The organism is Bacillus sp. GW823-FHT06A11, from assembly GCF_058795355.1.
The window spans coordinates 1-115,343 of sequence record NZ_JBXAHS010000001.1 but is presented as its reverse complement, the minus strand read 5'-3'; the positions used below and the strand labels follow the sequence as shown (position 1 = coordinate 115,343).

The following is a 115,343-nucleotide window of genomic DNA, read 5'->3' as shown; positions in this document are numbered from 1 at the left end:
TTAAACGTTTTTATAACTAAATTAAAATATATACTGTATTACTAACAATTTCGTACTACATAAAAATTAAGTTCTCTTATAGAAAAACTGATTTTATATTATCTTAAAATATAATAACATATTCAAATCATATTTTGGGTATGTATCCTAATTGTGAATAATGTGTAATTTTTTTGAAGTATAAATATCCAATAAATAAAATAGGTAGTAGGTGCAGAAGTATTAATACTATATTATTCAATTCTGTTATGAGTACATTAGTAATTGGTAGTATTATATTTTTATTATCAATTTTAGTTATTGGAATTAATTTGCATAGAAAATATGTAGGATAAGAAAAGATAAATATACTTTATTGTATATTTATCTTTTTGTTTAGTAGGATTTATAGCCTCTTTAAACTATTATGTTAATAAAATTAAAAAACTTAATTTTTGATATCCTTATGGCTAAAGCCATCTATAAAATGGCAATATAACTAAATAATTGTTTGGTATGATTTTTGGATTTGGTTTTTTTATCCGAATTTTCTGATTCAAATATTTCAACTTTATGAATATAGTAGGTGAAATATTTGTGTGATAGTATTTGAGATAGAAAAAAGCCAACTTTAAAAAGGATGTGAATTGAATGTGCAAACGACTGTAAAGGGTTATATTAAGGCAACGTTTAGCTGTTATTAGTGTAAGGGAAAGATATATTTTGTAACAGTTGATATAAAAATGAAGAAATGGGTACGCTTTATTTTATCTGACTATTTTAAAGATATAAAAAATAATAGTTTAAGTTTTGACGAAGTTAAATTTTAGGTGAGATGTCAATAATGATTAATTTGGTTTAATAAAGAGGTACCTTATACGCAAAAGCGTTTATATTAGTAACCTAAGGAGCTTGCTTTTATGAAAACTACCGATTCAAAAGGCCTATTAGGAAATAGGGTATATTTACAAGTTTTCTCTGCCTATTCATTGCTTATGCTTGGTGTTTTTATTGATATGTTAGCGATTATGACTATAGTTGGGTTTGAATGGGAAGTAGATCCTACTATGATTGGATTGATTCCTGTTGCATATGCACTTCCAGGAATTATTTTTGGCTCATGGGCAGGTGTTATTGCAGATCGTTTTAGAAAAATTCCAATTATGATGTTCTGTAATCTAATGGTTGGTCTAATAACGATTGCTCTTTTATTTGTACAAGATATCCACTGGCTCTTAGTGGCATTAATGATTCGTTCCATTTTTATTGTTTTCTATTATCCTGCACAGCAAACACTAACAAGACAGATTGTATCCCCGGATTTGCTTACTAAAGCAGTAAGTATCAACGGAATAGTAGAGCAGGGTACCAAAATAGTAGGCCCACTTATAGGGGGTATGTTGCTGAGCTGGTTTCAACCAGAGTTCTGCCTCATTATAAGAGCTATAAGTTGTTTATTAGCTACCTTAGTTCTCATACCCACAATAAAATTTAAAGAAACTATATCGAAAGAATTTGTTGAAAAGCAAAAACAAAGTACTTGGACCGCTTGGGTACAAGGGTGGGGTTATGTGTTATCTAATCGGATAATATTATCAACCATGATTTTCGTTACAATAGCCATGGCAGTATTACAATTAGTAGACTCACAATTCCCAACTTTATTTAAGAGCCTATTCCCACATGATAAAAGTAAAATGGGATATATCATTTCTATTATTGGTCTTGGCGGGATACTTGGTGCATTACTAACTCAGAAATTAAAACAATTTCAATATGGCTGGGTAGTATGTGGAGGTATGGTTTTAATGGGAATTGGTTTTGGGGGGATTGGTTTGATAACGCCCGGTACGGTCTTCGTTTTAGCCTATTTAATTAGTTTTATCGCTGGTATCGGAAGTGGGCTGATGCTTGTATCTAATCAAGTCATATTACAAATAGAATCCGATCAAGATCAAGTAGGAAGAGTATTTGGTATTCAAAGTAGTTTAACAAACGCAGTTTTAATTATTTCTCCTGCTATGAGTGGCCCATTAGTGCATTTGTTTGGAGTAACTCAACTCTATGTTTATGGAGGGATTGGGCTTGTTATTATTGGAGTAATTGGAGTTTCAATGCAGAAATATTTATGGGGTAAACATAAACACGAACCTATAAGAGCAAATAATTTTTGAAGGGAAGATTTTTATGACCAATGAGGAATGTTATCCATTAAGCCATCCGCAGCGAAGAATATGGTATACAGAAGTTATTCATTCTGATAAAGGAATATGTAATTTAAGATTTTTATTTAAACTTCATCGAAAAATGAATTATTCAAAATTAAACCAAGTTGTGAATCGCGTTATCAGTGAAAATGACGGTCTGTGCATTAGGTTAAAAGAAAATGGGCATCAGGAACCGAAACAATATTTTATTAAACATGAAGAACAAGAATTTGAGTTTTTTGATTTCAGTAATGTGGAGAATACAAATTTACTTGAGGAATGGATTGAGCAGAAAACAAAAGAAACGTTTACATTATTTAATTCAAATTTATACTATTTCGCTTTAATAAAATTAAACGATAATGAATGTGCAGTCTTTGGAAATGTTCATCATATTATTATGGATGGTTTATCAATTCAAATATTTACTGAGCAGATTGCAAAATATTATTATGACATGCATAACGAGAATGAAGAAGGCGAAATTAAAAATTCATATGTTCAATTTCTGACCAATGAACAAACATACTTGAATAGTAGTCGCTTTCAAAAAGATCAAAAATTCTGGTTAGAGGAATTTAAAACACTGCCATCTGCGACTGGATTGAAGCCTTATAATACGTACCAAGTTAGTACCAAAGCATCACGTGAGACGTTTATATTAACGGAGCATTTGAAGAGAAAGATAGAAAAATTTTCTGAAGATTCCAAATTTAGTTTATACACCCTTTTTGTTGCTGCTTTCTCGTTGTCCATGTATCGGTGGACCTCATCGCTTAATATTGGTTTAGGAATGGCTTACGGCAACCGTATGACTAAAATGGAACGAAAATTGATTGGAATGATGGTGAGTACAGTTCCTTTAAGAATGGATATTGATCCAGAAGAAGAAGTACTTTCATTTATTAGTAGGGTGTCCAGAAAACAAAGTAAATCATTAAGACATCAGAAATATCCATTTGATTTGTTATTAAAGCGGATTAATAAAGAGAATAACAGTAATGTGAGACTTTTCGGAACTACGATTGATTATAGGGATCGTGATGAAAGTGGTGACTCACTATGGATTCCAAACCGTGAAGAAGTACAAGATTTTGCAGTGCATATTGAAAATCTAATTGATATAGACTCTTTACATGTACATATTGATTATCGTGAGGAGCTATTTTCTAAGGAAGAGATAAAACAGTTTTTTAACGTGATGTTAGCGATAATGGAAAACACTTTTGAAAACCAAAAGCAGAAGGTGGCTGAAATAGAAATCATTTCTGAGGAAGATAAAAGAAAAAGTTTAGTTGAGTTCAACAATCCTAAACTGGATGTCCCGCCTCAAGTAACTATTCATGAAATGTTCGAACGGCAAGCGATGATTTATCCAAATGCTATTGCAGTTACGTATGAAAAAGAAAAAATTACTTATAAGGAGCTTAATGAACGTGCAAACCAGTTAGCTCATTATCTGCAGAAAAAAGGAGTAGGACCTGATACTTTAGTTGGACTGTGCGTTGAACGTTCCCACGAGATGATTGTAGGTATTTTAGGGATTTTGAAGGCTGGTGGGGCTTATGTCCCACTTGATCCAACATATCCAGAGCAACGACTTCAATATATTTTAGAAGATGCTAGCATTCAGTTATTCGTAACGCAAGAAAGTTTAAAAGAATTGAACTGGTTACCAGAAAATGTTGAGTCGATTTGCCTGGATCGTGATCAAGATGAGATTGGGAAAGAAAGTAAGACTTTGCCGGTTTCTAGTGTCGGTCCCCAAAATCTGGCATATGTAATCTATACTTCGGGATCAACGGGAAATCCAAAGGGCGTTATGATAGAGCATCACAATGTCATTCGGTTATTTAAATCGACGGATTGTTGGTATCAGTTTAATGAAAAAGATACTTGGACGCTTTTTCATTCGTATGCATTTGATTTCTCAGTATGGGAAATTTTGGGAGCATTATTATATGGTGGAAAATTAGTTGTTGTTCCGTACTGGATTAGTCGATCACCTAAGGATTTTTATCAATTATTGGTGGAGGAAGAAGTCACAGTTCTAAATCAGACACCCTCCGCATTTCGACAATTAATACGAGTGTGTGAACAAGAAGATAAGAATAAAAATTTGCAGCTGCGTTATGTGATATTTGGCGGAGAAGCGTTAGAACCTACTAGCTTGTTACCGTGGTTTCAAAGGTATGGGGAGAAAAACCCACAGTTAATTAATATGTATGGAATTACAGAAACTACAGTTCATGTTACATATTATCCAATTACTCTAGATGATGTGCAGCATGCTTCAAGAAGTAATATTGGAAAGCGGATTCCCGATTTAGAAGTGTATATACTAGACGCTTATCAACAACCTGTTCCTATAGGTGTCGATGGTGAACTTTATATTGGCGGGGCAGGGCTTGCACGTGGGTATTTAAATAGACCTGAATTAACAGCAGAGCGTTTTATATCTCATCCATTTAGTAGTGATCTGAAAGCAAGATTATACCGGACAGGAGACTTAGCGAGGTATTTGCCAGATGGGAATCTAGATTATCGTGGAAGAATTGATCATCAGGTTAAAATACGTGGTTTCCGAATTGAGATTGGGGAAATTGAGTCTACTTTACATACATATGCATATGTAAAAGAGGCAGTTGTAATTGTAAGAGAAGATCAGCCGGGCGATAAAAGATTAATAGCATATGTTGTAGGAGATGGAAATGTAGATGCGTGGAGAGAGTATCTTAAAGCGAAACTACCAAGTTATATGGTTCCTTCGGGATTTGTGGCGATGGAAGCTATTCCACTTACAGCTAACGGTAAAGTTGATCGTGAGGCCTTACCTATGCCAGAGGAAAAGCAGATTAATAGTGAATGTGTTGGCCCTCGGAATAGTAACGAACAGATACTGACTACCATTTGGAAGCGAGTATTAGGTGTTAAAAAGGTGGGAATCTATGATAATTTCTTTGAAATTGGTGGCGACTCGATTCTCAGTATTCAAATCATATCTCAAGCAAGTCAAGTGGGGTTAAAACTTACTCCAAAGCAAATGTTTGAATGCCCAACTATCGCTGAGCTGGCACAAGTGGCTATAGAAACGCAGGGAGTACAAGCGGAGCAGGGAATTGTGATAGGTGATGTGCCTCTTACTCCAATTCAGTGCTGGTTCTTCGAGCAAGAACATCCACATACAGAGCATTGGAATCAATCAATGCTTTTAAGAGTAAAAGAAAGATTGAATGTGAAATTACTAGAGGGAGCGATATTAAATTTACTGAAACATCATGATGCTTTACGTTTCCGGTACGAACAGTTACCAAACGGAACGTGGAGGCAGAGAAATGAAGGGACTGATGAGCTGTCAGTACTCCATGTTGTAAAACGTAATCAAGTTAATGAAAAAGAGTGGAATAAAATAATACAAGAAGAGATGAACATTAATCAAGCTAGTTTCAATTTAGTTAATGGTCCGTTAATGAGAGTAGTGTACTTTGAAGATAACTTGACTAGAAATGATCGAATATTCTGGGTGATTCATCATTTAGTAGTAGATGGAGTGTCATGGAGGATTCTATTGGAAGATTTACAGGTGGTATATAACCAGATGAAACAAGGTCAAGAAGTTCGCTTACCTGCGAAAAGTACATCTTTTAAAGAGTGGTCTGAACGACTCCAGACATACAGTGATTCGGGTATTTCAAAAGAAGTACAAAATTATTGGAATGAACAAGTAGAAAAAGAAACGATGAAAATTCCAATGGACTATCCAATACAAGAAACAACAGAAGAATCGATTGATCAAGTGACGAGGACTTTAGGAATAGAAGAAACACAAACATTGTTACACGAAGTTCTAGTCACTCATAAGACAAGGATTGATGAGGTACTATTAACGGCATTAGGACAAGCTATCGTCGATTGTACAAATCAGCAAACCGTTTCTATTCATCTAGAAGGACACGGAAGAGAAGAGATGATTGAAGGTATTGATTCATCAAGGACAGTGGGCTGGTTCACGAGTATTTATCCCGTTCATCTCAATTTTCAAGGAACTCAAACACCTATTGAAGGGTTAAAGGCTGTCAAAGAACAATTACGTCGAATTCCAAATCGCGGAGTTGACTATGGTATTTTACGTTACTTGAATAAAGGATTACTTCCGTTTTATCAGCAAAAGCCTTCAATAAGCTTTAACTATTTGGGCCAATTTGATCAGGTGTTTTCAAGGGACTCTTTGTTTATGCAAGAGACAGGATTTACATTTTTAGATCATGCTCCAGATTCCAAACCATCTCATCTAATTGATGTTATCGGAATGGTGAAAGATGAAAAGTTACATTTTGTTTGGATGTATAGTAGAGAACAGTTTTCTAAATTGAAAATTCAATTGATAGCAGATGGTATGTTAAGGCATCTCCGTCAACTTATAAATAAACCAACAACAGAGTCTGCTTTTACGGTATCAGATTTTGCTGATGCAGAGGATCTTACGGAAGAAAGCTTGAGCAAAGTATTACTTAAATTAACAAAGAAGAGGGTGTAAAAATGGGAGACGTTATTGATATATATGGTTTATCACCTTTGCAAAAAGGAATACTGTTTCATACTTTATACGATCAAGATGATGAACATTCTTTTTCCTATATTGTACAAGTAGGTTTCTTGCTCGGGGGGCAATTGGATGTTGCTACTTTTGAAAAAGCTTGGGAATATGTTATTCAACGACATGAGGTTCTGCGCTCAGTATTTGTTTGGGAAGAAGTAGAAAAACCTCTACAAGCAGTTTACGAACGTCTTCCTTTTACTATTCATCAAGAGGATTGGAGCACCCATCCACATGAGGAAAGGGCGAAGAAATTACAACAGTTTTTGAATGTAGATCGTAGAAAAGGATTTTTATTGGATGAAGCACCATTGATGAGAGTCACTGCGATTAAAGAAGCAAAAGAGGAAACGAGAATTATCTGGACACATCATCATATTTTGCTAGACGGATGGAGTGTGTCATTGGTCTTTAGTGAAGTGATGGAAGTTTATCTCAAGATGATAAAGGGAGAATTGTTGAATCTTCCTAAATCTCTTCCTTATAAAAAATATATTCAATGGATAAATAAACAAGATCAAAGTCAAGCAGAGGAATTTTGGAAAGAAGAATTAAAAGGGTTCTATGCACCTACTCCATTAGCAATGGAAAGAAAGGATCAAGGACAAGAGAAGGGTTATGGAGAATGTGCTTATCAAGTATCTGAGGAACTTACTGAGAGTTTACAAGAGTGGGTACGAAATAGTCGATTAACGTTGAATACGTTAGTACAAGGTGCATGGGCTTATTTGATGAGTAGGTATAGCGGTGACAGTGACGTCGTATTTGGCGTAACTAGCGCTGGACGTCCTACTGATTTAATAGGAGCAGAGAATATGGTGGGGCTATTTATTAACACATTACCTACCAGAATTCGATTAACGGATAATACATCAGTAGTAGATTGGCTTCGTAAAATACAAATGAAAGAAATGGAACGAAGACAGTATGAGTATAATTCGTTGATAGATATTCAAGGCTGGAGTGAGGTTCCGCGAAATTGCTCCTTATTTCATACCTTGTATGTGTTTGAAAATTATCCAATTCAAGGTGAGAGAAATGATGATTTAAGATTACTAGATGTTAAAAGCACGGAACAAACAAATTATCCTTTAACACTCATTGTAATGCCCGGTAAGAAAATTACTTTAAAGTTGATGTATGATCGAAGCTATTTTAATGAAGAAGCAATAAATCGGATTCAGAATCACTTATTGCAAATATTAATTCAGATGACGAAGAGCCTAGATTCAAAACTATTTGAAATTACTCATTTAACAGAAGAAGAACAAATACAGTTACTAGAGGAATGGAATCATACTCAAGTTAATTATTCGGCTGAAGGCATGATTCATACGATGTTTGAGGAGCAAGTAAAAAAAACACCGGAAGCAATCGCGGCTAGTTACGAAAATGAACAAATTACCTATAAAGAGTTGGAGAAGCGTGCAAATCAGTTAGCTCATTATTTACAAAAGCATGGTGTAGGCCCAGAGTCTCTAGTTGGGGTATATATGGAACGTTCATTACAAATGATGATAGCGTTATTAGGTATTCTAAAATCAGGAGCAGCGTATGTTCCACTTGACCCTACTTATCCAGAGAGTCGACTTCGATATATATTAGAGGATGCTGGAATCGAAGTACTAGTGATGGAAGAGAATTCTAAAAATTTGTTTGTATCTGAAAATATAGAAACGATTTGTATGAATAAAGATTACACTGCAATTGAAAAAGAAGAAACAACCCCATGTATAAGTGGTGTAACAGGAGAAAATTTAGCGTATGTTATGTATACTTCAGGATCTACAGGGAATCCAAAGGGAGTAATGATTGAGCATCATTCAGTAATTAATTATCTAGAATGGATGCAACATAAATATCCGCTTTCTGAAAAAGATGTGGTCTTGCAGAAAACGCCATTCTCATTTGATGTCTCTGTTTGGGAATTGTTTTGGGGCATTCACGTTGGTGCAAGTGTATCTTTCCTACCTCCAGGTGGAGAAAAAGATCCTTCTATTATAGCTGAAGTGATTAAACAACATCAGGTTACTATAGTTCAATTTGTACCTTCGATGTTATCTGTTTTCTTAGATTACTTCAATCATATTGAATTGAACATGAATTGTTCGTCCGTACGCCATGTATTTTCTGGTGGAGAAGAACTAAGTTCAGGGTTAGTTAGACGTTTTCAACAGAAATGGGATTATAGTGGACAAGTGAAATTAACCAACTTTTATGGGCCAACTGAAGCCACTATTTATGTGAATGCATTTGATATTCAGCCTAATCAAGAATTTGTTTCTATTGGGAAGCCAATACAGAACACGCAATTATATGTATTAGACCAAAATCAACGCTTGCAATCAATAGGAACTGAAGGTGAGTTATATATTGGTGGTGTTGGTTTAGCGCGTGGATACTTAAATCGTCAGAATCTTACTGCTGAAAAATTCATTTCGCACCCATTTCAATTGGGGGAACGACTATATCGAACAGGAGATTCAGTAAGATATCTAAATGATGGAAATATAGAATTTATAGGTAGAATGGATCATCAAGTCAAAATGCGTGGTTTTAGGATTGAACTAGGAGAAATTGAAGCAACTTTAGAAAAATGTTCGTTTATTAAAGAGGCTGTCGTATTAGTTAGAGAAGATCGTCCAGGTGATCAACGATTGGTTGCATATGTAATAAGCGATGGAAATACCGAAGAGTGGAGAGAGTATTTACAAAACCAATTACCGAATCATATGATTCCAGCGCACTTTATAGAGTTAGAACATTTCCCGCTTACTCCGAATGGGAAAATTGACCGAAAGGCCTTGCCAGCACCTGATGAGCAAGCTATTGAAGATTTAAATGTGCTACCTCGGACGCCATCGGAAGAGCTTATTGCCTCGGTTTGGAGTCAAGTGTTAGGAACAGAAAATATTGGCATTCAGGATTCCTTCTTTGAACGTGGTGGGCACTCACTACTTGCTACTCAAATCGTCTCTCGATTGCAAGAACTGTTCCAAATTAAAATTCCATTACGTGAACTTTTCAAGCACGATACAGTGGAAGCATTGGCGAAACGAGTGGATCAGTTACGAAAGGAAGATAAAAAACGAAAGGTTGCTCCTCTTGTACCTATGAAACGAGAAGAAGTTATCCCACTTTCCTATGCGCAGAAACGTCTATGGTTTATTGATCAATTAATGCCAAATAGTGCTATGTACAATATTCATGCAGCGTGTCGCTTAACAGGTAAATGGTCAATTGAAGCATTGGAGGTCGGATGGAATCAATTGTTGGAGCGTCATGAATCATTAAGGACGACAATTCTAGAACAAGAGGGTGAACCTTTTCAACAGGTTCAATCTCATGTGTTCAGGCATATTCCTCAAACGAATCTAACAGATCTTTCTTTGGAAGATAGGGAAAGAGAAATGAAACGCCTTATTCAAAACGAGGCGGAGGAACCATTTCATTTTGGACAAGGTCCTCTGATTCGAACACGAATATTAAAAGTGGACAGGGAAGAATGGGTTCTCATTTGTACGATGCATCATATTATTTCAGATGGATGGTCAATGGGAATCTTACTTGAAGAATGGATGGCTTTTTATGAAGGAGCACTAACCGGAAAACCAGTGGAATTGAAGGAGTTATCTATCCAATATGCAGATTTTGTCATGTGGCAGAAGGAATGGCAAAAAGAGGAGAGTTTGAATCAGCATCTTCAATATTGGAAGGAAGAATTATCTGGGGAACTACCGGTTTTACAATTACCGATGGATCGTCCTCGACCTGCAGTTCAAACCCATCGTGGTGCAAGTCAGTCCTTAATAGTGGCGAATTCCTTACAGGAAAAGCTCAAAGATTTAAGTTTGCAAGAAGGATGCACTTTATTTATGACATTGATGGCAGCGTATCAAAGCTTCCTTTCTCGTTATACAGGACAGGACGACATTATAGTTGGAAGCCCAATCGCTAATCGAAATGTGAAAGAGATTGAGGGATTAATAGGATTCTTTGCAAATACGTTAGTTTATCGAGCTGATTTCAGTGGAAATCCGACGTTCCAAGAACTATTGTCGCAGGTAAGAAAAAAAGCGCTAAAAGCATTCGAGTATCAGGACATCCCATTTGAGAAAGTGGTAGAATCCGTAAAACCTGAACGGAATACAAGTCATTCACCAATATTCCAAACTATGTTTACTTTACAGAATACGAAACAAGAATTTCTTCAGCTATCTGAAAGACAAATGGAACTCATGAAAAGCCATGCTTCTGTTGCCAAATTTGATTTGAGTTTATTTGCTTCTGAGACGGAAGAAGGATTATCACTAACCTTTGAATATAATACTGATTTGTTTAATGATACAACCATTGAACGTATGGCAAGTCATTTTAAACATTGGTTAAATCAAATTGTCTCTCATCCAAAATGTATACTATCAGAACTGAATATGTTATCGAAAGTAGAATATAAGCAACTACTAGAGGAATGGAATGAATCAGCCGTTATAGATATAGAAGATAGTACGATTCATACAATGTTTGAAGAACAAGTGGAAAAAACACCAGAAGCAATTGCAGTAGTGTGCGAAGATGAAGAACTAACATATCGAGAGTTGGACGAACGCTCAAATCAGTTGGCACATTATTTACAAAAAAATGGTGTAACATGCGAATCATTAGTTGGGATTTGCGTTACACGTTCATCCGAGATGATTGTCGGTCTCTTAGGAATTATGAAGGCGGGAGGAGCATATGTCCCAATTGATCCAGCGTATCCGGAAAGTCGACTGCAGTACATTTTAGAAGATGCTCAAATAAAGGTACTGGTGACACAGGAAAAGTTACAACAAAAAATGGTTATACCTACATTCGTCAACGTCATTTGTATTGATCGTAATCGAGCAGAAATAGAACAGGAAGTTACTACGGTATGCACGAGTGAAGTGACGGGCGATAACTTAGCCTATATTATCTATACTTCAGGTTCCACTGGAAATCCAAAGGGAGTAATGATTGAGCACAGGAATACAGTAACAATGATTCATTGGGCGTATCACACGTATTCTCGAAAGGAATTAGCGGGAGTATTAGCTTCAACTTCACTATCTTTTGATTTATCCGTTTTTGAAGTATTTGTTCCCTTAACGATGGGTGGTAAGGTGATTGTCGCTGAAAATGCTCTACATCTAGACAAGTTGTCTACCAAAGGTGTGACTTTGGTTAATACTGTGCCATCGGCAGCAAAGGAACTGGTTCGAGCAAAAACAATTCCTTCTTCAGTAAAGGTAATAAATTTGGCTGGAGAACCGTTACCATATCCGCTTGTTCAAGATTTATACGAGAGAAGTACGATTGAGAAGGTGTTCAACTTATATGGACCGTCTGAAGATACTACGTATTCCACGTATATGGAATTAGAAAAGGGTGTCATGCATAGGGTACCACCAATCGGTAAACCAATCTTCAATACAGAAGTATATGTATTGAGTGCTGAACAAAAAATGGTTCCAATTGGTGTAGTTGGTGAGCTATACATTGGTGGATCAGGGTTAGCACGTGGATATTTAAAACGCCCTGACTTAACGAAAAATCGATTTATACCGCATCCGTTTAAAGAAGACGAGCGAGTATACCGGACTGGAGATCTAGTAAGGTATTTGCCGGATGGAAATTTGGAGTATGTTGGAAGAATTGATCATCAGGTGAAAATTCGTGGATTCCGGATTGAACTAGGAGAAATCGAGGCGGTATTACAAAAGCATACATTAGTTAGCGAAGCTATTGTGATGGTGCGGGAAGATTATCCTGGCGATCCACGTTTGATCGCCTATGTTGTAGGAGACGGGGATGCTCAAAAGTGGCGTGATTATCTCAAGGATCAACTACCAAATTATATGATTCCAGCCTATTTTGTTGGATTAAATGCATTTCCACTCACTCCTAATGGGAAAATTGATAGGAAGGCCTTACCAGCACCAGAGAGACAGGAGATAGCAAGTGGTTATATTGCTCCTCGTACGTCTACGGAAAAAACAATTGTTTCGATATGGCATGAAGTTTTAGGTATGGAAAACATCGGAATTCAGGATTCGTTTTTTGAAATTGGTGGACATTCATTACTTGCTACGCAAGCTGTTTCCAATCTTAAAGAGGCTTTTGGAATCGAGATACCATTGCATGATTTATTTATGTTTCATACGGTGCAGCAATTGGCAGAACAGATTGATCAATTGCTCTATAACAAAAATCAAGAAATGCAGAATGATAGTAAAGAGAATGTAAGTCTTCAAGACTATATTCAAAAAGAAGCAGAAGTGAGTAATGATGAAGAATTACTGGAACTACTTAAGCAATTAGAGGAGCTATCAGAGGAAGAAGCACAAGGGATATTCGAGAGTAATTTGATTGAGGAAGGGGTAAAAAAATGAGAAGTGATTTACTTGCAAAGCTGAGTTCACTTTCTCCTGAGAAGAGAGCATGGCTTCAGAAGCAAATGCAAAAAAAGGAGAATAAAGAAGCACTCCCGTTGTCTTATGCGCAACAACGTTTGTGGTTTATGGACAGATTTAACCCAAACAGTTCTTTATATAATATTCCAACAGTATGGCATCTAAAAGGAAATTGGATACCTGAAGCATTAGAGAAGGGATTCAATCGACTCATTGAACGTCATGAATCATTACGAACTGTTTTTAAAGAAGTAGGAGAACAGCCTGTGCAACAAATTCTCGAATTTCTTCCTAGAGCATTACCTGTAAGGGATTACTCTCAACTTCCTCTAAAAGTAAAAGAAAAAGAGGTAGATAGTTTAATTGCGAGAGAAGCGCAAGAACCATTTGATTTAATGAATGGTCCTTTAATTCGTAATCAGCTTGTTCAATTAGAGAAGGATGAATGGTTATTACTGTGTACGATGCATCATATTATTTCTGATGCTTGGTCCATTGGTATATTCATGAATGAATTACTTGCTTTCTATGAAGAAGAAATGGGTGGAAATCCTGCTAAATTAAGTTCATTATCCATTCAATATGCAGACTTTGCGAAGTGGCAAAAGGAGTGGTTGCAAGGTGATGTGCTAAATCGTCAGCTTACGTATTGGCAGGAAGAATTGTCTGGTGAACTTCCTATCTTACAACTGCCAGTGGATCGACCTCGACCGGTTAAGCAGACTTACTCTGGGGCTACGCATCATGTAATTTTTCCTTATAAATTGCTTAGTCAATTGAAGGATATAAGCCGACAAGAAGGATCTACTTTATTTATGACTTTAATGGCCGCATACCAGAGCTTTCTTGCTCGTTATACAGGACAAAAAGATATTCTAGTTGGTAGCCCGATTGCAAATCGGAACCATAAGGGAGTAGAAGGATTAATTGGTTTCTTTGTTAATACGTTGGTTTATCGATCAGATTTGAGTGGCACCCCTACCTTTCGGGAGATTTTGAACCAAACAAAGAAAAAGGCGTTAAAAGCTTACGAATATCAAGATATACCATTTGAAAAAGTGGTAGAAGCTGTGCAACCTGAACGAAGCATGAGTCATTCCCCTATATTTCAGACCATGTTTACGCTACAGAATATAAAACAAGAAAGACTAGATTTGCCTGATAGAAGTATTGAAATGGTAGAAAGTAATATGTCTATTGCTAAATTTGATTTGAGCTTAACTGCCTATGAAGTGGAAGAAGGTCTATTCGTCTCATTTGAATACAACACGGATTTATTTGATAGTAGTACCATTGCACGTATGGCAGGACATTTTGAGAACTGGCTAAATGAAATCACGTATCATCCAGATGAATCATATACAAAGCTGTCAATGTTATCGGATACTGAGCAAAAACAACTCCTAGAAGAATGGAATGATACGGACGTAGTTTATGGTCATGATTGTATGATTCACGAGCTATTTGAGCAACAAGTTGCACGGACACCTGATGCAGTGGCGGTAGTTTATGAGGGTGGAAAGCTAACGTATCAAGAACTAAATGAAAAATCGAATCAATTGGCACATTTTCTACAAAAACGAGGTATCGGACCTGAATCATTGGTTGGTATATGTATTGAACGTTCTCCTGATATGATTATCGGTCTCTTTGGGATTTTGAAGGCAGGTGGGGCTTATGTCCCACTGGACCCAAGTTATCCCGAAAACCGCCTGAGATACATTTTGGAGAATTCACAAATTCAAGTGCTGTTAACAAAAGAGGCACTACAGGACTGGTTACCTAAAGATATTCAAGCAATTTGTTTAGATCGGGATCAAGTAATGATTTCTAAAGAGAGTAATTTAGCTCCGGTGAGTGGAGTAACAGCAAATAACTTAGCCTATATTATATACACTTCGGGTTCGACAGGAAATCCAAAGGGGGTAATGATTGAACATCATTCTGTTATAAATCGCCTACAGTGGATGCAGAAAAAATACCCATTGTCTGAGGAGGATACAATCCTACAAAAGACACCGTTTTCGTTTGATGTTTCTGTCTGGGAATTATTTTGGTGGTCATTTGTAGGAGCACGTGTTTGTTTACTTCCACCAGGAGGAGAGAAAGATCCTGCGGTGATTGAGGAGTATATTGAACGATACCGTGTGTCCACCATGCATTTTGTTCCGTCGATGTTATCTACTTTCTTAGATTATATGGAATTATATAATTCGAAAAGGGATGTATCGTCTTTAATTCAAGTTTTTACTAGTGGAGAAGCGTTAAACACTGAACAGGTTCGCCGGTTTAAGGGGATCTTTTACAATGCTCAGCAAACAAAGTTAATTAACTTATATGGTCCTACTGAAGCAACTGTGGATGTGACTTATTACGATTGTGATTTAGAAAAAGAACCAATGCTTATTCCGATTGGTCGTCCGATTGATAATACAGAGTTGTATGTGTTAGATCAATATCAACAAGTGGTCCCGATTGGTGTGGCAGGGGAACTTTACCTTGGAGGAGTAGGATTAGCACGTGGCTACTTCAATCGACCGGATTTAACTACTGAACGTTTTATTCCGCATCCCTTTAAGGACGGGGAACGATTATATCGAACGGGTGACTTGGTTAGATATATAAATGATCGTAACTTAGAATATATTGGAAGAATAGATAACCAAGTTAAAATTAGAGGATTCCGAATTGAATTGGGAGAAATAGAAGCAGCTTTACATGATCACTCATCTGTAAAAGAGGCAGTCGTGTTGGTGAAGGAAGATCGACCAGGAGATAAGCAGTTAGTAGCTTATGTAGTGGGTGAAGGGGATACTGGGGAGTGGCGTGAATATCTCAAGAAGCAATTACCACATTATATGGTTCCGGCATACTTTTTCCAAATTGAAGGTATGCCACTTACTCCAAATGGTAAAGTGAATCGGAAAGCATTATTGGAATTAGAAGAACAGTTCATAAGTGAAGATATTACTTCATCACGAACACCAGTGGAGGAGCTCATCGTTTCCGTTTGGAGCCAAGTGTTAGGAATAAAAAATATTAGTGTTCAGGATTCCTTTTTTGAAATCGGTGGTCATTCACTACTAGCTACTCAAGTAGTGTCACGTTTACAGGGAATTTTTCAAATCGAATTACCAGTACGTGAACTATTTGAATATACAACGGTGGAGTCACTGGCAAAGCGATTAGAACAGTTACGTAAAGGAGATAAAAAACGAGAGATTCCGCCACTAATACCAATGAAACGAGGAGAAGCTATTCCACTATCTTATGCCCAACAACGTTTATGGTTTATTGATCAATTTACACCTAATAGTGCCCTTTACAATATGCCAATGGTATGCCGTCTTACAGGGAATTGGCTACTTGAAGCATTGGAAACGGGATGGAATCAACTAATAGAACGTCATGAATCACTGCGGACGGTCTTTCAAGAAGTGAATGGTCAACCCGTACAGCAAATTGAACCGTATGCTTTTCAATCAATTCCGAAAACGGATTTAACTATGCTTTCTTCTGAAGATCAAGAAGAAGAAGTTAAACGTTTAATTCAACAAGAAACAGAAGTGCCATTTGATTTAACAGAGGGTCCATTAATCAGGACAAGTATTTTGCACGTGGGAGAGGAAGAATGGATACTCCTTTGTACTCTACATCATATCGTTTCAGATGGATGGTCAATGGGAATCCTACTTGAAGAATGGATGGCATTTTATGAGAAAGAAACGGATGGAAAGGTAGCGGAACTTGAACCATTACCGGTTCAATATTCCGACTTTGCTCAGTGGCAAAAAGGATGGCTAAAGGAGGAGGTGCTTGATCAACAACTCCAATATTGGAGGGAAGAATTGTCTGGGGAGCTTCCTGTACTCCAACTTCCTGTGGATCGCCCGCGTCCCGCAATACAAACTCATCACGGGTCGACATACACTATGGTTCTGCCAAGCACGCTACATGATAAATTGAATGAACTTAGTCGAAAAGAAGGGGCTACGCTCTTCATGACGCTTTTAGCTGCATATCAAAGTTTTCTATCTCGTTATACGGGACAAGAAGATATTCTGGTCGGAAGCCCAATTGCGAATCGGAATTATAGAGAAATTGAAGGACTAATTGGTTTCTTCGTTAACACGCTGGTTTATCGAGCTAATTTGAGTGGTAGACCGACATTTCAAGATGTACTGTATCAGGTTCGTCAAAAGGCATTGAAGGCGTATGAATATCAAGATATTCCATTTGAAAAAATTGTAGAAGTTGTGCAACCGGAGCGAAGTACAAGTCATTCGCCAATCTTCCAGACTATGTTCATCTTGCAAAATATGAAACAAGAGTTACCGGTGTTATCTAGTAGAAGTATTGAAATGATAGAAAGCCATAGTCCAATTGCAAAGTTTGATTTAAGTGTAATGGCAGTTGAGACGGAAGAGGGATTACTTTTTACTTTTGAGTACAATAAGGATTTATTCAATGCTACTACTATTGAACGGATGGCAGGACACTTTGAGAAATGGCTACATGAAGTTTCTCATCGCCCACAAAATCCGTTGCATGACCTGAGCATGCTATCAGAACCCGAACGTACTTTGTTATTAGAAACATGGAATGACACTGTAATGGAAATGTCTCATCAGGGTCTTATTTGCGACAGATTTGAGGAGCAAGTAGCAAGGCGTCCGGATGCGATTGCGGTAGTTGATCAAACAAAACAGTGGACTTATGGTGAACTGGATACACAAGCAAATCAGTTGGCAAATGTTTTACGGCGAAAGGGAGTAGCCCCAGAGTCAGTGGTAGGAGTTTATCTTCCGAGGTCAGCTGAGCTAATGGCAAGTTTACTAGGCATTTTAAAAGCTGGTGGAGCTTATGTTGTTTTAGATCCGTTATATCCAAAATCAAGGTTAGAATACATGATTGAAGATGCAGGAATTCAATTTGTAGTGACGGCGGAAGGACAAGAAGGACATTTCGCACACGTCGAAATGGTGAGGTTAGAAGAACTAACAGTGGAAAGCGTAATCGCACCTACACGTCAAATAAATCCAGAGAACTTAGCCTATATTGTTTATACCTCTGGTTCTACAGGAAAACCGAAGGGTGTCATGGTTGAAAATCGCTCATTAATGAATATGGTTTCTTGGCATCAAGAAGTTTATCATATTTCAGCAGAGGATCGTGCGACTCAGATTGCAGGGGTTGCTTTTGATTCGGCTGTCCAGGAGATTTGGCCGTATCTAACTGCTGGCGCAGCACTCTACTTGTCAACAGAGGAACTGAGAATTAATCCAGAAGCACTAAGGGACTGGCTCATTGATTCACGAATAACAGCTAGTTTTGCACCTACGCCTATTCTGGAAAGACTCTTGAAATTATCTTGGCCAGATAAAACGGATCTTCGTTTTATCATTACTGGTGGGGATCAATTAACGCAGTATCCATCTAGCGATATTCCTTTTGCGGTAATTAATCAGTATGGTCCATCGGAAAATACCGTTGTTACCACAGATTGTTACGTACCTGTAGGGGTGACAACAGGTACGCCATCTATTGGTCGACCGATTGCAAATACAGAAGTTTATGTGTTAGATTCTCATCTTCAGCTAGTACCAATTGGTGTAATTGGAGATCTCTATATTGGAGGGAAGAGTCTTGCACGTGGATATGCTAATCGTCCGGATCTTACAAAGGAAAAATTTATTCCACATCCTTTCAAGTCAGGAGAACGTCTCTATTATACAGGAGACAAAGCAAGTTATCTTTCTGATGGTAATCTCCAGTTCCATGGACGTATAGATGACCAAGTAAAAATTCGTGGTTTCCGGATTGAATTGGGAGAAATAGAAGCTGTTTTGCAGGCACATTCTTCTGTGAAAGAAGCAGTTGTATTGGTACGAGAGGATAATCAAGGTGATAAGAGATTAGTAGCTTATGTAGTTGGTGAAGGAAGTGTCCATGAATGGCGAGAACATCTACAAACACATTTACCAAATTACATGGTTCCAACAAACTTTATTGAGATGGAATTTTTACCACTTACACCGAATGGAAAGCTTGATTTGAAGGCATTGCCTATACTTAGTGAACAATCCGCTGAAAATACTGTATACCCAAGAACTCCGCTGGAAGAACTTATTGCTTCAGTGTGGAGTCAAGTGCTAGGAATAAGAGACATTGATGTTCAGGATTCATTCTTTGAGCTCGGTGGTCACTCTCTACTTGCTACACAAGTGGTCTCACGCTTACAGGAAGTCTTTCAAATCAAATTGCCAGTACGTGAACTGTTCGAATATTCAACGGTCGAAGCATTATCGAAACGAATAGATCAGTTACGTAAGGGGAGCGAAAAACGAGAAATTCCACCATTGATGCCGATGGAACGAGGGGGAAATATTCCACTGTCTTATGCCCAACAGCGCTTATGGTTTATTGATCAATTTGCACCTAATAGTGCACTTTATAATATGCCAATGGCATGCCGTCTTACAGGGAATTGGTTACCTGAGGCATTGGAGTTGGGATGGAATCAGTTGATAGAGCGTCATGAATCTTTGCGGACTGTATTTTATGAAGAGGATGGCCATCCTATGCAGCAGATTCAACCGTACGTTTTCCGTCCGCTTCTGCAAATGGACTTAACTAAGCTTTCATTAGAGGAGCGAGAAAGAAAGTTGGAGCAATGGATTCAAACTGAAGTCGAATCTCCATTTGATTTAGAAAAAGGGCCATTGTTCCGTGGGAAACTCATAAGAATTTCAGAAGAAGAATGGGTTCTTCTGTGTAATATGCATCATATTATCTCAGATGGATGGTCGATGGAAATCTTGCTTCAAGAATGGATGGCATTTTATGAGAATACGATTGGTGAAAAACAAGCAGAGCTGGAACCACTACCAGTTCAATATGCCGATTTTGCTCAGTGGCAAAGAGAATGGTTGAAAGATGAAGTACTATATCAACAACTTGCGTATTGGAAGGAAGAATTATCCGGTGAGTTACCAGTCTTAATGTTGCCAATGGATCGTCCGCGTCCGCCAGTGCAAACCCACCATGGATTAACTCATAATGTTTTGTTATCGCGCTCATTACTGAATAAATTAAACGAACTAAGTCGTCAAGAAGGGGCCACACTTTTCATGACCTTATTGGCATCGTATCAAAGTTTCCTTGCTCGTTATACGGGACAAACGGATATTATTGTTGGCAGCCCAATTGCAAATCGAAATTATCGAGAAATTGAAGGGCTGATTGGTTTCTTTGTCAATACATTGGTTTATCGCGCTGATTTAAGTAATGCACCGGCATTTCAAGAGTTGTTGTCTCAAGTGCGGATAAAAGCATTGAAGGCGTATGAGTATCAAGATGTTCCGTTTGAGAAAATTGTAGAGGTTATCCAACCTGAACGAAATATAAGCCATTCTCCGATTTTCCAAACCATGTTTACTTTGCAAAATACGGGACAGAAGCTACCAGAACTACATGGAAGAAATATAGAAGTAATGGAAAGTAATGCTCCTATCGCTAAGTTTGATTTAAGTTTAACTGCTGCAGAAGTGGAAGAGGGTTTATTACTTACTTTTGTTTATAGAACTGATTTATTTGACAGCTTAACTATTGAATCCATGGCTGAACATTTTGGGAACTGGTTGAATGTAATCGTGGAGAATCCTGATAAATCATTAGCTAAGTTGCCTATATTGTCAGGATTACAGCAAAAACAGTTGGAGGAGTGGAATAATGATGCTGTAGCATATCCACAGGAAAGTACAATTCATCAGCTGTTTAAAGAGCAAGTAAATCGTACACCTGATGCGGTAGCAGTGGTAGATGAAAAACAGCAGTTAACGTATCGAGAGCTGAATGAAAAAGCTAATCAATTGGCCCACTATCTTCAGCAATGCGGGATTGGGAATGAATCATTGGTTGGACTTTGCTTTGAGCGTTCAGTTGAGATGATTGTTAGTATTATGGGGATTTGGAAGGCTGGAGCAGCCTATGTTCCATTAGACCCATCATATCCAGAAAGTCGTCTACGATATATTTTGGAGGACACTGGAATTCAAGTATTAGTTACGAACGAGTCATTGGAAGACTGGATACCTAAAGAAATCAAGATAGTTTGTCTAGATAGGGATCAAGCAATGATTTCACAAGAAAGCATTCTTTCACCAAAATGTGAAGTAACAGGAGAAAACTTAGCGTATGTTATCTATACTTCAGGATCAACGGGGAATCCAAAGGGTGTCTTGATACAGCATCATTCTGTACTAAACTTGTCGCATGGTTTACAAAAAGAAGTTTTCGAACATGAGATACCATCTAACATGCATGTCGGTTTAAATGCGTCAATTGCCTTTGATGCATCTATCCAGCAATTACAAATGCTGCTTTATGGTTCAAGTTTGTATATTATTCCGAATGAAGTACGAAGTGATCCGGAGCAGTTTGTAGCTTATATTAGGGAGAACAAGTTAGAAATCTTTGATATAACACCTTCATTGCTTCAATTACTTATAGATGCCGGATTGTTAGAAACGTGCGATGGCGTTCATGTTCCAAGTAAGGTACTGGTTGGTGGTGAAGCAATTATGCCGTCATTATGGGAACAGCTAGTAGAGACTGATAAAATACAGTTTTATAATGTATATGGTCCTACAGAATGTACGGTTGATGCAACATGCTATCATATCAAAAAAGATAGTAAGAGAGTAACAATTGGGCGTCCATTGCCTAACGTCCAAACTTATGTATTAGATAGTAATAGGTTGCCAGTTCCAGTTGGTGTGATGGGGGAACTTTATATCGGAGGAGCAGGTCTAGCAAAGGGGTACTTGAATCGTCCAGAGTTAACATCCGAACGATTTATTTCTCATCCATTCAAAGAAGGCGAGAGGTTATATAGAACAGGCGATCTTGTGAGATATCTTCCTGATGGTAATATAGACTACTTAGGAAGAATGGATAATCAAGTGAAGATTAGAGGATTTCGAATCGAACTTGGGGAGATTGAGTCGACTTTACAAGAGCATGACTTGGTAAAAGAGGTAGTTGTAATAGTTAGGGAAAATCAGTCGGGAGATAAGAGGTTAGTAGCTTATGTAGTGGGCGAAGGTAGTGTAGAAGAATGGCGAGAGTATCTTAAAACAAAACTGCCAATCCATATGATACCTTCCTACTTTGTCGAAATGAAAGAATTCCCGCTAACCATAAATGGAAAGGTTGATCGGAAATCGTTACCTATACCAGATTATCAAGGAACACAAGAAGGCTACGCGGCCCCAAGAAATGAACGTGAACATAAGCTTTCTATGATTTGGGAACGTGTGCTAGGTTCAAAACGTATTGGTATTTATGATAACTTTTTTGAAATTGGTGGAGATTCAATTCTTAGCATTCAGATTGTCTCTCGCGCAAAGCAAGCTGGTTTACAGTTGACACCAAAACAACTATTTGAACACCAAACGATTGCTGAGTTGGCGCAAGTAGTCAAAGAAGAACAAGGTGTACAAGCTGAACAAGGAATTATAACTGGAGAGACGATACTTACACCTATTCAGCAAAGGTTTTTTGCACAAAATCATCCTAATCCACATCATTGGAATCAATCCATGTTCTTTAGAACGAAAGAAAAATTGGACATAGGATCACTGGAAAAGGCGGCAGGTAACCTTCTACTTCATCATGATGCCCTGCGTTTAAGATATGAACGTTTACCTAATGGGACTTGGGAACAGTGGAATGAAGGAATTGAAGAACAATTGATGCTGACTGTCATTTCATTAGACGAAGTGCCGGAAGCGGATTGGCATGAAGTTATTCAAAAAGAGATTAATGTTGCACAAGAAAGATTGAATTTACATGATGGTCCTTTAATGAGAATGGTGTATTTTGATGAAGGTGAGGAGACTGGCCGATTATTTTGGACAATTCATCACTTAGCCGTGGATGGTGTTTCTTGGCGAATTTTATTGGAAGATTTGCAAACAGCATATACGCAAGCGGTCCAAGGGCAAAAAATTCAATTACCTATGAAGAGTACATCTTTTAAAGAATGGTCGGAGAAATTACATCATTACGCTGAAACTGGAATATCAAAAGAAGTGCTACATTACTGGGAGCAGCAGGTTGAACAAGACGTAGTTATACTGCCAGTAGATGGTACTATAAGTAATCCAGTAAGCGCAGTAACTGAGGAAATTACTGTGGTGTTAAACGAGAATGAGACCCGTATGTTATTGCAAGAGACTTTAAGCACTCACCGTGTCAAAATCAATGAAGTATTATTAGCAGCATTGGTACAAGCTACAGCAGCATGTACGGGACAGCCGATATTAAGCGTAGATTTAGAGGGACATGGTCGAGAAGAGATTATTGAAGATGTTGATTTATCGAGAACCGTGGGATGGTTTACAAGTATTTACCCAGTTCATTTAAATATTACTAATGCTAATACGCCAATTGCAGCATTAAAAGCAGTTAAAGAACAAGTTCGCAAAATTCCTAATAAGGGTGTTGATTATGGGGTGTTGCGTTACATGAACGCAACAATGTGTGAGCAATTAAGCTCCCAATATACACCGTCTATTAGTTTTAACTATCTTGGACAATTTGACCAAATGTTTTCTAGCGATGCAATGTTTATTCCGGAGAACGAATTTAAGCGTTTAGATCATGCTGCCGGTTCCAAGCGATCGCATGTAATTGATGTAATTGGGGTTGTAACGGATGGAAAACTTCAATTCACTTGGGTATACAATGTTGGACAACTTGCCAAATCAACGATTCAAAGTATTGCACAGAATATGCTATATCAACTGAGTAGATTGATTCAATCTTCAGATAGAGAATCTGCACTGACCATTTCGGATTTTGCAATCGCTAATCTTAGCCAAGAAGGTTTGACAAATGTACTAAACAAAATGCATCGTGGAAAGAACAATCAGATTACTGATTTATATCCACTATCACCTTTGCAAGAAGGTATGATTTTCCACACATTGCATGATCAAGGGGATGAACATGTTGCACCGTATATAGTGCAATTGAGTTTTATGATTCAAGGGGAAATGGATATTCCTACTTTTGAGCAGGCGTGGAAATCTGTAATTCAGCGGCATGAAATTTTTCGTACAGCATTTGTATGGGACGAAATTGAAGAACCTGTACAAGTGGTGTATGAAAATATCCCATTTAAAGTGAACAAAGAAGACTGGCGTACAATGACAAGTGAAGAGATAGAAGAAAAAAGAAAAGTCTTTTTGGAATTAGATCGAAAACAAGCCTTCCAATTTGATGAAGCACCATTGATGCGGGTAACGGTCATTCAAGAAGGTGAGGAAGAATATCGGGTTGTTTGGACACATCACCATATTTTACTGGATGGATGGAGTTTACCATTGGTCTTTAATGAATTACTTACAGTCTATCAGAAGAGAATGAATGGAGAAGCTGTAAAGTTACCTAAATCCTCACCATATAAGAAATATATCCAATGGCTCAGAGAACAAGATAAGGAGCAGGCGGAACAATTCTGGAGAGAGAAGCTAAAAGGTTTTACTGCATCAACTTTACTGGGCTTAGAAAATAAAGAGGAAGAAAAAGGTTACACAGAGAAGGTTACGTATTTATCAGAAGAGCAGACTCAAGAGTTACAAGAATGGGCGAAACGAAATAAACTTACTTTGAGTACAGTAATTCAAGGTGCATGGGCATATCTCATGAGCCGATATAGTGGAGAAAATGACATTGTTTTTGGTGTAACAAGCTCAGGGCGTTCTACGGAGATTATTGGTGTTGAAAACATCGTAGGTCCTTTCATTACAACGTCACCGACGCGAATTCAATTGATGGATGATATAAAAGTAATAGATTGGTTGCAGAAGTTACAAGAGGAAGAGATAGAAAGAAGACAATATGAGTATGCTTCTTTGACAGAGATTCAGGGGTGGAGTGAGGTTCCTAGAGGTACACCGCTGTTCAATTGTTTATATGTGTTTGAAAATTATCCAGTGAAAGAAGAATCTTCAGAAAATCTGGAAATTGGTGAATTGAAAGGGGTAGAACAAACCCACTATCCATTAGGATTGGCTGTAGTTCCAGGAATTCAGTTATCGTTAAAGTTAATGTATGACCGTAGTAAGTTTAATAGAGTAACCATTGAACGAATGCTGGGTCATTTACACAAAGTGTTAATGCAAATGCTCAAAAACATTGATCAAAATCTATCGGAGCTAGTATATATTACGGAGGCTGAACAAAGAAAGCTATTGGAAGAATGGAATAATAATGCTATATCCTATCCACGTGAGAATGTAATTCATCAACTATTCGAAGAGCAAGTAAATCGTACACCTGACGCGGTGGCAGTGGTAGATGAAAAACAGCAACTAACATATCGAGAGCTGAATGAAAGAGCTAATCAATTAGCACATCATTTACAGAAATGTGGAATTGGGACAGAGTCATTAGTTGGCCTTTGCTTTGAGCGTTCAGTTGAGATGGTTGTTGGTCTCATGGGAATTTGGAAGGCTGGAGCAGCCTATGTTCCATTAGATCCATCGAATCCGGAAAGCCGCCTACAATATATTTTAGAAGACACAGGAATTAAAGTGTTAGTTACAAATGAAGTATTACTAGGCTGGATACCTAAAGACATCAAGACAGTTTGCCTAGATAGGGACCAAGCAATGCTTTCTCAAGAAAGCAAACTTTCACCAATATGTGAGGTAACAGGGGAAAACTTAGCGTATGTTATCTATACTTCTGGTTCGACAGGGAATCCAAAGGGGGCTTTAGTACAGCACCATTCTGTAATAAACCTATCCTATGGTTTACAAAAAGAAGTTTTCTCACATGAAATACCTAATAATATGCGCGTCGGTTTGAATGCGTCAATTGCCTTTGATGTATCTATTCAGCAATTACAAATGTTGCTTTATGGTTCAAGTTTATATATTATCCCAAGTGAAGTTCGCACTAATCCGGAACAATTTGTGTCCTATATTAGGGAGAATAAATTGGAAATGTTTGATATGACACCTTCATTACTTCAATTACTTATAGATGGAGGATTGCTAGAAATAAGTGCTGATGTTCATGTACCGAGTAAGATATTAGTCGGTGGTGAAGCAATTATGCCGTCATTATGGGAACAGCTAGTAGAGACAGAAAAAATTGATTTTTATAATGTATACGGTCCTACAGAATGTACGGTTGATGCAACATGCTATCATATCAAAAAAGATAGTAAGAGAGTAACAATTGGCCGTCCGTTGCCGAACGTTCAAACTTATGTATTAGATAAAAATTTGTTACCTGTTCCAGTTGGTGTAACAGGTGAGCTATATATTGGGGGTGCAGGTATAGCGAGAGGATACTTGAATCGCCCAGAATTAACAGCAGAGCGATTCATCCGTCATCCATTTAATGAAGAAGAACGTTTATATCGTACGGGAGATTTGGTTCGTTATTTACCTGATGGTAATTTAGATTACTTGAGAAGAGTTGATAATCAAGTGAAAATTAGGGGCTTTCGTATTGAACTTGAAGAGATTGAAGCGAGTATAGAGAGGCATCCATTGGTAAAAGAAGCAGTAGTTTTGGTAACAGAGGATAAATTAGGAGAGCAGAGATTGGTTGCTTATGTAGTTGGAGATGGAAGTATGCATGATTGGCGTGAATATCTCAAGAGACAAGTACCGAATTATATGGTTCCTGCACACTTTATTAAGGTAGACGAGATTCCTCTTACAATGAATGGAAAAGTTGATCGAAAGGCATTGAACAATTTAACTATTCAAAGAGAAAATAACTTCTCTACACCAATCATTCCAAGGGATGGAATTGAATATCAGTTGATTAAAATCTGGCAGGATGTGTTACAGATAGAAGATGTCTATGTAAATGATGATTTCTTTAATAGAGGTGGACACTCTCTCCTTGTAATTAAACTAGTTTCAAAAATTAGGGAGAAGTTTGGAAAAGAAATTAAGGTGTCTACATTGGTTAAGAATCCAACAGTGGAAGGAATCGCATGCCTTATTCGTGATAAGCATGATATGACGAAATCAGTATCAGCGCTGGTTCCACTGCAAGAATCAGAAAAAAGACCTTTCTTCTGCGTTCATCCGTTTATGGGGAATGTATTTTGTTACATTCAACTAGCAAGATTACTTAAGAACCATTGTTCATTTTATGGTTTACAGAATCCTCTTATAGAAAAGAAAGAAATTGACGAGTTAACTTTGCCGGAAGTAATTCAACTTTACATCGAAGAAATAAAACGTGTTCAGCCAGAAGGTCCATATCGTCTTGGAGGATGGTCTTTAGGCGGTGCGATTGCTTATGAAATCGCAACTGTACTAAGGAGTCAAGGTGAGGAAGTTGAGTTGTTGGTACTAATGGATACAAAAGTACCTTCAAAGCAGGATTATAAAACAAGAGAAGAAATGCTCTCATATATATATGAGCATTTCATTCCTAGAGATCTTACTGAGCAAGGGGAAGGCCTCTTCCATGAACAAGATATGCTTGTAGAGCGACTAATTATGGAGGGAGTACTCCCGCCTGATGCAGATCTTATCAATTTGAAGCAAGTTATCAATGCTCATAGGAAATGCCTGAACTTAATGGCAGAGCATGATTTAATACCATACTCTGGAGAAGTTCTCTACTTTAGTGCTGAGGAAGGAAAAGAGTTGTTTACAGATTGGGGACCTTTATTAAAAGGTAGAGTAAATAGGTATTCAGTCCCTGGATCACATGAGGAAATAGTAGACTTCCCCGCAGTTGAAAAGATAGCTAAGTACCTATTAAATGAATTTGAAGGGATAAAAGAAACATCCCTTTCATTAACTGAAAAGTAGAGAGCGCAAAAGATGCAACGCAATGAACGAAAAGGGGAGACCAATACCTGCATGCATATCAAGTGTAGGGAATAATGAATATATTAAGAGCGTTACTTTTTAAGGGGATAATGTAAAAAGTAATTGGTAGAGACATAGAAATCTTTGTAATAGAAGCGAATGCCTGATGATATTACTGAGGAAAGGTGCATATTTTCATTGATATGTAAATATGCACCTTTCCTATTGTATATGCAATTTAGTAATGTGAATTTGAATTTATGTAACGTTCATATATGAAGTAATTCTTAAAAAAAGGAAGTGATTTATCATACAAATTCAAGCTGTGAAAATACCAAAGAATATTGAAAGTCATTTGTTTAAGCAACTTAGTAACTTAGTTTCAAATGAGAAGAAAGAACGAATGAAGCGTTTATTAAATTCATGCGACATTAATAGGACCCTGATAGGAGATTTACTAATCCGATCTCTAATCTGCCAAAAGTATAAAATTAATAATGAAAAAATTAGATTTATATATAATGAGTATGGAAAACCTTTTGTTGAAAACTTTTCTGACTTTCATTTTAATCTGTCACATTCAGGAGAATGGGTGGTTTGTACTACTGCTAATTTTAATGTGGGTATTGATATAGAAAAGATTTCAGAGATAGAGGCTCTTAAATTAGCAAATGAATTTTTTTCAGAGGAAGAATTTTATGATATATCTAATATAAATTCTGATGAACAAATTAATTATTTTTATGATTTATGGACATTAAAAGAAAGTTATATAAAAACGATTGGAAAAGGGCTTTATATCCCGTTAAATTCATTCTCTATAAAAAAAGAGTCACCAACTTTAATTTCATATAAGTATATACCTCAAAACTTTTACTTTAGACAATATAACATTGAGCCAAATTATAAGATATCTGCTTGTGCAACAAGGGATGAATTTCCGCAAGAGATAATAATTAAAGACATTTATGAAATTTTCGAAAATATATACAAATTTGAAAGTAAGGAGAAAATCAATGCAGAAGACTAAACTTTTTTGCTTTCCACATGCTGGGGGATCCGCGTTTAGTTACGCAAAATGGAAAAATTACTTTAATCCATATATTGAGGTAGTCCCGATAGAGTTAGCTGGTAGAGGATATAGAATTGAAGAAAGTTTGTACGGAAGTATGGAAGAAGCGGTCAATGATGTCTATAATAATATCGTTATGCAGATAGATGATTCGCCATATATTTTATTTGGGCATAGTATGGGAAGTTTGATTGCCTATGAAGTAGCTAGAAAAATACAAGATTCTAAAAGCGTATTGCCTAAATTTCTTGTTTTATCCGGTAGAAATCATCCAAATAGTAAAATAAAAAACATCCGACATAATCTTTCTAACGAACAATTTAAAAGAGAAGTTATTGCAATGGGAGGTACACCATCTGGGGTACTGCAATCAGAAGAATTAATGGAGATTTTTCTCCCTATTCTAAGAGCAGATTTTAAAATCGTTGAGACGTATATTCATGACAAAAATACACAACCATGTGATATTGATTTTCTTATATTTAATGGGGAAAATGATGAATTTACTACATATGATCAAGTAATAAAATGGGAACGATACACAAGTAAAACGTGTACTTTTCATTCTTTTGAAGGTAATCATTTCTTTCTAAATGAAAATATTGAAGAAATAGCAAATAGTATTATAGGAAAGTTTAATTCTAAAAGATTATCAACTAGTTTTTAGAGATTTTCTTTGATCATCAGACAGTCGTTGGATAACTGGTGAGTTAATTGATGCAATTTGTGGATCTTGCTTATAATGCTAATTGTAAGTATTATGTACTTTAAAACCAAAACTTTCCCAATTTAATGTTGAGAAAGTTTTGATTTTTATTATTCTAGTAGTAATCACTTTTTAAAGTTATAGAAATTTAAAAATAAAGTATTGTATACATGTAAGTATGATTAAAAATAAAAAGTTGTAAATGCTAAATTTAATTAAATACGCCTTACTCTCTTTAACATTGGCCTGAATGAATAGTTTATAGGAGATTACACTGGCTAAAGATGCGATAATTGTTCCAAGCCCTCCAATATTTACTCCTAGTAATAAAGCTTTCCAATCAGAAGTAAAGTTTGATAGAAGAATTGAAGTAGGAAAATTGCTAATCAATTGACTCAAAAATATGGAACTAAAGAAGACTGAAGTATCTCCTCTTAAATTAGCGCGAGCAAATGTCTCCAGCGCCTCCGAATGGGAAATGTTTCCAATAAAGATAAAAAAACCGACAAAGGTTATTAGAAGAAAGTAATCGATCTTAAATAGTAAGTTTCTATCTAACGTAAATGCTGCTATCAATGTGACTATTAGCGCAATGTAATAATCAATGACACCAAAAATAGATGCAATGATAGTGATAAGTATCAAAATCCAGAGGGTAGCTTTTTTTCGATTTTTCACGGTAATTACAGGTAGTTCTATTTTTAAATCTGTTTTTTGAAGTTTTTGAGTAAATATAAATAACAAACTAATTCCAAGTACAGCTAAAAGCAGGATTGAACCTAAAAATGGGATGAGCTTAATTCCATAGTAAGAATATAGGTATAAATTTTGTGGGTTTCCCATAGGCATCAAGCTACTACCGATGTTTGCCGCAATTGTCTGCAAGATGATTGTATCCATCATGTTCATTTGTGTTTTTTTACTAATGACAAGTGTTATTGGTACAAAAGTGAGGAGGGCGACATCATTTGTTACAACCATGGAGCAAATAAAGCATAACAAAATTAGAATAATAGATATTGACCTGCTGTTATTGCATTTATTTAAAAGCGCAACGGCAAGTTTGTCTAATATCTTTAGCTGTTCCAAGGCTTTAATGGCCACCATTAGATTAAATAAGCTAATTAACACTTCAAAGTTAATATATTCGAACCTTGGCGAATGTATTAAGCAGCTTACAATTGCTAATATCAGTGAAATGGTAAGTACTAAATCCTTTTTTAAAAATTCGAATTTCATAAGGAGTCTTTTTTTATTTTGAACGAATACTATTTCTTTCACAATACACCACCTGTAATCTATGTTAGTAAATATACGTTTTTTGGGATAACTCAATATTGCTAGAAAAGAGGATGACATAAGGTCCTAAATAAGAGTTTTGTAATGTTTTATCCCTTCAACAAAATCCTTTTTTCTTAGTGTCTTTAATGTTATAAATATGTGCAATATAGACGAATCCAGCTAGGGGGATTAATTGAGAAAACAAATGTTTTTTGTATGATACCATAAATAAATTAAATGTTTTATTTTTTTAATATTCTTATAATATTCTATTGATTCTTGATTTCAAATACTTTATAAGAAGTTCTAAAAGAGAAAAAGTATGCATGTTTTTATGAAGAAAATAGAGGCTTGCCAAAGGATAGGTAGAACAAAATCTGCGACGTTTGGGTACTGTATAAAATTCAAAAAATCTCACTGTTTTTTTAGATGAAAAATCTTAAAATAATTTTGTTTTTATAAAAATCTGTACTTTTTCGTAACATTCTGTACTTTTAATTATAAATTAAAGACAAGCTTCTCTTATTTAAAGATTGAAAGCGCTTTATAGATTTTTCGTGAAATTTTTACCTAGCCTATTTTTGAGATTAGTAGTGGGAAAGGAGATATTTCCATGTTCTTGAGACAATTAACAAAAAACCACTTAATCACTATTGATTATTATGATTTAAATCACCGGTAAACGAAACAAACATAATAGTACAACAATGTTAGTGGATAAAAATATTAGTTTGCAGAAAGGGGTAGAGCATCCGTTTGTATAAGCGTTAAGTACTTCAAAATTTCAGTTTTACGGTTACATGTTGTGATGTTTGCTTAAACAGGCCAATACGATTAATATAGAAAATTTTTATCCTTGTTGTATTTGAATATGAAAGAGGTATTTGTAACAGGAAATATAGGTGATTTTATATAGATTATGATATACAAATTTTGGCATGGAGTGATGATATGGAAAGGCTTTTTGTAGACTTAGTCGGATCAACAAATGATTTTTTATGGTCTAAATTATTAATTATTATGCTTGTTATTTGCGGAATTTATTTTACATTTAAATTGAATTTTGTACAGTTTCGAATGTTAAAAGAGATGGTTCGTGTATTAATGGAGGGGAAAAGTGGTTCTAAAGATCAAATCTCTCCTTTTCAAGCGTTTTGTATTGGTATGGCAGCCCGCGTTGGAACAGGGAATATCACAGGAATTGCGATTGCAATTGCATTAGGTGGTCCTGGAGCTGTATTTTGGATGTGGATTATTTCTATTATTAGCTCGGCATCCAGTTTTGTCGAAAGCACATTAGCACAGATATATAAAGTAAAAGATAAAACTGGTTTCCGTGGTGGTCCATCCTATTATATGGAAAAAGGGTTGAATAAACGTTGGATGGGAGTATTATTCTCTATTTTAATCACAATTACTTTTGGTCTTGTATTCAATTCAGTACAATCAAATACAGTTACAATTGCTTTTCAAAACTCATTTGGTACAGATCGTCTAACAGTTGGGATAATCATGGCCATTGCTTTCGCTGCGATTATTTTTGGTGGTGTACAACGTATTGCAAAGATGGCTGAATACAAGGTGGTATTTTTAGCGGTATTATACATTGGAGTTGCATTATTTGTTGTAGTTACCAACATATCAAAAATGCCGGAAGTTCTTTCTCTTATTGTTCAAAACGCATTTGGTTTTAAACAAATAGCAGGCGGTTCAATTGGTGCAGCACTTATGAATGGAGTTAAACGCGGTTTATTCTCAAATGAAGCTGGTATGGGAAGTGCACCAAACGTTGCTGCAACAGCAACAACAAGTCATCCGGTGAAACAAGGACTGATTCAAGCATTTGGTGTATTAACGGATACACTGATCATTTGTACTAGCACTGCCTTTATTATTTTGCTGTCTGATGCATATAAACAACCGGGGTTAAATGGTATTGCACTTACACAAGCAGCATTAAGTGAACACATCGGTTCTTGGGCATCGGGTTGTCTTGCTATCTTTGTTTTTTTATTTGGATTTGGTGCGTTAATTGGCAACTATTATTATGGTGAAACAAACATTCGCTTCTTACATACAAGTAAAGTGTGGTTAATGATATACAGAATAAGTGTGTTGGCTATGATTGTATTTGGTTCTGTTGCAAAGATTCAAATTGTATGGGATTTAGCGGACTTATTTATGGGCTTTATGGTTATTATTAATTTAATTGCTATTACCTTACTTTCAAAAGTAGCATTTGCGGCGTTACAAGATTATATAAACCAGAAAAAAGCTGGTAAAGATCCTATTTTTTATAAAGAAAACATTAAAGGGCTTGAAAATATTGAATGTTGGGATAGTTATGAGAAAACTTCAAAAAAGAAAAGTGTGTAATAAGAAGGATATTCAGACTGCAATATGTCTGAATATTTTTCTTGGTTCTAGTGCAAATAGTATTGATTATAGTAAAGAAAAAATCATTCTATATAAAGTTAATAGTACGGGGGAATATGATTAAATGATAAAGGAATCTAGCGTTCAAGTTGATGGGCAAGAAAAAGTTTGCTTAGATCAATGGGTAGCTCATTATCGAGCGTATGCAGCTAAGGGACGAAGCGCCAGTTATATTCCCGCTCTGGGGGAAATAAATGTATCGCAGTTAGGTATTTGTATAGTAAAGCCAGATGGAACAATGATAAAATCAGGAGATTGGGAGATACCTTTCACATTACAAAGTATATCAAAAGTAATCGGTTTTATAGCCGCTTGTTTAAGTCGTGGTATTTCTTATGTATTAGAACGAGTTGACGTAGAGCCAACTGGAGATGCCTTTAATTCAATTATTCGTTTAGAGATACATAAACCAGGAAAACCTTTTAATCCTATGATCAATGCTGGAGCGATTACGATAGCTTCACTTTTGCCAGGGACATCGGTGCAAGAAAAATTAGAATCTCTATACGTATTAATTGAAAAAATGATAGAGAAGCGTCCCGCTATTAATGAAATAGTATTTCAATCAGAATGGGAAACCGCTCATCGTAATAGAGCATTAGCATACTATTTAAAGGAGAATGGTTTTCTAGAATCAGATGTGGAGGAGACACTAGAGGTTTACTTAAAACAATGTTCGATTGAAATAAATACTGAAGATATTGCCTTAATAGGGCTTATACTAGCACATGATGGATATCATCCTATTCGCAAAGAACAAGTGCTCCCTAAAGAAGTAGCTAGGTTAACAAAAGCTTTAATGCTTACTTGTGGAATGTACAACGCTTCTGGAAAATTTGCTGCTTTCATTGGATTACCAGCTAAGAGTGGGGTATCCGGCGGAATTATGACACTTGTTCCCTCAAAATCTAGGAAGGATTTATCGTTCCAAGATGGATGTGGTATTGGTATTTACGGACCGGCCATTGATGAATATGGGAATAGTTTACCAGGAATTATGTTGTTAGAACATATTGCAAAAGAATGGGATTTAAGTATATTTTAAAAAGGAGCACAGATATTTTGGTGTAAGAACGATTCCAAAAGTGTTCAGACCTTATATTGTGTCTGAACATTTTTGAGTTATAAAGTATCTTTCTAAAGTAGAAGGGTGTAATGAATACTCACAATCTATAATACTTTCGTTTATATCTTATTTATCAGTTTTTGAAAAAAATAGAGTAAGTATTGTATTAATGCAAATAGGTTTGTATACTGACTGTTAGGCGAAAGTGAGAAGTGATTATTTTGAATCTTAGTAATTTAGTAAAAAAAGACATCTATATTCTCGTTTTAATGATACTTACAGTACCCTTAGTAGGTGAAATAAAGTCATTTCCTTTAAATGAAACATTTAGAATGAGCTTTGGTGCACCAACATTTTTCTTTTTTTTGTTATTGTTTCGAAGAATTCCAGCATTTTTACCGGGTTTTTTAACAGCGATAGTCGTTGTAGTATTTCGTATCTCAATGGATGTCATTATAAAGGGAAATATGGATTGGCTAGCCGCTTTTCATACTCACTATCCTAGTTTTTTCTTTTATTTTACTTATTCGTATCTCTTTCATTTAGCAAAAATTAAACGTTTTTATCATCAACCACTAATGATTGGTTTTATTGGTTGCATGATTGAAATAATGTCAGACTGTGTGGAATTAATGATTCAATATTTCGTATTAAAAACATCAATCACATCCGAGGCAATAAATGAGATCATTGTTATCGCATGTTCCCATAGTTTTATAGTTCTAAGCTTTTTCAATATGATGAAATTGTATGAAGCGCAATCAAGGGAGAGACACATAAAGAAACAAAATGAACACATGCTCATGCTCATCTCTAATTTATATGAAGATGCTGTTCATTTAAAAAAAACATTACAAGATGCTGAGAATATAACAAAAAAATCCTATGATTTATATAAAACCTTAGACTCTTTTGAGCACAAACAGATGGATTTTCAGTTTGGGGATTTAAGGCAACAGGCATTACAAATTGCTGGTGAGGTCCATGACGTTAAAAAGGATAACCAACGTATTTTTGCGGGGCTTTCAAAACTAATTTCTGATGAAAGTTTTACAGATTATATGTCTGTACATGAACTAGTAAATATCATTATACGGGCAAATACGAAATATGCACGGTTGCTAGAGAAAGACATCCAATTTGTGTATAAAATTGATGGTGTGCATCCTCATTATCATATTTACACAATCTTATCTATTATAAATAATATCGTTACAAACGCTGTAGAAGCTATCCAAGGTATGGGAACCATCACAATTGACATTAATAAAGACCACCATTTTGTTGAATTTCAAATAGGCGATAATGGTCCTGGTATTTCTTCAAAATATAAAGATTCAATTTTTGAGCCTGGGTTTACTTCTAAATATGATGATTTAGGCAATCCATCGACAGGTATCGGATTATCGTATGTTAAAGAAATGGTCGAACAACTTGAAGGTGATGTTACGCTTGAGGACAGAACCGAAGGAAAAGGATCAATTTTTATAATTAGATTAGGGATTGATCATATAATTTCGAAAGGGTGATTCTATGTATTTTTATATAGTAGATGATGAAAAAGCGGTTCGCTCAATGTTGGCTCAAATTATCGAGGATGAAGATCTTGGGGAGGTTATAGGTGAAGCTGAGGATGGTTTATCTTTAGAGCAACAAATGCTAATCCTTAAAAATATAGACATTTTATTTATCGATTTGTTAATGCCGATTCAAGATGGAATAAAAACAATCCGTCAAATAAACCCTTCGTTTAAAGGGAAAATCATCATGGTCTCTCAAGTAGAATCAAAAGAATTAATTGCTGAAGCTTATTCGCTTGGTGTTGAATACTATATTATTAAGCCAATTAACCGGATTGAAGTATTAACAGTTGTTCGGAAAGTCATTGAACGAATTCGTTTGGAAAAATCAATAAAAAACATTCAAGAATCGCTTAATATGGTACTAAAATTGGATAGTAATTCAAGTGCGCAAGAAAAATACCGTAATGAAAAACATTTAAATACTTTTAATCATTTTCAAAATTCCATTCATTTTCTTTTGTCTGAATTAGGAATAGCCAGTGAAAGTGGAAGTAAAGATTTAATGGATATGCTAGATTATTTATATAAATATGAACAAGATAACACGTTGGAACAAGGCTTTCCCTCACTAAAAGAGATTTTTATGAATTTGGCTCAAAAAAAACTTGGGGATTCAGCTGAAGATGCCGAATTAAAAAGGTTCATAGAAGCTTCCAAACAACGGATTCGGAGAGCAATTTATCAATCATTAAACCATTTAGCATCCCTTGGACTTACTGATTTTTTAAACCCGAAGTTCGAAAATTATGCTTCTAGATTTTTTGATTTTACTACCGTAAGGAGAAAGATGACAGAATTGAATAATGAACCAACATTACCTGCTCGTATTGATACGAAAAAATTTATTCAAGTTCTTTATTTTGAAGCAAAACGAATACACTTGGAGCTAAGATGATAAACTCTTGCTAAGTATTATTTTCAATTGATAGATTGATAATAGTTTTTCTTTTTATTCTCCTTTATTTCATATTAGTTTTAAAATCAGAAAATTCCGTATCGATTTGGTAGAAGTGTATGAACTTAGAACAAAAGAATATGTATTTTTTATTTTTTTAAACATTAATATTCATTAAAAAAAACGAGTATTTTCACAATAAAATATAAATACATAGTAAGTTGAATTTAAAAAAAGATGCTATCTTCTAGCATCTTTTTTTCTTTAAGAGGAAATATCATTGATCCTTATATTATTTGAAATTCAAATGCGGGCATATAAATAACGGAAAAGGAGATAATATTTAACAAATTATAATTGGAAATGGTATTTTAGGTCAGAAATGTTTTTATACTAATTAGGTTATTGGTACTAAACAAGCATAATGTCTCGCTTTTCTGCTCTTTAATCTTATCGTTATTTTTTATTAAGTACATATCGTTTTTTAGAAATCTCAATCCTAGCAGAGTATATAAATTGGGTGATAAAAATGTGGAACATAATTACTTCTTATCTTCCAGATTGGAAAGTCTTTGTACAAGCTTTTATCTTGTTTTTAATTCCGTATACTATCTCAAGAGTTTTTCATTGGGTTCGTATGTCAGAGAAAGAGTGGGAAGAATGAGTTGGTGGAAGTCAAGAGACAAACAAGTGGAAAAAAATAATATTCAAAGTAAAACGAAACAAGAGCATAAACCTTCTCAAAATGCAATCGTTCATTTCACAAATGATTTTGCCTCTAACTTAGAACTTATAAAGCAACAAATCGGACATAATTCTGATGTTCGCTTTCGGAAGTTTAATATTGGACGCACAGATATTCAGGCTGGGATCGTTTTTGTTGATGGCCTATCAGATAAAGAGATAATTGACAAACATATTATGAAATTACTAATGGATGATTTTTCTGATGAATATAAAAATGAATCTTCTTATGTGGAGGGGACTGTTTCAAAAGAATATATTAAAAATAAAGTTCTTACAATTAGTGAAGTAGCAGAAGTCCATTACATAAAAGATTTAATACCCAAAGTATTGATAGGTTCAACAGCTCTTTTAATTGATGGTTTAGCAGATGTGTTTATTCTTGGTACAACAAAAGCAAATAAACGAAACATTGAAGAACCAGTATCGGAGGCATTAGTCAGAGGGCCACGGGTCGGTTTTACTGAAGTATTAAGTGATAATACCTCACTTTTGCGACGACATTGTGCGGATGAGAGTTTATCATTAGTAAAGCTACCAGTAGGAGAACGTGCAAAGAAAGAGTTAGTTGTCGCATTTATTAGAGATCTTGCTAGTACAGAATTGGTGGATGAAGTAAAAAACAGAATTCAGAAAATTGACATAGACAGTATACTCGAATCTGGTTATATAGAGCAACTCATTGAAGATAATTATCTAAGTCCTTTTCCACAGATTCAAAATACAGAACGACCTGATCGTGTTATTAGTGCTTTAATGGAAGGTCGAGTAGCTATTTTGTTAGATGGAACACCATTTGTTTTAATTGCTCCAGTTACATTTAGTATGCTGCTGCAATCACCAGAAGATTATTATGAAAGGTGGCTTCCTGGTACGCTTCTCCGCTTATTACGCTTCATGACAGCTTTTGTTTCATTATTTGCTCCAGCACTGTATATTTCTTTTATTTCATTTCATCCAGGATTAATTCCCACTAAGCTCGCTATTTCTATTATCGGATCGCGAGAAGGAGTTCCTTTTCCCGCTTTAATAGAAGCGTTAATTATGGAAGTAGCTATCGAAGTTTTGCGAGAAGCAGGTTTACGTCTGCCTAAACCAATTGGACCTGCAATGGGAATTGTGGGCGGTTTAATAATTGGTCAGGCTGCCGTAGAAGCAGGAATTGTTAGTCCAATAATGGTTATCGTTGTTGCGGTAACAGCTATTTCTTCTTTTACTATTCCACAATATAGTGTAGGAATTACGTTACGCATTCTTCGTTTTGTAGCTATGTTTTGTGCTGCGATATTTGGTTTGTATGGAGTTATTCTCTTCTTTCTTTTACTTTGCAGTCATTTAGTGAAACTGAAAAGTTTTGGCGTTCCTTATACCAGTCCTGCTGTTCCATATCGATTCAGTGACTGGAAAGATTTTATGGTTCGCATGCCATTAAAAATAATGAGACGTCGACCAAAAATAATGCATACCAAAAAAAATATCCGCAAAAGGTAGCTGATGACGAAAGGAAGTGGCCTTCAGTGATTACTAAACTTAAAGACCGAATAACAACTTCACAGGCAGTTGTTATTATTGTAAATTACATACTTGGGACAGGAATTCTCACTCTGCCTAGAGCATCTGTGGAAAAAGTGAAAACACCAGATGTATGGATAAGTGTGATATTAGGTGGAATACTGGCAATGGTTTCAGGAGTAATTATGGTCAAATTAAGTCAGCAGTTTCCAGAAAAAACATTTTACCAATACAGTCAAGATATTGTAGGGAAATGGATAGGCAGGTTGCTTAGTTTTCTTATTATAGGGTATTTTCTTACAACTTCAGCATTTCAAATTCGTTCAATGGCAGAAGTAATAAGCTTTTTTTTGCTCGAAGGAACCCCCACATGGGCTATTGTTATGCCTTTTATGTGGATAGGTCTCTATTTGATTATGAGTGGTATTAATTCAATTGCACGGATGTTTGAAATAATATTTCCTATTACTGTTTTTATTTTTTTAATCATTTCCTTTATGAGCATCGGAATATTCGAGATAGATAATCTCCGTCCCGTATTAGGTTTGGGAATTAAACCAGTATTAGATGGGATAAAAACAACGTCTCTCGCATATACAGGTCCTGAAATTATGTTAATTCTTTTGGTATTTATGGAACAACGAAATAAAGCAGTAAAAGCTATTTTAGTTGGAATTTCTATTCCGTTAATCTTTTATGTAATAACTGTTGTAATGGTCATTGGTGCATTATCAATTGATGGGGTTGTAACAAGAACATGGCCGACAATTGACCTTATGCGCAGTTTTGAAATTTCTGGATTGATATTTGAACGTTTTGAATCTTTACTGCTTGTAATATGGATTATGCAAATATTTGCTACCTATACGATTAGTTATTATGCAGCTGCATTAGGATTAGCGCAACTCTTTAAAAAGAGTATTCATCCGTTTATTTTTGCTTTGATTCCAATCATTTACATCATTGCTATGACTTCGAAAAATATAAATGACTTGCTTAAATTGGGGGATATGCTCGGTAATGCTGCTTTATTTTTATTTGGTTTACTGCCACTGCTTCTTCTTATTATTACGCGATTAAAAGGAGGAGTAGTGTGAAAAATAAATTTAATTATATGCGGTTCTATTTTGCTTTGTTATGGACGCTTTTGCTTCTATTTTTAACAGGATGTTGGAGCAGTAAAGAAGTAGAAGAGTTGAGTTTAACTGCAGGTATAGCACTAGATAAAGGGAAGGATTCAACAATTGAGAAAGAGGATGAGGAAGGAGGTTATCCTAAAAGAAATCTTATAACAGCTACTTATCAAATTGTTAGTTCGCAAGCACAAAGTAAAGGAAATGGACAACAAAAACGTTATATTAATGTTTCTGAGACAGGTGATTCCATTCATCAAATTGTTCGTGAGTTTTCATTGAAAAGAGAGAGCACAATGTTCAGCCCACATTTAAAAAACATTGTTATTAGTGATAGTCTTGTACGTACATACAGTTTAGAACAATTACTTGAACAGTATCTCCGTGACAATGAAGTTCGGCTTAGCTGTATGCTCTTAATTAGCAAGGGGCTAGCGAAGGAGGTACTGGAATCAAACAAAAAAGGAGAAATTCCAGCATTTCGTTTGTCTGGAATTGCAGATAATAGAAATAGAACAACAAGGATTTTACCTCCTGTATCGCTCGCTAAATTGGAAGGAAAGATGCGGTCAGGGTCCAGTTTTCTTTTGCAAAATGTAATCTCGATAAAAGGGGAAACAAAATTTGCAGGAGCTGCTGTAATTAAAGGGAAGACAAAAAAGTTGATGGGCTTTTTAAATGAACAGGAATTGGAAGGAGTAGTATGGATAAACGGAAAAAGGAATGGTGGTGTGGTAAAAACTTTTGATAAAGAATCAAAGAAACTCATTATATACGAAATAAAGTCAATAAAAAGCAAAATCATACCACATGTTAACGGAAATAATATTTCCTTTGATGTAAACATTGAATCAGTAGGGCGTTTGTCTGAAAATTGGATGCAATCAGGAAAAGATTTTGAAAATGAATTTTTAAAAAAGGAAGAAAAAGCTATTGAAAAAGAAGTAAAGCACTTAGTACATCATGTTACAAAAAAAATACAAAAAGAATATCAAGTCGATATTGCGGGTTTTGGCAACCAATTAAGAATTAAACACCCGAGAACATGGGAGAAAGTCAAAAAAGATTGGGATCAAACATTTAGTAAAGTACCGATTAAATATCATATAAATGTAACTATACAAGATTATGGAGCGTCAAGTTTAAAACGATGAGATACCTTAATTGAAATTATATTTGAATCAAAACAAAAAGTTATAAAAGTTTTAATTTGAAAATTTTTGTAACTTTTTGTTTTTTTATGTCCTTCTTATTATAGATTAAAGAAATGATTTTATCCCGCTATTTGCCGGGCAGTAAGACTCACACCTCAAAATTCAGCGAAAGCAAAGAAGTTATTAGAGGTATATGTAAGCTCTATATAGGAAGGAGAATTTTGAAATTCTATTGATAAACCAAGTAATTGTAATAGCCCTTATTTAGAATAATAATTTCAAAATCAATAAAATTTAGAGTAGAAGGAGCAAGAGCAAATTATTATGAATAAACAAATAGGTTTTATCGGATGTGGAAACATGGGTATTGCTATGATAGGTAGGATGATTAAAAAAAATATAGTTTCTCCAGATCAAATAATTTGTTCAGATTTAAATGTCATTAATTTAAAAAATGCTAGTAATGAATATGGCATAACTATAACTACTAACAACAATGAAGTCGCTAACAGCGCTGACATTTTAATTTTATCAATCAAACCAGATTTATACTCATCGGTAATTAACCAAATAAAAGATCAAATAAAAAATGATGTAATCGTTGTAACAATTGCTGCAGGAAAAAGTATTAAGAGCACTGAGAATGAATTTGGTAGAAAGTTGAAAGTTGTTAGAGTAATGCCTAATACACCGGCACTTGTTGGAGAAGGAATGTCTGCGTTATGTTTTAATGAAATGGTTACAGAAAAAGATATAAAAGAGGTACTGAACATATTTAATATTTTCGGCCAGACGGAGGTCATAAATGAAAAACTAATGGATGTTGTTACATCTATTAGTGGTTCTTCTCCAGCATATGTGTATATGTTTATAGAAGCCATGGCAGATGCTGCTGTACTTGGCGGTATGCCGAGAAAACAAGCTTATAAATTTGCGGCTCAGGCTGTATTAGGTTCTGCAAAAATGGTATTGGAAACAGGAATACATCCAGGTGAATTGAAGGATATGGTTTGTTCTCCAGGTGGAACGACGATAGAAGCTGTAGTAACGCTAGAAGAAAAAGGTTTAAGAACAGCTATCATTTCAGCTATGAAACGTTGTACGCAAAAATCTATGGAAATGTCTAGTTTAACTAGTAAGTGAGAAGCGAATTTATATAATATTTCAAATCTATTTAATGTAAAAGAAATATTATGAGGCTAGTTAATAACTAAGTAAATTTATATACAACACTAACGAGAAGAACAAACCTTATTTTAAAGGGGATACAGAAAATATGAGTAATTTACTAAAAAAGAAATCCGTTACACAATTGTTAGAGCATAATCAAAGCAAGACTTTAACGAAAACATTAGGAGCATTTGATTTAATTATGTTAGGGGTAGGCTCGATAGTTGGAACGGGTGTTCTTGTGTTAACTGGATTAGTAGCAGCAAGAAATGCTGGTCCAGCAGTTGTTTTTTCATTTATACTTGCGGCAATTATATGTGGATTTATAGCATTATGTTACGCGGAAATTGCTTCTACACTCCCGGCGTCTGGTAGTGTATATACGTACTCATATGCAACAATTGGTGAGTTTGTTGCTCATCTAGTAGGTTGGTCATTGCTGTTAATATATATCGTGGCAACAGCGGCTGTCGCTGCTGGATGGACAGGCTATTTCCACAATTTAATAAAGGGATTTGGATTAGAGATACCTAAAGCTCTAGTAACGATTCCTTCGCATGGTGGTATTGTGAATCTACCAGCGGTAATCATTACATTGATATTAGCATGGATGTTATCCCGTGGTACGAGGGAAAGTAAACGAATCAATAATACAATGGTATCGATTAAAATTGGAATGATTTTGTTGTTTATTACGGTTGGTATATTCTATGTAAAACCAATGAACTGGATACCAATTGCACCATACGGTTTAAGTGGAGTCTTTACGGGTGGAGCAGCTATTTTATTCGCTTTTACGGGTTTTGATATATTAGCAACTTCAGCAGAAGAAGTAAAAGACCCGAAACGTAATCTTCCGATCGGTATTATTGCATCATTAATCATATGTACAATTATTTATGTTATGGTATGCCTTGTTATGACAGGAATGGTTTCCTATAAAGAATTAAATGTCCCTGAGGCAATGGCTTATGTAATGGAAGTTGTAGGACAAGGAAAAGTCGCTGGTGCAATTGCTGCAGGTGCTGTAATTGGCCTTATGGCTGTTATTTTTTCCAATATGTATGCGGCAACACGAGTATTCTTTGCAATGAGTCGTGATGGATTGTTACCGAAATCATTTGCGAAAGTTAATAAGAAAACTGGAGCACCCACTTTTATAACTGGATTGGCAGGAATAGGGAGCTCTATAATAGCTGGGTTTATTGATTTGAAAGAATTAGTTAATTTAGTTAATATCGGTAGTTTGGTGACGTTTGCGTTAGTTTGTCTATCAGTTATTATCCTTCGTAAATCACACCCAAATTTAAAACGTGGATTTATGGTACCTTTTGTACCTGTATTACCATGCGTTGCAATTGTATGCTGTGTGTTTTTAATGCTAAATTTACCGTTAAGGACATGGGTGTACTTTAGTATTTGGATTACTATTGGGGTAGTAATATATTTCCTTTATTCGATAAAACACAGTAATTTAAATGAGGAAACGATCTCGAAATTACATGATAAAATTGCGAGATAATAACGATCGAAAATTTTATTAATAATCATATTGATAGTTGAGTAACATAGAAACAGTTTTTTGACATTTAGCAAGAGATAAAATAAGAGATGCTAGGGCAGCTAAGTACTTTTTTAGAAACCTTGCTTGTTTTTTACGATTTAAAACCGCTAAGGAGAGAGAAGTATGAGTGAATTGCATTTTATGAGTATAGAAGAATTGGATAATAAATTGAAAAAATCTGATAGTGGTATTTATTTCATTAAAGATTATAATGACAATATTATTTATGTAGGCAAGGCTTTTAGTATAAAAAGTAGAGTATTAGCTCATTTTAATAGTTATTCCAATATTAAGGAATATGTACATTTATTTAATAAAGTAGCGTATCTCATTGAAGATAGTTTGTTAAAACGCTCATTGTTACAAGTTACTTATATGATTAAATATAAACCAGTATTAAACAAAGAAGTCCAAAAAGAATTCCCAGAGTTATATACTCAATACATTAAGCAAACAAATAAAAAATCCATGTTGTTAGAAATTAATGAAGCTAAAGAAAAAAGGGATGAGTTAAAGAATAGATTAGTAAAATTAGTAGGCGGAAAAACTATGTTTTATGACATAATTTCTCTGTTAAACAATGGATATAACTATCATGTTCTCGCAAAAGTATTGAGCATAGAGCTTCAAACTTTAATTATAATGAAAGAACACCGAAATAAATTCCCGATACCACATAATTATAAGAGGACAATAAAGCATCAAGATATAATGTATGCTTTATCTGGAAAAAAGAATTAAGTACTTCAAGCTTAAACACTTAACTTTAAAGTACTTAATTCGTTGCTTTTGTAGCTGTTATTGTTATATTGAATGCAATGTACATTTGTGTTTCAAATTTAATTGGTGGAATAAGGGGAGGGAAAGGGTTCCCATAAAAATACTAGAAGAAATTAGGTTACTCATACGTAAATAGCATAATTAGGCACATGTTATTTATAAATATTCAAAGATACGAAAGTAATACAAATGAAATTCTTATTTCTGCTACTACAAGTACTATTGAGCAAATGAAGTATGAAATTGCTTTTGAACTAAGAGTCACACTGGGACCTGATACATCACATCATCTGCAAATGGTTCGAATCGGTGGAGAGATTACAAAACGCTTAGTTTGAATGGCTGAAAAACAGTTAACAGGTCAATACAGATTACACTAAGAAAATAATCCGTATATATACGGATTATTTTTCCTTTAATTTACAAAAAAATAAATTTCGAAATTGAAAAAACCTCTCAGATTCCTTTGTAATAATCTTTTTTAGTTGTGTTGATGACATAGGTATCAAAAGGTGATAAATTCGATACGAACGATGTATAAGCCCTTAAAAGGGTTTTGATGTTATTTGTAATTTTAATTCCATAATACTTAAGCCGATATAATAAAATGTTTTATGTCTAAATCGATATAAAGGAATAGTTTTTAAGTGATATTTCTTTTTTATAGAATAAGCAAAACCTGATATTGTAGTAATTATTGATTTGAGGTCAATTTACTGTGCACCTTGGTTATTGAAGTTTTTTGTTGATTAACAACTATTGTATTTGGAAATTATTAATAAGTTTATCTCGCTATTTGCCGGGCAGTAAGACCCCACCTCAAAATTCAGCGGAAGCAAAGAAGTTAGGTGGGAGTCTTACTGCCCGTAAAAGCCCGATTGGTGTGGGCTAATAATCAGTGGGGGATGAACAAAACCCCCACTGATTAAAGTTTCACTTTATGTGATGTGGTAATAAAACTATCTAGTTTGCTATTCTTAGTATTTGTAAAGTCTCTATATTTTTTCCTCTTTTGTGGAAAGTAAAACTAATGTTACGACCAGTAATATAGTGTCATTTTTTGAATATTCCATTCGTTTTTTATTTTTATTTTTAGTTGATGAAAAGACCTTTCTCTCAATTAAATGTTTAATTGAGCACTTGAATTTCCTCCACCTTGTACTTTTCAAAACATAGTGTTTCAAAAATAGCCGTATCGCTTTCATCTTTTTCCGATTTCACGACTTCTTTATTATCTTTTTCTAAAATTTGGAGCAAAATAGTTTTTCAGTTTCATATTTAAATTAGCAGTATTTATTTTTTGAATTCAATTTGTATAAATGATTGAATTGGAACTTTGACTGTTGTTTCTTGCGGTGGTACAGTATCTCCTGTTACTTTCGCTTTATTTTAAATCTTTTTCCAGCTTGGTCCTCGCATTGACTACCACTGTATTTTGTAGTACTTCACTGTTTTCTCAAGTTCAATAATTATATCTTGTAGAATTAAGAAAAGAACTTAGCTTATTTCGTTTACTTATCTACTCTGATATTTAGATGCTAACTACAATTAAATAATATATGATTTTTATAAAAAAGATATAGTAATATTTTGTTGTGAATTGTACTAATTTGATATTTTATAGTATTATTTGTCGTGAATTATATATAACAGAATATATTTTATGGATCTATAAAGGAGAATGTAATGAATACTTCTATCGATATACAACACTTATGTGATCTTGCACATAAAGCATTTAATGCCCCTGTACATATTTTATCTGCAGACAGAAAAATTTTATATCATTCTACATCTGATAATGTTTGTAGTCCTTTTTATTCTTCAAAAGAAGAACATCTTACTGATATTTATCAAGAAAACGATCCCTTTAACTTGCCACTTTTCCGAAGTAACAACTATCTTGAAAATTTTGTTCTAATTCATATAGAAAATCATGATGATATTAAAGGGACTATTATAATCGGTCCTACTATACATCCAAAAGATTCAGATGATATGATCATAAAATTTCAGAAAGAATTTAAATCAAATGATAACATTCAAGAAAGACTTGCCTATTATCAGTGTTTATCTGAGATTAAAAAAACTACATTAATTGATATGGGAATTTTATTACATTACATGATTTTCAATGAAAAGTTAGATGTAGATATTGTCTTGGAAAAAAATAAAGTACTAGAGGAAGTTCCTAATAAAATTGTGAAACCGGATTTATATATTTTAAAACGCCGACAAAACAAACCTAAAACGCACAATATGGCATTAGTAAATGATTTCTTTTCGACTATTAAAGAAGGAAATAAAAAAAAGTTAATACAGTATATGTATGCGGTTTCACAAGAAGATGTTGAACTTATGCTAATAGAGGATCCGCTCAGGAATCAAAAAAACCTTGGAATTATTGCGATTACCTTAGCCACTCGATATGCAATAGAAGGAAACCTGCCACCAGATATTGCTTTTGCTCATAGTATTTTATATATACAAACCCTGGAACAATTAGATAATGTAGAATCTGTAAAGCGATTGTCAGGGGATGCTTTACGTACCTTTGCAGATCGTGTGAAAGAATACAATGCAAAAAAGTATTCTTACGCGGTTACTACATGTATAAAACATATTAATAAAAATGTTTACGATGGAATATCTCTGAATGAACTTGCTAATCATTTAGAAATTACGCCTACTTATCTGTCTAAACTATTTAAAAAAGAAATGGGAATTACTTTAAGCGAATATATTCAAAGGGAACGAGTGGAAGAAGCAAAGAAATTATTAACACTCACTACTTATTCGTTATCAGATATCTGTGCTTGGCTTAACTTTAATGACCAAAGTTATTTTATAAGAGTTTTCAAAAAAATCACTAGTATGACTCCTAGGCAGTACCGTGAAAAATATACAGTAATATAAGCTTGTTATCTACTGTCTCCAATGTAAAGACTTAAACATGGGTGTAAGTATCCCAAAAGATGAAAATACTGAACTTATTACGCTAGAAAGAGTTTGTGATTTGTCTAGAAAAAGAACTTGTATTCAAATAGACGTATGAGATTAACCTGATATTATCTTGTTAGCGGAACAGTTTCAATTTTTATAACAATCATGTGCTGAATTTATAGGTATAGTTTTATTTTAGATAAACACTAGTCTGACGTCAGCTCAAACAAATAGCTCTTGAAGGTTTAATAAACACATATGTGAGCAAAAGCTCAATGGAAATCTTTGTACCATATTGTTAATTTGAAAAAATACACTAACCGTTATTTTGCTAAAGGAAATAAAAATACAGAAGGCTGCAAAGTGTTCCAAGGAAGTTTTGCAGCTTTTTTGTGATTTAAAACCTATGTTTATAACGATGATAAGTTTATAGACTAATATCTTCATATTAGATATTTATTAATGTTTATATTAGGATATCTCGTGAAAAAAATCAATAATATAACATATATTACTAAATATATCTACATTTTATGCAATTATACATAACTAAATAAAGGTAAAAAAGTATAAAAAAACCTATTATATTATTCTATAAGTATTTTTTCTAAAATAAAATTTCTTGGTTGAGCTAAAATAGTTATTTTTAACCGTATACACATTAATTTGTAATCATTACAATTACAGAAATGAAATTTACAAATAACTATATTTATATAATTTTTTTCGGTTCATATTTTTATTTAGCAGTAAATTATCGAGCATAATCGACAAAATTTTTCTATTTACGCATTAAAAATTTAATGTTTTAATGAACAACATAACTGGTATGACCAGACAGAAAGGAGAAGGTTACGCTAATAGGAATTATAGTGAAGTTATAAGTAACATTATGTTGGGAATATTTTTCTGAATAGTCTTTTTGTTTATGAGAGGTCAAGAATCAAATTGGTAATAAACGTGTTCTAAGTTTCTGCATAACAAAAGTGAAGTTATTCCGCAATAAAAGTATAAGCAATGTACAGTATAATTTCACCTTTTGTTGTCTAGTAAGGAGTTTGCTGACAAAACTAAGAGGGATATTATCAAATTGAAATTAAACAATGTTATGACAAGATTAACTGTAAGCATTGGTTTATTGATCCTCACGATTCTGTAAGTTAAACCGCAACTTTAGGAAAGAATTAATAATTTACTACTCATAGGGTGCCTGATTCAAATATAGTTAATAAATTTTTGTTATTTATATTTTAAAAAATAGAGTATCGAAATGAGAGATAAATAAAATCCTTACATCCTATTAGAAGTAAAAAACAACGATATTAACGTATCTGAAAGATTTCTCCTTCTTCTCCAGTTTACAAAGAGAGCGGTCGTACAAGTTATATGAATTAAGTTATAAAAACAATGGTAAAGGAGTGTACGGAATGAAAACTAAAATAATGACAGGATTTTTAATAACATCCATTGTAACTGGAGCAACTATTCCTATCAATACTCTCGCAACACCAATCGTTCAAGCAGAAACTCAACAAGAAAACATGGATATTTCTTCATCATTACGAAAATTAGGTGCGCAATCTAAATTAATCCAAACGTATATTGATCAATCTTTAATGAGTCCTAATGTACAGCTAGAGGAAGTCCCAGCTTTAAATACCAATCAATTCCTAATCAAACAAGATATGAAGGAATGGTCATCGGAACTCTATCCACAGTTAATTCTATTAAATTCAAAAAGTAAAGGATTTGTAACAAAATTTAATAGTTATTACCCGACATTAAAATCGTTTGTAGACAATAAAGAAGATAGAGAAGGGTTTTCGGATAGACTTGAAGTACTTCAAGAAATGGCTATGACGAATCAAGAAAATGCGCAACGACAAATCAATGAATTAACAGATCTTAAATTACAGCTTGATAAAAAATTAAAAGATTTTGATACTAATGTGGCAACTGCGCAAGGCATACTAAGTACAGATGGAACAGGAAAAATAGATCAGTTAAAAAATGAAATATTAAATACCAAAAAAGCAATTCAAAATGATTTACAGCAAATTGCATTAATACCAGGGGCTTTAAATGAACAGGGATTTGCTATATTCAAAGAAGTTTATAGTCTTTCAAAAGAAATTATTGAACCAGCTGCTCAAGCAGGGGTGGCAGCGTATAACAAAGGAAAAGAAATTAACAACTCTATTCTAGAAGCGGAGAAAAAAGCGGCGCAAGAAGCGACAGAACAAGGTAAAACTGCTCTAGAGATTGAATCAGCAAAAAAAGCAGCTCGTGAAGCAATTGAGAAAAGCAAACAAGGTGAAATAGCAGCCGCAGCCGCAGCAAAAACACAAGAGTATGACCTGATGAAGGTCATTGATACCGAAAAGATTAAGAAAACATTTGGTGTTTTTGCTGAAGTAAATAAATTAACAGCAGAACAGCGAGCATATTTAGATGATTTAGAGAAACAAAATCAAAAAATATATGATTTAACAACGAAACTATCAATAGCTGATTTACAAAAATCAATGCTTCTTCTTACACAAAATGATTTGCATACGTTTGCAAATCAAGTAGATGTAGAACTGGATCTACTAAAGCGCTATAAAGAAGATTTAAATCTAATAAAAAATAGCATTACAAAATTATCTACTAATGTTGATACAACTAACGAGCAGTCTCAAAAAGATACATTAAGACAATTAAAAAATGTAATAAGTTACCTTGAAGAACAAGTATATAAATTTTAATATTGCGTTTTTGGGGAATTCATAAAGATTATAAGCATTTAGCGAAAGAAGGAGAATAGTCATGAAAAAATTTCCATTCAAAGTACTAACTTTAGCTACATTAGCAACTGTTATAACTGCTACTACCGGTAACACTATTCATGCATTTGCACAAGAAACGACCGCTCAAGAACAAAAAGTAGGCAATTATGCATTAGGACCCGAAGGACTGAAGAAAGCATTGGCTGAAACAGGGTCTCATATTCTAGTAATGGATTTATATGCAAAAACAATGATTAAGCAACCAAATGTAAATTTATCTAATATCGATTTAGGGTCAGAGGGGGGAGAGTTGCTCAAAAATATTCACCTTAATCAAGAGCTGTCACGAATCAATGCGAATTACTGGTTAGATACAGCGAAGCCACAGATTCAAAAAACTGCTCGTAATATTGTAAATTACGATGAACAATTTCAAAATTATTACGACACATTAGTAGAAACTGTACAAAAGAAAGATAAGGCAGGTCTAAAAGAGGGTATAAATGATTTAATTACTACAATCAATACAAATTCAAAAGAAGTTACAGATGTGATTAAGATGCTACAAGACTTCAAAGGAAAACTATATCAAAATTCTACAGATTTTAAAAATAATGTTGGTGGTCCAGATGGGAAAGGTGGATTAACTGCAATATTAGCAGGTCAACAGGCAACGATTCCACAACTTCAAGCTGAAATTGAGCAACTTCGTTCTACTCAGAAAAAACATTTTGATGATGTATTAGCATGGTCAATTGGTGGTGGATTGGGAGCAGCTATTTTAGTTATTGCAGCTATTGGAGGAGCGGTAGTTATTGTTGTAACTGGCGGTACAGCAACACCGGCTGTTGTTGGTGGACTCTCGGCTCTTGGTGCAGCTGGTATCGGTCTAGGAACTGCGGCTGGTGTCACAGCATCTAAGCATATGGACTCCTATAATGAAATTTCTAACAAAATCGGAGAATTAAGTATGAAAGCAGATCGTGCTAATCAAGCAGTTCTTTCACTTACTAACGCGAAAGAAACATTGGCATATTTATATCAGACTGTAGATCAAGCGATATTGTCTCTAACAAATATTCAAAAGCAATGGAATACAATGGGCGCAAATTATACAGATTTACTGGATAATATCGATTCTATGCAAGACCACAAATTCTCTTTAATACCAGATGATTTAAAAGCCGCTAAAGAAAGTTGGAATGATATTCATAGAGATGCAGAATTCATTTCAAAAGATATTGCTTTTAAACAGGAGTAGAACTGAAATTTAAAACCTAAATTGGAGGAAAATGAAATGATAAAAAAAATCCCTTACAAATTACTCGCTGTATCGACGCTATTAACTATTACAACTGCTAATGTAGTTTCACCAGTAACAACTTTTGCAAGTGAAATTGAACAAACGAACAATGGAGATACGGCTCTTTCTGCAAATGAAGCGAGAATGAAAGAGACCTTGCAAAAGGCTGGATTATTTGCAAAATCTATGAATGCCTATTCTTATATGTTAATTAAGAATCCTGATGTGAATTTTGAGGGAATTACCATTAATGGATATGTAGATTTACCTGGTAGAATCGTACAAGATCAAAAGAATGCAAGGGCACATGCCGTTACTTGGGATACGAAAGTAAAAAAACAGCTTTTAGATACATTGAATGGTATTGTTGAATACGATACAACATTTGATAATTATTATGAAACAATGATAGAGGCGATTAATACAGGGGATGGAGAAACTTTAAAAGAAGGGATTACAGATTTACGAGGTGAAATTCAACAAAATCAAAAGTATGCACAACAACTAATAGAAGAATTAACTAAATTAAGAGACTCTATTGGACACGATGTTAGAGCATTTGGAAGTAATAAAGAGCTCTTGCAGTCAATTTTAAAAAATCAAGGTGCAGATGTTGATGCCGATCAAAAGCGTCTAGAAGAAGTATTAGGATCAGTAAACTATTATAAACAATTAGAATCTGATGGGTTTAATGTAATGAAGGGCGCTATTTTGGGTCTACCAATAATTGGCGGTATTATAGTGGGAGTAGCAAGGGATAATTTAGGTAAGTTAGAGCCTTTATTAGCAGAATTACGTCAGACCGTGGATTATAAAGTAACCTTAAATCGTGTAGTTGGAGTTGCTTACAGTAATATTAATGAAATGCACAAGGCCCTTGATGATGCTATTAACGCTCTTACTTATATGTCCACGCAGTGGCATGATTTAGATTCTCAATATTCGGGCGTTCTAGGGCATATTGAGAATGCAGCTCAAAAAGCCGATCAAAATAAATTTAAATTCTTAAAACCTAATTTAAATGCAGCGAAAGACAGTTGGAAAACATTACGAACAGATGCTGTTACATTAAAAGAAGGAATAAAGGAATTAAAAGTGGAAACTGTTACTCCACAAAAATAGGGAAATATTAATTCTGTTGTAAAGTGAACTAAAACATAGAAAGTCTATGATTACACTGTTAAACAGAAAAGTAATAATTAATAAATCCTTATATAACAGAAAGGCGGAGTCTCATTAAAGACTTCGCCTTTCAATTATATATAAGTATGATTCGAATAAAAAATAACCTTGTAGTTTAATTGCTTTTTTTAAATTTGTAACAGAATCGGTTAATTTGAAGTAGATTATATACATTTTCTTTAATACTTAATGATTTGAAGGCTGCTAAAGAAAGTTCAAACGATATTGATAAAAGATGTAGAAATCATTTTGAAAGACATCGCTTTTTAATAAGATTAGAACTTGAAACCATGCCTTATATAGGAGGAATACGAAATGATGAAAAAAATCCCTAATAAACTACTCGCTATATCAGCGTTTTTAACTATAACAACTACTTATGCAGTCATACCACTAGAAACTTTTGCAATTGAAATTGAACAAACGAACAATGAAAATATATCTCTTTCAGCAAATGAAGAACAGATGAAAAAAGCTTTGCAAGATGCTGGTTTATTTGCAAAAGCTATGAATGAATATTCTTATTTGCTAATTAATAATCCAGATGTGAGTTTTGAAGGAATAACTATTAATGGAAATGCAGATTTACCTAGTAAAATTGTACAAGATCAAAAGAATGCAAGAGCACATGCTGTTACATGGAATACACAAGTAAAAAAACAGCTTTTTGATACATTGACAGGCATTATAGAATACGATACAAAATTTGAAAATTATTATGAAACATTAGTAGAGGCGATCAATACTGGAAATGGAGATACTTTAAAAAAAGGGATCACAGATTTACAGGGAGGAATTCAACAAAATCAAAAGTCTGCAAAAGCATTAAAAGAAGAATTAATTCAATTAAAAAATGCTATTGGAGAAGATGTTAGAACATTTGGAAGTCATAAAGAGACATTGCAATCGATTTTAAAAAACCAAGGTGCTGATGTAGAGGCTGACCAAAAGCGTCTAGAGGACCTTTTAGGACAAGTAAAATATCAGAAAGACATAGAATCTAAGGGCTTAGACATGGTGAAAATCCCCTTTATTCCAACCTTGATTGCTGGTGGCATAATGATAGGTGATGCAAGAGGTAAGTTAGGTTGGCTAGAACCTGAATTAGCAAAATTACGTCAGACTGTAGATTATAAAATAACATTGAATCGTGTAGTTGGAGTTGCATTTCATAATATTAGTGATATGCATAGTATGCTTGATAGTGCTATCACTGCTCTTACTTATATGTCTACGCAATGGGAGGATTTAGATTCTCAATATTCGGGTGTACTGGGACATATTGATAAAGCTGATCAAAAAGCTGATCAAAATAAATATAAATTCTTAACCCCCAGCTTGAATGCAGCGAAAAACAGTTGGAAAACATTAAAAACAGATGTTGTCACTTTGCAAGAAGGGATAAAAATTGCAGAGAAAAAAGAACAGGATTTTTTGAATCAGCTTCGTCCATCAAACGTTTTTTACTTTTATAAAAAAATTCATAACGCATACACTTTTGAAATAAAGACTGGAACAAATGCGCCAAATGCGTCTTATAAAGTTATGAATTTAACTAAAAACACTGTTCATAATATGTGGAGTGGAGGGGCTAATACTAACATGTGGGCTGATTGGCTTTCATTCAATCCAAATGATGAATTTGCGGTAGTAGCAGTAGTGGATGGTAAAGAATATGTTGTGTATAAAGACAAAGTACAAAATATAATGAACTGAATCTGAAAGTAACGAAGTAATTGGAGCTGGAGAATAAACTAGACACCAAGTTAATTGAAAAATCTCCTTATAACCTAGAATATTTTGCTCAAGAAAAAGAATTTGTTCAGCGAAAAAGTAAATATTGAACCAAGGAGTTAGTTGTATTATGTGTATGGTTTTACCGAAAGGTTTCAAGTACATTACTCATACAATTATGTAGTTATCCTGAAGCATCTACAGGTGTTCTTATCGACCTTGAAGAACTACTTAGCTTCCTAAGTGGAGTGACTTTATGCAAAATTAAGTGAACGTTTTTGTACATAGATTAGTTGACATTTATATAGATTTTTTTCATTTTCAAAGATAGTTTTGTTTTTTATGTTATTTTTCAAAAATTACTGTTGAAGTTTCTATATTCATGACTCAGCATATAATCATTGTTTGATGAAATGACATACCACGTCCCTTAGAATTTCATACGTATTACGATAACTTAAAGAAAAAAGATAATAGTAGTCAACGGTTACTATTATCTTTTTTGAACTATTTTTCATTAAAATATCTCATCTGCTGTGCTCCTTATTTACTTTTCCAGATTTTATCCTAGTTTAAAATTTATACATTTGAACTGTTTATACAATTTGTAGGATTTTTAGCTTTTTTGTCGAATACACTTAATGCAAGGAGGGACATTACATGATTATTAAAGATTATTTCATCAACCTTTCTATTTTTTCTTTATTAGTTAGCGCAGCAATATTTATTCAAGTGTTTACAATTAATTCTAGTCGATATTTCGAAAAGCTCTATGGAGGGATTATTGCAGTTACGTTAATGTTCTTTTCTTTTCCATACATGGGATTTTCCTACGATCTTCGAGTTGTTCCTCTTATTCTATCTTTTATTTACTTTGGTCGTATTGCTGGTTGGATTACGTTAATTAGCATAATTGTAATGCGCATCTTTTACACTGGAGGGTATTGGGAACCTCCTGTGATTGCTTATTTAGGTATGGGGATTCTATTTTCTACTTTTAAAACTTATTTTAAAAAACTACATCCTTTTAAAAGTGCATCGTTATATTTTTCTGTTTTTATTGGAATAAAGTGGTTAGTTGGCGTATTATTTAATACTACATTACTTTACACAGGAGGCCTATTATATATAGCGTTAGGACTTTTAATTGGGCTATTTCTTATGGAAGCCTACCAGAGATTGTATCATTTAACACAGGACTTATCTAAAATGAATCGAGAATTAAAAAAATCGAAGCAAGAACTTGCAGATACCGTACATGAGCTTCAAGGAGGAATTTTTAAATTTAAAAAAGTGGGTAAGCACTTTATACACACTTTATGTGATGGACAGTTTTATTATCAAAACGGGTTTTATTCTGAACAGGTGGTAGGAAAAAGCTTACGTACTATTGATGCTTCTATTGTTCCTCCACATTTAGTTCCACAATTGATGAAGTACTATCTTCAGGCATGGGAAGGAAAAGAAATTATATTTGAATTACCTTGGCCAAATGATAAAACTATTATTCTTATTGCGCTTAGGCCGATTAAACGAAATGGACAAGTTATTGAAGTTGTTGGTTCTACAGTTGATATAACCGAAAGGAAAAAGGTAGAATCAGAATTAAGCGCTACCAAAGAATTATTGGAATCATTTATAAAGCACAATCTAGATGCTATTACCATTTCTGATCGAGAAGGGCATATTTTACAAGCGAATAAAGCTTATGAAAAGATATTTGGGTGGTCATCACAAGAAATCATAGGTAAGAGATTACCTTGTGTACCAGATTTTTTAATGGAAGAATCGCTTAGAAATATTCAGAAAATTCTAACAGGAGAATCTGTGGTTACTAGATTAGAAACTGTTAGACAAAGGAGTGATGGGAGTCTTCTTGATGTTAGTCTGACAGTTTCCCCTATACTAGATGTAAGAGGAAATGTGATAGCTTTATCAGCAATATGTAGAGACATCTCTGAAAGAAAACAAGCAGAAAGAGAACGACATCGATTACACCAGCAATTAAGAGATAGTGAAATGAAGTACCGTGCACTAATCGAACAAGCAACTGATGCGGTATATGTAGTAGAGCTGAATGAAGAGAATGCTCCAAGTCGATTTATTGAGGTAAACCCTGTTGGGTGTAGAAGGTTTGGATATAGTAGAGAAGAGTTGCTCTCATTATCATTTTCAAATATAGTACCACAAGATTCTCAAATGATCGTAAGGTTATTAGAAAAAATTAAAAAAGGACAAACTTCCTTCACTTTGCAAGATGAATATGTTTTTCCAACAGGAAAAGTAATAACAACTGAGTTTAGTGTTCGTGTTTTTAACTTAAATGGTAAAAAAGTTTTCCTAAGTATTTCTCGTGATATCACTGAACGGCTAAAAACAGAAGAATTATTACGAAAATCTGAAAAACTTGCTGTTGTAGGACAATTAGCGACTGTAATGGCTCATGAGATTAATAATCCATTAACTGCAATGAAAGGGTTCATGCAATTACTAAAATCAACGGAAAGTGAGAATAATCAGGGTTATATTAATATAGTATCATCAGAGATTGAGCGTATAGAGAGCATTACAACTGAATTTATGGCGGTAGCCAAACCACAGGTGGTAAAAATGCAACCTAATAACATTAGTGTGCTAATGGATCAAGTTTTAATGCTACTACAACCTCAAGCAATGATGCATAATATAAAATTTAGAATCGATCTTAACCCTGGTATTCCATTGATTTCATGTGAAGGAAATCAATTAAAGCAAGTATTTGTTAATATATTAAAAAATGCAATTGAATCTATGCCGATGGGAGGAGAAATTCTCATTCAATTAAATATACTTGATAATAATCAAGTAAGTATTCGTTTTATCGATCAAGGGTGTGGGATTCCAAAAGAACGTATACCATACCTCGGAGAACCTTTTTATAGTATTAAAGAAGAGGGGATTGGCTTAGGGTTAATGATCTGTTATAAAATCATTGAAACACATCAGGGAAAGGTATTTATTGAGAGTGAAGTGAATAAGGGGACTATAGTTGAAGTCACGCTCCCTATTTGTACACTTCAAAATTAATATATTCTTTTTACTGAAATTTTTTAAGAAACCATACAAAATGTAATGCTAATGTTACTTAATGAAATAATAAAGAGAAGAATACTGGTAAATGTACCCTATAGAATAGACACTTGAAAAAAACTGTTATAAAAACATCCTTTCTTTAGAACCAAAAGAAAGGATGTTTTTAATATTGTAATTTTTCTTGGAGACATTTCAATTTTTTACTTGTAATACATTTTTTAACTAATTTTGGTTAAGTTAGTTAAAAAGGAATTATTTTTAATGAGCATATTGACATATAAATATCCCTCATTTTTAAAATAGAAATTTCTAAAAACTATATATAGGTTCTTTTTGAAAGGAAGGGTATTATCAATTGAAACCACATGAAAAAGTACCTGTTCACTCTATAAAATCTTTGCAGGAATTAATGCAATTACTAAAAAAATCTAAAGATTTTATAACGTTGGAAATTGCTTCTAATAATTCCTCTATAGTCATTTCATATTTTAGAACATTAATCGATGTAAATATATTTCATGAAGAGGTTTTGACTTATATAAAAGAGAAGAGCTTCGATTCGTTACAAGATATTCACTCTGTCTTACCTTTTGAGAATTCAAAAATAACAAATCAAATGGAAGATATTCAGGATAGTATTTTAAATGGCTATATACTTATTCAGTTCGATACAGATAAATTAAATTGTTTGTTAGTAAATGTGTCAAAGAAAGAAAAAAGGGATATTACAAAAGCTGAAATTGAATATAATATTGTGGGTCCGCAAATCGCATTTGTCGAAGATTTAGATGTAAATTTAAATTTAGTACGTAGAAAGCTTCCAACACCTTATTTACAAATGAAAGAATTGAAAGTAGGATCTCTCTCTAACACAACTGTTGCGATTGTATTTATTGAGGGAATTGTAAATGATCAAAATCTACAAGAAATTATAAAAAGGGTAAGTCAAATAAAAACAGACCATGTTTTGGATAGTACTTATTTGATGCAGTTAATTGCAGACAACCCGAATTCTATATTCCCTCAATTTTTGAATACAGAACGTCCGGACCGTGTGGCAGCTGTATTAGCAGAAGGGAAAATTGCACTTTTTGTAGATGGCTCGCCTTATGCCATCACTCTTCCAACAACATTAATTGATTTTTTTTCTACGACAGAAGATTACACCATGCCTTGGATTATAGCCTCTTTTTTTCGTCTATTAAGGCTTTTTGCTTTTATATTTTCTGTCTTAACGACGCCATTATATGTCTCGATCTTAACATATCATTACGAGCTTATCCCAAAAGAACTTCTTGAAACGTTAATCATATCGAGAAGTAAAGTACCTTTTCCTCCATTAATTGAAGCACTTTTTTTAGAAATAACAATTGAATTACTGAGAGAAGCGGGGGCACGTTTACCAACTAAAGTGGGTTTAACTGTCGGTATAGTAGGTGGTATTGTGATTGGACAAGCATCGGTAGAAGCAAGTCTTACAAGTAACGTACTTATTATCATTGTTGCACTTTCAGCTCTTAGTTCATTTACAGCACCAATATATCGTATTGGTAATACAATTCGAGTAATTCGTTTTCCTTTTATAATATCTGCACACCTATTGGGCTTATTAGGAATTGTTTTAACAAGCTCTTTGCTTTTAGCACGTTTATTACGTACAGAATCATTAAGACGTCCTTATTTGTTTCCTTTTTATCCTACACGCCCTACAGATTGGAAAGACAGTATTATACGTATGCCGATCTCAGCGATGTTTCGACGTCCTATTTTTTCAAGGTCTAAACAGCGTTTTCGCTTTAATCCAGAAGAGGTAGAGAAAAATAAAATACTATCAAGAAATGATTTTGATGATTGAATTTAACAGGGAGGAGCATTATGAAACAGATCCCAATTGAGTATCAAGTCTCTCCATATATGGTATTTTTTTTAATTATTACTATACAGATGGGAGTTGGTATGCTTGGTTTTGAAAGGATTAGTGCAAAATTAGTTGGAAATGATGCGTGGATTAGCACGCTACTTTTTGGAATATCTGTTAATCTTATGATTTGGATCATATATCAGATTTTAAATCAGGGCAATGGAGACATCATTGCAATCAATCAAAACGTACTTGGAAAATGGATTGGTGGATTGCTCAACTTCATTTTTTTATCCTATATTGTATTGTTAGGTGCAACAACACTACATACTTATATCGAAGTAGTACATGTTTGGATGTTTCCTTCAATTTCATCTTGGGTTATAGCGGGGGCGTTTTTGGGTCTATGTTATTACATTGTGACTGGAGGATTTCGTGTAGTTGCCGGAATCGGCTTCTTTGGAATCGTTATCCCAAGCATTCTAATCTTCACATTTTTTTATCCTTTGCAGTATGCAGATTTCCAGAATTTATTTCCAATTGCACAGCATTCATTCCTAGAAATTATGAAAGGAATGAAAGGAAATATGTTTAGTTTTTTTGGATTTGAAATGTTATTGTTGTACTATCCATTTATTAAAAAGGCAAGAACGTCTCAAAAATATGCGCACTATGCAAATTTAGTAACGACTATTGTCTACACATACCTTATGATTTTAACTCTTGCGTTTTTTAGTGAAAAGCAACTTGCGAACGCGATATGGGCATATTTAAGCATGATTAAAATTATACAATTTCCCTTTATAGAGCGGTTTGAATACATTATTGTTTCTGTTTGGGCTTTTTTTATATTACCGAATGTTTCCTTTACATTATGGGGAGTAAGTCGTGGTATAAAAGAGGCACTGGGAATAAAGCAAAAATATGTTTTGCCAGTTATCATCCTATTCATCTTTATTTTGTCATTTTTCTTGAATAACCGTAATAAAATTAACTTATTAAATACTTGGACAGGTCAAATTGGCTTTGTATATATATATGTATACCTACCTGTACTATGGCTAATTCAAACGGCCAAAATAAAGTTAAGGAGATAAATATGAAGCGCTGGATACTTTTCCTTATATTGGGTGTCTTCTTAATAGGTTGTGCTAAAACAAAAATTGTGGATGACATTGATTTAGTTCAAGTTGCGGCATATGATACTGAAGCAGAAGGTAAGCTAAAAGGAACCTTTGCGATTTCAGCTTATAAAGGAGGCGGGGAAGGTGAAACAAAAATCTATTCAGCATCAGGCCAGACTGGTAGAGAAGTTCTTGCAAGAGCATCCGAAAAATCTTCTGGACCTCTAGAGTTGGGGCAATTGCGTGTTATTATTTTTAATGAAAAAATAATTGAAAAGGGAATGCAGGAAATTTTAGAGACTTTGAACCGCAATCCTAGTGTAGGAAATGCAATTTATTTAGCAATTACAAATGTAAAAGGGGAATCACTATTAAAGGGGAACTATTCTAAAGAAAAAGAAATTGCTTCTTATCTATCCTCTTTACTGGAGCAAAATATGAACAATGGAACGCAACCAAAAACAAACTTTTTTATGTTTTTAAATCAACTTGATGATGATGCGAGAGATTCCTATTTACCGATGATATCTAAAAAAGGGAATGTGTTGGAGTTAAATGGAATAGCACTTTTTAAAAGATGTAAAATGGTTGATAAAGTGAACCCTAAAGATTTATTTGTATTTAAATTGTTGACAGATAATTTTAAACAAGGTACATACCAATTCAAACTACCTGGTTCTTCAAACACTTATGCCACGATAGAGAATATAAAAGCTAGAACAAAATATAAGATGGAGGGGAATAGTAAGCATCCATTCGTAAATGCTCATATTCAAGTTAAAGCTGAAATTCAAGAATTTACAAAAACAAAAAATCTAGATAATCCTAAAGAAATAAAAAAATTAGAAAAAATTATGGAAAAAGAAATAGAAAAAAAAGCAACTACATTGATAAAGAGATTTATTAAAAAAGACACAGATCCTATAGGACTTAGAAAGCTTGGTAGAACTCACGTAAGAAAATGGAACAGTCAAGAATGGGAAGAATCCTATAAACATTTACGTTTTCGTGTAACAGCTGATGTAAAAGTAACCCAATCTGGTGTTACAGAATAAATAAATCAAATAAGATATGGAAAATTTCAATAAAAAAATATAGTCTCGCAGGAGATTAGGGAGAAGAGAAACTATTAACAAAGCATTTCATAAACATTAAGATGCTTTGTTAATAGTTTTTATACTTTTATAGCCATATCACTAATATGGGGTATAGAATTCCAGAAGGCTGGCGGATATGTGGTGAAAATGTGTATGCTTGTCATAGTATTCACTATATAGCACTGACGTCCTATTTTTATGTCTTTTCAATATGGAATGAGAAAAATGAATGTTTATCGTGGGATGCAACAGTTGCATGGTGTAAAAAGTTAGGCCTTGCACACGTTCCATTGTTATATCGGGGCCCTTATAATGAAAAGGTAATTTATTCCATTTTAACTTGGTGAACGGTAGAGAAAATACAATGAATTGTAAATGAAATCTGTACGGGAATCTAGTACCGTATAGTACAGTGCATATGAAAAACTCCTCAATGCTATCTCTCAAAAAATAATAATTCTCGGCTTTATAAACTGTATTTTCAAAAATATTGCGAGCTTGTAAGAAAGATGAAAGGTAATTCAATATGAGATAAACAACTTTACTACTACAATGAAAAACAGAATCATTCTTAAAAATCATGAGATACGATATCAAGTTATTTGCGTGTTTAATTCATTTTACTAAATATTCCAGTTTCAATAAGGAAAGTCGAATCAGACTATTAACGAATGGTATATTATTCGTATTTTGGAAAAGTCAAAATGAAGACAAGTATCTTCTATCAAATCTCATTCTTGGTGTATACATTTGAAGGGAATTTCTCATATGAAATTAGTAAAAGTAAAAGATCTTAGTTAGGAGAAGGATGATAATGTTAACAAATTCTATGGGAAGGTGAAGAAAGAAGGTAGCGTAGGCCTAATCATTAGGGGGCAGACGCCTCTCTTTTTTTATGTCGCAAATAGCATTAATTCGTTAATTAATTTATATGAGATTATCTTAAATAAGTTAGTTAAGAAAGAAAAATAAAAGTGAGTAAAAAGATAAAAATACACAGGTACGTAAAAAATAAGGAAGTTGTATTTGCAAGTGTTTTAGTTGGGTGTGATATCAATTGTATTGGTAAAGGTGAATATTACGTTTAAATTGCCATGGATGGAAAAGGAGGGGTTTCAAAATCTATGGATGGTAAAGTGACGCGAAAGGAGTATGAATATACATTATCGGGTTTTGATAAGGAAGGTAAAGAAAAAGAGTTAGAATTTATTGCACAAAAGAATCTTCGTAAAGAAGCATTCCTACGTGTATATTATTCAGATAAAAAGGTGTAACAGCTTGGGAGGAAGTGCAGGAAGACGAGCTCCCGAAGAAAGCAAAAGAAAAACTAGGTGTGAAATAATCATTTATTTGTGATGGTGGATTCTTCTAGGTTGAGGGTCCGCCGTTTTTTATTATATGTTATGTTGTAGTTTTTATATAAAGCATATTGAAAAGATAGGTTAAATCTTCTGGAATAATATCTCCATAATTAATAACTTGTACAATAACCTTTCAATTATCACTAAATCCATTCATATCAACAAGTTGTGCCATATATCCGTTTGTAGCAATATCTTTTAAAGTACGCTAAAAATACCTTTTATTTTATTTTATTTTATCTTTATCTTATCTTTACCTTATCTTTAAATTTTTATATTAAACTTGAAACCTTAAAGTATTGATGTATGAGTCTAAAAAGGGCGGGAGATAGGTGTTCATTACATAGTTTGTATATAACCAATTACCTTTGAAAAATTGAATTTCTTATACGAGGAGGAATATATGAAGGATACAAGTAAAAATCAAATTATAAAAGCGTTCCTTATTAGTATTTTAGGCTTAGGAACAATACTTGGAATGCTATATTTTAATCATAAAACCAATATTCAACAAAATAAAGCGCAAGCCACCGAAAAACGTGTATTGCAATATGAGTCTACCCTAAAAAAAGAATTAGAAAAATATAATTTAGGAGAGAAAACACCAATTTTATTAGGAATTATGTATCAAGAGAGTAGAGGTGAGGGAAACGACCCTATGCAGTCATCCGAATCACTTGGATTAAAGCCAAATGAAATTCAAGAGACAAGCTTGAGCATTAAACAAGGGGTAAAGCACTTTGCTAAAATGTACAAATATGGAACGGACAAAGATGTTAGCATAGATACAATTATTCAAAGTTATAATATGGGGCCAGGGTATATTGATTTTATTGCTAGTCAAGAAGTTAAACAACACTCGAAGGATTCGGCCAAAAAATTTTCTAAGATGAAAGTTGATCAAAATCCAGCCATGTATACTTGTGGTGAAAATAAAAATAATTTTAGGTATCCATATTGTTATGGTGATTTCACATATGCCACAAAGGTAAATGAAAAAACAAAACTTATTGAAGAACTTCTTCAAAATGTACATAGCTTTTCTAAATAAGTTGCAGAATGAAATATAATGATACCATCAGTTATTAACAATAATATCTAAGAAAAAACTACTTTCTTTCTTAGTTCGCATAATTTTCAAAAACAAATCCCGTGGATGTTAATATTTGTTATATAATATATTTGTCAAAACATTACCCCTAAAGTTTCTAAATTCAAGCTGTAAGATAGTTTGTTTGGCCCGTATTTTCACCTTGAAAGTGGAGTTTAAATATAGTTGCAATTTTTTGAGGGGGAAAAGTAAATGTTTATAAAAACAGAAAGATTATTAATACGAAAATTTGAGTTCAAAGATTGGCAAGCTGTTCATGAGTATACATCAGATATCAATGTTATGAAATACATACCTGAAGGGGTCTTTACTGAAGAAAATACAAGAAACTTTGTGAATGAAAACATTGGTGAAAACGCTAAGAACTTTCCTGTAGTATTAATTGATAAAGATATTCTGATTGGCCATATAGTCTTTCATAAATATTTTGGTGAGCATACATATGAGATTGGTTGGGTGTTCAATCCTAAATATTTCAATAAAGGATATGCTTCTGAAGCAGCAAAAGCTACTTTGAAATATGGCTTTAAGGAAATGAAATTACATAGGATTATAGCTACATGTCAGCCACAAAATACCCCATCATATCGAGTAATGGAGAAGATTGGAATGAGAAGAGAAGGCTATTTCAGGAAGTGTATACCACATGGGAATGAATGGTGGGATGAATATTATTACGCTATTTTAGAAGAAGAGTAGTGCCTAGGAACGCATCATTTAAATTGACACTCCTATTCTTAAATAGGCAAGTTGGCTATCTTTAATGGGGATCCTTGCTACTAAAGGCGAACTTTATTTCCGGTATCGCTGACGTGCAAAACTTTGTATAATCTGATCTTATCTCTAAATCACAACTGTTACTCCCATCACCATCAAGTTAAAGTTTCATTTTATTTTGCTAACTTGATGGTGATGTGACGTAACGTTAATTATTTGAAAATTTCAAAAAGTCCCCTTAGTCATGTTAAAGGGACCTTGATCACGCAAATGATATGTAAGCCAATTTATTTTTGATATACAGATTATTTGTATAATAATTTTTATAAATAATTGCTAAATAGTAAATTTACATAAATGCTTTTAGAAGTTCTTGAATTAATGGGATTGCTCCACCTATAAATTTTAAAACTGCCATTGCGATTTCCATATTATTCTCTCCTCTTTTTCGTATTAAGATGTGATAAATCTTTATAACCTCATCATAGTAACCGCTTATAATAATAACAATACATTTTCGTATGCAATATTGCATACGAAAATGTATTGGATCTCTATTATTCATTTTTTAATGGTACTATAGCGAGGTGAGAGTCTTTAAGAGTTCTCCTTAATAGGAGGAAATATGGAAAGAGTGCAAGCGATTTACAGTAATCAAAAATTTAAGAGTTGGGTTAAACAGGTATTAGCTGTAGGAGGAGTAATAGGGGGCTGTTATTTGGTGTTATATGTTTTCTGTTTCTTAGTTATCATGTAAATATTATACAACTAAACTAGTAGAGTCTTGCCTAGAGAGGTAAGGCTCTTTTATTGTAGTACCTGGAGATGAGCAAACTACATACAATATCTCTCAGGTTTTTCAGATCACTTTGTATAATTCCTTGTTTAGAACACTAATTTCTATTATTGAAACTAAATAAACATCTATTTAAAAGTTTCAATTTATATTGAAAACAGAATTCCATTGATAAAAAATATGTTTTTACTAGATACATATTAAAAAGACAAGCATAAATTATATTAGATTTTGGCAAAGTCTTTTTGACTTGGAAAAGGATTTAAATCTTACTTATAGATTTGATTCCTTTTTATATACTATAATCATTATATTTCTACGTAAATATAATACATTAATAATGATTTAAAAGCAAGAATTTTAGTAGCGGTACGTTCACACATCCATCAACTTAAGATTTTAAAGTAGCTCTTAAACAAAAAAATTCTTTTTTTAATTGATTAATTAATAGTAAACAAGGAAGGTTGGCAAATTAACAACTAAAGAGATTTCTTCAGGTAAGCTAATAAGTAATCTATCAAAAAGTCCTTTACAAAATTTATACCTAAGTCAATTATAAGATCATGTAAATTTACAATAATGTAAATATTATACATTATTGTAAAAGGCACTCATTGACACTTGTGTATATAAGTAACTATACTCGTTACATCAAATTGAATGTGTGATAATACGATTTTATTATTATTACAAACATGTAAATATAAAAATAGAAAATCCCAATTTGATAAATACAATGGTAGAGGTGTTTATTTTAATGAAGCACAAATTAATTGCAACAGGTATCCTTGCAGGATCTATATTATCCTATTCTTCTAATATTTTAGCAGATACTCATACATTCCCTGATGTTCCTGTATGGGCCGATAAATCTGTTAATTATTTAGTTGATAAACAGGTATTGAATGGTTATCCAGATGGAACTTTTGGTTCAAATGACTCATTGGACAGAGCTTCGGCTACAAAAATTATGACAAAAGTTTTAGGGATACAAATTGATCCTAATGCAAAACCATCTTTTACTGATTCACAAAATCACTGGGCTACTCCTTATATTGCTGCTGCTGAAAGAGCTGGTATTGTTAAGGGTGAAGGTAATGGAATCTTCAATCCATCTGGAAAAGTAACTCGCGCTGCTATGGCTACGATGTTAGTAAATGCATATAAACTACAAAGCACAGCAAATCATAACGAGCAGGTTAGATTTGTAGATTTAAAAGGGCATTGGGGAGAAAAATACGCCAATATTTTAATAGATTTAAAAATCTCTAATGGTACCGAGAACGGTTGGCAACCAAATAGATTTATAACACGTGCTGAAGCTGCTCAACTTACTGCAAAAACAGATATGTTACAACAAAATTTAAACGATGAAAAAGAGATTATTACTGCTACCTCATATGAAGATTTAAATTTAACAGTGGCTTCGAAAATTACAGCTCAAGAGATTGATAGTTTTATTGCGAAATATCATTCGGATAGTCCTTTAGTTGGCCATGGGCAAGATTTTATCAATGCGCAAAATCAATATGGTGTGAGTGCTCATTATTTAGCAGCGCATGCGATTTTAGAATCTGGATACGGAAAATCAGAAATCGCATATCAAAAACATAATCTATTCGGTCTACGTGCATATGATGGAGATCCGTTTAAATATGCGAAATATTTACCAAGCTACGGCGATAGCATTGCTTATAATGCTAATTATGTACGAGAAAGATATTTGGAAGAAAGCGGTATGTATTATAACGGGCCAACATTAACTGGCATGAACGTGAAATATGCATCAGATAAAGGCTGGGCTAAGAAAATTGCAGGCATTATGGAACGTATTAAACCGTTTCGTGTAGAAGACTATACATATGCAAAAAAATTACCAAAGAATCCTGAAACATTAGATGTCGACGCGTTATCTAATGAAATTCCATATAAAATGTATGCAGACGATTCAAGCTCAAATGTTGTATCATCAGCTACTTACTATCAGGTACCTTATCCATTTAATTTAAAAATTAAAAGTAGACCAGATGTAGCTGTCGAGGAGAATAAAGTTGGTACAGTAACTCCTGGAACAACCATCTTTATTTATCGTGAAGATCCAAATGGATGGGTAGAATTCTCTTTTGAAGCGAATGGAGAAAAATACTGGACATTAAAAAGTAAATTAAGTATGTAATTAAAAAGATCTATTTCACTAGTTTTAATCTCATATAATTGAGAGACAAGTTTTTTACTTTCTTAAAATAAAGTTATGTATACAAGAAAAGTTAGAGAATTATTTTCTCTAACTTTTCTTCGCTAGTATTTGAAATTAAAAAGATGGTGGAGTTACTCCAAATATAACAGTGACTTTGTTTAAAGAAGTGTTTTCCCACTTATGCTTTGCATAAGGTGGGATTTTAACACTATCACCTGTATTGAGAAGTAAAACCGCATCATTTAGATATAGTTTCACTTGTCCTTCCATAATAAATGCTATTTCTTCCCCTTTATGTGCCACAGGCTCCATAGATGAAGCAGTTTGAGGTAACAGATTCATTAAAGCCAATTCTAGTGCTCCATCTAAATTAGGAGATAATAGCTCATACGAAACATTGCCGCTTTCAGGAAAAATTATTTTTTTCCTTTGGTTAGCTCGTACAACTAATTCTTCTGTATTGGTATCCTCTAAGAAAAAATTAAACAATGGAATATTTAATGCTACAGAAATTAATTTTAGTGTTTGTAATGAAGGATTTGTGATTCCTTTTTCAATCTGACTTAACATGGAAGGTGTTATATCAGCTAACTCTGCTAAACGCTTACTGGTTAATCCGGCACCTTTTCTAAATGCCCTAATTCTGTGACCAACATTAATATCGTTCATATATGTAATCCCCTTTAAATAAGTAAATAAAATTAAATAATTATTAATTTTATTTACTTATACTTAATATATTGTTAATATATACTTAATTATAATAAATTATGATTAAGTTTAAAACATCATATGTACATATGGCAGCAGCTGCGAAAAAGTGGGAAAAAGATTTACTTAGAAACAAAGGGGCTACTATTTTTGAATATACAGCGGGCTATAGTAAAGCAGTAGAAGAAGGAAGAATACAAGTTAATAAGAATCAAATGTGCTATTTGATTGACGATGAAAAATCAAAGCATTTATTTTAAGGTTATGCAGTAGCTGCTACTCGTCTGAATAATTGATATACAAATAAAAGTTGATGAATCGCATCCTCTATTTGTATATCTACCGTGTGGAGTAGGATTTGGTGGTGTTTCGTTCGGTTTAAAAATTATTGTACGGGATCATGGACATGTAATTTTTGCTGGGCCTACCATTTTCCGTATATGCTAATAGGTATGATGACCGTATTATATGATGGGATTTCCATACAAGATTTTTAATGAAAAGGATTCTAATAAGTAAAGGACAACTTAAGAGTAGACTTCAATGCTGTATTGTAAAATTTTTAAGGAAGTGAAAATAGTATGAAATCAGCTTTAAATAGTATTATGATCTCCTCGATTCTTGCAGTAGGAGGGATCCTTTCGCTTTTGTTTAATTTAATGGGGGATCAAGATTGGATCTGGAATTGGGTAGGGTTATTACTGGCATATCTATCTTTGGGCATTTTAATCGGTTTATATAATAAAACTGTGGATCACAAAACATTTCCTAAAATACTAAAAAGAACTTTGTTTATTTCCTTTAATGCTACTATATTAGGGATAATAATAGGGGTAACATACCAACTATTAGGAAAGTGGAATCTTACTATAATGATGTATTATTGGTTGATAATTTTATTATTACATTTAATTACTATAATAACATTAGTCATCCTAGTATTCGAAAACCGTAATAGTAAAAATTACAGCTTACTATATAGTTTTATTATACTTTTAAACATTGTCCTTACCTTAGGACCAGTATTATTTCCAGTAGTTCTAACTATTATAGGAAATGCCATGAACGCTAGTGCAGGGCACTAATTTTCACCTATATAGATTATTAAAATGATTAGTCCAAAATTGAGATTGGTTAAGTTAAAAAACTTAATAAACAAATAGGATAGTAAAACTAAACGACATAAAGTGGAATGATTTGATAGAAAGAAGATTATAATATGAAAATTAAGCTTAAGAAAAAAAGAATTATAAGTGTATTGTTGGCTATTACATTAGTAGCAATAGGGTATTACATGTTTCAATCTATTACAAATTCTAAGCTGGTAAATGCGGAAGAGGCAAATAGTGTTCAACAAGTGAGCAGTCTACCTAAAAATGAATTGAAAAAATCGATACCTAATCGTTTTGATGGTAAAGAAAGAAAAGTTGTATATTTAACTTTTGATGATGGACCAGGAAAATATACAGCTAATCTATTAGATGTATTAAAGAAAAATGATGTGAAAGCAACATTCTTTTTAATTGGCGATAACGTGAAAAGGTTCCCAGATTTAGTGAAACGAGAGCATGTAGAAAACCATTATGTGGGCATGCATAGTATGACACATGATTTTAAAAAGCTGTACACCAATCAGGAATATGTTAAGGAAATGAAAGAAGATCAATCTTTAATTAGAAATGTTATTGGAAACACACCGAAATTAACACGTCCACCATATGGATCAATGCCCGGCTTAAATGAATCACTTCGAAATGAAGTGGTCGGAAATGATTTGAAAGTATGGGATTGGACAATTGATTCTTTAGATTGGAAATACAATAAATTACCTGTGGATGTAGCGGCCGCAAAAATTGTTCAAAATGTCTTAGCAGGTGCGACGTCTTCAAAGGAAATTGTTTTAATGCACGATATTCATCCACAATCTGTCGCAGCAGTTCCAGCAATAATAAAAGGATTAAAAGAAAAAGGGTATGAATTTGAAGCTTATGATGAGAATAATCATTTTCCAATAAACTTCTGGCATGATAATCGTATATAAAGAGATGTATTAGTTAAAAGAAAATCAGAATGGAATAAGCAAATCATATAGGGTTTAAATATTTGTAAGAGCGTGTTTAGATAGATGAAACACGCTCTTTTTACTGGGCTATTTTATTGTAGATTTAAGTATAGGCTTTCTAATTTTAGAAAAATTTATATGATTTTTTCATTCATTTCTACATAAGCGTTGGATATTTCGTATGTTTGTCTAGAGTGAAAAGAACTCATAAAAAACCGCCATTATTCACGTTCTTCTTCATATAATTGCACCGCACTTATTTTTTGTATGTGGTTAAAACTAGTTTTTAAGAAGCATATGTTTTAGCAACTGCAGAAATTCTGTATCACTTTTATCATCTTTTATATAATCCTGTTCGTAGTTAAAAATCATTCGTACTAACATAAAAGCTGTAAGCGGTAATGGGACCTTATGCAAAGCTCCTTGCTGATAACCTTTTTCAAGTAAATTACTTATCATGTTAATTGCTTCTTCTTCAGATTGTTTAAAACAAGTTGTAATTTCAGGTGAATGGTACTCTTTATATTCTTGAAAGAGTGTAGAAACAAATGGATCTTGATGATATTCTAGGCTGATATAATGAAGAATTTTTTGTATTCGAAGTAAAACATCTTTTTCTTCTTTATATAAATTAAATAATTGTGAGCGTTTAAGCTGAATATGACGCATATAGCAGTCGCATAATATTTCAGTTTTATCTGTATAGTAATAATAAATAGTACCTTTACCAACTTTAGCTGTCTTTGCAATTTCATCAACCGTTGTGTTACGGACACCACGCGTAGAGAACAGTATTGTGGCAGATTGAATGATTTTCATTTTTTTATTTTCTTTTTCTAATTTGATCATTGTCTACACCCTATCCTTGAAATATTTAGCGAAGTTTTCTGTCTTTACATTCTGTATTAGTTCATTTCTAATTTTGTAAATCCTAATAGAAAGTCCTCTATTTGCTTCTTATAGAATAACATACACCATTCTTATTTCTAGTATATAACTATAATAGAATGCAACTGTATCACTTAGGATGAAAATGAAAGTTTAAGGTAATAATTTTTTAATCGGACGATGAGAATTCAAGTGAAAGGGGACGGTGATTTCTTTCTTGAGTGAATTATTTGATTTTTTATTCAATTCATTTTATTATATAAACATGACTAAAAGATGATTTTAGTCGGTTTCTATACTATTTGAGAGAAGGTAGACACTATGTGTGGAATTGCAGGGTGGATAGACTGGTCTAAAGACCTGTCTAATGAACAAGAAACGTTAAAAAAAATGACAGATGCTATCATTCACCGAGGACCTGACGCAGAGGGGCATTGGTTTTCAAAACGAGCGGCATTAGGTCATCGACGTCTCATCGTCATTGATCCTGAAGGTGGCCTTCAACCTATGCTGTATAAAGATGGAAATAATACGATTGGCCTTACGTTCAATGGAGAAATTTATAACTATCAAGAATTACGTAAAGAACTTGAGGAGAAAGGTCATGAATTTCAGACCAAGTCGGATACAGAGGTATTACTACACGCTTACTTAGAATGGCAAGAAGATTGTGTTCAACACTTAAATGGGATTTTTGCTTTTGGTATTTGGGATGAAAGATTTGGGAAATTGATGCTTGGTCGTGATCATCTAGGTGTGAAACCTTTATTTTTTGCTCAAAGGGGAAGTGCAGTTCTTTTTGGTTCAGAATTAAAAGTTTTACTTTCGCATCCATTTGTAGATGCAGAGGTAGATAAAGAAGGACTTTCTGAAATATTCTGCCTTGGACCAACACGTACTCCTGGTCATGCTATTTTCAAGGATATACATGAAGTGCGTGCTGGCCATTATATGACGTTTACCTCTAATGGCTCGACTACGACACAGTATTGGAAACTTGAAAGTAAAAAACATGTAGATGATATTGATACAACAGTCGAGACAATCCGCTCCATTTTACAAGATACGGTTAAACGGCAGTTAATTGCTGATAAACCAGTGGTATCTATGCTTTCCGGAGGTTTAGATTCCAGTGGTTTAACAGGTTTAGCAGGAAATGAATTTGGGAATAAAGGGGAACGCCTTCATACATATTCCCTGAATTTCATCAATGATGAAAAAGACTTTGAGCAAGACTTCCTTCGTTTTGATCGTGATGAACCTTGGGTGAAACGTGTGGCTGAATATGTAGGAACAAAGCATCATTCTATAGAGTTAGGATCAGATAGTTTAATAGAGTATTTATTAACTCCAATGCGAGCGCGTGATCTACCTGGAGTTGGAGAACTGGAAACGTCTCTTTATTTGCTATTTAAGGAAATGAAAAAAGACGCAACAGTTGCACTTTCAGGCGAATCCGCAGATGAAGTATTCTCAGGATATCCATGGTTCCATCAAGAGAAGTTTCTAGATGCAGAGATATTCCCTTGGAGTGTTAATTTATGGTATAGCACAGAAATTCTATCAGAGGATTTTAAAGCGAAGATTAGCCCTGAAAAATATCAAAAACAAAAATTTGAAGATGCGGTTGCTGAGGTTCCTTTTTTAGAAGGTGAAAGTGATCTGCAAATGAAGCAACGTCAAATGTCTTACATGTTTATTACACGTTTCTTGCCATTTATGCTAGAACGAAAAGATCGCACAAGTATGATGAATGGCTTTGAAGTACGAGTTCCATTTTGCGATTACCGGCTTGTAGAATACCTATGGAATGTCCCATTCGAAATGAAAAGCATAGACAATATTGAAAAAGGTATTTTACGTAGAGCTTTTGAAAATGTACTTCCAGAGGATGTACGTTATCGCAAAAAAAGTGCATATCCAAGCACTAAGGATGCCTCTTATCTACAAGGTATTAGTGATTGGATGTTACATGTGTTGAACAATCCTGAATCACCTATTTTGCCATTGATTAATGTAGAAAGAGTTCGTGCTATTGCAGAAGGAAAAGACGAAGTAATTTCAGGTAATGATGCACGAGGTATAATAGATTATTTACTTCAAGTTAATAGTTGGCTAGAGGAATATAATATTAAATTAGTATGGTAGATGTAATTTTCAAATAAAGAGAATAGCTGAAACATCAATGACCTAAGTGAACCGCATTTCCAATGGATTAGATATTTATCTAATAATTGGAGATGCGGTTTTATTATTTTGGGGTAACTAGTTCTTTTAGCATAATAGCGATGTGTTAGTTCTAAAAACTCAAGAAAGCTTTAGAATACTATTATAGTTGGTCAAGGACATGAACTAGACACCTAATTATTTCAGAGGATTTCTCGATTTGCTCTGGATCAAAATCTGAAAGGTTCGCATTAAGAATATGTTTTAGTTTTTTCTCTCTTTCTAAGTGACAGTTTAAACCACTAGGCGTAAGTTGGACATTGACAACTCTCCGGTCGTTATTTGAACGAACACGCTCAACGTAACCAGCCTGTTGTAATCCATTGATTAATTGAGTAATACCAGCGGCGGTAGTTTCTGCTCGATCAGCTAATTCTTTGACTGACAATTCGCCTTCTTCAGCTAATACTTTAAGGGTTCGAGCATGGACCATTGAAACTGCCCCTAATGTACGAGTAGCTCGCCCTCTTAAACGTCCATCGGCTGCAGTCAGACTATATATAGCTTGACTAAGTTCGTCTATCGCAGTTAACTTATTTGAAGAATTTTTCATAACATCACCATTTTCCCGTTAACTAAGTACTTAATTATATGGTGTTAACATTAACATATGAAAAAGAGTAGAGTCAAATTAAGTAGAGACTGGCTATTCATTTTCCAAGCAATATTATATATGCTCACCTTAAATCATCAATAAAATAATAAGACGACTTGGTTTGTAGTCTTGACAAAAGTACATATTATACTTCATTATTTTAATTAAGTACTTAATTGTTAAGTACTTAATTAAAATAATGAAGGATGATTATTATGACTCAACGTTCACAATCTCAAGGATGGGCTTTAGATATAGCCCTTGCACTTGGTGGGTTTGATGCTTTGCATCCTGAAGCAAAGGCAACTATGGAACAGTTAGGACATGACCACACTGATTTTGATAAAGTTTTTTCTCAAGTAAAGAGTGGAGCAATGATACCAAAAGCATGGGCGACGGTTGCTTCTCAGGCTCAAGAACGTGCAAAACATTATGAACAAAAGGGATTCACTGTTACTGCTCGTGATCTATATCAGCGAGCTGCTGTTATGTGGGGACGTGCACAATATTCATATTTTAATGATGATCCACGAAAATTGGCATTTCGAGAACGTTGTAACGAATGTGTGGCAGCTATTTCATCACTTGGAGGAGGAACAGTACAACGTATAGTACTAGAATTTGAAGGCAAACAGATATATGCATTACTTCATTTGCCCTCAGGTGAAGTTCAGAATGCACCAGCAGTAATATTAGGTCCAGGTATGGATATGATTAAGGAAGACTATATACAGATTGCGCAACGTTATTATACGTCTCGTGGTATCATAGCTCTATCAATTGAAGGACCGGGTCAAGGTGAATCTGTATCTGAAGGTCTAAAAGTCGATTTGACTAATTACGAACGCGCCGTTAGTTGTTATATCGATTTTCTATTAAAACGGCCTGAGGTTGATCCAAAACGGATTGGATTTTTTGGTATCAGTATGAGTGGGTATTGGGGGATGCGAGCTGCTGCGAGTGATAATCGTATAAACGCTATAGCCACTTTTGAAGGTGTATATGGTGAATTTGATACCATCTTTAACAGAGCTCAGCCGAGTTTCAAAGCCAATTTTATGTACATGTCTGGTTACACTGATGAAGTTGCTTTTGAAAACGAGTTGAGTAGCCAGATGAACCTGTGGAAATTGGCGCCAAAGATTACTTGTCCAGTCTTCATGGGAATAGGAGAATTTGATGAACTTACCCGTTTGGAAGAAGCATTAAGTCTTTATGAGTTTGTAGAAGCACCAAAGGAGATACGCGTCTATGAGAATGAATTTCACCCGCTTGGTGGAGTAGCTGCAGAAATTTTTCGTTTTGGTGCAGAGTGGGTGGAACTTGCACTTGAAGGAAACTTTAAAGCTAACCATGATGAGCGTTATTACATGCATCGTGATGGGGGTGTTACTGAAGGGACAGCTTTTCCAACTTATTGGCTTGGTGCCCAGCCGGCGGAAATTAAAGCACGCAAAAAGTGTAATAAATTAAACGCTTGTAATAATTAACAAATTTATACTGATTAAAAAAGAAAACAACAAAAATAGTATGTAGCTTTTTTACACTATTTTTGTTGTTTTCTTCAAATTTTTAGACTCCTCATAATTATGGACATTGATGAGGATATTCAAAGTGCGGAAGACTTCGAATTGCTGAAAAACACGGAGGAAAGTTACAGGAAATGTTAAGGGATTTATAAAGTAGGAAGACAAACTATATTTTTTCTTGAGCACAACTAGCATACATATATTCTCTAGGGATCCAGACCCGAATTGTTGAGACAGACAATGACAAATCTACGGTCTGAGGAACATGACCTTCATAAAAGGCTAAGTATCATTGGATGGGATTGCAAGACAAATCAAAGTCCCTATTTTTGAATTTTTAAGTTGATGGATGTGTGGCGGTACCCCATAGCTATTAAGTTAATATTTTAAATTACCCCCATAACGAAAATTTTATATCACTACAACAGTCATTTATGAGAAGTTAAGGCATTTTATTTATTGCTATGCTGTTTTCTTGTGACACAGAGTACAATTATAGACAACATCTAAAATATTAAAGACTTTCTTTTTCTCATAACAGTGGAACTTTCGCCATTTTTCTGTAGGAGGATAAACAGGCGAAGCAGAATTACTTGAGTTGAAAGTTCTTGATACAATCCGATATAAGCTTAGTAAATTTCGTGGGTTTGTCCTGGTTATAGCTAGAATGAATTTGACAATTGTTACAGAAAAAAGAACTGACATTCTTACAAATCTGGAAAATTGAAAATGGCTGTTTATGAAACTTTCAATATTTATAATTAAAGTTGGTGCTACTTCTTTATTGCATTAGATAGCAATGTAATTTATAATACGTTTAAATGATTAAATTCTTAAACGGAAGGTAATGTTAGCGAAATGAACTGTAATGATAAAGTAATGCATATTTTAGAAAATTTAAGACCATGTTTCCAAGGGTTGGGAGATCCAACTCGTCAGCAAATTGTATCGCTTTTAATTGATAAAGATAGCTTGAATGTGACGCAAATTGCGGAGCATATTCCCATGTCAAGACCTACTGTATCTCATCATTTGAAAATATTGAAACAATCAGGGTTACTTCGAGTTCAGAAAAAAGGCACCGAAATGTATTATTGTCTTGAATTTAATGAAACAATAAATCTTTTAAAAGAACTTGTTTCTTTAGTTGAAGATGAATGTAAGAATTAGGTACTCATTTATAGTTTAGGGGCACCCTTTGTCCCTTTTTTTAGCGACATTATGTTAAAAGGTTTAAGTTTTTAATCATTTAAACTTATGATTTCACACTAATTAAAATGGAGGTTTCAGATGAATAAGAAAACAGTATTAATTGTTGGTGGGTATGGTGTTGTTGGTAGTCAAATTGCTCAAATTTTACATGATCGACATCCTGATTTGGAAATTAGATTAGGAGGAAGAACTTTAGGGAAAGCGTTACCTTTTGAATCAGATAGAGTAAAAATAGTCACTGTAGACAACACAACAGATGATCCGTTAAGAAATTTGGATGATAATTTCACATTAGTTGTTAATGCGGTTAATGACCCGCAAGATAGACTACTTCTATCTGCAGTTCAAAAAAAAATTCCATTGGTTGACATTACTCGTTGGACTGAACGTTTTAAGAGTTCTATTGATCGATTAAAAAATGTTGAGGTCCAATCCCCTGTTGTATTAGCTTCAGGGTGGATGGGAGGGACAGCAGCCCTTTTTGCTAAAATGTATTCAAAAGATATTCAAGAGGTTACGGTTGATATCAACGCACTATATTCTCTTCAAGACAAAGCAGGACCAAATTCAACAGCATATATGGACCGGTTAACGATTCCATTTGAAGTCAAAGCTCGAGAGGGAATGCGACAGGCTTATCCAATGACTGATCCGATCAAAGTCCGCTTTCCCAACGGTTATATAACCAAATGTTATCGTTTGGATACTCCTGATCACGTAACCCTGCCAGAATCAATTCATGCTGTTTCGGCTAACTTTCGGATTGCTTTTGATAGTAAAATATCTACATATGGACTGGTTTCTCTGGTGAATACAGGAATTTGGAAACTGATTAGTGGAGAAAAATTTAATGACTTACGAAAAAATATTCTTTATAAACCCGGAAGTGGAAGTGCACATAACATAGTTATTCATCTTAAAGGTTATGATGCTAATGGTGTATTGCGTAGGCGATGTGTGAACATATCAGATCCGTTAGGACAGACACATCTTACTGCTTTAGGAGCAGCTGTCCAAGCAGAGAACATTTTACAAACATCTGATATTATGGTTCTGGATTCTAAAATTTACTTTCCGGAAAATTTATTAGATTTGGGTATGAATGCATCTGTAATTTTAGATTTTTATAGGGAATATGGGGTTAATATTACGAAAGAAAATATATAAAAGGTATCGTTCTATTCGTGGTAGTACACATATGGCTATCAAGCAAAGAAGAGCAAATACCCCAAATAACTTAATGGCAGTTTAGTTTAATAAGAACCAATGGTAAAATGATGAGAATTAATTATGCTATGGGGCTGGTCAGTTGTAATTTTATAAAGGAGTTGTGAAAAGTTGAAATATCGCAAAGCAAATATCGATGATATTGATAAATTGGTCGAGTTAAGAAAAAGCAATTAGTTGATGAGGGGATAGAACCTAATATAGATATTGGTAGAGAACTATATGCTTTCTTTAAAAATAAACTAAGTGAAGGTACTTTAATTAAATGGCTAGTGGAAGATAATGAAGAAACTATAGCTTGTGGTGCAGTAATTTTTTATGAATTTCCACCTTGTTACACCAATAAGACTGGAAAAAAGGCTTATATCACAAATATGTATACTAATGAAAATTATCGTGGGCAAGGAATCGCAACAAAGCTGTTAACTAAATTAGTTGATGAAGTTAAGATTTCAGGTATCTCACAAATATGGCTTGGGGCTTCAAAAATGGGTAGACCAGTGTATAAGAAGTTTGGTTTTATGGAAACTGATGAATTTCTAGAATTAGGGTGTTTTTGCCCATCCACCGAAAAAGGGGAATAAGACAAGATATTCCAATGTGGAAAAGTAACTCTAAAATCAACCTTTATTATATATTTTGGAGTTACTTGACGTTAACTTTTCTACGGAAAGTTGACACTTTTATCCTATGCCTAAAGGCGGACTGAATTCCTGCATAGGTTTTCCAGTATCACTGAATTTGTAATGAAAAGTTGTGAACAATTGAAAAAATAATGGTTGAAATAATGAAAGGTGAAAAGGAGTTTATTTCTAATAAGCGAAATATTATATTGTATTGTTTTATCCTAAATTATTTGTAAAGGTGGATACATAATGACAGTAAAGAAGCTTTATTTCCTCCCAGCAGGTCGTTGTATGTTGGATCATTCTTCAGTTAATAGTACACTTACACCGGGTAAACTACTAAACTTACCTGTTTGGTGTTATCTTTTGGAGACAAAAGAGGGACTTATTTTAGTAGATACAGGTATGCCAGAAAGTGCTCTTAATAATGAGAATCTTTTTAAAGGTACATTTGTTGAAGGACAAGTTTTACCTAAAATGAATGAGAACGATAGGATCGCAAATATTTTAAAGCGTGCCGGATATGAGCCAGAAGATCTTCTTTATATCATTAGTTCTCACTTGCATTTTGATCATGCAGGAGGAAATGGCGTTTTTACAAATACACCAATTATTGTACAGCGTGCTGAATATGAGGTAGCACTCTACAGAGAGGAATATTTGAAAGAATGTATATTGCCGAATTTAAACTATAAAATCATTGAAGGAGATTATGAAGTAGTGCCAGGTGTGCAATTAATATATACACCGGGACATACGCCAGGTCATCAGTCATTATTAATTGAGACGGAAAAATCAGGTCCAGTGTTGCTAACTATTGATGCATCATATACGAAAGAAAACTTTGAAGATGAAGTACCGTTTGCTGGGTTTGATTCGGATTTAGCTTTATCTTCAATAAAACGTTTAAAAGATGTTGTTAAGAAAGAAAATCCGATTATTTTCTTTGGCCATGATATGGAGCAAGAAAAGGGCTGTAAAGTGTTCCCGGATTATTTGTGAGATAGCATATAAAAAGTCATGGGCTCGTTTGAGGTGACCCCGAAAGTTAGGTCATGACTTTTTGTTTTGGGGTGTTATAAAATTCTTAAGTTGATGGGCATGGGGTAATAATATGAATTGGAGGTTCCTTTCTAAGAGTAGGGAGTCTCTTTAATCTCGCTACCGATAATCAAATGATATGTTAATTAGATTTGAATATTGTATGCATCGCCTTTTCTTCAATAAATATTAAGTGATAAACTTCATATATAGTATATAAGGAGATTATCTCATGGGTTATTTGCAAATATTAGATGGGGAGTATTTGACACATACATAACCTAAAGATTTAGATGAAATTAATATAGATAAGTATTTACTACGATTGCCTTCCTATTTTTCTTAGAATTTTTTTAGTGAATCAAAATTTAAATTGCGTATACATCTTTTGTATTAGTAGACCTAAGTCTAAAAGTATGTACAATTACACCATTTGACTAATGGGTAAACTTCACAAACTGATATATACTAGTATTGTGTCTTGCCTTTTTAGGTGTAGTACACAGCCGGTGATTGGCTAGTGGATGTCCTTCCATTTTGCCAGTGCCGGTTTTTTGTTGGATAATAGAGAAGATGAAGTTTTTATAAGGAAAGAAGGGGTTGTTTTGAAAGATGTAAATTCTATCTTTATGAGAGAAAAGATTGCTAGTTTTTATCTTTATTTTATTTCTTTTCTTGGTTTGGTTACTATAACTATATCTTTACTTGAAATTAAAATCCCTTCTCATCTAACAATACTAATATTGTTGTTACTTTTTATGGGGATTGCAGAGTATTTTCCTGTAAGATTTTGGAGAGGAACTAGTTCGCTTACCTTTCCGATAATTTACGCTATGAGTTGGCAGTTTGGAATCCATATAACTATTGTTGCTATTGTACTTGTCACGCTAATTATTCACCTGCATCGTCGTTCACCGATACAAAGAATGTTATTTAATAGTACTCAACATGCACTTAGTTTGATCTTTGCCAAATGGTTTTCAGACAAATGTATGTCCTTAATAATTAATAAGATAGGTATGTCAGTTCTGTATGAGAATTTAATATCTTTGTTATTATTTTGCGTGTTTTTTTGTTTTTTCAACAATCGCTTTTATGATTTGTTAATGATACTTCTTCCGCAGCCATATTCAATTTATCAATGGTATAAAAAAACTATTACGGTATTTCTTTGCGAAACTTTTGGTTTCTCTTATGCGGCACTGATGCATGTACTAATTAGTACATATAGTGTGGAAGTAAACGAAATTACAGTACTGTTTTTCTTTTTTCCACTTGTAGCAACTTCCGTTATTAGTTCTTTTTCTGTACGGATAAGGATGGAGAAGGAACGATTATATGAGTTATTCCTTATTACGACTGAAATTAGTCGAGGATTAACCGGAGGAAACTTGAAACATATTAAACAAGCACTTAAAGGGTTTTTTGGCATACAAGCATATGTAATATGGACAAAAGATGATGGGAACTGGAATATTCTATTAAAAGATGGGAAAGTCCGCTCTGATATATCTGATGATTCAGAAAAGATCAGGGAGTTTGAGGAACTTTCTAAAAATCTTGTATTTAATGATTGGAAAATTGGCACGGCTCCTGAAGATGAAATATTTGATAGTGTTATACGCTCACTTGTATATTTTCCTCTTATAGTAAATGATGAATTAGTCGGAATGTTTGTTGCAGGGAAAAGTAGAAATGCAGGTTTCTTTCCGGAGGATGTACAGTCGTTAGCTACATTTTCTAACCAATTAGCTAACGTTGTTAAAACAAGGATATTGATTTCTGAACAGGAAAAAAGAATGATTTTAGAAGAAAGAAATAGAATCGCCCGTGAAATTCACGATGGTATTGCGCAAACATTAGCCGGGGTGATATTCCAACTAGAATCCGCGCAGAAAAAATACTGTGATAAACCAAAAGATATGCAGCAAGTAGTAGAGAAAAGCATAAAAGATTTAAGAGTAAGCCTAGGAGAAGTTCGCTATTCTATTTATGCTTTAAAACCATATCCGACACAACAATTAGGCCTTAAGCAGGCGATAGCAAGTAAAATAAAATCTTTAAAACAAGAATATGAACTAGATATTACATATCATGAAAGGGGTCATGCACGTGCGCTTAGTTTTTCAAAAGAAAGGGTTATTTTTGATACATTACAAGAGAGTTTGCAAAACATTGTAAAACATGCGCAAGCAAAAAAGGCTGATGTTTTAATCAGTTATCAAAGGGAGCACGTGCTTTTAAGAGTTAAGGATAATGGAGTTGGCTTTTCACTATTTGAGTCTATGGTTAAAACGAAGAATGAGCCACATTATGGTATATTACATATGAATGAACAAGCTGACCAATTAGGGGCTACTTTACAGATTGATAGTTCTGTAGGAAAAGGGACAGAAATTACACTGTTAATTCCAGATTCACAAACAAGGGGTGCGTAAAATGATTAAAATATTAGTAGTAGATGATCATGCTTTTTTACGGGATGCAATTCGGAGCATACTAGAGGATGAATCTGATATAAAAGTGGTTGGAGAAGCTAGCTCTGGGGATGGAGTATTGGGAAAAGTAGAAGAATGCCGACCAGATTGTATTTTGATGGATATTAATCTTCCAGGGAAAAATGGGATTGAAGCTACAGAGTTAGTGAAAAAAAAATATCCGAGTTGCCGTGTACTTGTGTTTACAATGTATGAACATGACGAGTATTTAATGGATGCACTCCAGGCCGGTGCTGATGGTTATTTATTGAAGGATTCATCATCAGATCAGGTAGTAGCAGCAATTCGAATGTTATATCGAGGCGATTCAGTCATTCATCCGCGTATGACTAAAAAATTAATTACATATCATCAGCAAAAAATGAAAGTAGAATCAAATGAAAATGAACTGACGGAACGTGAAAAGGAAATTCTCTTTGAACTAGTAAAAGGACTTAGTAATAAAGAAATTGCTGAAGTTTTATATATTAGTGATAAAACAGTTAAAATTCACATCAATAAAATTTTTAAAAAGCTAAATGTGAAAAGTCGATCGCAAGCAGTGATTTATGCAGTCCGAAATCAATTAGTTCCGCTAGATTAAATAAGAAATCTATCAAAGAACTATCGTGTCGCTTTATTCTGTATTACAAAGAATAAAGGACAAGGTAGTTCTTTTGTACTATGTAGGCATAGAATCCTTAGAGAAAAGATACTCCTTTTGTTTAATTTTCAGAATAATCAAAATGTGGAATAATAAAAATAGAATTACATTTTAATCTTGTTAATAATTCATTTTGTGAAAATCTTTTGTTGGAAATAAATGACGGAGGGCTCTTATAGAAAGAGTAAAGTGAGTGGTTAGCTATGTAAGGTATGGGGATGGTAGTAGTGTTGGAAATCTTTCATGATACAAAAGATTAAGATTAATAGAGTTTCCAATGCTACATGGGAATTTAAGAATCAATTTGTTTCAAAAAATAATATTAATAATGGGGAGATGTAATATGAAACGAGGGAAATTTGGAAAGATTCTTATTGGAACGTTAACAGCTGGAATGTTATTGTCTCAAGGAATTCCATATAACGTATTAGCGGAAGAGGTAAATACATCTACTTTAACTGGAATTGATGATGCAAATGCTATCTTAAAAGGTCTTACAAAGGAACAACGTAATGCCTTAAAAACGTTAGATACAAAACCAGGTTTTGTTATTTCGCCAGGTATCAATACAACAAGTCCTAATAATGTGAATGTGATTATAGAATTTAAGCAAGCGCCTAGCAAAATAGAGGTATTAAAACAAGCGGCTAAAGGGAAAAAAGTAGCTCTTTCAAATGCGGAACAAAAGGTAGAGGCATCACATAAAGGATTTAAAGCAGAGCTTGAGCAGCTTCAAAAGAATAAAGAGAAAGGAACAAATGTAAAATCTGCAAAAATAACAAGAGAATATAAGAATGCTTTTAATGGTGTAGCGATTTCTTTACCAGCAAATATGATCGAAGACTTAGTTCGTACCGGTATCGTTAAGCGCGTATGGGAAGATCATGAGGTTAAAATTGATTTGCCGAAAGAAACAACTAAGACTGCTGTTGAACCGAAAATGGCGGATAGTGTACCGCAAATTGGTGTGGACAAGCTGCATGATGAAAAAATAACAGGGAAAGGAATTAAGGTAGGTGTACTGGACACAGGTATTGATTACAACCACCCGGATTTGAAAGATGCATATAAAGGATATCGTGCAAAACAAGGTGAAGATCCAAGTAAAATAGATCCGAACTCCATAAAAGGATGGGACTTTGTTAATAATGATGCTGATCCAATGGAGACAACGTATAAGGATTGGCAAAATTCTGGAGGATATCCTGAGATTTATGAGGGGAGTGCATATTATACATCCCATGGTACGCATGTAGCTGGGACAATTGCTGCAGACAAACAGAATAGTGTGGATTATGCAGTGAAGGGTGTTGCTCCAGATGTAGATTTATATTCATATCGCGTATTAGGTCCATATGGAAGTGGACAAACAAGCGGTATTCTTGCTGCGATTGATAAAGCGGTGAAAGACGATATGGATGTTATCAATTTATCACTAGGAGCGTCTATTAATGATCCTTTATATCCTACTTCTGTCGCAGTGAACAATACGATGTTAGCTGGTGTTGTTACAGTAGTAGCAGCAGGTAACAGTGGTCCGGAAGAAGGTACCATTGGATCACCTAGTGCAGCGGCACTTCCAATTACAGTTGGAGCCAGTGATGCTGCAATGACGATCCCAACGTTTTCTATCGATGCAGGTGATTTACATGTGGATAAGATGATGCTACTTGGAAAAAGCTTTACTGATAAGATTGAAGATTTGAAAGGTCAATCCGTATCAGTTGTATATGCAGGGCTTGGAAAATCAAATGATTTTACAGGAAAAGATGTAAAAGGAAAATTAGCTCTTATCCAACGCGGTGAGATTACATTTGATGAAAAAATTAAGCATGCTAAGGAAGCAGGCGCAAAAGCGGTAATCGTATATAACAATGTAGATGGTGAAATTACAAGTTATCTTGGGGAAAGTACTTCGTCTATTCCATCGTTCCGCTTAACAAAAGTAGATGGTGAGAAATTACAAGTAAAAGCTGTACAAGGAGATGTGTCGTTAGCGTTTGGAGAACTAAGTAATATAAAAACAGAGGGAGATCACTTAGCTGATTTTAGCTCCCGCGGTCCTGCAACTAAGACAGATGATATTAAGCCAGATATTGTAGCACCAGGTGTGTCTATTTTCTCAACTGTTCCTGAATATATTAATGATCCAAAAGATGGAGATAATTATCCGGTAGCGTATGGACGTATGTCAGGTACCTCTATGGCAACTCCTCATACTGCAGGGGTAGCGGCACTTATTTTACAAGAACATCCAAACTATAGTCCATTTGAAGTAAAAGAAGCACTCATGAATACCGCAGTTGATTTAAAGGAAGAGCGTTCTGTATTTGAGGTGGGCTCAGGACGAATTGATGCATATCGTGCAGTTCATGCAGATACATCTATCGAGGTTGTTGATAAAACATCAAACGTTGTAGGTGATGAAGAAGTAGAAATTGAAGAAAAAACAGGTTCTATTGCATTTGGGTATAAAAATCAAATTGAAAATGGGCCTATTAAAGATAGTCGAAAAGTTTTAATTAAGAACAGCAGTAAAACAGATGGGAAAGAGTTTAAATTAGAGGTGAAATTTTCACCTACAAGTGTAGGTGTGCAAGATGCAGCGAAGAATGGTGTGAAGCTAAACGTACCAGATTCTATTAAAGTAGCTCCTGGTGCATCAGAGGAAATTAACCCTGAAATTACCATTCCAGAAAACGCTGAATTTGGTAGATATGAGGGCTATATTCATATTTCAAATAAAAACAATGAAAAAGAAGTATATCAAGTACCATTTGCAGTTAAATTCACAGAAAAAGGGATTGCGTCTGTAGATTTACTGAGAGATGCAATGGCAACAGATGCTTCTAAATTCCATCCATTTATGGAAAGACCAAGTTCGCCGTTGTCATTTAAATTAAATAGTCCTCTCGAAACCATTGATGCAATTGTGAAGGACCGAACGACAGGGAAGGCATTAGGAGTCGTTGGTACACTTAATGCAAGTAGTCTAACACCGAATGTTGAATATATGATGTTTTCTGGTATGGGAGGGTATGTACTTCCATTCACAGGAAATCCAGCTCATCCAATTGCGGATAAACCTGTTATGTTGCCTGATGGAGATTACGAATTGAACTTCGTTGGATATGATAAAGAAGGAAAATCTTATACAAAAGGCGATAGCATTATCATTGATAATGTAATACCTGAAATGAAATTTAAGGATGTACAACCTGGTATACACGAAGTCAATGATTCTATGTTTAAAGAAGAAGACGGCCAGCGTGCATTATGGGTGCATGGTAATATTTATGATTCTACAGTAGATGCATTAAAGGCAAAAGGCTTGCAATATGATCAAAAAGCGAATCAAATTGTATATTATCAAAACTCAGCCTTCCCATCGGGATGGTTGAATACAATTCAAGCAAATGGTGATTTTAAATTTGGAGTACTTCCAGAGGAAATAAATGAGCCGTTAAATTTAAAATTATTTGGATATGATCTTGCAACTGCAGGGAATATGGCAACTGGATATAAAGATTACGTCTTTGTAAAAGAAGGGACAGAATACGCTGTTCCAAGTTATGACAAAGATAAAATCAAATTAGGAGAGAAAATTACATTAACTTTGAATCTTAATAATGTAAAACAGCTTATGTCAGGTACATTTGAAATTCCTTATTACAAGCAGCTATTTAAATTTACAGATGTGAAACCAAATCCAGCACTTACGGAATATGTAGAACAACATGGATTGAACCTTAAATTAGAAGATCCGAAGATAAGTGAAGCAGGAGCTTGGGAAAACAAGGTGAAAGTTGGCGCATCATTGGAAGGAAAAGAATTTAAAGGATTAGATGGAGATAAACCATTTTTAGATGTTACATTCGAGATGACGAACGATGAATACTTTAATGATTTGACTGCATTTGGAGTAGATAAGTTCTCTTATACAAAAGTTGGTGCATCAGAAGGCATTGAGATTCCTGCGTTTAAAGATAAATCTTTTGCTATTGTTTCGAAACATTCAACGGTTACAGGATATATTGGCCCGGAAGCTTTCTTGAATGAAGAGGGGTATTTAGGTAAGAAAGACTATACAAAACTAGGAGCAAAAGTGTACGCAGTTGGAAAGGATGGAAAGAAATATACAGGAACGATTGGTGATAACGGACAATTTGAAATTCATAGTGTTCCAGTAAGCGATAAAGAATATGATATTTTCGTAGAAATGCCAGGTCATTTAAATAGTAAATTAACAACAAAAATAGGGAAAATGCAGGATGGAGAATTAGTGGGACAAAACTTTAGAGCTGACATGGATGATAACCTTGCAGGTGATGTAAACGGCGATAAAATGGTAGATATTCAAGATGCTAGAATAGCAGCTTTATCGTATGGAAAAGGAAAAGTATCTGTAAAAGATGGAGATATAAATCAAGATGGTGTTGTAGGTGAAACGGATGTTCGTTTAATTGAGAAAAACTTCTTGAAAAAGGGCCCAGATGCTAAAGGAAACGAGAAACCGAAAGAAAATGTAGGGCCAGTGACGTTAGAGAAAATTTTACGCTCTATCGGTTTAGAACCAAAAAAATAAGTGGACAAACTTCTAGAGTAAATAAAGGCATCAGACAATGGATATTAAATGAAATGGATTGGTTAACAAATGACCGGAAATGATTTACGGTAACATTACCGGTCATTTTAAGAGTCATAGTCGTTTGGGTACATGAAGTAACTAGTTTAAAGTAAGTTTGCTTTCATTATGGGACAAGGAAGTTGCTTAATTATTATTGTTGTTTGTGGGATGGAAATAAGGTTTGTAGTTTAAACTTTAACAATAGGGGGACTTGTGAAATGGGTATGAAGAAAAAACTTGGTATGGGTGTTGTAACTGCAGTGCTTGGCTTATCCTTAATTGGCGGGGGAACATATGCATATTTTAGTGATAAGGAAGTATCACAAAACACGTTTGCAGCGGGTACTTTAGATTTGAGTGTGAATCCAGAAGTTGTTATTAATGTCGACAATCTGAAACCAGGTGATGAAATGGAACGTGGTTTTCAATTAGTAAACAAAGGAACCTTAGCAATAGGAGATGTGAAACTCCTGACAGATTACAGTGTAATCGATGCGAAAGGGGATAATGGAAATGCTGATTTTGGTGATCATATCCGTGTTGATTTCTTGTGGAACTTGGATAAAAATGAGGTTCCAATTTGGTCTACTACATTATCTGAATTAAAGGTAGCTACGCAAAATGGAAATATTCCTAATCTTGTAAAGAACGGTATTGTAGATCGAGAAGGAAATGGACTTGCTCCAGGTGATGATGATACATTTTATGTAATGTTTACATTCGTAGATAACGGTGAAGAACAAAATGTATTTCAAGGAGATGCGTTGAAATTAAATTGGACTTTTAATTCCATGCAAGCAAGCGGTGAAGAAAAGTAAGTGTAATAATTTGTATACTATATGTGTGAGACATATCGTATACAAATGAAAAGAACTGTTTTGAAATGAAGGCGTTTATCCTCAATGGTAAAACTCCTTATAAAAATATGGGTGAAAAACTTGATGATGATTTCCCTTTTAAAACACATCGTAAAAATATTTTGCGATGTGTTTTGTTGTAAGTTGGAGAGTACAGAAATATTAAATGATTATCCAGCTTTTGAGATACTTTGAGGGAATTTAGCACCTTACGCTAGCTTAGCAGCTTTCCTGAAGGGGATTTTGTTTTTTTACATGACGAAATGCTTAAAAACATAATATAAAATAAACATGTTTGATTTTCATCCATGTTTAATTTTTATAAACATCCATTACTTTAAACGTTTGACAAACGAGCATTAAGTCTGGAGTAAAAGTAAGTCCATACCGACTTAATTCCCAAGTGAAAAATTTAACGTGCTCACTATACCAATAATCATAGCTTAAATCGCCTTCACCCTCAGATCTTGCAAAATTACTTGTTACTTCATTCATTTTTAGTAAATCGATCTTTGTATATTTTATAATTGCTAATGGATTATTGTCTCCATCCAATACAATATCGTACTGACCAACTTTTTGAATTTCTTCCCCTTCAAGCTCATAAACACAATGTGCAGCGCATGTTCCTGTTTTGATTCCTTTAACTACTAAACTTCCTAATTCATCTCCCATTTCTTTGGAACCATCTCCAAACATCCATGCATCTGGAACACTCATGTTTAACTCATTTTCTTTAGAGTACATATACCAATATTCTTCTATCTTATTAACTGACATCTGTCACTCATCTCCTTAATATTTAAATATTTTGAATTTAACACACGGCATATTATCTGTCAATATTTTAGAAGAACTTGCAATACAACTACATCGATAAATGTTTATAAAAAATATAACTCTTCGTAAACATATTTTCCATTCTGTATATTAATGCGAATAAACGAAACTCATACTGTTATTCTGCTGAAATCGTTACGGAAAAGTAAAATAGTGGATAAAAGAACAAACTATAAATAGTTTTATTTACCAATAATATTTTCTTTGTTTCGTAGCATATTAAACGTACAGGAGGTGATATATGATGGCAAACAATCGTAACAACTCTTTAGTGGTTGCAGGTGCAGAAAGCGCACTGGATCAAATGAAATATGAAATTGCACAAGAATTCGGCGTACAATTAGGCGCGGATTCAACTGCAAGAGCGAACGGCTCTGTAGGTGGAGAAATCACAAAACGTCTCGTTGCTATGGCAGAACAGCAACTTGGTGGATATAACAAATAATGCTAGGTATAAAGTAGAAAAAGGAGAGATTATTTCTCTCCTTTTTTGTTTTGTATTCGATTATAAATAGTATATTTGTTATCTTTCTTGTCTCTCATTATTTGTTTCTTCCAGCCACTTAGAAACGGATTCTTGCATACGAGATTCTAATGATTGTATTATTTTATTTGATATAGCAAGTGCTTGATCCGCATACTTATTCGGGAACATGTTGCGCAAAGTAGGTTCATTTTCAGCACCATCTCCTGGTTCATGGTAATCTTCAATGATGTAATCATCCCCATTTTTTGTGACTGTCACACGGACTGGAAGTAAATGTCCTGCTTGAGGAACTGTCTGTGTTTCGCGGTTATATCCTTGCATGAGGGAATGGAGGTAGACATACATTTTTTCATCCTTCATCTCAGTTCCATAGATTACATGCGTCTCAAATTGTTTTTCTGTATGATTTAATTTGTCTTGATTCCAGGCAATGATACTTTCTGAAATAAGGGAATCTAGTTTGCTGTTAAGCGGAATATCCGTTACATCCTTTACCTCATTTTGGACAGAATCACACCCTGTTGCAATGAAAACGAGTATGACAATACTTACGGTAATTATTATCTTTCTCAAAATCTTATTTTCATATGTTAATGCAAAACGTCTGCTCATCAATTCACTCCATTTCTCTTTGTGCTAATCATCCACTGACATAACTCTTTTATATGACAATAGTAAAATCGTCTTCAAACTAGAAACTTATTCTATCCAAGGAAATATATTGAATTATATAATACATACTATACATTCTTACACATAACGGGAGAGACTCTATGAGAAAAGTTATAATGTATTGCGGGATCTTTATTATGATTCTTTTAAGCGGTTGTATCCGATTCGGAAAAGACATTACAGATACAATCTATCTCATTCCTGAAGCATACGAAGGAGACCTTTTGGTTATATACAATGTTCCAGGAGCTGAGTTGTTGCCAGAAGAAGATGGATTTCGTGTCGTCACTTTTTCTGCAGACGGGACCGCAGTTACATCTACAGCCGATATGAAATATGGGGAAGTCAATGACACGTATTACACGGTTAACAAGGAAGGTAAGCGCACCAAACTTGATGAAAGCTGTATACGCGTTGGTTCAAATGGAAGCACTACTGAAAACATTGGTAAAGAAAATGAGCATACATTCTCATACGCGAAATTGGAAGTTACAACTAGTGCTTGCTCACAAAGATTTTCATCATACGGGAGAGAAGTATCTGAAAATCAAGAACATCCTGTAGAGAAGAAATTGAGGGAATTATTGGTGCTCGTAAAAGAGCAGTATATGAAAGTGAAATACTAAATTTTCAAAAGGATGAATGGATGATGTTAGGGATAGGGTTGATTGTAGTAGGCGTTTTACTTGTCAGCGTTGTATCTTACCGAGAAATAAAGAAAGCAGGGGGCGTAACCTGGATTGAAATTCTAGTATATCCCTTTTTATTATTAATAGGCGCGTTACTCGAACATTTTGATCTGCCAGATTTTTTAATATTTTTAGGTTTGGTATGTATTGTTTTTGGTAGCTGTATGGTCATGGGCGTCAATATTCTATAACATTAAGAGCAAAGCATCTAGTTCAGATGCTTTTTTATTTTATTTTGTAGTTTTTATTTTTAATGTCTATCACACTAGTTACCCAGACATACAGGGTTCCAAGTGCTGGTAAAAAACTTAGCAAGTTGAATGTATTCTCTATAATATAGAATGAAATAAAAATGGAGGAAAAATAAATAGACAATGCAAGAAAAATGTATACGTCACGTTTTAAAGATTTTAAACTTTGCACTTTATTCACCTCAGCTTTTCTGGCATTATGTTTTAAATAAGAACCCGCAAGTTTGCAGATTCTCTTGGTGATGATTTTTAAATATGTAACTCGATTCTAAAATACGGTATATTGAGTCACTATAAAAATCAAATATTAATTTTCTAAAATAATCTTATGCAAATCTTATTGCGTTAGAAACACAGCCCGAATCATAACAATTGTAAATGGATCTAATTCGTTATCGGCCATACCAGTATCCGTATCTTAACCAATGACAAATCCTATCATACCTTTTAAAATACCAACATGGATTGTGGCATCCACATTAACTGTTACAAATTTCATCACGTTTAATTTCGTTTCTATCGTAGTCTTGGATTTCCCATGTGATCATGCGTTCTGTAAGCTAATAAAAAACGCACCGTAACCCAGTGCGTTTCAGACAAATATACCTATATGTTTTACTTTGTAATTTGGAAGGAACCACCATAATAATATGAATTGTCTACTTTTAGTACTGCCACATATGTACCTGGTGTGTAAACCGTTGTAATTGGTGTTGTGAACCTAGAATAGTAGTGGTGCCCAGCCTCACCTGCAGAAATGGTTTTGTAGCGTTGCAATTTACCTTCTCCGTTCAATCGATAAATCTTTACAACACCTACATCTTTTCCGCCTATATACACCGTCGTATCAAACGTACCACCTTGTTTTAACGTACCAGGGGCTAATTCTTGTAGATAGTCCACATTGTGATGCAATAAGAAATACGTCTGCCATGGCCAATCATCCACAATAGCTGAAGCTTGCTTAATCGTATTTACTTCAGCGCGCGCTTTATCAGGTAGCGTACTGTCTAAAACGATAAAACCCGAAAAGGTTAAGGCACCGATTAAAGCAAATGAACATAATTTTTTCATATTAAATTCCTCCCGTTTATCTGACATTGTCATAGTCCACTTACAGGTATTAGGTTGTCATCCATTAATTGGATTATTATTCTAAAATCAATATATCATTTTCTTTCAATTTAATCAAATTAGAATTTTCTAACAAGTGATGAGGATAGTTAAAATTCAATCTTTCTCCGTTTTTTCTATCATACAGAAGAAAGAACAGAGGCGATAAAGAAATTTTATTCCGCTCTCTTTTCAAATTAACAACATTTCCCGTTTGTACGGTACGAGACTATATTAAACATAAAATAGACACGAAAGGGGATTGGAATTAGCGAATATTTACATGGAATCTAGGAGATGCAAGCTCAACATTTCATAACGGATCGATGGTTCCATTTCAACAGACTCCGAATCCGACATTAATTTTGTTCTGTTTACTCATGAGGTAACGGAAGAGAATTTAGAAAAACTTGCTACAATTGCTCATCAGTATACAGAGGATACCATCCATTGTTACAATTACGGCAGTGTAGAAAAAGTAGGATAAAAGAAGAAAACATACTGTTCCAAATTAATATTCCGTGTGTTTTTTTGAACATACATTCCTTTATTTAATGTATATATTGAATATATGGATATATTGTGTTATGATGTGAATTAGAAACTCGCGTGTTTCAAATACAACATTTTTATCTTCTTGATGACCTCTTATCTTTCCGTAAGAGGTCTTTTTTTATCCCTCCTCATTTGCATAGCCGTTAAAATACTATGAACAGATACTAGGAGACTACTACACTGTGATACTCTCTAGTATTTTTTCTTTATCCATATTATCTATTGTTGAGTAAATGATTAATTGTTAATTTTTGTATAATCTTTATAAAATAATAAAGGGGTATATATGAATAGGTATGTCCTTTTTATGTAATGATAATGCGAATTGAAGTGTAATACTGAAACGGTAAGAATCAGGGCCGAAACAGATAGTTAGGAAAGTAAAACAGTAACAGCAGACAATACTTATAATGAAAACGTTCATAATGGACTGTCTATGGATGGAGAAAAAAATACGAAAAGATAAAAGGGGCAAATGAATATGAACAGAGCCTTTAAAGGTATCGTATTAGCAGGTCTAAGTGTTAGCGGGTTGTACAATAGAAACATATGTCCTAACGCAGTCCAGAATATAAGCATGTAGATAAAGTATTCTTAGCTGATAAAATGGTAGAAGACAAGAAGACTATAGCAATGAAGAAATTGAAAGAGAACTAAGAGGTTTAGCATCCTGACTTTCTAAATAACATGAGTGTTTCTATAGAATGAATCCTTAGGAGGGCTATTGTGGAACCTTTAATCAATGGTATTTTATACTTTGTATTTTTTTTTGGAGCACTGTTTCTTATACTGGGTACTGCATTGGTTTTATTTATCGTGGCTGCATTACTAATAATCTGGAAGGAGAATCTATCATTTCTAATGATTAGTTTAGGTATAAATATACTTGTCATTCCATTGTCTTTTTTTATTGGCGGGATGGCAACAGATTCCCCTGGTAGTACGATGCACGATTTTTGGAAAGTATTTTTCTTTATTCAGGTAATTCCGTTCCCTCTAGTACTGCTATCTTTAGTTTGGTGGCTTATTCGTCGAAAAAAAGCAAAAGTTCATGTGTAGCGTTTTTAATGCAAATAAGCTGTCCGTTTGGGGAGTTTATTGTATTTATTACTAAACGTGATTATTTCCAAAATGAATGCAATAACACTATACAGTTAAATAGAAGGTGAAACATATTGAAATCTTATCAAACGTTAGCCCACTTGTATGCATTAGGACTAGGCTGCGGGCTTTGGGATAGAGAGGAGGTAATTTCATGGTGCGATAGGTTGATTGAAGCAAATGAGCACCCGCCATATGAAATTATGGAGATATCTTTAATGTCTAAAGCAAAGCTGATATATATAGAATCGGCTTTACTGTCATATAGCCGCATAGTTGATGAAAAATACTCGGTAAATATCCTTCTTTCTGTCTTAAATGAAAAGTTAGTAGCTCAGAAATGTAATGTGAAACAAGCGCTTACTTGCTCCACTCGTTTACTAGTAAACAGAGGCGTATATTGGGAAGAGGAATATTTTGATTTATACAGCCTTGATGATAGCTATGATATTGCACAGGAAGGGATCCATTTTAATAAAGAAGATGTGATTACTGCTTATATCGATACATTAGGTGCTTTTCGCGTCCATTTTAACGAGTTTGAAGATCTATATTTGCAAGTCATGAAACAGAAGTGGCAAGGGTAGAAGGCAGGAAAAGGAATCATTGAATCGTAAGAGTTACTTCCTGTATTTATCACCAAATTTATCTAGCCAAGACGAATCTGTCTTCGTGTTGATGAATTTTTGTCTCTTAATAACTTAATGCTATCATCTTTAATTTTTCCGACAGCAAGCAAAGCTAGCATTTTTAATGCATAATCAGACGCTTGTAAAGGAGCATCACTAATTAAATTTTTACCAGAGAGTAATTTATTTAATTAGTAGAAAAAGGAAGGGACCTATTTGGCTCCTTCCTTTTTCTCATACATACATAACGCTTGTTGACAACTTATGAAATAATAGCATTCATCGCTATTAAAATATAGCACTAAAAGCGATTTAATGGATATGCAATTATACATATCTGTTTAATTGCATGAATGGGAACAAAATGATTTAACTCTTCCGGTATGGAAACAAATAGATTCAGGTATATTTAGGGTAAGAAGACCTGATTATTGATTGCTGGTTAAATCATATTTCTACGTATCTGAAACAAATTATTTCACTGGATTGTATGTTATAGATGGTGAGGGATTTATGAAATGTAGATTGTTTCTTGGTTTTTTGCTCGTGATTTTACTTTGAGGATACATCGGAAAAGAAGTTACGTTATATACGATTCAAAAAGGGTTATTAGTTAGTGCATCCATAGATACGCTCCGTTTCCTGTTTCCTATCCTACTAAATTACCATTCCAAGCAGATACCTTCTCTTTCAAACAATTCATCCATTGAATAAAGATAATTCCGCCATACGTATCGGAGGGCATGAAGCTTTCTTAATACCATTTGGAATATATTTCAATATACTTCCCATACTATAACAGATCGAAAATTTCTCTATTGGAGGTATATAATGGCATATCCATTTCGTAACTTAGTATTTGAAGGTGGCGGAGTAAAGGGAAGCGCTTATATAGGTGCCATCCGTGCACTAAATGAAGAAGGGATTTTACCAGAAATACAACGATTTGGGGGGACTTCAGCAGGAGCGATTACTGCATTACTTTTAGGTCTTTCCATTCCATTCGCAGATCTTGTAAAAATCCACAAAGACATGAATTTTAAAGCGTTTAAAGATGATGATTTTTCGATTGTACAAGATAATATTCGTTTATTTTTTGATGGTTTTGGTATCTATAAAGGGGATTTCTTCACTGAGTGGGTAGGAAAGATCGTTGAAAAGTGGACAGGGAGTAAGGACACAACCTTTCAGCAGTTATATGACAAAACAGGAAAAGACGTGTTTTTCCAAGGAACGAACATTTCTACACACCAGCTTCGTACGTTTTCTCGCGAAACGACACCTGATGTCCCGTTAGTAGTTGCTGTGCGGATTTCGATGTCCATCCCATTCTTTTTTAAATCTGTGGAATGGGATAAAGATTATTATGTAGACGGAGGTGTACTGGATAACTACCCAATTCGTTTATTTGATCGGAAAAGTTTTGTGAATAAAGAAGAACACTTCACGACCACAGATACGATTGACGAGGTTAATAAACTGGTAAGCAATACGGAGGATCATTCTACACTAAGAAGCTTACACACGAAATACAATGCATCTTTCTTTGATCCTGCAGATGAAATTGTCTACAACAAAGAAACACTGGGTTTCCGTTTAGAATCTCAGGCCGAGATTGCCATGTTAAAACATATCGCAACTTCAACAGAACATCATATTGGCCATTCTCTTATTCATTTTGCATGGAATTTGTCTCAAACGATGATCAAAGGTCATGAGAGCGGAAAAACAACCAAAGAAGATGCTGCCCGTACTGTATTTATCAATACATTCTTTACGCCGTCGTTTAATTTCGATATCACAGAAGAAGAAAAGAAAACACTCATGAATTCAGGCTATACTTCTACTAAAGACTATCTACATCAGTTTAATACGTCTGAAGTAAAATTGTTTAATCGACCATAAAGCCGAGTGCAATGCACTTGGCTTTTTTTAATCGTCCTGTAAATTCTTTTTTTAGTAGCTAATAAAAATTCAGATAGACTATGCATAGAACAAGAGAAAGGAGATAACAGAAAGTAATAAATATAAGTTTTGATGACTTCTTATTTTGTAAAACTAGGGTGTAGAAAGGGTGAAACAGGTGGAAGAAAAACGAATTATGATTTATACAATTTTTCGGCTAACACAGTACAAAAGAGAAGCCTAAAACGGTGGATAGGAATGTATCAAAAAATGAATAGAGTAGCAAGACGGATTTATTGTGAAAGTAGGGATTTTCCTTTTTCTTTCTACTGATAATAAAGCGTTATGTAGACTGGGAATGTATAAGGTATTCATTGCTATTCCTTCAAAATGCTGATGTTACATCATATTAAAATAACCTCTAATTTAAGTATTGAAATTCTCTAAATCTCAATGTATTATATTCTTGTATTTTCTCACTTTGCTAAGCCTAGAAAACATCATCACTTCTGAAAGAACTCGAACTCCAGCGGGTTCTTTGAATTTACTTGAACTTATTTTTGAATCATTGTATTATATTTCCGAGTCTTACTCATATAAATCATTATCAGGAGAATCTGCAAATTTGCAGGTTCTTTTTTATTTTATTGAAAGTAAAATTTTAGCCAGTCATTTATTTTCATATTTTTGGTTTTTATACGTGTTTGGTAAAAATCAATGAGTTGCAAAAAAATACTATGCTGAAATCTAGTTCGGTATAGCAATGTGCATATAAAAGATCCCACTTTGCTATATCCCCTAAAAAGAGTCATAAAAATCTATATTTTTTTAATTCAGTTGCATACTACAAAACTTCTTTTAAAAGAAATGTATGTACATACACATTATATTTTGTTCCATAACTCTCTAACTTTTGTTCACGAGAGTCTGTTAAGTAAAGGATTATTGGCGGGTGGTGCAATAGGTGCAGAAGATGTGAAAACAAATGAAAAAGTACAAGTTGCTGTTGCAGGTAAAGAGGGAAATATAACGTATAAAGAAATTGATAAAGCAGAATCTCCATTGTTATTTGGAATGTATCCTTTATGTTAAGATCCGAATGGGAAGTTTGTTTTTTCTGATAATTAATATTTATACAAAATGTGTAATTAGTATACGGAAGTGGTTTTAAATTTCATTAATGTATTCCTTTTCATCTGAATGAATTATTTATTGCAACAGATTTCCCGTCCAAAATAAGATGTTCAAACAAAAGACAATATAAGTATCTTTATAATGATTTTTCAATATAATCAATGTGTTTATGAAAGGAACTCTGTGTTATTTTTGCTTTTTTACTAACTAATACAGCTTCAAACAAAGGACACAATTGCTACATACTAAGTGTGATTTATTACCTATTCAAAATTCTGTCTATTCAATCTTTCTAAAAATAAAAAAAGATTAAACTTATAAATATACAAGTTATAATGAGGGCGTCGAGACACAATTTATTACCTCTAGAGAAAATATCAAACCTTGTTTTGGATTAAAAATTCTAAAGAACTTGCCAGTAATTTTTTAAAATTGGACATACTGATATGATTACTATACGGTGGATAGCGGATTAGAAGGAAAGTTTATTCAACTCAATAAAGAAAGCGTTATCAAATGAAACTTGTTTTGAATCGATCATTCTAACAACTTAGATTCAACTACAGCTAAAAATAATAAATTATGGGGGTGCTTATATGAACATAAATGTAGCATCTATTAAAGAAAAAAAGATTGTTAAATACAAAAGTTGTTTTGATGTGATTGGGCCCATAATGATAGGCCCTTCAAGTTCACATACTGCAGGTGCTTTGGCTATTGGAACAGTTGCTAATAAATTATTTCAAGGTCTTCCCAAAAAAGTTGTGGTAAAGTATTATGAATCATTTGCTGAAACCCATAAAGGTCACGGAACTGATTTTGCAATTATTGCTGGTATATTAGGCTTTGCTGCTGATGACAGCAAAGTGCCAGATGCTATTAAAATAGCAGAGTCTAAGGGAATTGACATTACCTTTATTGAAAAATTGGGTAATAGTCCTGCTGGTCATCCAAATACGGCAGATGTATATGCAGAGGATGAAAGTCGAAGTATTAGAGTAATGGGGATTTCGGTCGGTGGTGGGTTGATTGAAGTCAAACATGTTGAAATTGATGGATTTAGCTTAAATCTGCAGGGGCCATTGCCAGTTGTTATTGCGATTTCAGAAAGAGCTGACTTTGAATTTGTTTTACGCAGGATCTTTAAACAATATGATGTGGAAATTAACAACTTTCATAGTTTGGAAGATAAAACAAAATATTTATATGCATTCGCTTTGGATTCGATATTGCCAGGTAATGCTCAGAAGGAATTAGGAGATTTAAGCAATATAGCTAATCTTATTATTCTTTAGTCACATTTAGGAGTGAAAAATATGTATATGGCCATAAAAGAAATTGTGGATGCAGCTAATAAAAGCCAAAAGCAAATTTATGAATTAGCAATCGAACAGGAAATCAAACAAACTAAAATTTCTTATGAAGAAGTATGGAGTAAAATGGAACGAAATTTAGCGACTATGCAACATGCAATAAATAAAAGTATCGAGGGCGACGGTGTATTTTCTCCAACAGGTTTGACCGGAGGGGATGCTGTAAAAATTAAAAACTATCGAGAAAATAGGAAAACTCTTTCTGGAGATTTGATGGTGTTAGGGATTCAAAGTGCTATCGGTGTTAATGAAGTAAATGCTGCATTAGGAGCTATTTGTGCAACTCCAACAGCAGGTGCGAGTGGGACGACTCCGGGAGTCCTATTTAGTATTAAAGATACGTTGCAGTTAAGTCATGAAGATATGATTCATTTTCTATTCACTTCAGCGTTATTTGGAACGATAGTCGCAAACAACGCTTGTATTTCAGGAGCGTACGGAGGATGTCAAGCTGAAGTAGGAAGTGCCTCAGCGATGGCGGCTGCAGCTGCGGTAGAAGCTGCGGGTGGAACGCCACAGCAATCTTCTGAAGCTTTTTCGATTGCATTACAAAATTTACTCGGTTTAGTTTGTGATCCGGTCGCTGGTTTGGTAGAAATTCCTTGTGTAAAGAGAAACGCCATTGGAACAGCAAATGCTTTAGCAGCAGCGGACATCGCATTAGCCGGCGTAAACAATCTCATCAATGCTGACGAAGTGATTGAAGCCATGTATAGAGTTGGAAGACAGATGCCTCGCGAATTAAGAGAGACAGGTTTAGGTGGTATTGCAGCTACACCTACAGGAATTGCCATTAAAAATAAAATCTTTGGGGAGAAACAATTAAATCAATAAGTTATCGATTGTATTGTGAAATTTTTAACAATCTTTACTCTATTGTTCGCCTAAGGATGTCTGTATATTGGGGGAGTTATCAATAAAATATACTACTATATAATTAAAATATTTTATAAGTGGTAATAAACCCTTCAGGTTGATGCTTCGCTAATTTTTTGATTTTTATTAACCTAGAAGGGGGATATTCGTTGTGGCGCACTATATAAGCTATTCATTTTTCAAGAACGGTCTATATTCCTATATCTTAAAAAAGAAAATTAAGAATAGGACACAAGGAGGAATTATTATATGGATGGGAATACTGCAAAAAACATAGAATTTCAAGCTGATAACACTGCAGTAAAAAATGAGAAATATCTAGACCCTAAAAAGTGGCATAAACAGGATACTACCTGGGCATTGAGCCTTTTTGGAACAGCAATTGGAGCAGGAGTACTCTTTTTACCGATTAATGCAGGTTCAGGTGGTTTATTATCATTGCTGTTAATTACCATACTTGCATATCCTGTTATGTATTATTCACATAGGGCGCTTGCTAAAATGATTTACGCTTCGAACTCTGCCGATGAGGGGATTACAGGTACAATAAGAGAGTATTTTGGAAATAAGGCAAGTATCATTTTTAATATTGTGTATTTTGTCTCCATTTATACGATCGTGCTGATGTACTCGGTCGCACTTACAAATACCGCTAGTAGCTTTATCGTGCATCAATTGCACATGTCGGAGCCTCCAAGGTCCATTTTATCGCTTGTCTTAGTACTCGGTCTTATCGCTATACTAAATTTTGGTCAAGATATAACTGTAAAGATCATGAGCATGCTAGTGTATCCTTTTATAGCTTCTCTCCTTTTTATCGCAATATCTTTGATTCCACAGTGGAATACGTCAATGCTTAGTTTTTCAAGTGTTTCTACTGCTTCAACAGGAACAGGATATTTAGGAACGATATGGATGATACTTCCAATCATAGTATTCTCGTTTAATCATTCGCCTATGATTTCGTCATTTGTTATGAAACAGAGAGCTACGTATGGAATAGATGCTACTGATGCTAAATGTGCTCAAATACAAAAAGTTTGTTATATTATGACATTCGTAGTTGTTATGTTCTTTGTTTGGAGCAGTACCTTAAGTTTGACTCCAAATGATCTTAAGGTGGCAAAAGAACAGAACTTGTCAATCCTATCATATCTTGCTAATGAGCTTAATTCGCCAGTAATCACTATTGCAGCTCCTATCATTGCATTTGTGGCTATTACAAAGTCTTTCCTTGGTCATTATATAGGAGCGTATGAGGTAATGCGTGACATGATTATCAAGTCCAGTAAAAAACGTGGGAAAGATATAGGAGAAAAAACAGTTAAGACAATGATTCTTACTTTTGTCGTATTAACATGCTGGTATGTTGCTTATACAAATCCAAGTATTCTTGGAATCATTGATGCCCTTAGCGGTCCGCTAGTTGCTGCTATCTTATGTATACTACCAATGTATGCAATCCATAAAGTATCAGTACTTGCTAAATACAAAGGGAAATCGAGCAATGTATTTGTCATTATTATAGGTATTCTTACTGTCCTAGCAAGTATTAAGTCATTATTCTAATCCACTATTGTTAGTATCGATGCAAAAATCGTGGGATATGGAAAAAAGAAAGATTCTTATCGGAACTGAATTCTATATTGTTAAACTAAAGAAATCATGGTTTTGGACAAACTCCTCACATTGGAGAGTTTGTCTTTTTTTATTATATGCATAACTTTTATCATTTTAACCAAGAAGACCCCTTCCTCAAGGAACGCGAAATAAGTAGGTGGGAGATGAATTGGCTAAAATGATAAACTGGTGACCCAGTATGTAGAAGTGAAAAAGGGGAAAACTATTGTATAATTATCGATAATTTAGGGGGCGCCAAATGAAGCATAATAAAGAAGTAACACTTGGGGATTACGTTCAATTTTCATATCGTAAAAATCCTAATTTGCAATTAATGGGATTTGTGGTGAATGTTTTACAAAATACAATTGTTGTAGATATTGCGGAAAGAATGGATATCGAGATAGATGATTTTAGGCAGGTTGTAAAGCATGGTTATTATAATAAAGTGGTTCATAAGCAAATAAAGAATAGTGTTTCATAAAAAAGTGCTCCTATATAAATTTAGGAGCACTTTTTATGGAGAGAATTTCCGCAAAGTTTTTTTGTCAGAGGTATAAAATTTTCATATGAAAATACGTTTTGAAGATATTTTCTTATTTGTTAATTAATAATTTTTTCAATCTTTATAGCTGTTATGAATTTAAAATATTATTCATAAAAATTTCACATAATTTTATTAAAAAGAAAAATACTAATACTTGTTTTAATACTTTACCTAGAGTTATTAAAACAAATTTACTAACTGCGAAACAAGGAGGCATCACTGTGGACATTCAACAGCTTTAGGTACAGCAGTGACAGCAGCAGGTTATGCTCTTAAACAAACTCGTGGAACTAATAAAATGATTGCAAATACAGTATTTGGTTTTGGTTTAGCACACGTCGTTTTAGGTGTAATCGATCTTGTTGAACATCGTCGTTAGAACGAAAGGCAAGCATTGATATATGCTTGCCTTTTTGGGAGTACATTTATTATTCATTTTTCAAATATGTTTGTATGACGTAATCATTATCAATGTAATTAAATAGTTACACTACAAGGAAATTAGAAAGTAAAACTGTGAGCATTGAATTTTATGAAATGAGATGGTGATGGAATGGAATTTTCTTCTGAAAGTAATACGTATCATGCTGGTGACATTGTTTATATTTTTTACCGAAATCCTCATACTCAAGACGTAGCTAACATACAAGCTGCAGCAGTTGTAAATAATCCTGAAAGACCTAATGAATTAGCACTATTTCTTTACGAAACGTATTATCCACTAACAAATGAGATGGCTATATATGCTACCGAAGATGAGGCAAACCAAGCTTACACTTACTATTATGGTGATATTTCAGAGGGGATGTTAGAATGAATAAGCCATTTATGCCTAAGCTCGTATATTTTGAACCGAAAGCACTAGATTATCCTTTGGGGAAAGAGCTGTTTGAGAAGTTTTCAAAGATGGATGTTGAAATTCGACATACTACTTCTCATAATCAAGTAAGAGATTTGCCAGGGGATAACGATTTTCAAAAGTATCGAGTAGCAAAATCAACGCTGGTTGTTGGTGTTAGAAAAACACTGAAATTCGATACTTCCAAGCCTTCAGCAGAGTATGCAATTCCTTTTGCAACGGGATGTATGGGACATTGTCATTATTGTTATTTACAAACAACGATGGGAAGTAAGCCTTATATACGAACGTATGTAAATGTTGAAGAAATTTTAGATGCTGCTGATAAATACATGAAAGAGCGTGCACCTGAAGTAACAAGATTTGAAGCGTCGTGTACTTCAGATATTGTAGGAATCGATTATTTAACGCATACCCTTAAACGGGCCATTGAGCATTTTGGAGAATCTGAATATGGGAAATTGAGATTTGTTACGAAATTCCACCATGTAGATCATTTACTTGATGCTAAACATAATGGAAAAACAAGATTTCGCTTTAGTGTAAACGCTGATTATGTGATTAAAAACTTTGAACCAGGAACTTCTCCCTTAGCTAAGCGAATTGAGGCAGCAGGAAAAGTAGCTAGAGCTGGATATCCTCTTGGTTTCATTGTAGCTCCTATTTACCTACATGAAGGCTGGAAGGAAGGATACTATCATATGTTTGAACGCCTAAATGCTGAATTACCTCTTGATGCACGGGATGATATTACATTTGAATTTATTCAACATCGTTTTACAAAGCCAGCTAAGAGAGTGATTGAAAAAAACTACCCGATGACAAAATTAGAATTAGATGAAGAGAAAAGAAGGTATAAATGGGGGAAATATGGAATCGGAAAATACATTTATCAAAAAGAAGAAGAAGAGGATATAAAAAATTATCTCTATTCCTATATGAAACAGTTCTTTCCTAATGCAAAACTAGAATATTTTACATAAAAGAAACGAACAAAATTCATTACATCATCAATCTAAAAAATTACTCACTCAAAAAAGTGATATTGGTCAACAATTCGCTAATAAATCATTTGAAAAATTTATATACGAAAGTCTTTTATGTAAAAATATGTTTCATTATGAGCTGAATCCCAACAGTTAAACAGAAAAATACAGTGGTTGCTCTGAGTTAATGGAGATAGAAGAAAGAGGATTTGTAGTAGGCGCGTCTTACGATATTGTTAAGGAAAAGAAATCAAATCCAATTATGAAAGGGACGTATCAGATGGTACTTCCCAGTAAGTTAGCGCAGCAAGGTGGAAAAGGGGCAGGGAATAATTATATTAATGTGAGTGCAAAAGCAGATAGTGTATTTGAACAAATACGAATTATTGCTAAAAAAATTAGTCGTGAATTATTTTTTCCGCATATACAAGTGATTATTTTTTCTGAAAAATTACTCTCGAATCCCAATATTTTACAGAATACGCTAGATGTACATATTCGTGATCATGAAATGAGAAGAAACATCCGTCTATTTGTTTCTCGAGGGTACTTTGGCGGAGTTGCATTTTAGCCATTATAAACAAGTTATGGATGAAAAACGCTTAACGAAGGATATTTCAAAAGAGATGGAGCAAAGGATTCAAAAATCAATAAAGCTTGTTCAAAAAAATATAAGGTGGATGTATTAGCATTAGGAGAAGTATATAAGCGGAATAATTATAAAGAATGGAAGAAAATAAGTAAGAATTGGGATCAAGGTGAAAATTATTTTAGTAATGCTGACATTAATGTTTATGTTCATCCAGTAATTGAACATTCAGGCTCAACTTTACCGAAGAGAGTGAAATAAGGTGATTTAAGTCGTTAGCGGATTAGAAATACGCTAAACGATATTAATGCTGGTTCTGCATTTTCAATCAGTGCAGACTTATGTACTTTAAACGTGATTAATAAATTATATTTGGCTTATTATGATCCTTTGGTTAGCACTAGTTAGAGTTATAGTAAAAATATTAAGTACAAACGACTTATTTTTAATAATAAGAGGAAATATGTTACTGAAAAGTAAGGAGACAAATTATTACTTTTCTAAAGAGTCATTAGGTCCGTACAATGATGCATTAAAGTGATTCATAAGGGATTCTGAATGCTAAGAGAGTGAGAATGAATTACAAAAGAAAGGTGCATAGGCGCCTTTCTTTTTTTGAAGGGATTTTTTGTTACGAGTTAGTACAAAATTGGGTTCAGGGGGTACTATAAAATTTTAGCTTGATGGCGATGGGGTAGCATCCACGTCTATCAACATCACTACACCTATATTTAATACTGCGTTACGTGCCTTTAATCAAGTGAAAAACAAGACCCATTTTGTAAAAACTGAAACCAACGTTTTCTAAACTGAATTTGAGCCATATCTGCATGAACATGGGCCTCCATTTTTAAAGCTTCTGGTATAGGTCTAGGATGTTGACTTTCTACAATAATTTGATCCTCTTTTAGTACTCTTAAACTAAATTTAGCTAAAATTTGGTCTAGTAAAGGGAAGTACTTTAAAAATGTCCTTCCGGTATATCCCATAATTAATGTCTCTTCTTCATCAATTGGTGTAAACGTAATATACGGAATAAATGACTCATTCTCCTGTTTGCCACTGTGAAGCATCCACTGATGTGGGAATTTGTATTCAAGGTAAGCATCACCATTTGAGAATATAAACTGATCCAGTGTTCCCTCCAGCTTATAATTGGTTGATTCGGCTTTTGTTTTTCTACCAATCGTTTTTTTATGTATATAAGCAAGATGAGCAGTATCCAGCACAGATTCGATTGATCGAGTAAGGTGTGCATTCCAAGTGGCGTGGAAGAAAGAGAGTTTAAAGGGAGTGTTCTCCATTACATGAAAAGTTTGCCATTCAGGTGGAGTTTCCTCACTATCAGGGTATATCCAAATCAACCCAATTTTTTCTCTTACAGGGTATGAGAAGGTATGAGCAAATTTCGGGATAGGTTTATTGGGTTGGGATGGAATTCTTACACAAGTACCACAACTATCGAATTCCCAACCATGGTAGGGACAGACTAGTTTACCATTTACTACTTGTCCCAGTGATAAGTCAGCGCCACGATGAGGGCAGTAAGGTGATAGAGCCTGAACTTCGCCTTTTTCATCCCGATATAATACAAAATCTTTGCCAGCAACTCTTTTTTTACTGGGATCTTTTTTATATCTTTTACATAACTCACAGCATACCAATTACGTGGGAATACTCTATTTATATTTAGAGTCATTTATTTTCTCCTTCTTTTTTATTCACCTAGTAGATATTAGTGGTGTCTACTGTATACTGTCTATTCTATGCTATAAAATATTTTAAATGTTCGTTTAAAATTAATAAATCTACAGTTTAATCAAATCATTATGAAAGCCTGCATAATCTCTCTAAATGTAACAAAAATGACTAAAGTACAATAGATTTTAAAAAGGAGAAAGTTTTATTTTATCGAAAATTGAGATATTAAGCAATATTCCTATTGCTATTAAATTCACCATTAAAGAACTTCCACCAAAACTTACAAATGGAAATGGAGTACCTGTAAGAGGAAATAGTCCCGTAATACCACCTAAATTTACAACTGATTGCATACCAATCATACATCCTATACCAATTGCTATAAAACTGCCGAATGGATCTACACATAATTGTGCAATTTTTAAGGAGCGAAGTACTATAGTCAAAACTCCAACCAATAGAATAAATACACCAATAAATCCTAGTTCTTCAGAAACTATTGCCATTATAAAATCAGTGTGTGGTTCTGGAAGATAACCTGTTTTTTGTATGCTATTTCCAAATCCACGACCAGTGATTCCTCCAGAGCCCATGGCAATAAAAGAGTTTACAAGCTGGTATCCATTTCCTTGCGCATCAAGAAAGGGATTGAAAATCGTAGTAATACGTGTCTTTTGAACTTCTGATAAACTATATTGAATCAAATAATATAAAATAGGTAACCATAAAATAGAACCGATGGTAGTTCTTTTGATTAGTAGATTTATATTTATTCCTGAACAAAGAAATATGCTAAAACCTATACCTAATATTAAAAGTGCAGATCCTAAATTTGGTTGTTTAAAGATAAGAAAAAAAATTGTAGCTAAAAAAAATAAAAGTTTTCCGATACCACTCCAGTTATTTTTAGCTTGTTCTTGTCGCAATGCAAAAAAACGGGCTGTTACAAGGATTGTTCCTAATTTAAGAAATTCAGCTGGCTGTATTCCAAAGATCCATGATTGAGCATTATTTACCACTTTTCCTTTCCATAAAACCATAATTAATAAAAAAATCCCCCCAACCATAATACAGATTGAGACTATTCGTTTTTTCCATATTTCATATGGGAGTAAAGCACAAATTATTAATCCTATTGTTCCTAAAAGTAGCTTTGTTAATTGAGAATCAACAAAATGTCTACTGTTATAACCGTAATGTTGGACAGCGACAATGGAGCTTGCACTATACATCATGATAATACCTAAAGTACATGTTATGAATAGAGGAAGGAGCAATAGATAATCGAGTTTTAATATTTTTTTCATTTTAATATCCTCCTGATTTAAAACAAAACATAATATTACATTTGCTAATGAATAGAATCTTGTTCTCGTCAATTACTAAATATGACTTTTGTTTAGGAAGATTCTATCGCTTATTCCCTGTTTTTTACGCAAAAATCCCCCTAGTATGTAACTAGAGGGATTCAAAATGGCATGAGTAAATAAGGCTTTTTTCCCTCTAGTAGAGCTTTGGCACTATACAACGTAAAGTAATGAAAATTCATTACTTAGCTATCTTAAGAAGAGCCTTAATCCGACAATTCCTGTTCTACCCATTGGCGTCTTTCGACATTTTTGGGCAATAGCCTGTGTTTGCATAGGAGCCTCACCTAACAGGTTAAGCAATATAAATTTTATGTGTTTGTTTCGTGTAGCAAGCATAAATATATTTTTTTTGCTTGTCAAGCAACCATATTGCTAATTTTATTTGTTTTATTGCTTTATAGTTCTTTGAGAAATGATATGAAAAAATGTCTGTAATCATTCTGTATAAGTACATATTTTTGACTTGTAGTGTATCGTTTGATTAAGTAGTTTAACCATATAAATTTGATAAACAGTAAAGAAGATTTTAATCATAAAAGAAGATTTTTTTGTGAATGTTCTTTTGATATACAGAATGACTAATTATTCATCTTTTGTTATAAAGTTGGAATTTGATTAAAAACAATAAGTTTCATATGTTTTATTACGTTTCTTCGAATTAAATCTATTTGAATTCTATGTTTTTTAAGGGGAATTTTAAATTTATAATAAAATATAATTTCATTTTCTATAAAAGATTTTTTTATGAATGGAATTGAAAGTCAGTTGACAAATATTAAATTCTGGTTTAAATTTTGAAGTAATTCAATAAACTTTGTTAGGTGAGGCTCCTGTATAGAGAAACGCTGCTGCCCAAAAATGTCGAGAGACGCCAATGGGTCAACAGGAACGGTCGGATTAAGGCCCTTCTTAATGTAGCTGGTTATAAAAACCTATGCTATACAGTGCTAAAACTCAACGAGGGAGTGGTATACGATTTGGTAGAAAGGCACCTCTGTGATTTCGGCAGAGCTGTCTTAATAATCATTTATTTGTATTGTGATAAAACCTTTACTCCTTTTTGAGTAAAGGTTTTTCTGTTTAATGTTATTTATTTTTATCTTGTTTATATTCAAAAAGGAGGTAATTCTAAATAATGAATTGATTGCAATGTAACTATTATTGCTCTAATAAAAAATTTTAGACAGATAAAATAAAACAAAACCACTCATGAAACTCTAGAGTCTCCCTTAGCAATATGAGGAGGAGTTAACATGAAGAAATTATTAAAAGAATTACTTGTAACCAAAAATAATTTGGATGCAGAGAAAGTTTTACGTCTTCCGTCGTATGATGTTGCGCAAGAAGTAAAAAGATTTTCAATTGAAGATCAAATCATATTGCTAAATACGATTCCCGTATTAAAAAGCTCTAAAATTCTTCAATATATGAGTGCAGAAGAAAAATATAATATCTTAATTCACTTATCTGAAAACAAAGCTAAAAAGTTACTAAATTTACAACCGATTGATGAATTAGTAGATTTACTTCTAGCGGTTCATCCTGAAAAACAAGCTAAATTAATGGCGTATCTAGACAAAATTACAAAACATAACGTAAAAAAATTGATGAATTTCAAACCTGAAACGGCAGGAAGTCTTGTCACAAGTGATTTTGTTGCAGTTAGAGGAAATTGGTCAGTAAAAATGACATTGAAGTACATTAGGGAACATTCTGAAAATGTAGAATCAATATCTTATAGTTATGTTCTTGATAGTCATGGTTATCTTGAGGGAATCGTTTCCATACATGAGTTATTACTAGCAGCAGATGAAGAGATATTATCTACTATCATGATGCCAGAGGTAATTTCAGTACATGCTGAAGTTGACCAGCAAGAAGTTGTAAAAAAGCTACTAAATTATAATTTAGCAGCCATACCTGTGATAACAGTAAATAATAAAATGATTGGTATTATAACATTTGATGACGTAATGAATGTTATGGAAGCAGAAGCTACAGAAGATATTCAAAAGTTAGGCGGAAGTGAACCGTTGAATCAATCTTACTTTGAAGCTAGCGTTTGGAGTATTTTCTTCAAACGTCTACCATGGTTATTACTTCTTTTTGTTGCTGAGGCATATACAGGTACAGTATTAAAGTATTTTGAAGACGAAATTGAAACTGTAGTTGCCCTTGCTTTCTTTGTTCCATTATTAGTAGGTACTGGAGGGAATACAGGAACACAGGTTGTAGCAACAATTACTCGTGCAATTGGTATTGGAGAGGTGAAATTTAAAGACATTTTCCGTGTAATGAAAAAGGAATTTGCAATAGGTATGCTTCTTGGACTTGCACTTGGGATAGCTGGGCTCACTCGTGCTTATATGTTAGGAGTTGGAACAGAAGTTGCACAAGTTGTAGCAATTACTTTATTATTTATTGTTATTTGGGCCTCTCTTGTAGCAGCTGTTTTACCTTTGATTCTAAGAAAATTAAAACTAGATCCTGCAGTTGTTTCAGGTCCATTTATTACAACATTTGTTGACGGAACAGGATTAGTAATTTATTTCATGGTTGCAAAAATGTTATTAAATTTATAAATATACACTGAAAAAATGAAATTCGGAATAAGTATTTTGCCCTAATTGCTAAAATATAGCGGGGAATTCAGGCATGATGAAATCAAACACCTTTGTCTTTATTAAAAAATATTTTAAAAGATTCATTGAATGTAATTAATACCGGAGGATAAAACTATGAAACATCTAAGAAAAATCTTCAAACGAATTTTGCTTCTATTGTCTATTTTCATGCTTATTGGCATAGGAATATTATTTGGTACTAGCTATGGCCGGGAGCTTCGCATAACAATGGCTGGGAGTATACTAACTTCTCAGCATCCACAATATGCGAAGTATACATTCCTATCCCAAAAGGAACTAGATAAATTGCAAGATAGAATTAATCATCCAAAATGGTCAAATAGTGATGAGCATATTTATAAAAAAATAGCAGGAAAAAGATTAGAAGAATTTAAAAATCAGCCATTAGAAATTGATGTAGAAACGATTAAAAGTAACAAAGATAGTCGCTTTCTTTTTGAAGGAAAATTAGTTACTATTAGCAATCCCTTCAATGTTAAACTTGTTAGCCATCAAGGAACACAGGGCGCTAACAGGGGAGAAAAAATTAGCGTAATGGCAAAACGTAATCATGCACTTGTTGCTGTGAATGCAAGTGGATTTGCTGACGAAACAGGAAGGGGTGGAGGAAATGTTGCTACTGGAATTGTGATAGAAAATGGGAAAGCTATTGATACAAATATGGATAGAAATGCCCCTACAATTATTACGGGATTAACAAAGTTTGGTCAAATGATAACAGGAAATTATTCTACCCAACAACTGTTGGATAAACAAGTCGTTTCCGCAGCTGGATTTATGCCACAGTTAATTGTAAATGGAGAAAAAATGATTACAGAAGGAGACGGCGGTTGGGGGTCGGCTCCAAGAAGTATTATGGCCCAAAAAGAAGATGGTACAATTATGTTTCTAGTTATTGACGGTAGACAGACGCATAGTATAGGGGCTACGTTAAAAGAGTGTCAAGATATTCTATATGAAAAAGGCGCTATAAATGCAATGGCAATGGATGGAGGTTCTTCTGCTACGCTATATTTAGGAGGAAAGGTTATAAATTCACCGTCTACATTATCCCATGAAGATCGTTATTTACCGAACGCTTGGGTGGTAACAGCAAACCAAAAACAAAAAATAAAGATGACAATTGATGGGAGAAAAATAGATACCAAAACATCAGATGAATTTGATGCGAACATTTCAACGAATTTATGAATTATTAAAAATAGAACAAATACATGATTTTTATCTCGTTAGTTGGAAAATTAAAATTATTTTTTAAAATTAGAAATTATTATTTCATATTCATGATTTGCACAATATCAAACGAGAGTGATGAGGATTCCAAATTTACGGAATTCTTATCACTCTTTTTTAGTTTTTTGTAAATATGGAACAATATCCTTACTTTCACTGTCTATTAAGCGTTAAAACATTTTTTATTAAATAAATTAAGAAAGGAATCATCATTTTTAACTAAGGGAGAAGATTGAATTGAAAAAATTATGGATGCTGTTTTTCATTTGTTTCGCAGTTATGTTGGTAGGATGTAATAAAAACGAACCGCCAAAACAAGCATTTGAAGAATATATTAATTTATGGAATGATAAAAAGTTTGCAAATATGTATGATCATTTATCAGATCATGCCAAAAAATCGATTTCTAAAAAAGAATTTACAGAAAAATATCAAAAAATATATGAGGGGATTGGAGCTAAGAATTTAAAAGTTAAAATGAAAGGAGAGAATACGAAAGATAAAGAGCTTTTTCTTTTTGAAGTTAAGATGGATACGGATGTAGGACCAGTTTCATTCATCCATGAAGCAAAACTTGTGAAAGATAAAGAGTCTTGGAAAACAGATTGGACACCAGACTTCATCTTCCCAGGTATGAAAAAAGATTACAAAGTACGTATGCAAATAGAGCAAGGAAAACGCGGAGAAATATATGATCGCAATGGAAAAGGGCTTGCAACGAATGGTAAAGCAACTGAGGTTGGAATTATTCCAGAGAAACTAGGCGAAACAGCAGTGCAAACGAAAGAAATAGTGGCACAATTACTTGATATGTCTATAGAAGAGGTCGAACAAAAGCTCACAGCAAAATGGATAAAACCAGACTCCTTTGTACCAATTGGTATTTTAAAAGAGGGAACCAGACAGAATGATTATATTGAATTAGAAGGAGTTTCATCTCGCCCAGTAAATATTCGTACGTATCCATTAGGTGAAGCAGCGGCACACTTAACTGGATACATAGGAAAGGTGAATGCGGAGGAGTTAAAATCACTTCAAAAACAAGGTTATCAAGCAGATGATTTAGTAGGTAAGACCGGTTTAGAGAAAGTGTTAGAAAATAAATTGCGTGGTGAAAAGGGTGGACGCGTATTTATAGAAGATGAGAATGGGAAAGAGATTAAAAACGTAGCAAAAACAGAAGCAAAAGAAGGAGAAAATGTTACGTTAACAATTGATGCTGCAATTCAAGAAAAAATCTTTAATGAGATGAAAACTGAAGCAGGGTCTAGTGCAGCGGTCAATCCTAAAACAGGTGAAACAATCGCACTTGTAAGTAGCCCTGCTTATAATCCAAATATAATAGTTAGAGGAGCATCGAAAGCCCAACGAGAAGCATGGAGTAACGACTCGAAACTACCAATGACGAATCGCTTTACACAAGCATTTGTACCAGGTTCCGTATTTAAAACGATCACAGGTGCAATTGGTTTGGAAACAAACACAATAAATCCGAAGGAAGAATTTAAAATTCAAGGATTGAAGTGGACAAAAGATTCGTCTTGGGGAAATTACTATGTAACGCGTGTAAAGGATGCAAGTCCAATTGATTTTGATAAGGCAATGAAGTACTCTGATAATATTTATTTTGCTCAACAAGCTTTGAAAATGGGAAAAGATCAGTATGTAAAGGAATTTAAAAAGTACGGATTTCATGAAAAATTACCAATCGAATACGAATTTCCTATTTCAATCATTGCAAAAGATGGGATAAAAAACGATATTCAACTAGCAGACACGGGCTATGGACAAGGACAAGTATTAATGACGCCACTTCATTTAGCATTAACATATACACCGATTGTGAATGAAGGGAATATTCCGTCGCCACATCTTTTAAAAGAAGCAAAAGTAGCAGGGAATTGGAAAGAAAATGTGGTTTCTAAAAAGAATCAAGAGATATTAAAGAGTGCATTAATCAAAGTCATTAATGACCCTGATGGTGCAGGGAGAATTGCAAAGGTTGATGGTGTAACGCTTGCTGGTAAAACTGGTACAGCAGAACTGAAAGAGTCGAAAGAAGCAGACGGAAAAGAACTGGGATGGTTCGCAGCTTTCGATGCAAATGCGCCAGACATGATTGTTACAATGATGATTGAAGATGTAAAAGGAAGAGGAGGAAGTAACGTTCCAGGTGAAAAAGTAAAACATGTATTTCAGAAATAATACTTAATTATATGGTGAATTTTTTGACTAAATTTATTACATGTTTGCTTAACTCAAAGATATAAATTGGGGAAAATATAGAACAATTAAATTTCAAAAAAGCATTCTCGATTAGAAAGAATGCTTTTTTGCTGTGATTCTAGAAAAGTTGACATTGTTAATGGCAAATAGAAGGAGATAGCAAATTGAAATGGACAAGTGGAGTGTTACGTTAAATTCAAAAAACAGATTTTCATGAGTAGAATTTTATCATTGTATGCTTTACTTGTTTTTTAGTAGTATTATTCTGCTTGAAAAAAGATAAACAATGGAACAAATGAAACTTGTATCTTGTCTATATATTGAAACCATAATAAAAGTGAGGGCAGTTTTTATGTTTATTCAAATAAGTTTGAGGTGTGGAAATGGAACAGACGTTTATTGAAAAGTGTAATCATGATGAGCTGGACTATGTTATAAAAGACTATTGGCAAGATGTATGGAATTATTCATTTATTATTACGAAAGATCCACACTTATCAGATGATATCACGCAAGATGTATTTATAAAGGTGTTTAAAAATTGGAATTCATTTCGAAAGGAGTCATCTATTAAAACGTGGATATTAAAAATCACAAGAAATACGGCAATAAACTATTTGAAATCCTCTTATTTTAAAAGGATATCTTTAATAGGATTTTTTAGTGACGATAAGCAATCCCTGTCAGCAGAACAAGAATTTTTTAAGCAAGAAGAAATGAATGATGTGTGGAAGGTTGTATTAGAACTACCTAAAAAGCACCG

69 protein-coding genes, 8 pseudogenes and 2 riboswitches are annotated in these 115,343 nt (G+C 33.9%); of the genes and pseudogenes, 65 read left to right on the top strand and 12 right to left on the bottom strand.

The window, feature by feature from the left end:
• The first annotated feature begins 899 nt into the window (after positions 1-899).
• From AC1Q8L_RS00385 to AC1Q8L_RS00360, 6 genes are all read left to right on the top strand, one after another.
• Complete coding sequence (locus AC1Q8L_RS00385) at positions 900-2,153, top strand: MFS transporter (RefSeq protein WP_000858616.1); 1,254 nt, start codon at positions 900-902, stop codon at positions 2,151-2,153.
• Between the two features lie 13 nt (positions 2,154-2,166).
• Positions 2,167-6,723 (top strand): non-ribosomal peptide synthetase, encoded by a 4,557-nt coding sequence (locus AC1Q8L_RS00380; protein WP_098311981.1) that lies wholly within the window; start codon positions 2,167-2,169, stop codon positions 6,721-6,723.
• 2 nt (positions 6,724-6,725) lie between these two features.
• Complete coding sequence (locus tag AC1Q8L_RS00375) at positions 6,726-13,196, top strand: non-ribosomal peptide synthetase (protein ID WP_098311982.1); 6,471 nt, start codon at positions 6,726-6,728, stop codon at positions 13,194-13,196.
• Between the two features lie 65 nt (positions 13,197-13,261).
• Entirely contained in the window at positions 13,262-28,075 is a 14,814-nt protein-coding gene (locus AC1Q8L_RS00370; RefSeq protein ID WP_492339423.1) for a non-ribosomal peptide synthetase, read from the top strand.
• Between the two features lie 325 nt (positions 28,076-28,400).
• The gene (locus AC1Q8L_RS00365) at positions 28,401-29,105 is read left to right on the top strand and encodes a 4'-phosphopantetheinyl transferase family protein (RefSeq protein WP_000701207.1); all 705 of its coding nucleotides are present in this window, start codon (positions 28,401-28,403) and stop codon (positions 29,103-29,105) included.
• A complete protein-coding gene (locus tag AC1Q8L_RS00360) occupies positions 29,092-29,814 on the top strand; it encodes a thioesterase II family protein (RefSeq protein WP_001172951.1) in 723 nt (240 codons plus the stop codon). Before AC1Q8L_RS00365 ends, AC1Q8L_RS00360 begins: the two co-directional genes overlap by 14 nt.
• A gap of 177 nt (positions 29,815-29,991) precedes the next feature.
• Here AC1Q8L_RS00360 and AC1Q8L_RS00355 read toward each other — a convergent pair whose 3' ends face one another.
• Positions 29,992-31,134, bottom strand: a complete 1,143-nt coding sequence (locus tag AC1Q8L_RS00355; protein ID WP_000659296.1) for an anion transporter — start codon at positions 31,132-31,134, stop codon at positions 29,992-29,994.
• Between the two features lie 951 nt (positions 31,135-32,085).
• Between AC1Q8L_RS00355 and AC1Q8L_RS00350 the strand changes: the two genes are divergently transcribed.
• The 11 genes from AC1Q8L_RS00350 to AC1Q8L_RS00300 all read left to right on the top strand — a co-directional run bounded on the left by AC1Q8L_RS00350 (position 32,086) and on the right by AC1Q8L_RS00300 (position 45,509).
• Positions 32,086-33,510 (top strand): alanine/glycine:cation symporter family protein, encoded by a 1,425-nt coding sequence (locus AC1Q8L_RS00350; protein WP_000440276.1) that lies wholly within the window; start codon positions 32,086-32,088, stop codon positions 33,508-33,510.
• Positions 33,511-33,634: 124 nt separating this feature from the next.
• The gene (gene glsA / locus AC1Q8L_RS00345) at positions 33,635-34,615 is read left to right on the top strand and encodes a glutaminase GlsA (RefSeq protein ID WP_492339388.1); all 981 of its coding nucleotides are present in this window, start codon (positions 33,635-33,637) and stop codon (positions 34,613-34,615) included.
• A 233-nt stretch (positions 34,616-34,848) separates the two neighbouring features.
• The gene (locus tag AC1Q8L_RS00340) at positions 34,849-36,165 is read left to right on the top strand and encodes a sensor histidine kinase (protein ID WP_025118707.1); all 1,317 of its coding nucleotides are present in this window, start codon (positions 34,849-34,851) and stop codon (positions 36,163-36,165) included.
• Between the two features lie 4 nt (positions 36,166-36,169).
• Positions 36,170-37,114, top strand: coding sequence for a response regulator (locus tag AC1Q8L_RS00335; RefSeq protein WP_000274080.1), 945 nt, complete (start codon positions 36,170-36,172; stop codon positions 37,112-37,114).
• A gap of 660 nt (positions 37,115-37,774) precedes the next feature.
• The gene (locus tag AC1Q8L_RS00330) at positions 37,775-39,349 is read left to right on the top strand and encodes a spore germination protein (protein WP_142317986.1); all 1,575 of its coding nucleotides are present in this window, start codon (positions 37,775-37,777) and stop codon (positions 39,347-39,349) included.
• A 26-nt stretch (positions 39,350-39,375) separates the two neighbouring features.
• Positions 39,376-40,467, top strand: coding sequence for a spore germination protein (locus AC1Q8L_RS00325; RefSeq protein WP_000628928.1), 1,092 nt, complete (start codon positions 39,376-39,378; stop codon positions 40,465-40,467).
• Positions 40,464-41,657 (top strand): Ger(x)C family spore germination protein, encoded by a 1,194-nt coding sequence (locus AC1Q8L_RS00320; protein WP_000790793.1) that lies wholly within the window; start codon positions 40,464-40,466, stop codon positions 41,655-41,657. Before AC1Q8L_RS00325 ends, AC1Q8L_RS00320 begins: the two co-directional genes overlap by 4 nt.
• A 324-nt stretch (positions 41,658-41,981) precedes the next feature.
• Positions 41,982-42,800, top strand: coding sequence for a pyrroline-5-carboxylate reductase (gene proC, locus AC1Q8L_RS00315; RefSeq protein WP_001041313.1), 819 nt, complete (start codon positions 41,982-41,984; stop codon positions 42,798-42,800).
• Positions 42,801-42,933: 133 nt separating this feature from the next.
• Positions 42,934-44,349, top strand: coding sequence for an amino acid permease (locus tag AC1Q8L_RS00310; protein ID WP_000067460.1), 1,416 nt, complete (start codon positions 42,934-42,936; stop codon positions 44,347-44,349).
• Positions 44,350-44,514: 165 nt separating this feature from the next.
• Positions 44,515-45,132 carry a GIY-YIG nuclease family protein gene (locus AC1Q8L_RS00305; protein WP_002094012.1) on the top strand — a complete coding sequence of 206 codons (618 nt, stop codon included), beginning with the start codon at positions 44,515-44,517 and terminating at the stop codon, positions 45,130-45,132.
• Between the two features lie 188 nt (positions 45,133-45,320).
• Positions 45,321-45,509, top strand: a complete 189-nt coding sequence (locus AC1Q8L_RS00300) for an alpha/beta-type small acid-soluble spore protein (RefSeq protein ID WP_000897404.1) — start codon at positions 45,321-45,323, stop codon at positions 45,507-45,509.
• Between the two features lie 790 nt (positions 45,510-46,299).
• On the opposite strand, the gene AC1Q8L_RS00295 is transcribed toward AC1Q8L_RS00300, so the two are convergent.
• Positions 46,300-46,428, bottom strand: a complete 129-nt coding sequence (locus AC1Q8L_RS00295; protein WP_071714849.1) for a peptidase — start codon at positions 46,426-46,428, stop codon at positions 46,300-46,302.
• A 429-nt stretch (positions 46,429-46,857) separates the two neighbouring features.
• Here AC1Q8L_RS00295 and AC1Q8L_RS00290 point away from each other — a divergent pair, with 429 nt between their 5' ends.
• The 14 genes and pseudogenes from AC1Q8L_RS00290 (at position 46,858) to AC1Q8L_RS00225 (ending at position 65,426) form a co-directional block, all read left to right on the top strand.
• Positions 46,858-48,087, top strand: a complete 1,230-nt coding sequence (locus tag AC1Q8L_RS00290; protein ID WP_001097913.1) for a helix-turn-helix domain-containing protein — start codon at positions 46,858-46,860, stop codon at positions 48,085-48,087.
• Positions 48,088-49,541: 1,454 nt separating this feature from the next.
• Positions 49,542-50,861 (top strand): hemolytic enterotoxin HBL lytic component L2, encoded by a 1,320-nt coding sequence (gene hblC / locus AC1Q8L_RS00285; protein WP_000850229.1) that lies wholly within the window; start codon positions 49,542-49,544, stop codon positions 50,859-50,861.
• A gap of 61 nt (positions 50,862-50,922) precedes the next feature.
• On the top strand, positions 50,923-52,143 hold the full coding sequence (hblD, locus tag AC1Q8L_RS00280; protein ID WP_492339387.1) for a hemolytic enterotoxin HBL lytic component L1: 1,221 nt from the start codon (positions 50,923-50,925) through the stop codon (positions 52,141-52,143).
• A gap of 36 nt (positions 52,144-52,179) precedes the next feature.
• A complete protein-coding gene (gene hblA, locus AC1Q8L_RS00275; RefSeq protein ID WP_000591969.1) occupies positions 52,180-53,307 on the top strand; it encodes a hemolysin BL binding component B in 1,128 nt (375 codons plus the stop codon).
• Between the two features lie 375 nt (positions 53,308-53,682).
• The gene (gene hblB, locus AC1Q8L_RS00270) at positions 53,683-55,083 is read left to right on the top strand and encodes a hemolysin BL regulatory component HblB (protein ID WP_000976148.1); all 1,401 of its coding nucleotides are present in this window, start codon (positions 53,683-53,685) and stop codon (positions 55,081-55,083) included.
• Positions 55,084-55,103: 20 nt separating this feature from the next.
• Positions 55,104-55,331: pseudogene (locus tag AC1Q8L_RS00265) on the top strand (hypothetical protein); the annotation flags it as partial.
• Positions 55,332-55,761: 430 nt separating this feature from the next.
• Positions 55,762-58,167: a PAS domain S-box protein gene (locus tag AC1Q8L_RS00260; RefSeq protein ID WP_000584292.1), complete on the top strand. Its 2,406-nt coding sequence runs from the start codon at positions 55,762-55,764 to the stop codon at positions 58,165-58,167.
• A gap of 361 nt (positions 58,168-58,528) precedes the next feature.
• A complete protein-coding gene (locus tag AC1Q8L_RS00255) occupies positions 58,529-60,028 on the top strand; it encodes a spore germination protein (protein WP_000802303.1) in 1,500 nt (499 codons plus the stop codon).
• Between the two features lie 20 nt (positions 60,029-60,048).
• On the top strand, positions 60,049-61,131 hold the full coding sequence (locus AC1Q8L_RS00250) for a GerAB/ArcD/ProY family transporter (RefSeq protein WP_000809705.1): 1,083 nt from the start codon (positions 60,049-60,051) through the stop codon (positions 61,129-61,131).
• 2 nt (positions 61,132-61,133) lie between these two features.
• Complete coding sequence (locus AC1Q8L_RS00245) at positions 61,134-62,213, top strand: Ger(x)C family spore germination protein (RefSeq protein WP_000832858.1); 1,080 nt, start codon at positions 61,134-61,136, stop codon at positions 62,211-62,213.
• Positions 62,214-62,356: 143 nt separating this feature from the next.
• Positions 62,357-62,587, top strand: a pseudogene (locus tag AC1Q8L_RS00240) (RNA ligase family protein); the annotation flags it as partial.
• A 762-nt stretch (positions 62,588-63,349) separates the two neighbouring features.
• Positions 63,350-63,597 (top strand): annotated as a pseudogene (locus tag AC1Q8L_RS00235) (YxeA family protein).
• Between the two features lie 422 nt (positions 63,598-64,019).
• On the top strand, positions 64,020-64,667 hold the full coding sequence (locus AC1Q8L_RS00230; RefSeq protein WP_098311984.1) for a lysozyme family protein: 648 nt from the start codon (positions 64,020-64,022) through the stop codon (positions 64,665-64,667).
• A gap of 252 nt (positions 64,668-64,919) precedes the next feature.
• Complete coding sequence (locus AC1Q8L_RS00225) at positions 64,920-65,426, top strand: GNAT family N-acetyltransferase (protein ID WP_000470143.1); 507 nt, start codon at positions 64,920-64,922, stop codon at positions 65,424-65,426.
• Positions 65,427-65,793: 367 nt separating this feature from the next.
• On the opposite strand, the gene AC1Q8L_RS00220 is transcribed toward AC1Q8L_RS00225, so the two are convergent.
• Positions 65,794-65,979, bottom strand: a complete 186-nt coding sequence (locus AC1Q8L_RS00220; protein WP_002094014.1) for a hypothetical protein — start codon at positions 65,977-65,979, stop codon at positions 65,794-65,796.
• A gap of 90 nt (positions 65,980-66,069) precedes the next feature.
• Between AC1Q8L_RS00220 and AC1Q8L_RS00215 the strand changes: the two genes are divergently transcribed.
• Together AC1Q8L_RS00215 and AC1Q8L_RS00210 are read left to right on the top strand one after the other, a co-directional pair.
• A complete protein-coding gene (locus AC1Q8L_RS00215; protein WP_000442767.1) occupies positions 66,070-66,201 on the top strand; it encodes a hypothetical protein in 132 nt (43 codons plus the stop codon).
• 796 nt (positions 66,202-66,997) lie between these two features.
• The gene (locus tag AC1Q8L_RS00210; RefSeq protein ID WP_025118711.1) at positions 66,998-68,416 is read left to right on the top strand and encodes an S-layer homology domain-containing protein; all 1,419 of its coding nucleotides are present in this window, start codon (positions 66,998-67,000) and stop codon (positions 68,414-68,416) included.
• Positions 68,417-68,551: 135 nt separating this feature from the next.
• Here AC1Q8L_RS00210 and AC1Q8L_RS00205 read toward each other — a convergent pair whose 3' ends face one another.
• Entirely contained in the window at positions 68,552-69,106 is a 555-nt protein-coding gene (locus AC1Q8L_RS00205; protein WP_000997928.1) for a helix-turn-helix domain-containing protein, read from the bottom strand.
• Positions 69,107-69,237: 131 nt separating this feature from the next.
• Here AC1Q8L_RS00205 and AC1Q8L_RS00200 point away from each other — a divergent pair, with 131 nt between their 5' ends.
• From AC1Q8L_RS00200 to AC1Q8L_RS00190, 3 genes are all read left to right on the top strand, one after another.
• Positions 69,238-69,408 (top strand): serine dehydratase, encoded by a 171-nt coding sequence (locus tag AC1Q8L_RS00200; protein ID WP_306802062.1) that lies wholly within the window; start codon positions 69,238-69,240, stop codon positions 69,406-69,408.
• 321 nt (positions 69,409-69,729) lie between these two features.
• The gene (locus AC1Q8L_RS00195; protein WP_000833547.1) at positions 69,730-70,233 is read left to right on the top strand and encodes a DUF3902 family protein; all 504 of its coding nucleotides are present in this window, start codon (positions 69,730-69,732) and stop codon (positions 70,231-70,233) included.
• A gap of 134 nt (positions 70,234-70,367) precedes the next feature.
• Positions 70,368-71,189: a peptidoglycan-N-acetylglucosamine deacetylase gene (locus AC1Q8L_RS00190; RefSeq protein ID WP_098311985.1), complete on the top strand. Its 822-nt coding sequence runs from the start codon at positions 70,368-70,370 to the stop codon at positions 71,187-71,189.
• A 300-nt stretch (positions 71,190-71,489) separates the two neighbouring features.
• On the opposite strand, the gene AC1Q8L_RS00185 is transcribed toward AC1Q8L_RS00190, so the two are convergent.
• On the bottom strand, positions 71,490-72,059 hold the full coding sequence (locus AC1Q8L_RS00185; RefSeq protein ID WP_000593069.1) for a TetR/AcrR family transcriptional regulator: 570 nt from the start codon (positions 72,057-72,059) through the stop codon (positions 71,490-71,492).
• 360 nt (positions 72,060-72,419) lie between these two features.
• Between AC1Q8L_RS00185 and asnB the strand changes: the two genes are divergently transcribed.
• The gene (asnB, locus tag AC1Q8L_RS00180) at positions 72,420-74,246 is read left to right on the top strand and encodes an asparagine synthase (glutamine-hydrolyzing) (RefSeq protein ID WP_025118483.1); all 1,827 of its coding nucleotides are present in this window, start codon (positions 72,420-72,422) and stop codon (positions 74,244-74,246) included.
• A gap of 181 nt (positions 74,247-74,427) precedes the next feature.
• Here asnB and AC1Q8L_RS00175 read toward each other — a convergent pair whose 3' ends face one another.
• Complete coding sequence (locus AC1Q8L_RS00175) at positions 74,428-74,877, bottom strand: MarR family winged helix-turn-helix transcriptional regulator (protein WP_000798525.1); 450 nt, start codon at positions 74,875-74,877, stop codon at positions 74,428-74,430.
• Between the two features lie 257 nt (positions 74,878-75,134).
• Between AC1Q8L_RS00175 and AC1Q8L_RS00170 the strand changes: the two genes are divergently transcribed.
• Positions 75,135-76,409, top strand: coding sequence for an alpha/beta hydrolase (locus tag AC1Q8L_RS00170; protein WP_061660955.1), 1,275 nt, complete (start codon positions 75,135-75,137; stop codon positions 76,407-76,409).
• Between the two features lie 501 nt (positions 76,410-76,910).
• On the opposite strand, the pseudogene AC1Q8L_RS00165 reads toward AC1Q8L_RS00170, so the two are convergent.
• Positions 76,911-77,059 (bottom strand): annotated as a pseudogene (locus tag AC1Q8L_RS00165) (IS4 family transposase); the annotation flags it as partial.
• A gap of 247 nt (positions 77,060-77,306) precedes the next feature.
• Between AC1Q8L_RS00165 and AC1Q8L_RS00160 the strand changes: the two are divergent.
• The 8 genes and pseudogenes from AC1Q8L_RS00160 to AC1Q8L_RS00125 all read left to right on the top strand — a co-directional run bounded on the left by AC1Q8L_RS00160 (position 77,307) and on the right by AC1Q8L_RS00125 (position 89,140).
• Positions 77,307-77,618 (top strand): ArsR/SmtB family transcription factor, encoded by a 312-nt coding sequence (locus AC1Q8L_RS00160; protein WP_000995770.1) that lies wholly within the window; start codon positions 77,307-77,309, stop codon positions 77,616-77,618.
• A gap of 120 nt (positions 77,619-77,738) precedes the next feature.
• A complete protein-coding gene (locus tag AC1Q8L_RS00155; protein WP_098311986.1) occupies positions 77,739-78,827 on the top strand; it encodes a saccharopine dehydrogenase family protein in 1,089 nt (362 codons plus the stop codon).
• Between the two features lie 171 nt (positions 78,828-78,998).
• A pseudogene (locus tag AC1Q8L_RS00150) lies at positions 78,999-79,471 on the top strand (GNAT family N-acetyltransferase).
• Between the two features lie 291 nt (positions 79,472-79,762).
• Positions 79,763-80,515 (top strand): quorum-quenching N-acyl homoserine lactonase AiiA, encoded by a 753-nt coding sequence (gene aiiA / locus AC1Q8L_RS00145; protein WP_000216603.1) that lies wholly within the window; start codon positions 79,763-79,765, stop codon positions 80,513-80,515.
• Positions 80,516-81,159: 644 nt separating this feature from the next.
• Complete coding sequence (locus AC1Q8L_RS00140; RefSeq protein WP_002094017.1) at positions 81,160-82,992, top strand: GAF domain-containing sensor histidine kinase; 1,833 nt, start codon at positions 81,160-81,162, stop codon at positions 82,990-82,992.
• A gap of 1 nt (position 82,993) precedes the next feature.
• On the top strand, positions 82,994-83,635 hold the full coding sequence (locus AC1Q8L_RS00135; protein ID WP_000590664.1) for a response regulator: 642 nt from the start codon (positions 82,994-82,996) through the stop codon (positions 83,633-83,635).
• A 403-nt stretch (positions 83,636-84,038) separates the two neighbouring features.
• Positions 84,039-88,280, top strand: coding sequence for a S8 family serine peptidase (locus AC1Q8L_RS00130; RefSeq protein ID WP_025118481.1), 4,242 nt, complete (start codon positions 84,039-84,041; stop codon positions 88,278-88,280).
• Between the two features lie 260 nt (positions 88,281-88,540).
• Positions 88,541-89,140: a TasA family protein gene (locus tag AC1Q8L_RS00125; protein ID WP_000525504.1), complete on the top strand. Its 600-nt coding sequence runs from the start codon at positions 88,541-88,543 to the stop codon at positions 89,138-89,140.
• Positions 89,141-89,491: 351 nt separating this feature from the next.
• Here the strand turns inward: AC1Q8L_RS00125 and AC1Q8L_RS00120 are convergent, their stop codons facing one another.
• Positions 89,492-89,959, bottom strand: a complete 468-nt coding sequence (locus tag AC1Q8L_RS00120; RefSeq protein WP_025118480.1) for an ASCH domain-containing protein — start codon at positions 89,957-89,959, stop codon at positions 89,492-89,494.
• 304 nt (positions 89,960-90,263) lie between these two features.
• Here AC1Q8L_RS00120 and AC1Q8L_RS00115 point away from each other — a divergent pair, with 304 nt between their 5' ends.
• Positions 90,264-90,464 carry an alpha/beta-type small acid-soluble spore protein gene (locus AC1Q8L_RS00115; protein ID WP_000002881.1) on the top strand — a complete coding sequence of 67 codons (201 nt, stop codon included), beginning with the start codon at positions 90,264-90,266 and terminating at the stop codon, positions 90,462-90,464.
• Positions 90,465-90,542: 78 nt separating this feature from the next.
• Here AC1Q8L_RS00115 and AC1Q8L_RS00110 read toward each other — a convergent pair whose 3' ends face one another.
• Positions 90,543-91,118: a hypothetical protein gene (locus tag AC1Q8L_RS00110; RefSeq protein WP_025118216.1), complete on the bottom strand. Its 576-nt coding sequence runs from the start codon at positions 91,116-91,118 to the stop codon at positions 90,543-90,545.
• 161 nt (positions 91,119-91,279) lie between these two features.
• Here AC1Q8L_RS00110 and AC1Q8L_RS00105 point away from each other — a divergent pair, with 161 nt between their 5' ends.
• Both AC1Q8L_RS00105 and AC1Q8L_RS00100 read left to right on the top strand, forming a co-directional pair.
• The gene (locus AC1Q8L_RS00105; protein WP_025118217.1) at positions 91,280-91,804 is read left to right on the top strand and encodes a DUF6843 domain-containing protein; all 525 of its coding nucleotides are present in this window, start codon (positions 91,280-91,282) and stop codon (positions 91,802-91,804) included.
• Between the two features lie 20 nt (positions 91,805-91,824).
• A complete protein-coding gene (locus AC1Q8L_RS00100) occupies positions 91,825-92,058 on the top strand; it encodes a hypothetical protein (RefSeq protein ID WP_002094019.1) in 234 nt (77 codons plus the stop codon).
• Between the two features lie 675 nt (positions 92,059-92,733).
• Here the strand turns inward: AC1Q8L_RS00100 and AC1Q8L_RS00095 are convergent.
• Positions 92,734-93,192: a DUF5065 family protein gene (locus AC1Q8L_RS00095; protein ID WP_000732057.1), complete on the bottom strand. Its 459-nt coding sequence runs from the start codon at positions 93,190-93,192 to the stop codon at positions 92,734-92,736.
• Positions 93,193-94,512: 1,320 nt separating this feature from the next.
• Between AC1Q8L_RS00095 and AC1Q8L_RS00090 the strand changes: the two genes are divergently transcribed.
• From AC1Q8L_RS00090 to AC1Q8L_RS00035, 12 genes and pseudogenes are all read left to right on the top strand, one after another.
• On the top strand, positions 94,513-94,845 hold the full coding sequence (locus AC1Q8L_RS00090) for a hypothetical protein (RefSeq protein ID WP_000433527.1): 333 nt from the start codon (positions 94,513-94,515) through the stop codon (positions 94,843-94,845).
• 116 nt (positions 94,846-94,961) lie between these two features.
• Positions 94,962-95,474, top strand: a complete 513-nt coding sequence (locus tag AC1Q8L_RS00085) for a hypothetical protein (RefSeq protein ID WP_000844532.1) — start codon at positions 94,962-94,964, stop codon at positions 95,472-95,474.
• Between the two features lie 873 nt (positions 95,475-96,347).
• Positions 96,348-97,421: a patatin-like phospholipase family protein gene (locus AC1Q8L_RS00080; RefSeq protein WP_000331130.1), complete on the top strand. Its 1,074-nt coding sequence runs from the start codon at positions 96,348-96,350 to the stop codon at positions 97,419-97,421.
• A 1,730-nt stretch (positions 97,422-99,151) separates the two neighbouring features.
• Positions 99,152-99,850 carry an L-serine ammonia-lyase, iron-sulfur-dependent subunit beta gene (sdaAB, locus tag AC1Q8L_RS00075; RefSeq protein WP_001024890.1) on the top strand — a complete coding sequence of 233 codons (699 nt, stop codon included), beginning with the start codon at positions 99,152-99,154 and terminating at the stop codon, positions 99,848-99,850.
• A 21-nt stretch (positions 99,851-99,871) separates the two neighbouring features.
• Positions 99,872-100,762: an L-serine ammonia-lyase, iron-sulfur-dependent, subunit alpha gene (sdaAA, locus tag AC1Q8L_RS00070; RefSeq protein ID WP_000281775.1), complete on the top strand. Its 891-nt coding sequence runs from the start codon at positions 99,872-99,874 to the stop codon at positions 100,760-100,762.
• A gap of 291 nt (positions 100,763-101,053) precedes the next feature.
• Positions 101,054-102,373, top strand: a complete 1,320-nt coding sequence (locus AC1Q8L_RS00065) for an aromatic amino acid transport family protein (RefSeq protein WP_000348957.1) — start codon at positions 101,054-101,056, stop codon at positions 102,371-102,373.
• 310 nt (positions 102,374-102,683) lie between these two features.
• Positions 102,684-102,908 (top strand): DUF2187 domain-containing protein, encoded by a 225-nt coding sequence (locus tag AC1Q8L_RS00060; protein WP_000682216.1) that lies wholly within the window; start codon positions 102,684-102,686, stop codon positions 102,906-102,908.
• 313 nt (positions 102,909-103,221) lie between these two features.
• On the top strand, positions 103,222-103,350 hold the full coding sequence (locus tag AC1Q8L_RS00055; RefSeq protein ID WP_098311987.1) for an asparagine synthase: 129 nt from the start codon (positions 103,222-103,224) through the stop codon (positions 103,348-103,350).
• A gap of 174 nt (positions 103,351-103,524) precedes the next feature.
• Positions 103,525-103,788, top strand: coding sequence for a transcriptional regulator SplA (locus tag AC1Q8L_RS00050; RefSeq protein ID WP_000396091.1), 264 nt, complete (start codon positions 103,525-103,527; stop codon positions 103,786-103,788).
• Positions 103,785-104,813 (top strand): spore photoproduct lyase, encoded by a 1,029-nt coding sequence (gene splB / locus AC1Q8L_RS00045; RefSeq protein ID WP_001039638.1) that lies wholly within the window; start codon positions 103,785-103,787, stop codon positions 104,811-104,813. Before AC1Q8L_RS00050 ends, splB begins: the two co-directional genes overlap by 4 nt.
• Before the next feature lie 172 nt (positions 104,814-104,985).
• A pseudogene (locus tag AC1Q8L_RS00040) lies at positions 104,986-105,666 on the top strand (Ger(x)C family spore germination protein); the annotation flags it as partial.
• A 181-nt stretch (positions 105,667-105,847) separates the two neighbouring features.
• Positions 105,848-105,946 (top strand): annotated as a pseudogene (locus AC1Q8L_RS00035) (HXXEE domain-containing protein); the annotation flags it as partial.
• 211 nt (positions 105,947-106,157) lie between these two features.
• On the opposite strand, the pseudogene AC1Q8L_RS00030 reads toward AC1Q8L_RS00035, so the two are convergent.
• Both AC1Q8L_RS00030 and AC1Q8L_RS00025 read right to left on the bottom strand, forming a co-directional pair.
• Positions 106,158-107,104 (bottom strand): annotated as a pseudogene (locus tag AC1Q8L_RS00030) (Rieske 2Fe-2S domain-containing protein).
• A gap of 187 nt (positions 107,105-107,291) precedes the next feature.
• Positions 107,292-108,413, bottom strand: a complete 1,122-nt coding sequence (locus tag AC1Q8L_RS00025; RefSeq protein WP_025118219.1) for an FtsW/RodA/SpoVE family cell cycle protein — start codon at positions 108,411-108,413, stop codon at positions 107,292-107,294.
• 185 nt (positions 108,414-108,598) lie between these two features.
• Positions 108,599-108,775: riboswitch (M-box (ykoK) riboswitch) on the bottom strand.
• Positions 108,776-109,282: 507 nt separating this feature from the next.
• Positions 109,283-109,448: riboswitch (M-box (ykoK) riboswitch) on the top strand.
• 281 nt (positions 109,449-109,729) lie between these two features.
• On the opposite strand from AC1Q8L_RS00025, the gene mgtE reads away from it, so the two are divergent.
• From mgtE to AC1Q8L_RS00005, 4 genes are all read left to right on the top strand, one after another.
• Positions 109,730-111,058, top strand: a complete 1,329-nt coding sequence (gene mgtE / locus AC1Q8L_RS00020; protein WP_000734827.1) for a magnesium transporter — start codon at positions 109,730-109,732, stop codon at positions 111,056-111,058.
• 156 nt (positions 111,059-111,214) lie between these two features.
• Positions 111,215-112,312, top strand: coding sequence for a phosphodiester glycosidase family protein (locus AC1Q8L_RS00015; RefSeq protein ID WP_000681834.1), 1,098 nt, complete (start codon positions 111,215-111,217; stop codon positions 112,310-112,312).
• Positions 112,313-112,591: 279 nt separating this feature from the next.
• Positions 112,592-114,559, top strand: coding sequence for a penicillin-binding transpeptidase domain-containing protein (locus AC1Q8L_RS00010; protein ID WP_025118220.1), 1,968 nt, complete (start codon positions 112,592-112,594; stop codon positions 114,557-114,559).
• Positions 114,560-114,963: 404 nt separating this feature from the next.
• On the top strand, positions 114,964-115,343 hold a 380-nt coding region (locus AC1Q8L_RS00005; protein WP_208730376.1), incomplete at its 3' end, for an RNA polymerase sigma factor.

Bases quoted from the DNA above. Each gene is read 5' to 3' on its own strand.
- AC1Q8L_RS00385 (WP_000858616.1), top strand. From the start codon at position 900: ATGAAAACTACCGATTCAAAAGGCCTATTAGGAAATAGGGTATATTTA.
- AC1Q8L_RS00380 (WP_098311981.1), top strand. From the start codon at position 2,167: ATGACCAATGAGGAATGTTATCCATTAAGCCATCCGCAGCGAAGAATA.
- AC1Q8L_RS00375 (WP_098311982.1), top strand. From the start codon at position 6,726: ATGGGAGACGTTATTGATATATATGGTTTATCACCTTTGCAAAAAGGA.
- AC1Q8L_RS00370 (WP_492339423.1), top strand. From the start codon at position 13,262: ATGCAAAAAAAGGAGAATAAAGAAGCACTCCCGTTGTCTTATGCGCAA.
- AC1Q8L_RS00360 (WP_001172951.1), top strand. From the start codon at position 29,092: ATGCAGAAGACTAAACTTTTTTGCTTTCCACATGCTGGGGGATCCGCG.
- AC1Q8L_RS00350 (WP_000440276.1), top strand. From the start codon at position 32,086: ATGGAAAGGCTTTTTGTAGACTTAGTCGGATCAACAAATGATTTTTTA.
- glsA (WP_492339388.1), top strand. From the start codon at position 33,635: ATGATAAAGGAATCTAGCGTTCAAGTTGATGGGCAAGAAAAAGTTTGC.
- AC1Q8L_RS00335 (WP_000274080.1), top strand. From the start codon at position 36,170: ATGTATTTTTATATAGTAGATGATGAAAAAGCGGTTCGCTCAATGTTG.
- AC1Q8L_RS00330 (WP_142317986.1), top strand. From the start codon at position 37,775: ATGAGTTGGTGGAAGTCAAGAGACAAACAAGTGGAAAAAAATAATATT.
- proC (WP_001041313.1), top strand. From the start codon at position 41,982: ATGAATAAACAAATAGGTTTTATCGGATGTGGAAACATGGGTATTGCT.
- AC1Q8L_RS00310 (WP_000067460.1), top strand. From the start codon at position 42,934: ATGAGTAATTTACTAAAAAAGAAATCCGTTACACAATTGTTAGAGCAT.
- AC1Q8L_RS00305 (WP_002094012.1), top strand. From the start codon at position 44,515: ATGAGTGAATTGCATTTTATGAGTATAGAAGAATTGGATAATAAATTG.
- AC1Q8L_RS00300 (WP_000897404.1), top strand. From the start codon at position 45,321: ATGTTATTTATAAATATTCAAAGATACGAAAGTAATACAAATGAAATT.
- AC1Q8L_RS00290 (WP_001097913.1), top strand. From the start codon at position 46,858: ATGAATACTTCTATCGATATACAACACTTATGTGATCTTGCACATAAA.
- hblC (WP_000850229.1), top strand. From the start codon at position 49,542: ATGAAAACTAAAATAATGACAGGATTTTTAATAACATCCATTGTAACT.
- hblD (WP_492339387.1), top strand. From the start codon at position 50,923: ATGAAAAAATTTCCATTCAAAGTACTAACTTTAGCTACATTAGCAACT.
- hblA (WP_000591969.1), top strand. From the start codon at position 52,180: ATGATAAAAAAAATCCCTTACAAATTACTCGCTGTATCGACGCTATTA.
- hblB (WP_000976148.1), top strand. From the start codon at position 53,683: ATGATGAAAAAAATCCCTAATAAACTACTCGCTATATCAGCGTTTTTA.
- AC1Q8L_RS00260 (WP_000584292.1), top strand. From the start codon at position 55,762: ATGATTATTAAAGATTATTTCATCAACCTTTCTATTTTTTCTTTATTA.
- AC1Q8L_RS00250 (WP_000809705.1), top strand. From the start codon at position 60,049: ATGAAACAGATCCCAATTGAGTATCAAGTCTCTCCATATATGGTATTT.
- AC1Q8L_RS00245 (WP_000832858.1), top strand. From the start codon at position 61,134: ATGAAGCGCTGGATACTTTTCCTTATATTGGGTGTCTTCTTAATAGGT.
- AC1Q8L_RS00230 (WP_098311984.1), top strand. From the start codon at position 64,020: ATGAAGGATACAAGTAAAAATCAAATTATAAAAGCGTTCCTTATTAGT.
- AC1Q8L_RS00225 (WP_000470143.1), top strand. From the start codon at position 64,920: ATGTTTATAAAAACAGAAAGATTATTAATACGAAAATTTGAGTTCAAA.
- AC1Q8L_RS00220 (WP_002094014.1), bottom strand. From the start codon at position 65,979: ATGCAATATTGCATACGAAAATGTATTGTTATTATTATAAGCGGTTAC.
- AC1Q8L_RS00215 (WP_000442767.1), top strand. From the start codon at position 66,070: ATGGAAAGAGTGCAAGCGATTTACAGTAATCAAAAATTTAAGAGTTGG.
- AC1Q8L_RS00210 (WP_025118711.1), top strand. From the start codon at position 66,998: ATGAAGCACAAATTAATTGCAACAGGTATCCTTGCAGGATCTATATTA.
- AC1Q8L_RS00205 (WP_000997928.1), bottom strand. From the start codon at position 69,106: ATGAACGATATTAATGTTGGTCACAGAATTAGGGCATTTAGAAAAGGT.
- AC1Q8L_RS00200 (WP_306802062.1), top strand. From the start codon at position 69,238: ATGGCAGCAGCTGCGAAAAAGTGGGAAAAAGATTTACTTAGAAACAAA.
- AC1Q8L_RS00195 (WP_000833547.1), top strand. From the start codon at position 69,730: ATGAAATCAGCTTTAAATAGTATTATGATCTCCTCGATTCTTGCAGTA.
- AC1Q8L_RS00190 (WP_098311985.1), top strand. From the start codon at position 70,368: ATGAAAATTAAGCTTAAGAAAAAAAGAATTATAAGTGTATTGTTGGCT.
- AC1Q8L_RS00185 (WP_000593069.1), bottom strand. From the start codon at position 72,059: ATGATCAAATTAGAAAAAGAAAATAAAAAAATGAAAATCATTCAATCT.
- asnB (WP_025118483.1), top strand. From the start codon at position 72,420: ATGTGTGGAATTGCAGGGTGGATAGACTGGTCTAAAGACCTGTCTAAT.
- AC1Q8L_RS00175 (WP_000798525.1), bottom strand. From the start codon at position 74,877: ATGAAAAATTCTTCAAATAAGTTAACTGCGATAGACGAACTTAGTCAA.
- AC1Q8L_RS00170 (WP_061660955.1), top strand. From the start codon at position 75,135: ATGACTCAACGTTCACAATCTCAAGGATGGGCTTTAGATATAGCCCTT.
- AC1Q8L_RS00160 (WP_000995770.1), top strand. From the start codon at position 77,307: ATGAACTGTAATGATAAAGTAATGCATATTTTAGAAAATTTAAGACCA.
- AC1Q8L_RS00155 (WP_098311986.1), top strand. From the start codon at position 77,739: ATGAATAAGAAAACAGTATTAATTGTTGGTGGGTATGGTGTTGTTGGT.
- aiiA (WP_000216603.1), top strand. From the start codon at position 79,763: ATGACAGTAAAGAAGCTTTATTTCCTCCCAGCAGGTCGTTGTATGTTG.
- AC1Q8L_RS00135 (WP_000590664.1), top strand. From the start codon at position 82,994: ATGATTAAAATATTAGTAGTAGATGATCATGCTTTTTTACGGGATGCA.
- AC1Q8L_RS00130 (WP_025118481.1), top strand. From the start codon at position 84,039: ATGAAACGAGGGAAATTTGGAAAGATTCTTATTGGAACGTTAACAGCT.
- AC1Q8L_RS00125 (WP_000525504.1), top strand. From the start codon at position 88,541: ATGGGTATGAAGAAAAAACTTGGTATGGGTGTTGTAACTGCAGTGCTT.
- AC1Q8L_RS00120 (WP_025118480.1), bottom strand. From the start codon at position 89,959: ATGTCAGTTAATAAGATAGAAGAATATTGGTATATGTACTCTAAAGAA.
- AC1Q8L_RS00115 (WP_000002881.1), top strand. From the start codon at position 90,264: ATGGCAAACAATCGTAACAACTCTTTAGTGGTTGCAGGTGCAGAAAGC.
- AC1Q8L_RS00110 (WP_025118216.1), bottom strand. From the start codon at position 91,118: ATGAGCAGACGTTTTGCATTAACATATGAAAATAAGATTTTGAGAAAG.
- AC1Q8L_RS00105 (WP_025118217.1), top strand. From the start codon at position 91,280: ATGAGAAAAGTTATAATGTATTGCGGGATCTTTATTATGATTCTTTTA.
- AC1Q8L_RS00100 (WP_002094019.1), top strand. From the start codon at position 91,825: ATGATGTTAGGGATAGGGTTGATTGTAGTAGGCGTTTTACTTGTCAGC.
- AC1Q8L_RS00095 (WP_000732057.1), bottom strand. From the start codon at position 93,192: ATGAAAAAATTATGTTCATTTGCTTTAATCGGTGCCTTAACCTTTTCG.
- AC1Q8L_RS00080 (WP_000331130.1), top strand. From the start codon at position 96,348: ATGGCATATCCATTTCGTAACTTAGTATTTGAAGGTGGCGGAGTAAAG.
- sdaAB (WP_001024890.1), top strand. From the start codon at position 99,152: ATGAACATAAATGTAGCATCTATTAAAGAAAAAAAGATTGTTAAATAC.
- sdaAA (WP_000281775.1), top strand. From the start codon at position 99,872: ATGTATATGGCCATAAAAGAAATTGTGGATGCAGCTAATAAAAGCCAA.
- AC1Q8L_RS00065 (WP_000348957.1), top strand. From the start codon at position 101,054: ATGGATGGGAATACTGCAAAAAACATAGAATTTCAAGCTGATAACACT.
- AC1Q8L_RS00060 (WP_000682216.1), top strand. From the start codon at position 102,684: ATGAAGCATAATAAAGAAGTAACACTTGGGGATTACGTTCAATTTTCA.
- AC1Q8L_RS00050 (WP_000396091.1), top strand. From the start codon at position 103,525: ATGGAATTTTCTTCTGAAAGTAATACGTATCATGCTGGTGACATTGTT.
- splB (WP_001039638.1), top strand. From the start codon at position 103,785: ATGAATAAGCCATTTATGCCTAAGCTCGTATATTTTGAACCGAAAGCA.
- AC1Q8L_RS00025 (WP_025118219.1), bottom strand. From the start codon at position 108,413: ATGAAAAAAATATTAAAACTCGATTATCTATTGCTCCTTCCTCTATTC.
- mgtE (WP_000734827.1), top strand. From the start codon at position 109,730: ATGAAGAAATTATTAAAAGAATTACTTGTAACCAAAAATAATTTGGAT.
- AC1Q8L_RS00015 (WP_000681834.1), top strand. From the start codon at position 111,215: ATGAAACATCTAAGAAAAATCTTCAAACGAATTTTGCTTCTATTGTCT.